110 protein-coding genes, 2 pseudogenes and 3 riboswitches (1 of these 115 only partly in view) are annotated in these 115,343 nt (G+C 36.0%); of the genes and pseudogenes, 74 read left to right on the forward strand and 38 right to left on the reverse strand.

Going from position 1 to position 115,343, the window contains the following annotated elements; genetic code table 11:
• Positions 1-1,088 precede the first annotated feature (1,088 nt).
• Entirely contained in the window at positions 1,089-1,649 is a 561-nt protein-coding gene (locus tag C1724_RS22805) for a hypothetical protein (protein ID WP_102349058.1), read from the reverse strand.
• A gap of 106 nt (positions 1,650-1,755) precedes the next feature.
• Here C1724_RS22805 and C1724_RS22810 point away from each other — a divergent pair, with 106 nt between their 5' ends.
• The 5 genes from C1724_RS22810 (at position 1,756) to C1724_RS22830 (ending at position 4,951) form a co-directional block, all read left to right on the forward strand.
• A complete protein-coding gene (locus C1724_RS22810; RefSeq protein ID WP_102349059.1) occupies positions 1,756-2,670 on the forward strand; it encodes a phosphatidate cytidylyltransferase in 915 nt (304 codons plus the stop codon).
• Positions 2,671-2,797: 127 nt separating this feature from the next.
• On the forward strand, positions 2,798-3,325 hold the full coding sequence (locus tag C1724_RS22815) for an acyl-CoA thioesterase (protein ID WP_102349060.1): 528 nt from the start codon (positions 2,798-2,800) through the stop codon (positions 3,323-3,325).
• Between the two features lie 146 nt (positions 3,326-3,471).
• Positions 3,472-3,921, forward strand: a complete 450-nt coding sequence (locus C1724_RS22820) for a DinB family protein (RefSeq protein ID WP_102349061.1) — start codon at positions 3,472-3,474, stop codon at positions 3,919-3,921.
• A gap of 90 nt (positions 3,922-4,011) precedes the next feature.
• A complete protein-coding gene (locus C1724_RS22825) occupies positions 4,012-4,278 on the forward strand; it encodes a YciI family protein (RefSeq protein ID WP_102349062.1) in 267 nt (88 codons plus the stop codon).
• A 46-nt stretch (positions 4,279-4,324) separates the two neighbouring features.
• Entirely contained in the window at positions 4,325-4,951 is a 627-nt protein-coding gene (locus C1724_RS22830; RefSeq protein WP_102349063.1) for a fumarylacetoacetate hydrolase family protein, read from the forward strand.
• 69 nt (positions 4,952-5,020) lie between these two features.
• On the opposite strand, the gene C1724_RS22835 is transcribed toward C1724_RS22830, so the two are convergent.
• Positions 5,021-6,244, reverse strand: coding sequence for a hypothetical protein (locus C1724_RS22835; RefSeq protein ID WP_102349064.1), 1,224 nt, complete (start codon positions 6,242-6,244; stop codon positions 5,021-5,023).
• Positions 6,245-6,647: 403 nt separating this feature from the next.
• On the opposite strand from C1724_RS22835, the gene C1724_RS22840 reads away from it, so the two are divergent.
• The 3 genes from C1724_RS22840 to thpR all read left to right on the forward strand — a co-directional run bounded on the left by C1724_RS22840 (position 6,648) and on the right by thpR (position 10,944).
• Positions 6,648-9,014, forward strand: coding sequence for an Eco57I restriction-modification methylase domain-containing protein (locus C1724_RS22840; protein WP_102349065.1), 2,367 nt, complete (start codon positions 6,648-6,650; stop codon positions 9,012-9,014).
• A gap of 1 nt (position 9,015) precedes the next feature.
• Positions 9,016-10,236: a DNA cytosine methyltransferase gene (locus C1724_RS22845; RefSeq protein ID WP_102349066.1), complete on the forward strand. Its 1,221-nt coding sequence runs from the start codon at positions 9,016-9,018 to the stop codon at positions 10,234-10,236.
• A gap of 135 nt (positions 10,237-10,371) precedes the next feature.
• On the forward strand, positions 10,372-10,944 hold the full coding sequence (gene thpR / locus C1724_RS22850) for an RNA 2',3'-cyclic phosphodiesterase (protein WP_102349067.1): 573 nt from the start codon (positions 10,372-10,374) through the stop codon (positions 10,942-10,944).
• A gap of 305 nt (positions 10,945-11,249) precedes the next feature.
• Here thpR and C1724_RS22855 read toward each other — a convergent pair whose 3' ends face one another.
• The 3 genes from C1724_RS22855 to C1724_RS22865 all read right to left on the reverse strand — a co-directional run bounded on the left by C1724_RS22855 (position 11,250) and on the right by C1724_RS22865 (position 13,957).
• A complete protein-coding gene (locus tag C1724_RS22855; protein ID WP_142386587.1) occupies positions 11,250-11,552 on the reverse strand; it encodes a hypothetical protein in 303 nt (100 codons plus the stop codon).
• A 60-nt stretch (positions 11,553-11,612) separates the two neighbouring features.
• Entirely contained in the window at positions 11,613-12,929 is a 1,317-nt protein-coding gene (locus C1724_RS22860; RefSeq protein ID WP_102349069.1) for an ABC1 kinase family protein, read from the reverse strand.
• 167 nt (positions 12,930-13,096) lie between these two features.
• Positions 13,097-13,957 (reverse strand): manganese catalase family protein, encoded by an 861-nt coding sequence (locus C1724_RS22865; protein WP_102349070.1) that lies wholly within the window; start codon positions 13,955-13,957, stop codon positions 13,097-13,099.
• Between the two features lie 208 nt (positions 13,958-14,165).
• Here C1724_RS22865 and C1724_RS22870 point away from each other — a divergent pair, with 208 nt between their 5' ends.
• Together C1724_RS22870 and C1724_RS22875 are read left to right on the forward strand one after the other, a co-directional pair.
• Positions 14,166-15,689, forward strand: coding sequence for a glycoside hydrolase family 26 protein (locus C1724_RS22870; protein ID WP_102349071.1), 1,524 nt, complete (start codon positions 14,166-14,168; stop codon positions 15,687-15,689).
• A 168-nt stretch (positions 15,690-15,857) separates the two neighbouring features.
• Positions 15,858-16,490 carry an alpha/beta hydrolase gene (locus C1724_RS22875; RefSeq protein ID WP_102349072.1) on the forward strand — a complete coding sequence of 211 codons (633 nt, stop codon included), beginning with the start codon at positions 15,858-15,860 and terminating at the stop codon, positions 16,488-16,490.
• A 51-nt stretch (positions 16,491-16,541) separates the two neighbouring features.
• On the opposite strand, the gene C1724_RS22880 is transcribed toward C1724_RS22875, so the two are convergent.
• On the reverse strand, positions 16,542-16,832 hold the full coding sequence (locus C1724_RS22880; protein ID WP_102349073.1) for a hypothetical protein: 291 nt from the start codon (positions 16,830-16,832) through the stop codon (positions 16,542-16,544).
• Between the two features lie 260 nt (positions 16,833-17,092).
• Here C1724_RS22880 and wrbA point away from each other — a divergent pair, with 260 nt between their 5' ends.
• From wrbA to C1724_RS22895, 3 genes are all read left to right on the forward strand, one after another.
• Positions 17,093-17,704, forward strand: coding sequence for an NAD(P)H:quinone oxidoreductase (gene wrbA, locus C1724_RS22885; protein ID WP_102349074.1), 612 nt, complete (start codon positions 17,093-17,095; stop codon positions 17,702-17,704).
• Positions 17,705-19,647: 1,943 nt separating this feature from the next.
• Positions 19,648-19,980: a YnfA family protein gene (locus tag C1724_RS22890; protein ID WP_180994423.1), complete on the forward strand. Its 333-nt coding sequence runs from the start codon at positions 19,648-19,650 to the stop codon at positions 19,978-19,980.
• Positions 19,981-20,141: 161 nt separating this feature from the next.
• Positions 20,142-20,774 (forward strand): nucleotidyltransferase family protein, encoded by a 633-nt coding sequence (locus C1724_RS22895; RefSeq protein ID WP_102349076.1) that lies wholly within the window; start codon positions 20,142-20,144, stop codon positions 20,772-20,774.
• Between the two features lie 104 nt (positions 20,775-20,878).
• Here C1724_RS22895 and C1724_RS22900 read toward each other — a convergent pair whose 3' ends face one another.
• Positions 20,879-21,541, reverse strand: coding sequence for a hypothetical protein (locus C1724_RS22900; protein WP_102349077.1), 663 nt, complete (start codon positions 21,539-21,541; stop codon positions 20,879-20,881).
• Positions 21,542-21,716: 175 nt separating this feature from the next.
• Positions 21,717-22,178, reverse strand: coding sequence for a hypothetical protein (locus C1724_RS22905; RefSeq protein ID WP_102349078.1), 462 nt, complete (start codon positions 22,176-22,178; stop codon positions 21,717-21,719).
• A 296-nt stretch (positions 22,179-22,474) separates the two neighbouring features.
• On the opposite strand from C1724_RS22905, the gene C1724_RS22910 reads away from it, so the two are divergent.
• From C1724_RS22910 to C1724_RS22960, 11 genes and pseudogenes are all read left to right on the forward strand, one after another.
• Positions 22,475-22,735 (forward strand): metal-sensitive transcriptional regulator, encoded by a 261-nt coding sequence (locus tag C1724_RS22910; protein ID WP_102349079.1) that lies wholly within the window; start codon positions 22,475-22,477, stop codon positions 22,733-22,735.
• A gap of 90 nt (positions 22,736-22,825) precedes the next feature.
• Positions 22,826-23,053: a sulfurtransferase TusA family protein gene (locus tag C1724_RS22915; protein WP_102349080.1), complete on the forward strand. Its 228-nt coding sequence runs from the start codon at positions 22,826-22,828 to the stop codon at positions 23,051-23,053.
• Between the two features lie 64 nt (positions 23,054-23,117).
• A complete protein-coding gene (locus tag C1724_RS22920) occupies positions 23,118-23,597 on the forward strand; it encodes a DsrE/DsrF/DrsH-like family protein (protein WP_102349081.1) in 480 nt (159 codons plus the stop codon).
• Between the two features lie 24 nt (positions 23,598-23,621).
• Positions 23,622-23,981: a rhodanese-like domain-containing protein gene (locus C1724_RS22925; protein WP_102349082.1), complete on the forward strand. Its 360-nt coding sequence runs from the start codon at positions 23,622-23,624 to the stop codon at positions 23,979-23,981.
• 88 nt (positions 23,982-24,069) lie between these two features.
• Positions 24,070-24,645, forward strand: a complete 576-nt coding sequence (locus C1724_RS22930; RefSeq protein WP_102349083.1) for a sulfurtransferase TusA family protein — start codon at positions 24,070-24,072, stop codon at positions 24,643-24,645.
• Between the two features lie 18 nt (positions 24,646-24,663).
• The gene (locus C1724_RS22935; RefSeq protein ID WP_102349084.1) at positions 24,664-25,056 is read left to right on the forward strand and encodes a DsrE/DsrF/DrsH-like family protein; all 393 of its coding nucleotides are present in this window, start codon (positions 24,664-24,666) and stop codon (positions 25,054-25,056) included.
• A 120-nt stretch (positions 25,057-25,176) separates the two neighbouring features.
• Positions 25,177-26,310: an MBL fold metallo-hydrolase gene (locus C1724_RS22940; protein ID WP_102349085.1), complete on the forward strand. Its 1,134-nt coding sequence runs from the start codon at positions 25,177-25,179 to the stop codon at positions 26,308-26,310.
• A gap of 21 nt (positions 26,311-26,331) precedes the next feature.
• Positions 26,332-26,559 carry a sulfurtransferase TusA family protein gene (locus C1724_RS22945; RefSeq protein WP_102349086.1) on the forward strand — a complete coding sequence of 76 codons (228 nt, stop codon included), beginning with the start codon at positions 26,332-26,334 and terminating at the stop codon, positions 26,557-26,559.
• Positions 26,560-26,637: 78 nt separating this feature from the next.
• Entirely contained in the window at positions 26,638-27,417 is a 780-nt protein-coding gene (locus C1724_RS22950; protein ID WP_102349087.1) for a sulfite exporter TauE/SafE family protein, read from the forward strand.
• A gap of 250 nt (positions 27,418-27,667) precedes the next feature.
• Positions 27,668-28,039, forward strand: coding sequence for a hypothetical protein (locus C1724_RS22955; RefSeq protein WP_258000509.1), 372 nt, complete (start codon positions 27,668-27,670; stop codon positions 28,037-28,039).
• A 142-nt stretch (positions 28,040-28,181) separates the two neighbouring features.
• Positions 28,182-30,143, forward strand: a pseudogene (locus tag C1724_RS22960) (CoA-disulfide reductase).
• 306 nt (positions 30,144-30,449) lie between these two features.
• Here C1724_RS22960 and C1724_RS22965 read toward each other — a convergent pair.
• The 5 genes from C1724_RS22965 to C1724_RS22985 form a co-directional block, all read right to left on the reverse strand.
• Positions 30,450-31,571 carry a Ger(x)C family spore germination protein gene (locus C1724_RS22965; RefSeq protein WP_102349088.1) on the reverse strand — a complete coding sequence of 374 codons (1,122 nt, stop codon included), beginning with the start codon at positions 31,569-31,571 and terminating at the stop codon, positions 30,450-30,452.
• Positions 31,568-32,662, reverse strand: coding sequence for a GerAB/ArcD/ProY family transporter (locus C1724_RS22970; protein ID WP_102349089.1), 1,095 nt, complete (start codon positions 32,660-32,662; stop codon positions 31,568-31,570). The genes C1724_RS22965 and C1724_RS22970 overlap by 4 nt, the downstream gene beginning before the upstream one ends.
• Positions 32,662-34,026, reverse strand: coding sequence for a spore germination protein (locus tag C1724_RS22975; RefSeq protein ID WP_258000510.1), 1,365 nt, complete (start codon positions 34,024-34,026; stop codon positions 32,662-32,664). The genes C1724_RS22970 and C1724_RS22975 overlap by 1 nt, the downstream gene beginning before the upstream one ends.
• 222 nt (positions 34,027-34,248) lie before the next feature.
• Complete coding sequence (locus tag C1724_RS22980; protein ID WP_102349090.1) at positions 34,249-34,776, reverse strand: ferritin-like domain-containing protein; 528 nt, start codon at positions 34,774-34,776, stop codon at positions 34,249-34,251.
• Between the two features lie 223 nt (positions 34,777-34,999).
• Positions 35,000-35,899: a TetR/AcrR family transcriptional regulator gene (locus C1724_RS22985; protein ID WP_102349091.1), complete on the reverse strand. Its 900-nt coding sequence runs from the start codon at positions 35,897-35,899 to the stop codon at positions 35,000-35,002.
• A gap of 197 nt (positions 35,900-36,096) precedes the next feature.
• Here C1724_RS22985 and C1724_RS22990 point away from each other — a divergent pair, with 197 nt between their 5' ends.
• A complete protein-coding gene (locus C1724_RS22990) occupies positions 36,097-37,614 on the forward strand; it encodes a DHA2 family efflux MFS transporter permease subunit (protein ID WP_102349092.1) in 1,518 nt (505 codons plus the stop codon).
• Positions 37,615-37,785: 171 nt separating this feature from the next.
• On the opposite strand, the gene C1724_RS22995 is transcribed toward C1724_RS22990, so the two are convergent.
• Both C1724_RS22995 and C1724_RS23000 read right to left on the reverse strand, forming a co-directional pair.
• Entirely contained in the window at positions 37,786-38,082 is a 297-nt protein-coding gene (locus C1724_RS22995; RefSeq protein WP_102349093.1) for a spore coat protein, read from the reverse strand.
• A complete protein-coding gene (locus C1724_RS23000) occupies positions 38,082-38,285 on the reverse strand; it encodes a hypothetical protein (RefSeq protein WP_102349094.1) in 204 nt (67 codons plus the stop codon). Before C1724_RS23000 ends, C1724_RS22995 begins: the two co-directional genes overlap by 1 nt.
• Positions 38,286-38,448: 163 nt before the next feature.
• Here C1724_RS23000 and C1724_RS23005 point away from each other — a divergent pair, with 163 nt between their 5' ends.
• From C1724_RS23005 to C1724_RS23015, 3 genes are read left to right on the forward strand one after another with little or no spacing between them, the layout of a single operon-like run.
• Positions 38,449-38,655: a spore coat protein gene (locus tag C1724_RS23005; RefSeq protein WP_102349095.1), complete on the forward strand. Its 207-nt coding sequence runs from the start codon at positions 38,449-38,451 to the stop codon at positions 38,653-38,655.
• 15 nt (positions 38,656-38,670) lie between these two features.
• Positions 38,671-39,033: a spore coat protein gene (locus C1724_RS23010; RefSeq protein ID WP_102349096.1), complete on the forward strand. Its 363-nt coding sequence runs from the start codon at positions 38,671-38,673 to the stop codon at positions 39,031-39,033.
• Between the two features lie 17 nt (positions 39,034-39,050).
• Entirely contained in the window at positions 39,051-40,187 is a 1,137-nt protein-coding gene (locus C1724_RS23015; RefSeq protein ID WP_102349097.1) for a zinc-dependent alcohol dehydrogenase, read from the forward strand.
• Between the two features lie 165 nt (positions 40,188-40,352).
• Here C1724_RS23015 and C1724_RS23020 read toward each other — a convergent pair whose 3' ends face one another.
• From C1724_RS23020 to C1724_RS23040, 5 genes are all read right to left on the reverse strand, one after another.
• Positions 40,353-40,604: a hypothetical protein gene (locus C1724_RS23020; protein ID WP_102349098.1), complete on the reverse strand. Its 252-nt coding sequence runs from the start codon at positions 40,602-40,604 to the stop codon at positions 40,353-40,355.
• A gap of 173 nt (positions 40,605-40,777) precedes the next feature.
• Positions 40,778-41,389: a spore coat protein gene (locus tag C1724_RS23025; RefSeq protein ID WP_102349099.1), complete on the reverse strand. Its 612-nt coding sequence runs from the start codon at positions 41,387-41,389 to the stop codon at positions 40,778-40,780.
• Between the two features lie 41 nt (positions 41,390-41,430).
• Positions 41,431-41,805: a hypothetical protein gene (locus tag C1724_RS23030; RefSeq protein ID WP_102349100.1), complete on the reverse strand. Its 375-nt coding sequence runs from the start codon at positions 41,803-41,805 to the stop codon at positions 41,431-41,433.
• A gap of 24 nt (positions 41,806-41,829) precedes the next feature.
• A complete protein-coding gene (locus C1724_RS23035) occupies positions 41,830-42,408 on the reverse strand; it encodes a spore coat protein (protein WP_102349101.1) in 579 nt (192 codons plus the stop codon).
• Positions 42,409-42,506: 98 nt separating this feature from the next.
• Positions 42,507-42,791: a hypothetical protein gene (locus C1724_RS23040; protein WP_102349102.1), complete on the reverse strand. Its 285-nt coding sequence runs from the start codon at positions 42,789-42,791 to the stop codon at positions 42,507-42,509.
• A 232-nt stretch (positions 42,792-43,023) separates the two neighbouring features.
• Here C1724_RS23040 and C1724_RS23045 point away from each other — a divergent pair, with 232 nt between their 5' ends.
• Positions 43,024-43,530, forward strand: a complete 507-nt coding sequence (locus C1724_RS23045) for a CBO0543 family protein (protein ID WP_102349103.1) — start codon at positions 43,024-43,026, stop codon at positions 43,528-43,530.
• Between the two features lie 49 nt (positions 43,531-43,579).
• On the opposite strand, the gene C1724_RS23050 is transcribed toward C1724_RS23045, so the two are convergent.
• The 5 genes from C1724_RS23050 to C1724_RS23070 form a co-directional block, all read right to left on the reverse strand.
• Entirely contained in the window at positions 43,580-44,872 is a 1,293-nt protein-coding gene (locus C1724_RS23050; RefSeq protein WP_102349104.1) for an NCS2 family permease, read from the reverse strand.
• A gap of 101 nt (positions 44,873-44,973) precedes the next feature.
• Positions 44,974-45,074: riboswitch (purine riboswitch) on the reverse strand.
• Between the two features lie 175 nt (positions 45,075-45,249).
• Positions 45,250-46,332, reverse strand: coding sequence for a Ger(x)C family spore germination protein (locus C1724_RS23055; RefSeq protein ID WP_102349105.1), 1,083 nt, complete (start codon positions 46,330-46,332; stop codon positions 45,250-45,252).
• Entirely contained in the window at positions 46,329-47,417 is a 1,089-nt protein-coding gene (locus C1724_RS23060; RefSeq protein ID WP_102349106.1) for a GerAB/ArcD/ProY family transporter, read from the reverse strand. Before C1724_RS23060 ends, C1724_RS23055 begins: the two co-directional genes overlap by 4 nt.
• A 124-nt stretch (positions 47,418-47,541) precedes the next feature.
• A complete protein-coding gene (locus tag C1724_RS23065; RefSeq protein WP_102349107.1) occupies positions 47,542-49,020 on the reverse strand; it encodes a spore germination protein in 1,479 nt (492 codons plus the stop codon).
• A 104-nt stretch (positions 49,021-49,124) separates the two neighbouring features.
• Positions 49,125-50,015 carry a LysR family transcriptional regulator gene (locus tag C1724_RS23070; protein WP_102349108.1) on the reverse strand — a complete coding sequence of 297 codons (891 nt, stop codon included), beginning with the start codon at positions 50,013-50,015 and terminating at the stop codon, positions 49,125-49,127.
• A gap of 132 nt (positions 50,016-50,147) precedes the next feature.
• On the opposite strand from C1724_RS23070, the gene C1724_RS23075 reads away from it, so the two are divergent.
• The 4 genes from C1724_RS23075 to C1724_RS23090 all read left to right on the forward strand — a co-directional run bounded on the left by C1724_RS23075 (position 50,148) and on the right by C1724_RS23090 (position 53,468).
• Positions 50,148-50,492 carry a hypothetical protein gene (locus C1724_RS23075; RefSeq protein WP_102349109.1) on the forward strand — a complete coding sequence of 115 codons (345 nt, stop codon included), beginning with the start codon at positions 50,148-50,150 and terminating at the stop codon, positions 50,490-50,492.
• A 65-nt stretch (positions 50,493-50,557) separates the two neighbouring features.
• Positions 50,558-52,021, forward strand: a complete 1,464-nt coding sequence (locus C1724_RS23080) for a non-oxidative hydroxyarylic acid decarboxylases subunit C (protein WP_102349110.1) — start codon at positions 50,558-50,560, stop codon at positions 52,019-52,021.
• Positions 51,999-52,220 (forward strand): non-oxidative hydroxyarylic acid decarboxylases subunit D, encoded by a 222-nt coding sequence (locus tag C1724_RS23085; RefSeq protein ID WP_102349111.1) that lies wholly within the window; start codon positions 51,999-52,001, stop codon positions 52,218-52,220. Before C1724_RS23080 ends, C1724_RS23085 begins: the two co-directional genes overlap by 23 nt.
• Before the next feature lie 222 nt (positions 52,221-52,442).
• The gene (locus tag C1724_RS23090; RefSeq protein WP_102349112.1) at positions 52,443-53,468 is read left to right on the forward strand and encodes an ATP-grasp domain-containing protein; all 1,026 of its coding nucleotides are present in this window, start codon (positions 52,443-52,445) and stop codon (positions 53,466-53,468) included.
• 757 nt (positions 53,469-54,225) lie between these two features.
• On the opposite strand, the gene htpG is transcribed toward C1724_RS23090, so the two are convergent.
• The gene (htpG, locus tag C1724_RS23095; RefSeq protein ID WP_102349113.1) at positions 54,226-56,103 is read right to left on the reverse strand and encodes a molecular chaperone HtpG; all 1,878 of its coding nucleotides are present in this window, start codon (positions 56,101-56,103) and stop codon (positions 54,226-54,228) included.
• A 278-nt stretch (positions 56,104-56,381) separates the two neighbouring features.
• On the opposite strand from htpG, the gene C1724_RS23100 reads away from it, so the two are divergent.
• On the forward strand, positions 56,382-57,041 hold the full coding sequence (locus tag C1724_RS23100; protein WP_102349114.1) for a DUF3889 domain-containing protein: 660 nt from the start codon (positions 56,382-56,384) through the stop codon (positions 57,039-57,041).
• Between the two features lie 82 nt (positions 57,042-57,123).
• Here the strand turns inward: C1724_RS23100 and C1724_RS23105 are convergent, their stop codons facing one another.
• From C1724_RS23105 to C1724_RS23115, 3 genes are all read right to left on the reverse strand, one after another.
• A complete protein-coding gene (locus C1724_RS23105; RefSeq protein WP_102349115.1) occupies positions 57,124-57,411 on the reverse strand; it encodes a YxcD family protein in 288 nt (95 codons plus the stop codon).
• On the reverse strand, positions 57,399-57,845 hold the full coding sequence (locus C1724_RS23110) for a hypothetical protein (protein ID WP_102349116.1): 447 nt from the start codon (positions 57,843-57,845) through the stop codon (positions 57,399-57,401). Before C1724_RS23110 ends, C1724_RS23105 begins: the two co-directional genes overlap by 13 nt.
• Before the next feature lie 217 nt (positions 57,846-58,062).
• A complete protein-coding gene (locus C1724_RS23115) occupies positions 58,063-59,151 on the reverse strand; it encodes a polysaccharide deacetylase family protein (RefSeq protein ID WP_102349334.1) in 1,089 nt (362 codons plus the stop codon).
• A gap of 163 nt (positions 59,152-59,314) precedes the next feature.
• Here C1724_RS23115 and C1724_RS23120 point away from each other — a divergent pair, with 163 nt between their 5' ends.
• The 21 genes from C1724_RS23120 (at position 59,315) to C1724_RS23215 (ending at position 82,454) form a co-directional block, all read left to right on the forward strand.
• On the forward strand, positions 59,315-60,502 hold the full coding sequence (locus C1724_RS23120) for a YbfB/YjiJ family MFS transporter (RefSeq protein ID WP_258000511.1): 1,188 nt from the start codon (positions 59,315-59,317) through the stop codon (positions 60,500-60,502).
• Between the two features lie 480 nt (positions 60,503-60,982).
• The gene (locus tag C1724_RS23125) at positions 60,983-62,320 is read left to right on the forward strand and encodes a VWA domain-containing protein (RefSeq protein ID WP_102349117.1); all 1,338 of its coding nucleotides are present in this window, start codon (positions 60,983-60,985) and stop codon (positions 62,318-62,320) included.
• A gap of 23 nt (positions 62,321-62,343) precedes the next feature.
• On the forward strand, positions 62,344-63,051 hold the full coding sequence (locus C1724_RS23130) for a hypothetical protein (RefSeq protein ID WP_102349118.1): 708 nt from the start codon (positions 62,344-62,346) through the stop codon (positions 63,049-63,051).
• A 78-nt stretch (positions 63,052-63,129) separates the two neighbouring features.
• A complete protein-coding gene (cpaB, locus tag C1724_RS23135) occupies positions 63,130-63,792 on the forward strand; it encodes a Flp pilus assembly protein CpaB (protein WP_102349119.1) in 663 nt (220 codons plus the stop codon).
• 694 nt (positions 63,793-64,486) lie between these two features.
• Positions 64,487-65,614 carry an AAA family ATPase gene (locus tag C1724_RS23140; protein WP_102349120.1) on the forward strand — a complete coding sequence of 376 codons (1,128 nt, stop codon included), beginning with the start codon at positions 64,487-64,489 and terminating at the stop codon, positions 65,612-65,614.
• A 4-nt stretch (positions 65,615-65,618) separates the two neighbouring features.
• Entirely contained in the window at positions 65,619-66,953 is a 1,335-nt protein-coding gene (locus tag C1724_RS23145; RefSeq protein WP_102349121.1) for a CpaF family protein, read from the forward strand.
• Positions 66,950-67,882, forward strand: coding sequence for a type II secretion system F family protein (locus C1724_RS23150; protein WP_102349122.1), 933 nt, complete (start codon positions 66,950-66,952; stop codon positions 67,880-67,882). The genes C1724_RS23145 and C1724_RS23150 overlap by 4 nt, the downstream gene beginning before the upstream one ends.
• A 4-nt stretch (positions 67,883-67,886) precedes the next feature.
• Entirely contained in the window at positions 67,887-68,831 is a 945-nt protein-coding gene (locus tag C1724_RS23155; protein ID WP_102349123.1) for a type II secretion system F family protein, read from the forward strand.
• A gap of 41 nt (positions 68,832-68,872) precedes the next feature.
• The gene (locus tag C1724_RS23160; RefSeq protein WP_102349124.1) at positions 68,873-69,076 is read left to right on the forward strand and encodes a hypothetical protein; all 204 of its coding nucleotides are present in this window, start codon (positions 68,873-68,875) and stop codon (positions 69,074-69,076) included.
• 22 nt (positions 69,077-69,098) lie between these two features.
• Entirely contained in the window at positions 69,099-69,470 is a 372-nt protein-coding gene (locus tag C1724_RS23165; protein WP_102349125.1) for a TadE/TadG family type IV pilus assembly protein, read from the forward strand.
• A gap of 2 nt (positions 69,471-69,472) precedes the next feature.
• On the forward strand, positions 69,473-70,195 hold the full coding sequence (locus C1724_RS23170) for a pilus assembly protein TadG-related protein (protein ID WP_102349126.1): 723 nt from the start codon (positions 69,473-69,475) through the stop codon (positions 70,193-70,195).
• Positions 70,196-70,243: 48 nt separating this feature from the next.
• Entirely contained in the window at positions 70,244-72,253 is a 2,010-nt protein-coding gene (locus C1724_RS23175) for a hypothetical protein (protein WP_102349127.1), read from the forward strand.
• 24 nt (positions 72,254-72,277) lie between these two features.
• Complete coding sequence (locus C1724_RS23180) at positions 72,278-72,571, forward strand: hypothetical protein (RefSeq protein WP_102349128.1); 294 nt, start codon at positions 72,278-72,280, stop codon at positions 72,569-72,571.
• Positions 72,572-72,809: 238 nt separating this feature from the next.
• Positions 72,810-73,982 (forward strand): TraB/GumN family protein, encoded by a 1,173-nt coding sequence (locus tag C1724_RS23185; protein ID WP_102349129.1) that lies wholly within the window; start codon positions 72,810-72,812, stop codon positions 73,980-73,982.
• A gap of 148 nt (positions 73,983-74,130) precedes the next feature.
• On the forward strand, positions 74,131-74,778 hold the full coding sequence (locus C1724_RS23190) for a CPBP family intramembrane glutamic endopeptidase (RefSeq protein WP_180994424.1): 648 nt from the start codon (positions 74,131-74,133) through the stop codon (positions 74,776-74,778).
• Positions 74,779-74,901: 123 nt separating this feature from the next.
• Positions 74,902-75,318 (forward strand): hypothetical protein, encoded by a 417-nt coding sequence (locus C1724_RS23195; protein ID WP_102349131.1) that lies wholly within the window; start codon positions 74,902-74,904, stop codon positions 75,316-75,318.
• A gap of 801 nt (positions 75,319-76,119) precedes the next feature.
• The gene (locus C1724_RS25840; protein WP_180994425.1) at positions 76,120-76,260 is read left to right on the forward strand and encodes a hypothetical protein; all 141 of its coding nucleotides are present in this window, start codon (positions 76,120-76,122) and stop codon (positions 76,258-76,260) included.
• A 179-nt stretch (positions 76,261-76,439) separates the two neighbouring features.
• A complete protein-coding gene (locus C1724_RS23200; protein ID WP_102349132.1) occupies positions 76,440-76,748 on the forward strand; it encodes a heme biosynthesis protein HemY in 309 nt (102 codons plus the stop codon).
• 159 nt (positions 76,749-76,907) lie between these two features.
• Entirely contained in the window at positions 76,908-77,444 is a 537-nt protein-coding gene (locus C1724_RS23205; RefSeq protein WP_102349133.1) for a hypothetical protein, read from the forward strand.
• A 214-nt stretch (positions 77,445-77,658) separates the two neighbouring features.
• Positions 77,659-78,930 (forward strand): metallophosphoesterase family protein, encoded by a 1,272-nt coding sequence (locus C1724_RS23210; protein ID WP_102349134.1) that lies wholly within the window; start codon positions 77,659-77,661, stop codon positions 78,928-78,930.
• Positions 78,930-82,454 (forward strand): YhaN family protein, encoded by a 3,525-nt coding sequence (locus tag C1724_RS23215; protein ID WP_102349135.1) that lies wholly within the window; start codon positions 78,930-78,932, stop codon positions 82,452-82,454. The genes C1724_RS23210 and C1724_RS23215 overlap by 1 nt, the downstream gene beginning before the upstream one ends.
• A gap of 71 nt (positions 82,455-82,525) precedes the next feature.
• Here the strand turns inward: C1724_RS23215 and C1724_RS23220 are convergent, their stop codons facing one another.
• Together C1724_RS23220 and C1724_RS23225 are read right to left on the reverse strand one after the other, a co-directional pair.
• The gene (locus C1724_RS23220; RefSeq protein ID WP_102349136.1) at positions 82,526-82,894 is read right to left on the reverse strand and encodes a hypothetical protein; all 369 of its coding nucleotides are present in this window, start codon (positions 82,892-82,894) and stop codon (positions 82,526-82,528) included.
• 801 nt (positions 82,895-83,695) lie between these two features.
• Complete coding sequence (locus C1724_RS23225) at positions 83,696-84,145, reverse strand: hypothetical protein (protein ID WP_102349137.1); 450 nt, start codon at positions 84,143-84,145, stop codon at positions 83,696-83,698.
• A 274-nt stretch (positions 84,146-84,419) separates the two neighbouring features.
• Between C1724_RS23225 and C1724_RS23230 the strand changes: the two genes are divergently transcribed.
• The 4 genes and pseudogenes from C1724_RS23230 (at position 84,420) to C1724_RS23240 (ending at position 86,790) form a co-directional block, all read left to right on the forward strand.
• Positions 84,420-84,809: a hypothetical protein gene (locus C1724_RS23230; RefSeq protein ID WP_102349138.1), complete on the forward strand. Its 390-nt coding sequence runs from the start codon at positions 84,420-84,422 to the stop codon at positions 84,807-84,809.
• 57 nt (positions 84,810-84,866) lie between these two features.
• On the forward strand, positions 84,867-85,847 hold the full coding sequence (locus C1724_RS23235; protein WP_102349139.1) for a hypothetical protein: 981 nt from the start codon (positions 84,867-84,869) through the stop codon (positions 85,845-85,847).
• Positions 85,848-85,989: 142 nt separating this feature from the next.
• Positions 85,990-86,394: pseudogene (locus C1724_RS26495) on the forward strand (helix-turn-helix domain-containing protein); the annotation flags it as partial.
• An 18-nt stretch (positions 86,395-86,412) separates the two neighbouring features.
• A complete protein-coding gene (locus tag C1724_RS23240) occupies positions 86,413-86,790 on the forward strand; it encodes an aspartyl protease family protein (RefSeq protein ID WP_142386589.1) in 378 nt (125 codons plus the stop codon).
• A gap of 45 nt (positions 86,791-86,835) precedes the next feature.
• On the opposite strand, the gene cidR is transcribed toward C1724_RS23240, so the two are convergent.
• Entirely contained in the window at positions 86,836-87,768 is a 933-nt protein-coding gene (gene cidR / locus C1724_RS23245) for a cidABC operon transcriptional activator CidR (RefSeq protein ID WP_102349141.1), read from the reverse strand.
• 164 nt (positions 87,769-87,932) lie between these two features.
• Here cidR and C1724_RS23250 point away from each other — a divergent pair, with 164 nt between their 5' ends.
• A complete protein-coding gene (locus tag C1724_RS23250; RefSeq protein WP_102349142.1) occupies positions 87,933-88,298 on the forward strand; it encodes a DUF488 domain-containing protein in 366 nt (121 codons plus the stop codon).
• 140 nt (positions 88,299-88,438) lie between these two features.
• Here the strand turns inward: C1724_RS23250 and C1724_RS23255 are convergent, their stop codons facing one another.
• From C1724_RS23255 to C1724_RS23270, 4 genes are all read right to left on the reverse strand, one after another.
• A complete protein-coding gene (locus C1724_RS23255) occupies positions 88,439-89,431 on the reverse strand; it encodes an acrylyl-CoA reductase family protein (protein WP_102349143.1) in 993 nt (330 codons plus the stop codon).
• 104 nt (positions 89,432-89,535) lie between these two features.
• Positions 89,536-90,360 carry an enoyl-CoA hydratase/isomerase family protein gene (locus tag C1724_RS23260; protein ID WP_102349144.1) on the reverse strand — a complete coding sequence of 275 codons (825 nt, stop codon included), beginning with the start codon at positions 90,358-90,360 and terminating at the stop codon, positions 89,536-89,538.
• 46 nt (positions 90,361-90,406) lie between these two features.
• Positions 90,407-92,365: an AMP-binding protein gene (locus tag C1724_RS23265; RefSeq protein WP_102349145.1), complete on the reverse strand. Its 1,959-nt coding sequence runs from the start codon at positions 92,363-92,365 to the stop codon at positions 90,407-90,409.
• Between the two features lie 52 nt (positions 92,366-92,417).
• Positions 92,418-93,578 (reverse strand): acyl-CoA dehydrogenase family protein, encoded by a 1,161-nt coding sequence (locus C1724_RS23270; RefSeq protein WP_102349146.1) that lies wholly within the window; start codon positions 93,576-93,578, stop codon positions 92,418-92,420.
• A gap of 166 nt (positions 93,579-93,744) precedes the next feature.
• A riboswitch (SAM riboswitch) is annotated at positions 93,745-93,858 on the reverse strand.
• A gap of 156 nt (positions 93,859-94,014) precedes the next feature.
• A riboswitch (SAM riboswitch) is annotated at positions 94,015-94,119 on the forward strand.
• A 139-nt stretch (positions 94,120-94,258) separates the two neighbouring features.
• Here C1724_RS23270 and C1724_RS23275 point away from each other — a divergent pair.
• The 8 genes from C1724_RS23275 (at position 94,259) to C1724_RS23310 (ending at position 103,212) form a co-directional block, all read left to right on the forward strand.
• Positions 94,259-95,650, forward strand: a complete 1,392-nt coding sequence (locus C1724_RS23275; protein WP_102349147.1) for an LLM class flavin-dependent oxidoreductase — start codon at positions 94,259-94,261, stop codon at positions 95,648-95,650.
• Positions 95,651-95,701: 51 nt separating this feature from the next.
• Positions 95,702-96,712, forward strand: coding sequence for a methionine ABC transporter ATP-binding protein (locus C1724_RS23280; protein WP_102349148.1), 1,011 nt, complete (start codon positions 95,702-95,704; stop codon positions 96,710-96,712).
• Positions 96,699-97,364 (forward strand): methionine ABC transporter permease, encoded by a 666-nt coding sequence (locus C1724_RS23285; protein ID WP_102349149.1) that lies wholly within the window; start codon positions 96,699-96,701, stop codon positions 97,362-97,364. Before C1724_RS23280 ends, C1724_RS23285 begins: the two co-directional genes overlap by 14 nt.
• A gap of 20 nt (positions 97,365-97,384) precedes the next feature.
• Positions 97,385-98,215, forward strand: a complete 831-nt coding sequence (locus C1724_RS23290; RefSeq protein ID WP_102349150.1) for a MetQ/NlpA family ABC transporter substrate-binding protein — start codon at positions 97,385-97,387, stop codon at positions 98,213-98,215.
• 447 nt (positions 98,216-98,662) lie between these two features.
• Positions 98,663-99,457 carry a 2-keto-4-pentenoate hydratase gene (locus C1724_RS23295; protein ID WP_102349151.1) on the forward strand — a complete coding sequence of 265 codons (795 nt, stop codon included), beginning with the start codon at positions 98,663-98,665 and terminating at the stop codon, positions 99,455-99,457.
• Positions 99,458-99,489: 32 nt separating this feature from the next.
• The gene (locus C1724_RS23300) at positions 99,490-101,400 is read left to right on the forward strand and encodes a XylR N-terminal domain-containing protein (RefSeq protein ID WP_102349152.1); all 1,911 of its coding nucleotides are present in this window, start codon (positions 99,490-99,492) and stop codon (positions 101,398-101,400) included.
• A 327-nt stretch (positions 101,401-101,727) separates the two neighbouring features.
• Positions 101,728-102,642 (forward strand): catechol 2,3-dioxygenase, encoded by a 915-nt coding sequence (locus tag C1724_RS23305; protein ID WP_102349153.1) that lies wholly within the window; start codon positions 101,728-101,730, stop codon positions 102,640-102,642.
• Positions 102,643-102,897: 255 nt separating this feature from the next.
• Complete coding sequence (locus C1724_RS23310; RefSeq protein ID WP_102349154.1) at positions 102,898-103,212, forward strand: 2Fe-2S iron-sulfur cluster binding domain-containing protein; 315 nt, start codon at positions 102,898-102,900, stop codon at positions 103,210-103,212.
• A gap of 61 nt (positions 103,213-103,273) precedes the next feature.
• Here the strand turns inward: C1724_RS23310 and C1724_RS23315 are convergent, their stop codons facing one another.
• A complete protein-coding gene (locus C1724_RS23315) occupies positions 103,274-104,584 on the reverse strand; it encodes a cytochrome P450 (RefSeq protein ID WP_102349155.1) in 1,311 nt (436 codons plus the stop codon).
• A 113-nt stretch (positions 104,585-104,697) separates the two neighbouring features.
• Between C1724_RS23315 and C1724_RS23320 the strand changes: the two genes are divergently transcribed.
• Complete coding sequence (locus C1724_RS23320) at positions 104,698-105,039, forward strand: hypothetical protein (RefSeq protein WP_102349156.1); 342 nt, start codon at positions 104,698-104,700, stop codon at positions 105,037-105,039.
• A gap of 1,426 nt (positions 105,040-106,465) precedes the next feature.
• On the opposite strand, the gene C1724_RS23325 is transcribed toward C1724_RS23320, so the two are convergent.
• Complete coding sequence (locus tag C1724_RS23325) at positions 106,466-107,494, reverse strand: hypothetical protein (RefSeq protein ID WP_102349157.1); 1,029 nt, start codon at positions 107,492-107,494, stop codon at positions 106,466-106,468.
• 313 nt (positions 107,495-107,807) lie between these two features.
• Here C1724_RS23325 and C1724_RS23330 point away from each other — a divergent pair, with 313 nt between their 5' ends.
• The 5 genes from C1724_RS23330 to C1724_RS23350 form a co-directional block, all read left to right on the forward strand.
• On the forward strand, positions 107,808-109,568 hold the full coding sequence (locus tag C1724_RS23330; RefSeq protein WP_102349158.1) for a SulP family inorganic anion transporter: 1,761 nt from the start codon (positions 107,808-107,810) through the stop codon (positions 109,566-109,568).
• A gap of 29 nt (positions 109,569-109,597) precedes the next feature.
• On the forward strand, positions 109,598-109,945 hold the full coding sequence (locus tag C1724_RS23335) for an ArsR/SmtB family transcription factor (RefSeq protein WP_102349159.1): 348 nt from the start codon (positions 109,598-109,600) through the stop codon (positions 109,943-109,945).
• 239 nt (positions 109,946-110,184) lie between these two features.
• Entirely contained in the window at positions 110,185-112,923 is a 2,739-nt protein-coding gene (locus tag C1724_RS23340; protein ID WP_102349160.1) for a response regulator, read from the forward strand.
• Positions 112,920-113,792, forward strand: coding sequence for a CheR family methyltransferase (locus C1724_RS23345; protein ID WP_102349161.1), 873 nt, complete (start codon positions 112,920-112,922; stop codon positions 113,790-113,792). The genes C1724_RS23340 and C1724_RS23345 overlap by 4 nt, the downstream gene beginning before the upstream one ends.
• 9 nt (positions 113,793-113,801) lie before the next feature.
• Positions 113,802-115,343 carry the 5' portion of a PAS domain S-box protein gene (locus C1724_RS23350; RefSeq protein ID WP_258000513.1) on the forward strand. The gene runs 435 nt beyond the window's last position, so only the first 1,542 of its 1,977 coding nucleotides appear in the window; the start codon lies at positions 113,802-113,804; the stop codon falls past the right edge of the window.

Here is a 115,343-nt window from a genome sequence, read left to right on the forward strand (position 1 = left end):
TTCATAAGGCCGATGAAGAGTAAACGGAGCAAGAAAAAACGGTAGAAAGCACTTCATAAGGCCGATGAAGAGGAAAAGGAGCTAGAAAGAGCGGAAGAAACCTCTTCATAAGGCCGATGAAGAGGAAACGGAGCAAGAAAAAACGGTAGAAAGCCCTTCATAAGGCCGATGAAGAGGAAACGGAGCAAGAAAAAACGATAGAAACCCTTTCATAAGGCCGATGAAGAGGAAACGGAGCAAGAAAAAACGGTAGAACCCCCTTCATAAGGCCGATGAAGAGTAAACGGAGCAAGAAAAAACGGTAGAACCCTTTCATAAGGCCGATGAAGAGGAAACGGAGCAAGAAAAAACGGTAGAACCCCCTTCATAGTGCCGATGAAGAGTAAACGGAGCAAGAAAAAACGAAAGAACCCCCTTCATAGTGCCGATGAAGAGGAAACGGAGCTAGAAAGTGCGGAAGAACCCTCTTCATAAGGCCGATGAAGAGTAAACGGAGCAAGAAAAAACGGTAGAAAGCCCTTCATAAGGCCGATGAAGAGGAAAAGGAGCTAGAAAGTGCGGAAGAACCCTCTTCATAAGGCCGATGAAGAGGAAACGGAGCAAGAAAAAACGGTAGAACCCCCTTCATAGTGCCGATGAAGAGGAAACGGAGCAAGAAAAAACGATAGAAACCCTTTCATAAGGCCGATGAAGAGTAAACGGAGCAAGAAAAAACGGTTGAACCCCCTTCATAAGGCCGATGAAGAGGAAACGGAGCAAGAAAAAACGGTAGAACCCCCTTCATAGTGCCGATGAAGAGGAAACGGAGCAAGAAAAAACGGTAGAACCCCCTTCATAGTGCCGATGAAGAGTAAACGGAGCAAGAAAAAACGAAAGAACCCCCTTCATAGTGCCGATGAAGAGGAAACGGAGCAAGAAAAAACGGTAGAACCCCCTTCATAATCCCCATGATGAGGAAACCAATTGAGAAAGACCATGTGAATCCTCTTCATAAGTTAGAACCACAAAATAAAATAAACATCCAACACAAAGTGGATGCCTATCATTAAGATAAAATTTGATTAATTTTATAAATGTATTACTAAAACTCAATCGCCAATATTCTGTTCTTTGATTGGGGGATATTCAAATAACTTTCCTTCATAGACGAGCTTGAGGCGTTCGCTATTTCTAAAATCATCGGGTGTTACTAAGGCTGGTAGCTTATCCCATAACCGAATACCTGACCGGTGGAGGATTTCAGACACAAATTGCGAGCAAAAATACGAATTACTAAATTCAATAGGTTCATTTATAGAAACACCAACCACACCAAGAAGATTATATAGAAATTTACTTTGACTTCTTTTAAAAACATTCAATACCCGTCTCATTTTTTCAACTTCACGTTTTGTCACATCTAATTGATAGATTACGCAGGTGGTATTAGGATATTTGCTATAGGTCCCTGTCTTTATATCTTCCTTTACAAACCCACCATTTATTGGATTGTTAGGGTTTTTTCTACCGAAGCTATATAATTCATTTAAATCTTTATCAAATGAAATGGATGCATGGTTGTATGGGGCTTTTGTATATTTTTTAATGGACTTTGTAAAAAGAGTGCCGGTATCGGTTAATAATATATATACCACTTCGCTTGAATTCATGAAAATTCCCTCTTTAAAATTATTAAAATCTGTTCTAATCTGTATTATACAGTATGCGATAAAATGTAAAAAAGAAATAGTTTTTTTGAGTTGGGGGAGGGATTAAATGATTACAACGTTTTGGACGCTAGGGGTCATCTTTCTAGGATTATTGACTGTTAATATTGTATTTTATATTTTGAAAAAGAAAGAGCCAATGAAAAACTTTTCGACCATCTCACTTCGTGTAAAGACATGGTGGGGAATGTTCGGCGTTTTTTGTGCTGCAACATTATTCAATCCGATTGTTTCTTTGATATCATTGATGATACTTTGCTTTTTTGCACTTAAAGAATATTTTTCGATGATGAGAACAAGAAAGGCAGACCGCCGTTTATTTCTCTGGGCATATATAACAATCCCAATACAATTTTATTGGATCTATACAGGTTGGTATGGTATGTTCATCGTTTTTATTCCAGTGTATGTGTTTTTATTGCTCCCTCTTCCAAGATTAATAGGTAAAGGGACATTAGGATTTTTGCGCTCAGTAAGCTCGACCCAATGGGGCTTAATGCTAATGGTATTTGGATTAAGTCATTTAGCCTATTTTCAATTTGCAACCCCTGAGTATGGTGCAAATATAGTGTTGTTTTTAGTGTTGCTGACTCAAGTTAGTGATGTTGTTCAGTATTTGATTTCTATTTATTTTGGAAAAAGAAAAGTTGCGCCGACCGCAAACCCGTTCATTACATGGGAAGGTGCAATCGGGGCTGCAGTCATTACGACGTGTGTTTCGTATTTTATTTATCCATTTTTAACACCGCTTGATATAACATTTGGAATTCTTTCAGGACTAATTATTAGCTTAAGCGGTTTATTTGGAAGTTTGACAATTTCAGTATTAAAACGAGATTTATTAATCGGGGATAGTGAGAAATTTGAAAATCTAAAGGAAAGCTATCTAAATCGTGTCGATAGTTTGTCGTATACTTCACCTATCTTTTTCCATGTGATTCGCTATTTTTTTGATTTTATGTAAATAATGAATATAGAGTTTGAGCATTGCCGGTGAAGAATAAGTAGCCGACTTAGATTATGCGGTAAGAGTTGATTATGAAGTATTAATTTTTTCTTGCATTAAATTAATTAGTAAAAGGGGAACATTTATGAGTGAATCAAAATTTTGTAGAGAATCGTTTGTAGTCAAAACGAGTATTGTCTTTCCTTTAGACACCAATTCACATGGAACCATGTTCGGTGGAAAGCTAATGGCTTATATTGACGATGTGGCTGCCATTTCAGCAATTCGTCATTCACGTAAATCAGTTGTTACAGCATCTACAGATTCAGTGGATTTTCTTCATCCTATTAACGAAGGAAATTCAGTTTGTTTAGAAGCGTTTGTAACTTATACAGGAAGGTCATCGATGGAGGTATTTGTAAAAGTGATTGCAGAAAATTTGCTTACAGGTGAGCGAAATATATGTGCGCTTTCTTTTCTAACATTTGTGGCCTTAGATGAAGAAGGAAAGCCAACGCCTGTGCCGCAAGTTGTGCCGCAGTCTGAAGAAGAAAAAATGCTTCATCAATCAGCGATAAGCCGGGCAGAAACACGTAAAAAACGAAAGCTAGAAAACGAAAAAATGGCAAACATGTTTAGTGTGGATTTACCATGGGAACCTAAGCGAACTTAATATTAAGGATTTAAGCACACCCTAGTCTCGAGGGTGTTTTTTTATATCAATAAAAAGGTGATGGAATTTTATGACTTTTATGAAAATTAAACCGAATATCTAATATAATAGATCTATGATTCTCAAAATGAGAGGAGAAAGATATAGTGAAAATAATTAAAAGGATGTATGACCATGTAAACTGGGCAAATAGACGAATTAATGAAACATTGAACAGTTTTGAAGAGGATACCACTGAGCAAAGGCGGCTATTTGCCCATATTCTTCTTGCAGAGCGTGTATGGTTAACAAGAATTCATGGAAACGACAGCTCAAACTTAGCAATTTGGAATGATCTTACTGTTGATGAATGCAAAGCTTTAGCAGAACAAAATGAAAAAGATTATGCAGCACTTCTCGATAGCATGAAGGATTCAGACTTAGAGAAGATAATCCATTACAAAAATAGCAAGGGAGAGACGTTTCAGACCTCGTTGGGAGACATTTTAACCCATGTTGCGCTACACGGGCACTATCATCGCGGTCAAATAAATGCACTGCATAGACGTGGCGGATTGGAACCAGTTAATACGGATTATATTACGTTTGTAAGATAAAGAAGAATGGAAGGCAGGTAAATTCTAAATAAATAAAATGAGTAAATTGCTTAAAAATGGTAGTTTTAAAAACAAAAAGGGGGATTTTGAATGAAACATTTCGCAGTCATCTCTAGAATGCTTAATATTGAAATCAATAAACAATATCGGGAAGAGCATTTAGAGTATTTAAAAGAATTAGCTGCACAAGGTAAAGTTCTAGCAAAAGGTAGATTTACAGATGGTACAGGGGGGCTTGTAATTTATTTAGGAGAATCGCTCAAAGAAGTTACCGCACTAGTTGAAAATGATCCGTTTATAGCTCATGGCGCCCGTTCCTATGAAATTCATGAATGGGAAATGAAAATGCTGCGTTAATTTGAATGTTCATACGTAATAGAATCTTAAGGAGGCAGAAACGGTCATGGTAGATGATATAAGAAATATTTATTGTGTGGGACGGAATTATGGCTCTTTTGCTAAGGAAATGGGGAACAAGTTGACCGAACAGCCGATTATTTTCATGAAACCAACACACTCGTTAAAAAAAGTGAATGCAGCAAAAATAAAACTAGATGGAACCCGTGGAATCGTGAATGGTGAAGCTGAGATTGTTTTACATATTGGTCGATCATTTGAAAAAGGAATAGCTTTTCAGGATTTAGTTGATAAATTTACAATTGGCATTGATTTCACTTATCGCGAAGTTTTAAATAGTGTAAAAGAAAAAGGGCAGCCATGGTTACCTGCTAAAGGATTCCCAGGGAGTTCGGGAGTTGGTGAATTCAAAATCTTTACGAATGAATTGTTAGCGCAAGATTTTAAATTAATTCAAAATGGTCATATCCTACAAGTTGGGAATGCTCAACAAATGATTTTCTCCTTAGATAACATAATAGATTTTATTGGAGGCAATTATGGACTTCGTAAAGGCGATCTTATTTATACGGGCACCCCAGAAGGGATTGCGACCCTTCAGAATGGTGACACGTTGGAAGTTCAATGGGGAGAAAATAGTCTTGGAACATGCCAGATTACATTAAAAGTATAAACTTAAAATGGCGAGCTATATGAATAAGCTCGCCATTTTATTTTTACTAGCAGTATACAATTCTTAGTACTAATAAAAGATTCTTTTATTTCTTGCAAAAGCCAGCCATTGTATCATCACACCGATTAATAAGAAACAACTGGCTAGAAGTAGTGCTTGCGTATAAAATGGAATTCTAAATAGGTTCAACCATTGTGTGAATCCTTGAATAAAAAGAAAGATTTCATTTAATAAAAAACCGATAAAAAATACAATAAATCCATTCAAAGCCATGGCATCGTTTTTAATAATACCGGCCAATTGGTACAGTGTTAAAATGAAAATACTAACAAACCCCAGCAGTGTTAAATGCAAATAACCAATGACAATGCTTCTTGTATCATAAATTAAATTGGCCAATGCTGGTGAAATGAGTCCAAGTTCCATCGTGCTTTTGATTAGCAATAAAATTAATGTGATTCTTAAACAACTAATCGTTAAGGCTGTGAATTTTAGCACTAAAAGGTTCCATGAATTTTTTATAGCCATTAAGATTGCCAAAACTCCAAGCCACTGCCCAATTCCGCCAATTAAAGCAAGAATATAAGGCAATTCTCCCAAATCCACCCATAGTACACTTAAAAAATATCCAGGGAAAAGAGAAATGAAATACAACCAAAATCCTATAATCAACAAAAAGCTGTTCATAATAACTTTCTTTAAATGGACAATGGATATAAATAACCCAATTAAAAACAATGTAAGCCAGCCGTTATATTGAAAATGCAAATAAAAGTACATCGCCATATCAAAAAAATCAGTATCTTTTAAGCCATTAGCTGCAATAAAGCCAAGTGCATATGGTCCAATGGATGATAAAATTAAAACTAGTAAGGCGCCGTTCATAAATGCTTTTGCTGACTTAGGTATGTGTGAATGAATTTTTAATTGCCGATAGATGAATGCAGAAGCCCAATATTCAATAAAAATATGTAAAGTGGACATTATGATTGAAATTACGCCATAGCCTTGGTATAAAAACGCGATAAACATAAATACGGATGTAACGCATAACGCTAATGTAATGGTTATAGCTTGTTTCTTTTGAGTTATCGTCTTCCAAAAGATAGTTAAGAAAACAACAAACGCTCCAATAAACGCCCATCCTAATATCGCCAAATGTGAATGGCCGTGCAACACATTTGTATATGGAAGTATTGAGGTATGAAAAAAAACTGACCCTCGCATCCACAAACCTGATAATGCAGTGATAGCGAAGAATAAAAATGTAAAATGAATAAAAACTCTTGGCACGAATTGTTCACTCCTTAATTTTTAAGACACCCCCTTATCATATATAATTCAGGCGCAGAAATCACATGAAAAAATCACAATAATGTGAGAGGTTTGTGAGAAAACGGGGAAATCAAACTATTTGTTTGTCGAATTGGTCGAACTGGTTGATTTTTAGGAAGAGGTTAAACATAGAGCTGGAATAAATATTGTCTTATTATGCTCATTTAGAATGTTAATCATTCTAATACTTTCTTGGAATAAAAATTAATCAACTAAAAGCATTATCTTACTGCATTATGTATGAAAAGATTCAATAGAATGATATTATTTGTTATAATATTATACTCGTAGATTTAATTTATCTTAGACATTGAAATTATCGTACAACCGAAATCTGCTTAGGACAGAAGGGATCATACTAATGGATCAACATAAAATCATTCAAAGCTTTTATAAAACATATAAAAAACTCCATGAAGAAATCGAAAATAAAATTGGAAATAGCGTAAACCAATCCTACTATACTTCAATGATTTTAAATAGAGTCATGTTGCTTTTCTTTCTCGAAAAAAATAACATTCTCCCCGAGAAATATTTGGAAGAAAGCATTCAAAAAATAATTAAGGAAGAGCAGCATTTTCATGACTATTTACTTCAGCTTTTTCAGCTAATTAACACTGACTATTCTTTTCGAGAAGTAAAAAATGATCAGATTCCATATCTGAATTTCTCAATCCTCCAATTCTCAGAGGATGAAAATACTAGAATTGAAAACGAGTTATATGAACTAATTATTAAACGGTTTAGCAAATATAACTGGAGTTTAGAAGATAATTATGCAAAATCAACGATTACTCCGAAAATCCTCGGAAACGTTTTTGAAAAGTATATTAACCAAAAAGATTTAGGTGCTTATTACACGGAAGATGATACAACAACCTATATAACAAGTAATTCGGTTGTTGCCGCGATTATCAATAAATTAATAAATAAAGATTCATTTATTGAAACGATGTTTCAGCATGTTAAAGAATTTCCGGAACACTTTATTAAATTAAACGTAAATCTTCCATATAGCTATGAACAGAAACATTTACAGCTGACATACAGTCGAATAAAGAATGAAATTACTTCAACAAATCTTTGTTCGATCGAGCTATTACTTAAACATAATATCGACTTATTGTCGCTATTTAAATACTCGATTGAAAACATCGAAGAACCATCGATTCTAGAGGATCTTTACAAGTCTTTAGAAGGCGTAACAATACTTGATCCTACCTGTGGTACGGGGGCTTTTATTTTTACAGCACTTGAAACCTTGTTAGAGCTCCATATTGCTATTCATAAGCAAAAGTTGAATGTAGCTGATACGTCTTCTTCCACTGGCAATCCGGAATTTGAGATCATTAAACATTGTATCGAACACAACTTGTATGGTGTTGATATAATGGAGGAAAGTATTGATATCTTAAAAACAAGATTATCTCTGCGACTTTTACATTGCTATCGTGACAATCTAGATGCTTTCCCAGAAATCAAAACTAATTTTAAAAGCGGTAACTCATTAATTGGCGAAGTGGAAATGATAGATGACAATACAACTTTAGACCAATTAGATCTGCTTACATTTCAAAAATATCATAGCGATGAAATGGAATTGATAGAGCTAGAAGAATGGAAAAAGTCAGTTCTACCGTTTCATTGGAATTTTGAATTTTACGAGATAGTAAACACCGGTGGGTTTGATTGTATTATTGGGAATCCTCCCTATATTGAGTATGCAAAAGTGAAAAAGAACTATTATAAGGTGATGGACCTTGAAACGATCGATGCGGGCAATTTATATGCGTTTATCCTAGAAAAATCCTATCAATTGTTAAAGGAAAACGGTGTTTTGGGGATGATCGTGCCTATTTCAATTGTTTCCACTCCAAGAATGGCTTCGGTTCGATCTTTATTTAAAAATAATAGTAAGTACGTATTTTATGCGAACTTTGGTGATCGACCAGGTACACTATTTACAGGTGTACATCAAAAACTAACTATCATCATTAGTGAAAAAAGTAATACAAATCGTAACGCGGAAGTGTATTCGTCAAATTATATTCATTGGTATAAAGATGAGCGGGAAAACGTGTTTACTAATTTATATTTTTTACAAAATCCGTTTACAGAAACTGAAAACGATTTTTATTATAAAATCGCAGATCCAATCCAGGTTAGTATCTTAAATAAAATGAATGGTAACCAAAAATCTCTGGACGCTATTTTAAAAGAGGGTGGCCCTTTCCCTATTTATGTTAGTATGCGAATGACATTTTGGACAAAAGCATTTTTAACAGAAAAAGAGTCGAATGAATTTAAAACATTCGGATTCAACACCGAAACGGATAGTAAAGTGATCATGGCATTATTAAATTCATCGATTTTCTTTATGTATTGGGAATGTATATCCGATTGTTGGCATCACACTTCAAAAGAGTTTAAAAACTTTAAGTTTGATATCGACGAAATGAATGGCGATACAAAAAATGAGCTGGCTATATTAGCAGGTAGGTTAGAAACTGAGTTGGAATCTACAAAGGAATATATTGGTAGTGTGCAAACTGAATACGAATATCGTCATAAAAAGTGTAAAATGATTATAGATGAAATAGATAGGTTAATAGGGCATCATTATCGTTTAACACATGCAGAGATGGAGTATTTGAAATACTATCAGTTAAAATATAGGATGAGTGACGAAGTAGATTCTTACTTGGAGGCAATGGGAGGCGAAAATTAGCTTGAACGTTATTGATCTTTTTTCAGGAGCGGGAGGATTTTCAGCGGGATTTAAAAAAGCTGGTTATAACATTATCCTTGCGAATGAAATTGATACACAAATTGCAGAAACATATAAACGAAATTTTAGAGATACCCTCATGATGAATTATGATATCCAGCATCTAGTAGAGAACTTTGATGATTTGTTGAGTGAAGGCATAGCGGAGCTAAATGATGATCATTTAAAGGACCGGGTTACCGAGGGCTTGGAAAATATTGATGTTATTATCGGTGGGCCGCCGTGCCAAGGATTCAGTATGGCCGGGGGGCGAATTCGCAAGAAAAATGAATTCTTAGATGATCCACGTAACTACTTATTTAAATATTATTTTAAAATGATTCAAAGATTTGAGCCTAGTTATTTTGTGATCGAAAATGTCCCTGGCATGAAAAGCTTAAAAAATGGCATGATTTTAGAAGAAATTATTAAAACCTTTGAAGATAAAAGCAATTTCGAAAATGCCAACTATCAGCTGACAATGAAAGTTGTTTCGGCTGAAGAGTACGGCGTTCCTCAGGCTCGTAAAAGGTTCATAATTGTAGGTTCTAGATATGGGGAAGTGGACTTAGATAATGGGCTTGAAGTCGTTAAACAAGAAATGTTAAGGCGCGACGCACATCGATTTGACAAAGTGAATCTTCAAGAAGCGATTTCAGACCTGAATTATTTAAATCATTCTGAAGGTATGTTCGAACAGGATTATGTATTCGAACCCTCTAGCTCGTATCAAATGGCAAGACGAGCGGAGTCTTCGAAGTTATATAACCATCTTGCAACGAAACATAATGAGATTGCATTATCAAGGATGATGGAAATATTACCTGGACAAAACTTTAAAGATCTAGAAAATAATGAAGAAATTAAATCCGTTCATAGTGGTTCCTACGGCCGGTTAGAGTGGGATAAGCTAGCTACTACGATTACAACTAGATTTGATACACCATCTGCTGGACGAGTAATCCATCCAGAACGACATCGCGCGCTGACACCAAGAGAGGCCGCTAGAATTCAATCGTTTGATGATCATTTCGTATTTTATGGGAACAAGACATCTGTTGGTAAACAAATTGGCAATGCGGTCCCACCATTGTTAGCAGAGGTATTAGGAAACCTTGTAAAATACCATTATGCAATGCAAGTAAACAATAATAGTACCAAGTATCAGACTGTTGAGAGTTAATCAACGGTCTTTTTTTGTTTGGGCAAATCTGTTGTTCAACAATAGAGTATTACTTTCAATACTGGTAATTATAGTAATAGAGGTTATTAAGATAAATTGTGTTTAATCAAATTTAAATCTGGAGGTTTATCATATATGTCAACTAACCCACATTATTTTATAGCCATTCCATTACCATCATCACTCCAGGATTATTTTTCAATTTGGCAACATGAATTAAAGAACAAAATTTCTTATAAACAGTGGCCACATAAACAGGATTTACATATTACCTTAAAATTCCTAGGTGGAGTAGATGGTGAAAAGATACAGCAACTGCGCATAGAGCTTGCTGAAATTGAGGAGCTCTCGGAGTTTGATTTAACTGTAGGTAAAATTGGAAACTTTGGTAATCCTAGAAAACCTCGTGTGTTGTGGGCGGGGGTAGAACGAACAGAGCCTTTAGTTCAATTACAGAAAACTGTTGAATCTTGCGCACAAAAAGTAGGCTTCGCAAAAGAAAATAGGGAATACAATCCGCATATTACACTTGCAAAGAAATGGGCTGGTGAATCAAGCATTGATAATTTTTTTGAATTAACAGAGAGATATACTGAACAACAACAGCTGCATGTAGATGAAGTGGTGATCTATCAGATTTTTCCGAGTAAAAGTCCGAAATATGAGATTGTGCAGAGCTATAAATTGAAAACGATAGAGAAATCGTAAAGTGGACTCGAGGATTATTACTTATCATTAGTTTTTTTGATACGCGGACATCAGATCCGTTATTTCGTCAAAAAGGTGATTTTTTATAGTTTGAAGGACATTTGATTCCTTATTTTACAAAAATGAGGTTAATTTTGAACCTAATCGATAGAATAAAGGATCCTATGTCCGGAAAGTTCATTAATTTGCATCTTTTTATTATAATAAGTGACTGTATGTCCGCCAAAAAATGAGCAAATAGAAATTCCATCAAAGCTCATAACTAAAAAAGTCCTTCAGTTAAGACTCCTACGATCGTAGGAGTCTTAAATAGAAAGACTAATGTCACCATCTTCACTTATCTCGACAGTTGAGTAACTTTCAAACGTATCTATATTGCTAATTTCGTCTCTAACTGCACTAGCATGACTTTCAAGATAGTTTTGATAAACTTCGGGATCTTTCACAATATGATAATAGAAAACTTTTTTACCATCGCTTGTATCACTACTTCTCAGTAAAAACCTATCTTGGAATTGACTTTTAAACCATTTGCTAGCTTCGTCATGATTATCGAAATCAGGCATTTTCTCATAAATAGTCGTTATATCAAAATCCATGTCAGCCACCCCTTTTCTTCATAGATAGTATGTCCGTATAAAACTAACAAATTCATCGTGAGGGTCTTCCTATTTATAGTCCCCGTTTGCTTGTATTGAATTGCTAGTCTGAATAGGAGAACTAAAAGTAGCTGGTCCTATACGAAAAAGGATTTCAAACCAGTTTGTTCGCGGTGCTAATTCATTTAAAACGGTGATAAGCATTCCGGCTCCTCTTAACAGAAACATGTATTTTGCTTGAAGTTGAATGGGGCTTTTATTTATGAAATATTTGAGTCCTGAAATGACATGTTTGAACTCCTGTTTCGATTGATGCTCAATAGCTCCATCTAGTCGGTCAAGAAGTTGCGAGAGCATAGGTAATAGTTCTTTACGGTCAGCATCTTTAGGAAGAAAACCCAGTTCCTCAAAAGCAGTTAGCACACCCTCTAAATCACGAAACATAATACAACGAAACAGGCTCCGCAATGTTTGAATCTCTTCAACTGTCAGTTCGTCAATCATTCCGAAGTCTAAAAAACAAAGCCGATGGTCGGGTAATAGTAGTAAATTACCAGGATGGGGGTCCACATGGATAAACCCAAACACAAGCAGCTGCTTAAAATAGGCATCTAGTATTGTTTCACCCATCATCACAGTATCGATATTCATATTATGATTTGTAATTCGAGCACCCTCCATAAATTCCATAACTAAAATAGTAGGTGTACTAAGATCTTTGAATACTTTTGGTATTTTAATGCGGTTATTATTTGAAAACATGTCTTCAAAACGCAGCATATGATTGATTTCTTGATCGCAATCTAATTCCCGTTCAATCGTTTCAGTAAATTCCCTATGCATCTCAATAAAATTCATTTTTCGATTTAAAGCAGGTATTTTTTGAACAACTTTCACAGCAAGACCGATTGTGCTTAAGTCAATTCGGGCAAGTTTCGCCATGCCTGGTCTAATAATCTTGACGGCAACTACTGTACCATCATTTAAAACAGCTTTGTGGACTTGTGCAAGTGAAGCAGCAGCAATCGCTGTTGTATCAAATTCCTTAAAGATAGACTGAACATTTTCTTTTTCAAGTAAGCGTTGGATAGACTCAGATGGTGAAGGTGGTAGCGCATCCTGCAGGTCTTGTAATTCTTTTGTAAAAGCTTGAGGTAAAATATCTTGCCGCATACTTAAAAATTGTCCAATCTTAACAATGATTCCTTTTAAACGACTAGCAGTAATCCTATAACGTATTCCAGCTTTTTTATGTATTCGATTCACAGCTATGTCTCGTTTTTCCCCTTGAAGTCGTTTATGTATCAAACTGATTTTCCAATAATCAATTACAAACGAGAGTGCTAAACGGATAATATAAAAACGGCGTAGTACTTTTATTTTCAAGATGTTACACATCCATTCCTTGTGATTGTGCAATCAGTTCTATTAAAAATGATACTATTGCTAAAAGGGTTTTACAATTAATAGTTGAAGCTATACTTAATTCGAACAGTACCTACCCCTTCTTTACAAATAACAAAACATGGTAGGTACTGAATGAACATATATATTTACCCGATATCAGGTGGAATTAATCGGTTATTTTCTCTAAGAACAGTTGGCAACGTATCATGAATATAAGGAGGTGCTGGCTTTAATATAGGTTTTTCTCCGAAAGGTACTGGTTGTGCAACATAATTGAAAGTTCCTAGGCCGTCCATACTTGGCCCATTTGCCCACCGTCCAGTTGCACTTTCACTTCCACGAGAATAATTAAATAAAGTATAAGAAACTTCGCATTTTTCCAGCTGTCTAGGGAACGTACTAGGTACGACAACATTTTCTTTAGCTTCCAGTTCTCTGATTGCGGCAATCCATTGATTTTGATGCATCGTATCTCGCGCAATTAACCATGAAAGCATGTCTTTCACACCACGGTCATTGGTTGATTCGTATAAACGAACAGCTTGTAACCGTCCTTGTGATTCCGCATTAAGATTAGCTCTAAAATCTGCTAGTAAATTTCCGCTAGCAATAATATAATCAGCTGTCCATCTATTGCCGACACTATCGGCAGGCATTGCCCCAAGACCTGAAACAATGGCATGTTGAGGATTCATTCCTCCAAGAATTGCTCCAATTACTGGGTCCTTTGCAGCTTCTTCTAAGTCACCTACAGGCGCCCCATCTAATAGTCTAGCAATCATAGTGGCAAGCATTTCAATATGGGCCAGCTCTTCAGCTCCCGTATCCATTAGTAAGTCTTTATATTTACCGTTGCCACGCACACTCCACCCTTGAAATAAGTATTGAAGGGCAACTGAAATTTCACCAAACTGTCCGCCTAAGATCTCCTGTAACTTTTTTGCATACAGTGGGTCAGGTCTTTCAGGTTTTGCATGATATTGGAGTTCTTTTACATGATAAAACAAAAGGTACCACCTCAAAAAAATAGTGTAAGCTTTAGGCTTCAACGTAGTATATTAATAGATATTTTTTAGGTGTATGTCTTGTTGGAATATTTGTTTATTTTTCAGGTGGCCTATATATTCATACATTTTGATATTGATCGCTATGAATACTTTTTCTGTGATTAATGAATTCTATCTACTATTGAATTAAGTTTGTGGAGGTTTTTACATGAAAAAGTATTTCTTTTGGATAATAGCATTGTGTCTACTACAATACTGTATTCCAACGCAGGTACTAGGGAAGATACATTCTCCTGAAATAATGAACCTTGAAGCTAAAGTAAAGGCCGCTGAAAAGTCTAAAAACTGGAATAATGCAGCTATTTATAGTTCAAAACTTGCAGAGCTATATGATTCAACAGAGAAATATAAGAAAGCAGCTCATTTTTACCGTCTTTCAGCAACTTTTTGGGAAAAAGCGGGTCATCCTGATTGGGGAATTGTCAAGGTAATTCGCGCCGATCACATTGATACTGAAATTAAGCTGTTAGTTGAGGAGCCAAAAGAAAGACCTGCTAAATTGGCGAAATTTGAACCAATGAGCGGTACGTATTTAGGAATGTTCGTCGCAGGGAAACGGGAAAATGGCCGAGTTAATAGGGTAGATGAAATATACGGAAAAAAACATGCTTTGTATTTAACGTACACGTCTTGGAGAAAAAAATATAAAGACACGAATTCGTATTTTCCCACTTCATTTGCGGAAGAGGTTAAAAGAAATGGAGGGGCGTTGCAAATCGGGTGGGAACCTTCAAACGGATTAGATGATGTTAGTGATGATGCGTATGTTCGACAGTTTGCCCGAGAGGCCAACCGAGCTGGAATCCCAATTTTCTTACGATATGCAAGTGAAATGAATGGGGAATGGGTACCTTGGAGTAGGGATCCACAAAAGTATGTAGAGAAGTTTAGATTGATACATGACATTATGGAAGAAGAGGCACCGAATGTTGCTATGGTTTGGTCTCCAAACTTTTTACCGCGACATAATATAGATCCCTATTATCCGGGAGATGATGTAGTAGACTGGATAGGGTTTTCTTTATATACGATTCCGTACTCACATGGGAAGGAAGTGTTAGGGGGAAACCCAATCGATTATTTGCGACCGCTTTATGAAAAATATCAACATAAACCGATTATGATTTCAGAGGGTGCTGTTTCACATTACAGCTATCAACTCCAAAAAGATTATTCCCAATGGGCAGCAGGCCAAATTGGGAACATGTACGGTTTTTTGCCAAAGTTATTTCCTAATGTAAAAGCAATCACATATTTCAATTTAGATAAACGAACAACAAATTATGATAATCAAAATAATAATTATGATTTAGGTGATAGTCAGTTAGTTGATGATTATTATAAGCGAATGATTGCCGATGAGTGGTTCTTATCAGATATTCAAAAGGAAATAGTGGAACAAAATCCGAGTGAATATATATCATTAGAAGAAATCAAAAAACCAACAACAGTAAGGAATTGTATGGTTTATGTGAAATTGCCATTAGGGCAACAACCGTATTACGTTGCAGCGTATCAAGGTAAACGAAAATTGGCAGAATCCTATTCCCAGCCGTGGGAGTTTAATATTGATTTTTCAGATGTCACTCTAAAGCAACCGATCACGATCATTGCATTTGATAAACAGTTTCGGCGCTTGGCAGAAAGGGACATAATACCACTACATAAATAAAGAAACCATGCAACTGGTGCTTGATCTGCTTATAAAATAGATCACGCATCAGTTTTTGATTATAAAAAGGACATTTAAAGTTTTGTGCAGAATTTAATCTGTATGATATTTCCAGTGATTTTTAGGCAGTTATTAATAACGAATAAATCTAAATTAGGAGGTTATAGAATGCAAGCGACCTTTCATTATCAGGTTTCCACACCGACTAATATGGAAACAGGAAAAACGTATCCGGTTTTATTTGCGTTACATGGTATTGGACATAATGAAAAACGTATGTTAGAAGTTTTTGAGGGTGTGAAGGAAAAATATATACTAATCGGGATCCGTGGACAGCTTACATATGAAAATGGATATGCATTTTATTATTTAAAGAGCTACGGTAATCCAGAACGAAGGTTGTTTGATGAAAGCATGGAACGATTACAGTCTTTTATTGAATATGCATGTAATAAATACCCAGTAGATCGAGAAAGAGTACACATTGGCGGGTTTAGCCAGGGAGCGATTTTGGCGAACTCACTTGCATTAGTGTTAGGAGAAACGTTAAAAGGGATTGTTTCAATGAATGGCTATATTCCATCTTTTGTTCCCGAGGACTATCCGACAAAGCCTATCCATCATCTTTCCATTTTTCTATCAGATGGTGAATTTGATCAAATCTTTCCGCCTGAAGTAGGAAAAAAGAATTATGAGCATTTTAGAAATTCAGGTGCTGCTGTAATCTATAAAACATATTCAACTGATCATCGGATTATTGAGGAGAATAAAAGTGATCTAACAAAGTGGTTACTTGCTTAATATAAAACCTGCACTTGAAATTTACTTGAAGTGCAGGTTTTTTTATTGATATTAAAAGTTATTCATCATGTTGCTTTGCTGTTGAGGAGCGAAACGAGAATTTTGCATCATTCCACCTTCTTCGTGACAAGCTTTATACATATCTTCTAGTTGATCTTCAGACCAAGTTGGATGCATGTTTTTCATGAATGGTAGCATCTCACTAAATGATGGAACACCATTTTCAAACAACTTATACATTTCTTCTTTAGTCGGCAGTTCATTTGCAAGAACACTTGTACTAACGGCGCCAAAAGCTAGACCTACTGTTAACAGCACAGTAATCAGTTTTCTTTTTCCCACTTTCCTCAATCCTCCTTATCTATTTGTCTCAATTATAGGTCTTAATTATGAAGTAATTTTGCAGATTTAATGACAATTATAGAAACCTTTTATTACAAAATAATGACTAATTAAAATTAACTACATTCTTTGACTAAGTGAGTCCTGCATTAATGTTAATATCCTTGAATTAAATGAACATTAAATTGAAATAATAGAGGTGTTGTGATGGTTTTTTTATCAAACCTACTTAGAAACTGATATAAAAAGGAGACAATCGGATGTCAAATGTTAAATTAGCGGTTATTTATTACAGCATGGGTGGGACGAACTATCAATTATCCAGATGGGCTGAAGAAGGTGCAAAAGAAGCGGGTGCAGAAGTGAAGGTCCTTAAAGTGCCAGAGTTAGCACCACAGTCTGCAATTGAGGGAAACCCAGTTTGGAAAGCGCATGTGGAAGCTACCCAATCTGTGCCAGAAGTAACATTGGACGATTTAGAATGGGCAGATGCAATAATTTTTAGTGTACCAACACGTTTTGGTAATATGCCATCTCAAATGAAACAATTCTTGGATACTACAGGTGGTTTATGGTTTAATGGAAAGCTTGTAAATAAAGTAGTGAGTGCCATGAGTTCAGCGCAAAATTCACATGGTGGTCAAGAGGCAACTATTTTATCTCTGTATACAACCATGTATCATTGGGGTGCGATTGTGGCAGCTCCTGGTTACACTGATCCTGTTATCTTTGGCTCAGGTGGAAACCCTTATGGAACAAGTGTGACGGTAGATCAAGATGGTAATATGATAGAAGATGTGCAAGCAGCTGTTAAACATCAAGCGATACGGACTGTAACTGTGGCTGAATGGGTAAAAAAAGCGAATCAATAAATTAATTATAGAGCTGGTCTTTGTAGATCGGCTTTTTTTGTTGCACCCAATCTATATGCGGCCAAAGCTCTTCATAAGGCGAATGAAGAGGAAACAGAGAGAAAAAGTAGTGTACAAAGCTCTTGAAGTGCAAGAAAAGCAAAGATCCGGTAACGAATAACCGCCATTCGTTCCCATAAGTGCAAAAAAAGCAGAAAGCTGGTAACGAATAACCGCTAAACGTTCCCGTAAGTACAAAAAAAGCAGAGAGCCGGTAACGAATAATCGCTAAACGTTCCCGTAACTGCAAGAAAAGCAGAGAGCCGGTAACGAATAATCGCTAAACGTTCCCGTAAGTACAAAAAAGGCAGAGAGCTGGTAACGAATAACCGCTAAACGTTCCCGTAAGTACAAGGAAAAGCAAAGAGCCGGTAACAAATAACCGCTAAACGTTCCCGTAAGTACAAAAAAGGCAGAGAGCTGGTAACGAATAACCGCTAAACGTTCCCGTAAGTACAAGGAAAAGCAAAGATCCGGTAACGAATAACCGCTAAACGTTCCCGTAAGTACAAAAAAAGCAGAAAGCTGGTAACGAATAATCGCTAAACGTTCCCGTAAGTACAAAAAAAGCAAAGAGCCGGTAACAAATAACCGCTAAACGTTTCCGATAGTACAAAAAAAGCAGAGAGCCGGTAACAAATAACCGCTAAACGTTTCCGATAGTACAAAAAAAGCAGAGAGCCGGTAACAAATAACCGCTAAACGTTCCCGTAAGTACAAGGAAAAGCAAAGATCCGGTAACGAATAACCGCTAATCGTTTCCGATAGTACAAAAAAAGCAGAAAGCCGGTAACAAATAACCGCTAAACGTTCCCGTAAGTACAAAAAAAGCAAAGAGCTGGTAACGAATAACTGCCATTCGTTCCCATAAGTACAAAAAAAGCAGAGAGCTGGTAACGAATAACCGCTAAACGTTCCCGTAAGTGCAAGAAAAGCAAAGATCCGGTAACGAATAATCGCTAAACGTTCCCGTAACTGCAAGAAAAGCAAAGATCCGGTAACGAATAATCGCTAAACGTTCCCGTAAGTACAAAAAAAGCAGAGATCCGGTAACAAATAACCGCTAAACGTTCCCGTAAGTACAAGGAAAAGCAAAGATCCGGTAACGAATAACCGCTAAACGTTCCCGTAAGTGCAAGAAAACCAAAGATCCGGTAACAAATAACCGCTAAACGTTCCCGTAAGTACAAAAAAAGCAAAGAGCCGGTAACGAATAACCGCTAATCGTTCCCGTAACTGCAAGAAAAGCAAAGATCCGGTAACGAATAACCGCAAATCGTTCCCGTAAGTACAAAAAAAGCAAAGAGCCGGTAACGAATAACCGCAAATCGTTCCCATAAGTACAAAAAAAGCAGAGAGCCGGTAACAAATAACCGCTAAACGTTCCCGTAAGTACAAAAAAAGCAGAGAGCCGGTAACGAATAATCGCTAAACGTTCCCGTAAGTACAAAAAAAGCAAAGAGCCGGTAACAAATAACCGCTAAACGTTCCCGTAAGTACAAAAAAAGCAGAGAGCCGGTAACAAATAACCGCTAAACGTTCCCGTAAGTACAAGAAAAGCAAAGAGCCGGTAACAAATAACCGCTAAACGTTCCCGTAAGTACAAAAAAAGCAGAGAGCTGGTAACGAATAACCGCTAAACGTTCCCGTAAGTGCAAGAAAACCAAAGAGCTGGTAAATAAGGCGAATGAAGAGGAAACCAAGAGGAAAAGTAGTGTCCAAAGCTCTTCATAAGGCAGATGAAGAGGAAACCAAGAGGAAAAGTAGTGTCCAAAGCTCTTCATAAGGCTAACTACAATAAATCCCAAACGTTTTTATCAAAGTATTAGTTTAAAGTGATTTATTCTAATCTGAGCATTAAAGTAATGATATACTTCATTAATATAATATTCTTTTAGGAAGTGATGATCGTGCTTTATGCATTTGTGCTATTTACCCTTGCCGGTTTGCTTGAAATTGGCGGTGGGTACCTCGTTTGGTTATGGCTCAGAGAGGGAAAACCATATTATTGGGGAATCTTAGGTGGTATTGCATTAGCTTTATATGGTGTAATTGCTACGTTTCAAACATTTCCTTCTTTTGGTCGAGTGTATGCAGCTTACGGGGGTGTTTTTATTATACTTTCTGTATTATGGGGATGGGGAATTGATAAAAAAACACCGGATGTCTACGATTGGGTTGGAGCGGGAATATGTTTAATTGGTGTATCTGTCATGTTGTTTTCGCCACGGCATTAAGATTCATACTTACGAATTTGTTAAACACCATGATGTTTTTTACATAAATGAACAATTTACGATTTAAAGACTGATAGAATCCGCCCTATATCTTTAATCCAAATGATTTACATATTCATTACAATACGTCTAAAATTAATAAAAGAGGTGAACTATTGAAGATGTATAATAATGTGAAAATTGGAGCAGTTATTTTAGCAGCTGGTCTATCTAGTAGGATGGGGCAGCCTAAACAGCTGATGCAATTGGCAGGAAAGCCCTTATTTTTATATAGTGTTGATAAGGCTATAACGGCAAACTTAAACCCAATAGCTGTTGTAACGGGTAAATATCATCATGAGCTGACAGACCATTTAGGTTCACGAAAAAATGTTTCTATTTTGAATAATGAGGAATATGCAGAGGGAATGGCTACTTCCTTGCGTAAAGGGATACGAAGTATAGAAGGAAATAATGTAGATGCAGCTTTTGTTATGCTTGCAGACCAACCATTTATTCCACTTTCGTTAATAGATAATATGATACAATCGTATCTTGAAAATCGCAGCAAAGGTTATTTAATTTTTCAGCCACAATATAATAGTAGTCCTGGACATCCTGTTTTATTTGATTCAAGTTTGTTTTGCGAATTTAGGCAACTTGAAGGGGATGTTGGTGGAAAAGAAATTCTGCAAAAATATAAAAATCAAATAAAGAGAGTTCCTGCGGGTGATGACTCTTGGAATTTTGATATTGATAATCCTACAGACTATGAAAAAGCTGTTCAAATGGTAAAGAATGAAATGAGAGAATAATAAAGGCGAGAAATGTAAGCAGATCTAAATGAATCTTTTTTATAATTTCCTTGATAAAAATAAAAAAAGGATATGGAAATTATACCCATATCCTATTCTGTATTCTACTGCTGTTCATCATGCCATACGATTTCACTAACAATGATTTCAGATCTTGGTCCAAAGCCATCCGCATAATCTTCAGGGAAATAATAGTATAAAGTATATTCTTTAGTATTGTGCTTGAAAATTGCTGCGCGTCCAATCATACCTTCTTTTTGCAATGAGAATTCCTTTTCTGAAAAATCGTAAGCTTTTTGATCCTGGCTTTCAATTGTAAAGCCATTACCTTCTAGCTCTTCAATTAATTGTGTTTCTGTTTGACTTTTGATTTTTAATGTAGCATCTTCATTTTTAGTGCCACCGAAGTTTGTAAATACATTGAATGTATCTGAATTTGATTCCACTACCATATCATCAGGTACATATGTTGAGAAACCTAGTTCTTTATGATGATGAACATTGACGACTTTTTCTTCTGCCATACCTTCAAGCATCATGTTTACAGTCTTTTGTTCTTCTAATTCAGGTAGAGCTTGTTCTGGCTGTTCTGGCTGTTCTTCCTGAGATTCCTCATTTGACTCTGTTTCAGCATCCTTTGTATTTTCATTTGTTTCTGCATTTTCCTCTTTTGGCGTATCCTCTGCTATATTTTCGTTCGTTGTATTACAGCCTACAAGACCAATAAATACACCAACTATTATAATGAACATTGAAATTTTCTTCATTAAAAATCCTCCTTGTGTAGTTTAACTTAGTTCAATTCTTAGTCGTTGGTTGCACTAAAAAGTTTCATATTTATAAAATATTATAATTCCAATTTTATCCTTTACCGACAAATTACATTCTTTATAAAAAAGACGAAGGCTCTTGAAGTCAATTCAAGAGCCCATTTTTTACAAATTAATTTAAAGGTTCTTTATTTCGTAATGCAAAAATAAATATACAGGCAGCAAGTCCGCCGGTAAGCACAGTAATAATGGTTAGCAGCACGGCACTGTCTGAATATTTTTGATAGAGCCAATGAAAAACAACAAACCAAAATATACCGATAAGAAACGCAATTATTGTACCTAGAATAGGGATAAAGTTTATTATGATGGTTCCAACCGTAACAATTAGCAGTTTTACACCGCCACTACTGCCAAATGGGAACCATTGAAGTTTGTTATCAATGAGTTCACCAATAATATAGGAATTACCGATCGGAACAAAAGCAAGCCATTCGTTGTTGATCTGGGCACGCTTTGCCATATTGTATAAACCTACAGCACTGAGAATATAGGGGATAATCAATAACAGTAAAAACAAGATTAGAGCGCCAAAGCTTAACATTACCAACCCGCCAGCTTCATATTCTGTCAACTGAAACCCTCCTGTCAAAGTAAAAGTTAATCATTAAAACACAAATCTGTATATTATAGATGTGTCCCACCCAATTTATGTATAAAATGCAGAGCAATGGGCTTGTCTTTAACCAACATAAGGATAATGACCTAGACCTGATTACGAAAAAACATATTTACAAAATACCTATATGGGTATATAATCGAATTAGTAAGGCAAGCGGTTATAAACAAGTAGAGAGATGCAAAGATTAGTAATAGTAATAAAAATTAATAGCAGCTTTTCTAATAAGTAAGAAAGGTGGTTATATATAGATGGAATATGATAAGGCAGTGAAAAACCGTATGAAAAGAATAGAGGGGCAGGTTAGAGGTGTTCTTCGAATGATGGAAGAAGAAAAAGAATGTAAAGATGTCATTGTCCAACTGTCCGCAGCAAGAAGTGCATTAGAAAAAACGATTGCTGTAATAGTTAGCAAAAATTTAGAGCAATGTGTGCGTGAAAAAGCAGCAAACGGAGAACAGTCAGATGATGTTGTAAACGAAGCTGTGCAATTGCTTGTAAAAAGCCGATAAGAAAAATTAGATTATGCTGTTGACATAAATTGATACGTTTTGTAATATACCTATAGGGGTTATAGTGAATGAATATAAGGAGGATTTTAAATGAACTCAGATAAAATCTTAGATGCAAAAGGTCTTGCATGTCCAATGCCCATAGTTAAGACGAAAAAAGCCATGGATGAGCTAAAGTCAGGTCAAGTCCTTGAAGTTCATGCAACAGACAAAGGGGCTAAAAATGATCTAGCAGCATGGGCAAATTCAGGTGGACATGAATTAGTCCATGATAAAGTAGAAAATGATGTTTTGAAATTCTGGATTAAAAAAGGATAATTTTTTTAATACTTTATATACCTGTACGCGTATATGTAAAACGATAAATTTAAGGAGAGATACGATGTCAGAGCAAAAATCAACGAATATTATTTTATTTAGTGGAGAATACGATAAAGCAATGGCAGCTTATATTATTGCAAATGGTGCTGCAGCTTATGACCATAAAGTAACCATTTTCCATACATTCTGGGGTTTAAATGCATTACGAAAAGATGAGCTAGTACCTGTTAAAAAAGGGTTCCTTGAAAAGATGTTTGGTAAGATGATGCCACGTGGAGCAGATAAGTTAGGGCTGTCTAATATGCATTTTGCAGGAATGGGACCGAAAATGATTAAAAGCGTGATGAAGAAGCATAACGCAACATCTCTACCTGACTTAATTGAGATGGCTAAAATGCAAGATGTAAAATTAGTAGCATGTCAAATGACAGTTGACTTATTAGGATTCCAACAAGAAGAATTAATGGATGGTGTAGAATTTGCTGGCGTTGCGGCATATTTAGCTGATGCTGAAAATGGGAATGTAAATCTATTTATCTAGTAAAATACGAAAGAGGTGCAAACTATGGATTTATTTATAAATATAGTACTTTTTATTTTGATAGCATGGTTCGCGGGAACTAGATTTGTTCCTGCAAAAGGTATTAAGCAGATTACGACCACAGAATTAAAGGGTGTAATAATAGAAAAAGATAAACAGTTTGTAGATGTACGAACACCTGGTGAATACAAAGCAAATCGCATTAAAGCGTTTAAAAACATCCCTTTACATGAACTAGGGAATCGCTTAAACGAACTTTCAATTGATAAAGAAGTAGTAGTGATCTGTCAAAGTGGTATGAGAAGCACAAAAGCTAGTAAGCTATTAAAAAAACATGGCTTTAAGAATATAACGAATGTGAAAGGCGGTATGAGTGCTTGGTAATAAGGAGGTAAATCTGTGATCATAGATTAAATTTTTTAACCTAAAAATATACCCGTTGCGGTATTTGACAAAATAGGAGGAAGATTAAATGGATATTAAAACAAATATGATAGTAGATGCAAAAGGGTTAGCATGTCCAATGCCAATCGTAAAAACGAAGAAAGCGATGAATGAACTAGAGCCAGGCTTAGTAATGGAAGTTCAAGCTACTGATAAAGGTTCTAAGGCAGATATCAAAGCATGGGCTGAAAGCACAGGACATCAATATATTGGAACGATTGAGGAAGATGGAATTTTAAAGCATTATTTAAGAAAATCTAGTGGTGAAGACAAGGCTGAAACGAAACATCCGAATGTTATTTCAAATGAAGACCTTCAAGCTAAATTAGCAAATGATAGCTCAATTGTATTATTAGACGTTCGCGAACCAGCTGAATATGCATTTAAACATATACCAGGTGCACGACCATTTCCATTAGAAGAGTTTGAAGGAAGAGCTACAGAGCTAAATCCTGAAGATATAATCTATGTAGTATGCAGAACTGGAAATCGAAGTGATTTAGTTGCTCAAAAATTAGCACAAAAAGGGTTCAAAAATGTGATCAACGTAGTGCCTGGTATGAGTAAATGGACTGGAGAAACTGTCCAAGGAGTTAAAAAATAAAAGGTTGGGGGAATTAACATGACAAAAGTGGCAATTATTGCAAGCAATGGTGGTTTATTTGATGCATATAAAGTATTCAATATCGCAACAGCAGCTGCTGCAAGTGATCAAGAAGTGGCGATTTTCTTTACATTTGAAGGTCTCAATTTAATTCATAAAGAAGCAAATAAGCAACTTGAAATGCCAGCGGGCAAAGAACAGTATGCCGAAGGCTTTATACAAGCAAATGTACCTTCAATTCCTGAACTAGCAGAAATGGCGAAAGACTTAGGTGTTAAATTTATTGGTTGTCAAATGACAATGGATGTAATGGGTTTAACAACAGATGACTTTATTGATGGTATCGAAGTTGGTGGAGCGGTAACATTCCTAGAATATGCAAAAGATGCGAATGTAACATTAACGTTTTAATCATTACTTAATAATAGTTTTCATAATAAATATTATGTAAACTTATAAAAAAGGATTTAAGAACATTTCAAACGAAAGCATATTTTTTTAAACATTAAAATACCACATGGGGTAAATGGGGTGTTTGTGAGAGAAATGACTGCAAAAGAAGTAACGAACAAGGTGTTAAACAAGGATAACTTATTTATATTCGATGTACGTAATGTTAGTGATTTTAATGATTGGAAAATCGAAGGAGAAAACTTTACGTATTTAAACGTACCTTATTTTGAATTACTAGATGGTGTAGATGAAGTTATCAGTAAAATTCCAACAGACCAAGAGATTTTAGTAGTTTGTGCAAAAGAAGGTTCTTCTAAAATGGTAGCGGAAATGTTAGCTGAGGAAGGTATCGCTACTGCTTACTTAACAGGCGGAATGAAATCATGGAGTGAGCATTTATATCAAGCAAAAGTATATGAAGATGAGCAAACCAAAGTATATCAATTTGTCCGTGTTGGTAAAGGCTGTTTATCTTACATGGTCATATCGGGTGATGAAGCATTAATCGTGGATCCAGCACGATTTGTAAATGAATATATTCAAGCAGCTAAAGCTGAAGGTGCTACAATTACGCATATTGTCGATTCACATTTACATGCGGACCATATTTCAGGTGGTAAAGAATTAGCGGATGCCACAGGTGCATCTTACTATCTAATGAAGAGTGAAGGTGCTGTATTTGATTTTAAACCATTTGAAGAACATGAAAAAATTAAATTTAAAAACGTTGAATTAGAAGTTCTTGCTGTAAAAACGCCAGGACATACACCTGGTAGTGTTTCATTCTTTGTAAATAAAAAGCTATTATTCTCTGGGGATACGATCTTTATTAGTGGCCTTGGTCGCCCTGATTTAGGAAATAAGGTGAGAGAATGGGCCAATGATTTATATGATACGGTATTTAATAAGGTATCAGAAATTGCAGATGATGTGATCGTGTTACCTGCTCATTATGCTAACATTCATGGGGAAATCAATGATCAAGGCTACATTGGCGATACATTAGGAAATATTCGTCATCGTAATGAAAAAATGTTCACGGCTTCAATAGAAGAGTTCTTAAATGATGTTGAAAAATCAGCAGGCTCAGTAAAACCACCAAACTTTGAAGAAATTATTATGATAAACCGTGGAATTCAAGATGCAGATTATGAAAGAAAACAAGAGTTAGAAATTGGTCCAAACCGTTGTGCGGTTCACCATACAGACTGATATCTTTTAGGAGGAATTATAATGAATTCAGATAAAATTTTAGATGCTAAAGGGTTAGCTTGCCCAATGCCTATCGTTAAAACAAAAAAAGCTATGAATGAAATGGAGTCAGGACTAATTTTAGAAGTTCACACAACAGATAAAGGTGCAAAAAACGATCTAGCTGCATGGACAAAATCAGGTGGCCATGAACTATTAGATAGTAAAGAAGAAGATGGTGTGTTAAAGTTCTGGATTAAAAAGGGTTAAGATTGCAATGTAAAGAGTCAATCTAAACAGGGGGACCCGGGAGGATGCCCCTGTTCAAACTTAGGGGAGATGATGTAAGTGGAAGACTTATTATTTTGGATTATAATATTCCTCATTGGATTTATTGGTTCATATATTTCTGGAATGGTAGGAATCGGCGGTTCCATAATTAAATATCCAATGTTATTGTATATACCACCTTTACTAGGTTTTGCTGCTTTTAGTGCCCACGAAGTATCAGGAATAAGTGCAATCCAAGTGTTTTTTGCAACAATTGGCGGTGTATGGGCATATCGTAAAGGCGGCTATTTAAATAAGACGTTAATTATTTATATGGGAGTTGCGATTTTATTTGGTAGCTTTATCGGTGGTTATGGATCTACATTATTATCAGAAAGTGCTGTTAACTTTGTGTACGGAATACTAGCTGCGATCGCGGCAATTATGATGTTTGTGCCGAAAAAAAATGTGGATGATATTCCGTTAGATCAAGTGCAATTTAATAAATGGTTAGCGGCTGTTTTAGCTTTTATCGTCGGTATTGGCGCTGGGATCGTCGGAGCTGCTGGTGCGTTTATTCTAGTGCCGATCATGTTAGTGGTTCTTAAAATTCCGACAAGAATGACAATTGCAACGTCATTAGCGATCACGTTTATTTCATCTATCGGTTCAACTACCGGCAAATTATTAACCGGTCAAGTGTTGTTAGTGCCAGCCCTTATTATGATTGTAGCAAGTTTGATCGCTTCTCCGTTAGGAGCAAATGCTGGTAAAAAGATGAATACAAAGGTATTACAAGCTATTTTAGCTGTTCTTATTTTAGCAAGTGCGATTAAAATTTGGGTTGATTTTTTCTAATTAATCAAAACATTAACTACTATAATGTTTTATGAAGGTAATTTAAATGTACTGGCTTAAGATATTCAAACCGTTGATGACAAGTATACATCATTGAGTTTCAAAAAACCAAAGTTTTTGAGAGTTTAAGTACCTCCCTTTTGTGGGATATAAACATAGCGATTGCAGAACTATTATTGACAACCTACCCTGTAAGGTATAATATTTTGGTTGTGTTATTTCCTATTTCTATTAAAAAAGAGGTATACCCATGTTTTTTATTCCGATCGCAATTGTTACTTTAATTATATTTATATATATTCGCTATCTTCCTGTAAGTGGTGTTCAGCGTATCGATATTTCTGAAATTGACGCTGAATCTATACAAATTGTAGATGTAAGAGATTATAATGAATCATATAAGGCACCAGTACAGAGGGCAGTTAATTTACCGGCTGCATATCTTAAAAGAAACGTTCGAGATATTTCAAAGTCGAAGGAAATTCATATTATTGCTTTAAATCATTTAGAAAAAAATATATGCGTTCGTTTTTTTAGAAAAAAAGGATATTACGTCACTGGATATACGATTATTAATTCTGAGAGTAATCTAGAAAGTCAGGAAAATTCGCTATTTTGTTAAGATGTTACGGAATTGTGAAAAGGATTGACTTCTTTTTTTTATTCTATTATTATACGGGTAAGGGTATTGGTATTTTATGGACCTGAATTTATTAAACTACTAATCTATTTTTAACATTTTATTCAATGGGAGGGAGTTTATAATGACCAAAAAAGTTATTATCGTAGGTGGAGTTGCAGGGGGAGCAACAGCAGCAGCGAAATTAAGAAGAATAAGCGAAGATGTAGAAATTGTTCTTGTTGAACGTGGCGAATATATTTCATTTGCAAACTGTGGATTACCATACCATATTGGTGAAAGCATTAAAGATCGTAGAAAGTTATTAGTACAAACGGTAGAGGGTATGTCAAAGCGTTTCAATATGGATATTCGTAATTTAAGTGAAGTTGTGAGCATTAATTCAGAGAAGAAAACAGTAACAATCAAGAATTTGCGAAATGATGAAGAATATGAGGAAAGCTATGACAAGTTATTATTATCACCAGGGGCACGACCAATCGTACCGCCAATTCCAGGACTTAACGAAAATGAAAGATTATTTACGTTACGCAATATTCCTGATACTGATAGAATCAAAGGCTATGTTGACAATCAGTTTCCGAAAAAAGCTGTTGTAATCGGTGGAGGATTCATTGGTATTGAGATGGCTGAGAACCTAGTTGAACGTGGCATAGAAGTAACACTTATTGAAATGGCTAATCAAATTATGGCACCGATCGATTTTGAAATGGCGAGTATACTACACACTCATCTAAAAGAAAAAGGTGTAAACTTAATTTTAGAAAATGGTGTCAACTCTTTTGCTGATCAAGGAAAGAAAGTTATTTTAAATGACGGAACAGAAGTTGAGACGGATATGACTATTTTATCTATTGGAGTTCGACCAGAAAATGAATTGGCTGCCAATGCAGGATTAGAATTAGGTGCACGCGGCGGTATTATCGTGAATGAGTTTCTTCAAACATCTAACCCAGATATCTATGCAGTTGGGGACGCAGTAGAAGTAGTAGATTTCATTAGCGGCACAAAAACGATGATTCCATTAGCTGGACCTGCGAATCGCCAAGGCCGCATTGTAGCTAATATTATTATGGGTAAGCAAGAAAAATATAAAGGTACTTTAGGTACTTCGATTGCAAAAGTGTTTGATTTAACAGTTGCGGCAACCGGAAATAATGAAAAAACGTTAAAGCGTTTAGGCATACCATACGAGGTAGTTCACATTCACCCAAGCTCACATGCAGGCTACTATCCAGGTGCGGCGCCAATAGCCTTAAAATTAATCTTTGATAAAGAAACAGGGAAGATTTACGGTGCCCAAGCGGTTGGAGCAGATGGAGTTGATAAACGAATCGATGTCATAGCAACCGCGATTATTGGCGGATTAACAGTAGAAGATTTAACAAACCTAGAATTATCATACGCACCCCCATATTCTTCAGCAAAAGACCCAGTGAACATGGCGGGGTATGTTGCTACGAATATAATCGAAGGTGAGTTAGAACATGTTCAATGGCATGAAATTGATGAAATTGTAGCGAATGGTGGTCTTTTAATTGATGTTCGCGAACCAATGGAACGTGAATTTGGTTTTATTAAAGGATCACAAAATATTTCCTTAAATGATTTAAGAAATAAACTAAGTGAACTTCCGATAGATCAAACCATTTATGTAAGCTGTCAAGTTGGGTTACGGGGTTACCTAGCAAGCCGTATACTAAAGAATAATGGCTTTACCGTAAAAAATGTAGATGGCGGCTGGAAAACCTATTCATCAGTTTATGGAAGTAATATTTTGAAAGATATTGATACAACCACGAATGACTTAGGCGAAACAGTTATAAAAGAGGATACTAATGTTAAAGACAATGAGGATATTCATGCGGATTCCTTTATGGATGTAACAGGCTTAACATGTCCAATGCCAATTGTAAAATTGAAAAAAGGAATTGAAACATTAGAAAGCGAACTAGTTTTATAGCTACATGTAACTGATAAAGGGGCTTTAAATGATCTGCCAGCATGGGCAAAAAATGCAGGCCATACAATTTTAAAGACAGAACAAGAAGGTTCGTTAATTAAATTCTGGATTAAAAAGAAGTAACGAAGGTCGATTAAATAAGTTTGGAGTGAGAGCATGGAAGATAAAGCTCAAAAAGAATGTAAAACAAGTACTTGAGGAATAAATCAAACAAAACCCCAGAAGTTCCAGCTCCCAATATGACCTGGGGTTTTGGTATGGCTCCTGGTAGGAGTTATCATGTTGATTCAAGGGATTCTTTAGAGTTTATTGTATAGCCGGGGCATCCAATTAAGGGATGCCCTATTGTTTTTTGAAGGAATATCTTATAAAAATCTTGCATAAGATGAAAGTTAACAGTAAAAAAAGTAGCGAGTTCCTAGGAACCCGCTATTCTATAATCCCTGTGCTCATAATAGAGACCTTTACGTTAACATCAAAAGATATTTCTGGATACAGCAGCTCCCACTCTTCATAGATATCATTCGTATGCAACCTGGTTGCTTTATATCGTAGACCAAAGCCTAGTGGATCTGCTCCATTTTCCTGAAGTTTTTTTAGGAAAGCGGTTATTCTTTTTTTTTCCTCTTCGCTTGCGTATTTGCTATAAGTGCTTAGTTTATGTGGGTCCATCTCCTGATTGGATTCCTCAATGATTCCCTCCATGGTAATATCCATTTTTAACACAGGTTTTTCGTTTGGAGTTGTGATAATTTTATAAGTCGACTTTGCTGTATCGACTGAAACCGTATAAAGAAGTTCATTTCTTCTTATCATTATATCGAATTTTTCAACATTATTAGCCATCATGTTATACAATTTTGTCTCCTGGGTAGTCAATTTTAGCGGTTCCTTATTTTTATTCAAAAGGATAGAACTATTGGTAACTATCTTTTTTTTATCTTCGCTTGAGCTTAAAACAGGTAGTATAGCATCAATTCCGGACTCTACCATCCGACGGTAAAAATCGAATAAATAGGTAGATATTATGTAGGAACTTTCCACTCCATTTTGATCAAAAATATTAAATAAGGCATGAGAGCCTGCCATTTCGGATGAAGGTTCTGCTTTTAGGACACTTTCTGCAGTTGGTGTCCCAACTGCTACCCATGAGACTTTTTGAATATCTCTCCTCCGAAGAAAAAAGTCGATTACGTCAGTCGTGTCATGGTGGAGGATGTCCTCACCCAAAACAATCACTTTTGCATGTCCGAAATCAATCTCTTTATCTACATGTGTTTTTAAAAGACGAATGGCGGACGCAAGTGATTCGCTTTCCTTTGTCAGATACGTATATTTGGTACCTGATTGCTTCAACGACCCTGAAGGTACGGCGAGTTTAAGGATAATCTTGTAAGGCTTTTCTTCATTATCCGAATGGTCAATTCCGATAGATAAGACGAATAATCTTTTGTCAATGTCTTTAAAACCGCAACCTGATTGAAGAAGTAGCATGAGTAATACAATTGCAGCGGTTAGAAATCTTGCTGAACACCAAAGAGGATTATTCAAACCTTTGCCCTCCTTTTAATAAACCAAAAAAGACCGAACATAACGGCAAACGAACAAAGCAGGTAATTCAAAAAATAGCTTGTATACTTTAAAAGCTCATATTCTGTGAGATAGGTGACCGTTTTCAAACTTCCCAACCAAAATAGTCCTACAAACAGGTAGGGGGTAAGATTTTGTTTTCTCCATTTCATTTTTTTTAAGCATATGATGCTATTTAATAGCTCCAATGCTACATGCCAGTGAATCAAAACACTTAAGAACGATATAGCTAAATAGAGAAGCAGGAAGATATAAAGAATTCGCTCCACTATAAAAAATTCTATTCGAAGAGTATCGCTAGTAGTGATCCAGGGGTAAACAATATCACCAACTGCATCAAAACCAAGCATACCGATAGGAACAAAATAGGTAGTAAAAAGAACCGATCCAGCAACCCCTCCAATTAACAGCATATTTTTCCAATTAATACGTTGCTTATCCTTAAATAGGCGATTAAAGACGATAAGGTTGAATCCCCCCAGTAATAAATAAGTTGCAGCAGCAACTGTTGAAAAATGAGGAGGATGATAAAAATGCATCAATGATTCTTTAATAAAATCCCATTTAAGCAAGGGTGTTGTGTAGGATTTAAGTGTAATCACAGCAATAAACGGCAAGCAGCATAATAAGACGGTCTCAATAGTATAAAGGACACTTCGGCTATTCATCCAAATGCCATAGGAGATAAACAGCAAGAAGGTTGTGGTAATCCAAGGCAAAGGCATATCAGGTGTTAAAAATCTTTTTAATAAAAAGGAGAAGGTTACTAATGTAATAAGTCCAGCAATATACCAAGTAATCGCTATACCCAAAATAGTTGTAAAAGATAGCCAGTTCGGCAGATACTTCTTCGTCAAATCAGGAAGGCCTTGGCCCGGGAATAAATTAAAAAAACGGGTGCAGAGATAGCAAAACACCAATCCTGAAAAAAAGGCGACAATTATAGAAACAATAGCTCCCTCTGTCCTGTATGTAATAAGAATTTTTGGAACTGATGCAACAACATTGGCCACCATATTTACAAAAACGAGATAAAAAAAGTAACGGTTCACTAGGAGGCCCCCCCGGTTTCTGTTCGCTTACTTTGGAGGTAAATTTTAAAATAGGGTTCTCCAAAGCTGTCCAATTGGGTTAAATACATGAGTAACCCTATTAAACCAAATACCAGACCAGCTAGACCTGCAAAACTGGCGAATGCCAGAAGAATAAACCGGACAACTCGAACGGCAAAACCCATTTCGTTGATCGGTATAACAAATGTAGAAATGGCCACAGCAGCTACAATAATAATCATGATATTAGAGGCAAGGGCCGCTTCTGTCGCTGCCTGTCCCAAAATTAATCCTCCAACAGTTGTAGCGGTTCCTGTTACTGCCTTTGGCAAGCGAATGCTGGCTTCTGTCAAAAGTTCCATAATAATCAGCATAAAAAATACCTCAATAAAGGAAGGGTAGGGGACGCCGATCCGGCTGCCCGCAATCGAAAGGGCAAGTTCCACCCGGAAAACCTCGGGATTGTAGGAGGTAGCGGCAACATATAAACCCGGTAGAGTTAAACAAACAAACAAGCCAAGATAACGAAGAAATTTTAGTGATTTCGTAATCCAATAACTCCCATAGTTATCATCCATAGATGTCATAAAATCAAAAAAGACAACAGGTGCCATAACAGTCGTGTGCCCGCCATCTAGTAAAAGGATAATTTTCCCACCAGCGAGGTTATAGACAACCCTGTCTGTCCGCTCGGTCATCATCATAATCGGCATTAAAGAGCGTTTCTTGTCGTTCAATAATCGATTCAACTCTGTTGTTGACTGGATTGTCGGGACTTTCAACGACTTAAGCTTTTTTTTAATATTTTCAAGTACGTCCTTAAGCACAACCTCTTCATCATAAATAATGGCCAAGGACTGATGCGTCTTATCTCCTATTTCCATCATCTCGATTGTGAGTGAAGGCTTATGATATCGCTGACGGATAATATTGATATTTGTGGATATATCCTCACTTAAGGACAATTGCGGTCCTTGGATCGTCGGCTCAATACTTGTCTGTAAAACTGTATCCGTATTGACCTTTTTAATATCTAATAATATCAGTTGATCCCTGATGGCCACCACGATACTGCCCTTAGTCATTTCAAGCAGCATTTGTTCTTTTGATTTTATCTCTTGCTGATTTGGCAATGAATGCAAATACGCTTCTACATGGTGGTCGTTCCCAAGTTCAAAAAAAGGCTTAATCACCAATTGCTGCAGCTGTACACCATCTACAACTGTTCTAATGTACAAAAGCACAGCTTGTTTTTCATCCATATGTAAAGGTTTATATACCAAATCAAACGATGACTTTAATTCTTCTGATAACCATTCCAAAGTTTCATTTGAAATGTCTATTTTATTTTTCGATGAACGCACTAAAACCTCTCCTAATCGTTCTCTCCCTCAGTAAATTCTCTTAGAAGAAGGAATTTTAGTATATTTTTACCTGAATGGAAAACTTCATACATAAAGAAAATGCTGAACTACTTAATTTAGTTCAGCATTTTTAAAGATATTAACTTAGCGTAGCCGCTTTCCATTTACCGTTTCATTAATATCCCTAGTGTTACATGTTCGCCGCTTACACTGATGAACCATCTACAGTGTATTATACAAGACACCAAATTGAGTGGCATGTTCTAACTCATCGACCATTGCATAGAAAAAAGTATCTTTCACAAGCGGGTCCACACTAGACAATTGGACATCTCGATAAAATTCGGCTGCCTCTAATTCATCTTTCAGCGCCTTTAAGATACCTGCTTTATAATTGGAGTATTCCACATGTTGAACATTGTACTGTGGATTTTGACCAGTGCAGTGTATATATAACTTTGTGAATGCCTGTAAATGCTTAACTTCATCTTCATATGCATGTTGGATAAACTCTCGATGCAATTCATCGGGGACTTCATGTAATAACCGAGAATAGAATTCAGCCGCTGTAGCTTCATTTACAATCGATGTATATATATGTTTAGCTATTTGCTCTACAGACTGTTGTCCTAATATAGGTAAATACGGGATATTGAAATCCTGATTTCGCTGTTGTGAGCTGGGATTCCAACCATAATTCGTCTGAACGGATTTAATCGGATATCCATACTGATAATAATAATTATACATAAAAAGCACGCCTCACTTTTTTATTGTTGTTACAATAGCCTATGTGGATCGCGGATAATGTGATACAACAAACCTAAATAATGGTAGAAGTAAAAAATGTAACTTTTATTGTCGCGAGTATTAGGAGAGTTAAAAGGGTAATATCGAGTATATTATCTTCGGCAATAGCGGGGAACCTGTTTCAAAAGCATGTTAGTAATAAATAATAAAATCAAGCGGCCGTCTAATGACTGCCGCTCGATTTAATAAAATAATCTTTAATTAATAACTCTAGCTTTTGTAAGTCCTCGCCATCCTTAAATTTTTGCTCATCCTTTAAAGCAAGAATTGCGCCTTCAATTACAAATCTTCGCGGTGTTTTCGAGTGCAGAAGCTCTTCTTCTATGAAATTGATCAGCTCCATATTTTTATCCCGATCATCTAATTCTTGAGCTTGTTTTTTTATAGCTATTAAACAAAGTGCTAGCTTTGATTGAAGTGAGTCACCACGATCTTTGCAGTTTGGTAGCCAACGGTCTAAAAGATTGGGGTGCAGCAGCTGCTCATTAGTTACAGATACTTCCGTTACAATGTTCATAATTCTGTTCATACTATAACGAACAATTTTATTAATATTCTCCTCTGATGGAAAGGCTAGTGCATTATATTTTAGATTATGCTGTAGAATGCCTAAAAACATAATCGTGCAGTCTAATAAATAGGCCTTTTTAGTTTCACCAAAGATGTCAATAAATCGATGATATACCCAACGTAGAACCCGTAACTGACCTTTTCTAATAAATTGCTTTAAGTCTTCATCTTTTGATGACATGACCTCTTCAAAAAGGGATAGCAATTTATTGGATCGATTTGTTATTAAATATAATTCGACTTGTTTAGTAAAGATGTCAATGCTTGACCGATCCTGGCCTTTAAGGAGTTCATTTCGTTCCTTTTCAAGTTTTGAGTATATGCTTTTAAAAATACCGATTAATAATTCATTTTTAGAAGAAAAATAGTTGTAAAAGGTTCCCTTAGAAATACCGCTATAGTTTAAAATATCTTGAATAGAGGTCGCTTGGAATCCTTTCTCTATAAATAATTGATGTGCCATTTGGATGACATGTTGTTTTCGATCATTCATAAATAATCACCTTTTATCAGTTTGAACTGCTTGTCTAAGATTAATATTACATGATTTACATGGGTTAAACAAATCCTATATTTTACGAAGTTAATTTTGATTGCAATGTTTGAACTCTTGGTATAAGATAGTGTTTGTGACAAAATATGAACTGTCAGTATAATTTGATGTACTGGATGTCTATAGGAGGGGAAACAATGGATCGTGCTAAGACAGATGCAGCTCGTCCACCGTACGGCATTATTGCAGTTTTGATGGTAGGGGCTTTTATTGCATTTTTAAATAATACATTACTAAACATTGCTTTACCGTCGATTATGATCGACCTGGCTGTTAATACAGCAACGGTGCAATGGTTGACCACTGGTTTTATGTTGGTAAACGGGATTATGATTCCAACTACAGCATTTTTAATCCAGAAATATTCTGTACGCCACTTATTTTTAGCAGCTATGTGTTTGTTTTCTGCAGGAACAATCCTTGCAGGGGTAGCACATATTTTCCCTGTTTTATTAGCTGGTCGAATGATACAGGCATCAGGGACTGCCATTATGATGCCATTGTTAATGAATGTTATGTTAGTTAGTTTCCCTGTAGAAAAAAGGGGAACGGCAATGGGATTTTTCGGGTTAATTATGATGGCTGCACCAGCAATTGGTCCCACATTATCTGGTTGGATTGTAGAACATTATGATTGGAGAATGCTTTTCCATTTTGTAGCACCCATTTCAGTTGTGATCTTATTGCTAGGATTTTTCTTATTAAAAGATAAAAAAGATAAGGTTCATATCCACCTTGATACTGTTTCGTTGTTATTGTCGAGCATTGGTTTTGGAGGATTACTATATGGATTTAGCTCAGCCGGTAGTAAAGGTTGGGATAATGCTCAAGTATATGTAACGATCATCGTTGGAATTATTGCATTAGTATTGTTTATCATTCGTCAGGCAAAACTAGAGCGTCCTATGCTTAATTTCAGTATTTTTAAGTATCCAATGTTTGCATTATCATCAGCTATTACAATGGTTCTCAATATGGCGATGTTTTCGGGTATGCTACTACTTCCAATTTATGTGCAAACACTACGTGGGATTTCCCCTTTTGATGCGGGGTTAATGTTATTGCCAGGTGCTATTTTAATGTCGCTAATGTCACCTATTACCGGTCGTTTGTTTGATAAATTCGGAGGTCGGGCACTAGCTGTAACAGGCTTAACGATACTTACAATTGGTACGTATTATCTGAGCACCTTAACATTTGAAACATCTTATACGTATTTAATGGTTTTACATGCTTTTAGAATGTTTGGTATCTCTATGGTAATGATGCCTGTTTCAACAAATGGTCTAAATCAGTTGCCTGCACAATTCTACCCACATGGTACAGCAATGAACAATACTTTAAACCAAGTTTCTGGTGCAATTGGTACAGCGCTGCTTGTGACAATTATGTCCAATCGAACAGAATCATCTCTTGCTGAGTTGGCTGCTGATGCTACGGGGCATCCAGCAGGTGCAACAGCTGCTGACATACAGCAACAAATAACTGCACAAGCGATGTTAGCTGGAATAAATTTTGCATTCTTTGTTGCAACGTTTATTTCTTTCGTTGCACTCGTTCTTGCTTTCTTTATAAAACGGGCGAAGCAAGCTGAGGATCCAACGGAAGGTCAACATTCTAAAAAAAAAGTTACAACCAAGCTGGTTGAGAATTAACATAAGTAAATGAGCAATTATAATAATTTGAAGACTGTCCTTCATCAAAGTGATGAAGGGCATTTTCTTGCTCATATGTCTAATATGCGATATTTGCCCTTGGTTTTTACCCATAAAAAATAGCAGACAAATTCCTAAGTGAATTTGCCTGCTATTTTTTTAGTAATTACATCATTGTGATAACTTTAGCGCGGTTTGTGCTGCTTTTATATCAACCTGTAGTTGTTCCCTCAATTCAAACGGTTTGTAATAGCCTTTTTTTATCATATAATTACTAATGGTTTCATGCGTATCTAAAGCGGCGTTTAAATCCTCGCGTAATTGTTCCCTAAGTTTAGGAGTAGCCGATTCTGTTAATGCCAAAGCAGTGTATAGTGCACCAGACTTGACTGAGATCAAAAAATCAGTTGCGATGACTTGGTCTGTCATACCGCCCATGCCCATCATATTTTGTATGAGTTGATTCATTATATCTCACCTCGATTAGTAATCAATTCTTCAAGGCGTTGAATGGCTAACTTTCCTGTATTGACTTCTGTAGCAAGAATATTTTTTAGCTCCTCATCCTGAGCTAGTCCCTGCATAGTGGTTGATTTTGTCAAACTAATATTTTTTATGGTTAGAAGTTCGTGAACTTCAAGTGTTTCATGAAGTGCTAAATACTGGGTCAATCGGTATCATCCTTTCATCCTAGTTAGTTTTAATATGTGGTCTTCATGGTGAAATATACACTTTTAAATACTCCCAAAAATTAGCTGTCCCTTAACATTCAAATTCTGCATAAGTACATACACTTTAAGGGAAATTATTGATATTCATACAGGGGGTGTTGATTTGGAACAGCAAGGTTTAGCCTTTCATGAGTCAATGGATACACATGAAATTATGAATTTTAAAACAGTTTGTTTACTTCAATCGAAAATGATGCAAGGCATTGTATTTGATCAAGATTTAAGAGCATTGATGGAGAAAGACGTTCAACAATCAATTATAGATATAAAAGAACTCCAAACTTTGTATCAAAAAATTATGCCACATTAAGTGGAGGTGATGGTTATGAACAATGATTTTCAGGATCCGATAAACGCAGTAGGAATGCCAGATCAAATCAATTCAGCTATTGCTCTTAATTTTCTATTAAATGTAAAAAATGGCGTTCGGAATTATGTCATTGCAATTACAGAAGCAGCAAGTCCGGAAGTAAGAGCTGCATTAAGGAAACAGCTTGACGCAGCAATCGATTTACACGGTGAACTTACAGATCTTATGTTAAAAAAAGGCTGGTTGCATGCCTATGACGTAAAGGAGCAATTTAAATTAGATCTTCAATCAGCAGACACTGCTGTAAAAATAGCCAATCTTACGCTTTTCCCTAATGAAACAAATCGATTAGGTACTTTTGCAACACCATACAATTGATAGAAGGGAGGATAATAATGAAGGCCGTTACGTATCAAGGTATTAAGGATGTTGTAGTTAAAGATGTACAGCCGCCAACAATCAAAAAACGTGATGATATTATCGTAAAGCTTACGACAACAGCAATTTGTGGTTCTGATCTTCATTTAATTCACGGAATGATTCCCAATATGCCTGAAGATTACATAATTGGTCACGAGCCAATGGGTATAGTTGAGGAAGTTGGGCCAGATGTAACAAAAGTTAAGAAAGGCGATCGAGTTATTATACCTTTCAACGTTAGCTGTGGCGAATGTTGGTTTTGTAAGCATGAACTTGAAAGTCAATGTGATAACTCCAACAAAAACGGAGAAATGGGAGCGTATTTTGGCTACTCTGATACAGCAGGTGGTTATCCAGGTGGGCAAGCAGAATATATGCGTGTACCATATGGTAACTTTGTTCCTTTTAAATTACCGGAGAACTCTGAGGTTGAGGATGAAAAATTAGTGCTGCTTGCTGATGTAGCACCAACTGCATTTTGGAGTGTTGACAATTCAGGTATGAAGGAAGGCGATACAGTTGTCGTTTTAGGCTGTGGCCCAGTTGGTCTTCTTATCCAGAAGTACGCTTGGTTTAAAGGAGCAAAGCGTGTGATTGCCGTTGATTATGTTGGTTATCGTTTAGAGCACGCTAAGCGTACGAATAACGTAGAAATTATTAATTTTGAGGACTATGAAAATGTAGGGTCTTATTTGCTAGAGCTAACACAAGGTGGAGCAGATGTCGTGATTGATGCAGTTGGAATGGATGGAAAGATGACACCGCTTGAATTTCTTGCTACTGGTGCAAAGCTCCATGGTGGGGCGATGGGTGCAATTGTTACGGCTAGTCAAGCTGTACGAAAAGGGGGAACTATTCAGCTGACAGGTATATATGGAATGAGATACAACGGTTTCCCACTCGGTGATATTTTTCAGCGTAATGTAAATATTCGCACAGGACAAGCACCTGTCATTCATTATATGCCCTATTTATACGATTTGATTGCCCAAGGAAAAGTAGATCCGGGTGATATTATCACACATGTTCTTCCCTTAGACGAAGCGAAACACGGTTATGAGATTTTCGATACAAAAATGGATAACTGTATTAAGGTTGTTTTAAAGCCATAATAAAAAAGATCTCCCAGCCCTGACTAGCTCAGGGTTTATTTTTTTACACAACAATTAACGATAAAACGAGTAAATGGTGATAATGAAGATGGTTTGACAAAGGTTCTGAATAAAAGAAAAAATTAAATAGGAGAATCTACAGTAGGTCCGATTCTCCTATCATTGTTAATCAAATCGAACTTGTTCTTCGTTTTCAGCTATTAGTTCTAGTTCGTTTTGAAAATTTAATTGTAGTGGGGCAGGGAGTTCATTCATAATCTTTTGAATGATTGGCTGCTGTTCAAGCATTTCTAACGTTAGATTATCTTGATCAAACGTTTTAGTCCAGTTCTTTATGTCCTCAATAAGTTGATAAAAATTCATTTCAAAACGCTCTGCCCAGTCAGCGCCTTCATCACCGTCTGTCTTTTGCATCATCGCCCAATCTTCAAGCACGATATTTAACTGATTTTCAATGGATCTATTTGAAATTTTATGTCATCCTTTCACGATGGTTTTACAATATTATATATGATAGAGGTGTTTTGTTGAAGAGGAGTATTATCGGATAAAAAAAGAAGAAGGGAAGTAAATCCCTTCTCAACTGAAATTTAAATATAACCGTATTGATAATTTGGGTTTTGATTTTGATTTTGATTCATAGGCTGCATCGTATTAAAAGCATTGTTCATCGTTTGCATCGTATGATCTGCTAATTGTGGTACTTGATACATTCCTTTAGCATTCATATATTGCCAAATCTCGTATGCCATCGCATTACAGTTTGTTGCACATGTAATATGAAGTTGGCGTAGCTGTGGATCTACGCATTCATTTGCCCATTGCATGCCAAATACAGATCCAGCTTTATGTGAATTCAACAGAATAGTACAAATGGTAACATCAGATAATCTTTGTGCATTTGGATTTGGCGGATACATTGTAGGGTTATGAAGTCCTACTTTAGGCTGCGTATTTGTATGCAAACCATATTGGGAAGTATTCATAGTCGTGTTTGCACTTATACCTTTGTTTTGAAGAGCATTAACTGACTGTTGGAATGTTTGCTGCATTCCTTGAATGTGGCGAGTTAACAGTGATTTTAATTCCTGATCCTGCGTCATTTCAGCGCACACTGCATGTAATTCAATGTCTGCTGAAACCTTTCTTACTAACTCTTGCGTTTCTAAATATTCATGGGCACCAAATCGAAGATTATTCATTCTTAATCCCTCCTATAATTTATTTAGCTCGTGATAAAAGTCTATTGGAAGTTATGTGATTGATATTTCGGGAAAGAATTGACTGAACTGAACACAGGATTAGGTTGCTGATTGCTATGGAAACCAATACCTGTTCCACCTTGTGTTTGTGTTAGTTCAGTTTGCATTTGATTACATACATTAATAATTTGTTGACATTGTTGGATGGCACTTTCGTGAGCATGTAAACTTTGTTGTATAGTTTGGACTGCTTGCTGCTCATGTTGAATGATTTGTTGGATCATTTGTAAATTTTGTTGTTCGTTACGGAGCATTTGTTGATATTTTTGATTACTTTGTTGTGTTTGTTGAATAAGCTGTTGTGCAATTTGACGACATTGATTAATTTGTTGAATTCCGTGTTGAGTAGTATGCATCGCCATTCCTCCAATATATAGTATTTATAAATCGTTTAATCGATTGGAATTGCTATCACTCGTTTGCTGATAGCTGTTTAATAAAGTTTGAACAGTTTCTTGATCAAACATTGGTACACGATAATAGCCTTTTTCGTTCAAATAAGACCATGTTTCATAAGCTTGATCTGCACAATTCTTCGCACCTTGTGCAATAATGTCACGTAGCGGTGCATCGGAACACTCTAGAGCAGCATGCATGCGAACAAGTGCAGATGATTTTGAGTACCTAAGCATACTTGAAGCTACATCTCTGTCATTCATTTGATTCATCGGATAATTCGGTTGAAATGACAAATTTGCAGCCAATCCATAGGTTGGATCAAATCTATGACGAGTATGCACAGTAGGTAAACTTTGCATATTTGCCTTATGATGTAAAGCTTGTACGATGGAATTGTATTCGTTCGTCATAAAGGAAATTTGGTTTTGTATAATATTTTTTAATTGTATATCCTGGCAGTGTGATAAATATAATTGGAATTGGTTGATTCCATTAATCGCATCACTTAAAACTTCATGACATTCAAGGAGTTCATGTGCACCAAAATGTGTTTGATCCATTTGGAAATATCCCCCTAAAAACATGTTTTAGTTGAACATCATTAAGGTTTCCTTTGAAAAATTAAATATACAAAAAAGCCTCGGAAATACTTCCGAGACTAAGGTAATATATTGTATGAAAGTTCGCCTGCATGATCGATCTTTATTAAAACGGTTCCATGATTGTAGATTTTTTTAGAAATTGAAAAATAATTACCATCCCATAATAAATTCCAATTCGGGGGAGCATAAAGTTGGAAGGTTTTGTAGTGGTTCAAGAATGTTCGATAATCATTAAAATTATAATAGCCCTCTTGCTTTTGATACCACAGAGTTTTTAGATAGGTTACTCCTGCGTTTGTATCCGCACTATTTATAATGTCGGTAAATGACTTATAATTCATTTTATATTCCTCCCTCCCTTAACAGTAGAGGATTTATAAAAAAATTACTATATTTAATTTAATCCGATTTTGGAAAAAGATGCAGATTTGAAGGTCACGCTCTTAATGAAATATTGACCCAAAATTACCAGTATTACCGGTGTAATTGAAGAGGAGATGTACCCAAATATTGAACTAATAACATTGTAGAATTGGGGAGATTATAGTAATACAATTTTAAAGGAATGGTATTATGTATATTATGATTAATACACTGTATTTGATTGCAGGTTATATTTGGGGAGATTGGAGAAATTGGAAAAGCTATTACCCGACGATTTTATTTTTCATGATTGGAGATCTTTTGTATAATTTTTTACTTTATAAGCAATCGATGTGGTTATTTATTGATTTAATTCTTCCAAATCATACAACGGTCACGATTCTTGCAATGTTTGTCTCCTATATTTCTACTGTCTTAATATACTTGGGAAGGTTTCCTGAAGGTTGGGGCAAGCGTTTCATGTGGTTTTTGTTATGGTCGGGAATTTATTTAGTAATCGAATTTATTAATATGAGGTTGGGTTTTATTACATATCATAATGGTTGGAACTATGGATGGTCCATCTTATTTACACTGTTTATATTTTTTATTTTACCTATCCACCATAAAAGACCAATAGTAGCTTGGCTATTATCAATAATTATTATCGTAGGTTTGTCGATGATATTTAATGTGAGAATTAGTGAGATGAAATAAAAAGAAAGCCTGGATTTTGTAAATCCAAGCGATCGTTTTAACCCAATGTCTATACAAAGATAAAATACATGACAAATAAAATGCAAAGTACATACATAATTGCGTGTATTTCTTTGAATCGTTTTTGTGCCATTAATGCCAATGGATATAAAATAAATCCTAACGCAATTCCTGTAGCTACACTATATGTAAGTGGCATCATAATGATCGTTACAAATGATGGAATGACGACTTCTAAGCGACTCCAATTTATTTTGCCCATTTCCATGGCCATCAAAGAACCTACAATGATTAACGCAGGAGATGTTACCTCTGGCGTAATGACGGATAAGATGGGCGAAAAAAACAATGCAATAAAGAAACAAGCTGAGATAATAATGGAAGTGAAACCTGTTCGTCCGCCAACTGAAATTCCAGCAGATGATTCTACAAACGAAGCGGTTGTAGATGTACCTAAGATTGCACCAATTACACCTGAGGCAGAATCAGCTAGTAAAGCTTGGCCTGCATTAGGAATTTTGTTGTTCTTCATCAATCCTGCTTGACTTGCTACCGCAATTAAAGCCCCAGCAGTATCAAAGAACGCTACGAATAAAAAGGTAAAAATGACAGCTATTAGTTCAGCTGAAAAAATATCTCCTAAATGTAAGAAAACTACACCAAAGGTTGGTTCAAGACTAGGTATTTTGCTTACAATTGAAGAAGGGACCTCAATTAATCCGATGATCATCCCTAAAACTGTAGTAATCACCATTCCGTAAAAAACGCCACCATGAATTCCGCGAACAAGCATTAAGACAGTTAAAATAAAGCCAACAATAGCTAGTGCAGTTAAGGGGGCAGTTAGGTTTCCGATGGAGACGAATGTTTCTGGATTCGATACGATAATACCTGCATTTTTTAAACCAATAAACGCAATGAAAAAGCCAATACCAGCTGCAATGGCATGCTTTAGATCTTGAGGTATGACGTTAATTATTTTCTCGCGAATTTTGAACAAGCTTAAGAAAACGAATATAATACTTGCTACAAACACTCCAGTTAAAGCAACGGGCCAGTCAATGCCCATTCCAATACATACGGAAAAGGTAAAAAATGAATTAAGACCCATGCTCGGTGCAATTCCGATAGGAAAGTTCGCTAAAATTCCGATTAGCAGTGTTCCAACAATGGCAGAAAGAGCTGTTGCTGTAAATACAGCACCTTGATCCATCCCAGCTTGACTCAAAATAATCGGATTAACGACTAAAATATAGGCCATTGACAAAAACGTTGTAATGCCTGCTAGCGTTTCATTTTTATAGGTAGTATCACGTTCAGTAAATTTAAAAAATTCTTTCATAAAATATTTCCTCCTTAATCATTGACTAAATCCCTTTGCATAAAAAAACTTGGCTAGGCTGCCAAAGTTTTGTTCTACAACGGATAGGAGGACGGAGGATACACGTTATCTCTAATCCTCGTAGACAAGCTATTTTTGGTAGCTGGTAGAAACGCTCAAGCCATATTCTTGAACTTATACAAGGTGTTTTATTATTCGAATATATCAAAAGAATCTTACCAACAACACGTTAGGGCGTCAATAACTTCTTAAGTTGTTTATATTTTAAATATATTTTGATTTAATAGATTAATAAAAGGTTTATAAAATAAGTGTTCATACTAAAATATCCGGCACCAACTATTGGTACCGGATTTGTTTTATGAATATAAAGTTAATTATTTGACGACACCATGCTCTAAGATTGTAAAATCTACATTAATCGTAACCTTGACGTTAGGATAGAGGTCTTCCCACTTGCTTTTATCCCAATTTCTATCGTAGTTTCTAAATTGTTCGCCAATTCCAACTGGGTCTATGCCTTTTGCTTGGAAATCTTTTATCATATTACTTGTTTTCGTTTTAACTTCTTTTTCTATTTGTTTTTCAATTTCTTTTATTAATGAAGGACTAGTCTCTGGACCATCAAATTCCCTTAGTGTACCTTTCATCTTTATATTAATTGTAATACTCGGATTAGGTGTTAGAGTGTTGTTTGTTATCTTAAACTTTCGGTGAGATTTAATACTTGTGATAAATGCGCGATCATTATTATCTAATTGTACCAACAAGGCCCCATTTTTAAAGTTATTATACATGCTTCTGAAATAGATAAAGTCGCTTTTTTCAATACTATCAACCATTTTATCTTTATTAAATAATGCTATACCGCTAATATTCACTTTTTCTTTTTCCTCGTTTAATAAAGGTAATATAGGATCAGCTCCTTCAGCAAAATATTGAAATGAAAAGGTGTGCAAATTTGTAAATGGTAAATTATCATATTCAATATTTTGTTCAAGTAAATCAGAAAAGTATACTCCGGTTGGTTGATCTTTGAACTGTTTATGAAGAACTTTTTCTGTCGAACCATCAAAAATGGCTAAATATACACGAGAACCGATATTAGGATCTCGAAGTAGATTATCAACATATGGTAATAAACCTTTTTTTTCGGCTAATTCTTTATTAAAGAGTGCGACTTCAAGTTTCCCGCTTATTAAGGGGTTTTGTGATTTTGCTTCTAGCTTGTCTCGATTTTCATATACCAAAGATGATGTATCAGAATAAGCCATATTTTCAATTGTGTTGTCTGCTTTATATTGCGGTGCAACAGCTGTACCCGTAAATAAATGTTCATTTACATAATCGTAGCCGACAATCATCACTATATATATATCATCAACAATACGTTCATTTGTAAATAAGCCTGACACAATACTGCAGCTTAATAAAAGAATAACAATGATTGCTTTTTTCATACTCCTTTCCTCACTTTACCAATAATAGTTTGAAGCACGAGGAGAAGTGGAATGTAACCAAATACAAAATATTTCCCGAAATTCGCAACAGCATTGCTTAATTGATTAATTTGTTCACGTGTATCGAAAAAATTACAACCTATAAACAGAAAAATTAATAAGATGACTAGGAGATATTTTTGTTTAAAGCCAGATACTCTTTTGGCAATGCGACTTGCTGTCCACATCATCAAAGCTATATTCGGTAGAATTACGATTAACCATGACGAAATGCCGATATATTCAAATCTCTCGACAAAAGGTAGTTCAACAATCTTCCACAAACCTAATGTAGGCCAATTTACTTCTTTAAGTTGAAGCTTGCTGTAATAAGTTATCGAAATAATTTCAATAAAAACATACACTGTTGTCGTAATAAACGTACCCAAGTGGGCCCATTTTTGTGATTTTTGACCCTCTTCGATAAATGGATAAAAAATAAGTAAAGTTGAAAAACCCAAGTAACTTAACGTCATATTCAAAGAGGCTTTAAATAATGGCATAATATCTGTTTCTAGTATGGGCAATAAATTTTCCCAGCGAGCAAATTCAATTGGGTATAAAAAGGTAAACATTAAATAACTCGGCAGGACCAGACTAAAAAAACAAATACCAGTAACTGTGCGAAATCCACCCATAACTATATAATAGGTTAGCAGCATAAATACTAATGCGAAACTCCATGTTTCCATGTCATTAAACACCCATACTTGAACGATTTCAATATAGCTTCTTAACACTACTATAGAAGTAAATAAAAAATAGAACAGCGTTAAAACGTCCATAGTATGTCCTAACCATTTTCCAAATACATATTTGTGGATATCAATTAAATCACGTTGGCCCTTATTTAGGAGGGTATAAATAACCCATATTACCATATGGACCATCAGACCTGCTAGAATTACTGCAATCCAACCATCGTTACCAGCATCAAATATAAAGGGTTGAAACCCTAAAACACCAACACCAATTTGTACGGATGATATTAAATATAATACTAAGAAAGAGGGAATCTTAAATCTTTTATCGATTGGTTGTAACATTTTAAATTCACCCTTATGTTGGTCTAATTATTGGTAAGACTACGAGTTTCGAACAGGGATCTGCTAATTTCACTTCAATAGCAGACGATCATTTTCATTAATGATTGTGTATCAACCTACAACGTTACTCATCTATATCTTTTTTATTTATAGCTTTTTTTTCACTAAAGCGTGGCTGATCATTTACTTGCAGTTCAAATGGCCTTTTAGATTGCTGTGAAAAGGGCAAACGAATAAAAGCATCTTTTAGATCCGCAAGTCTTGGCGGATAAAGTGGTTCCAAAAAAGGTCTACCAAGCGATGTTAATCGGATTAAATGAGTTAATAGAAATGCAAAACATAATACAATGCCTACTAAACCCCAAACATGAGCAAATAATAAGAAAGGAAATCTCAATAAACGGATCGTATTGCCCATTTGATAAACTGGTGTTGTAAACGAAGCTAACGCAGAAAGCGCAACAATGATTAATAAGACATTACTGGTTAATCCAGCTTCAACGGAGGCAGTCCCAATTACGATACCACCTACGATACCGATTGTCTGACCTACTTTTGTAGGGAGACGTGCTCCAGCTTCTCTTAACAATTCAATTGTTAATTCTAGAAAAACAGCTTCCAAGAAAGGTGGAAGCGGAACCTGGGCACGAGAGGTAACAAGGGTATTCATTAAGTCTTTCGGTATTAATTCAAAATGATAGGTGAGTACTGCTACATATATGGGTGTAATTAATAATGAAAACGAAACTGAAAATACACGAATCAACCGAAAAACGGACGCTACATGTGGATTTAAAAAATAATCCTCAAACGCCGAGAAAAATTCTGTTAGTGTTGTGGGTCCGATTAATACATGTGGAGATCCATCAACAATAATAATAACTTTGCCTTCACTCAATACAGAGGCAGCACGGTCAGGTCTTTCGGTATCTAGCAGTAATGGAAATGGTGAATTGTGATTATCTGAAATTAATTGAGTAATATATGAGCTGTCAATAATTTGATCAAATTGTAAATCCTTAATACGTTGAACGATTGTATTCACATTTTCATTATTAGCAATCCCTTCGATATGAAGAATAGAAATGGCTGTATTCGATATATCGCCAACCTTTACACTTGTAATCTGTAAGTTTGGGCTCGGGATCCGCTTACGAATAAGATTAATATTTGCATCGATAGATTCAACAAATGACTCTTTAGGACCAACAACACTGAATTCAACCTCAGGTATAGAAATTTGCCGTGCTTGCTTTAATTCTGCTTGAACTAGCAAATATCTAGTTGGCGCTTGATGATTTAAATAAATCATAATGTATCCAGTTAGAACTTTTGATCTAAATTCTTTTTCGTCAGTCGTAATAATTTTATTTGCAATTGGGATTTCTGTAGATAGTGTTTCAAGACTTTTTAAAGAGTTTTCATTTATGTACGGCAGTATATCACGATGCAATTTTTCAACATCTATGATGGATTTAAAATAAGAAACAAAAAACGTTGTATGTCCAATTTTATTTTCATAGGTAATAAAATCACTGGATTTATTAAATTGCTGAATTAATTGTGAGATACTATCATTTGTATCTTTTTTCTTAAAAAACATAAGCTATCCCCTTTTTAGAGACCATCATTATTACCATTAGCTTGTATCATTAATGAAAATAGTATACTGAAAATTTTGCCTTAAACTAGATTGCCCAAAAAAGGTTAATCATTTGTTTCAATTAAATGGATGAATTCTTTGGCAGCAGCTGATAGAAAGCCGTTGGATCTCCAAATAAGGGCTGGCTCTGATATCCACGGATTTTCCTTAATTTTATAGATTTTATATTGTCCTGAAGGCTTTTGCCATAGAAATGAAGCGATGGACGAAGGAATGACAGTGGCGCCGAAACCAGTTGAAACTAAATTCAGTAGCATGGCTGAATCATGGCATACACAAAGTATGTTTGGCTCTATATTTCTTCTTAAGAACTCATTTATTATTTGATCATAAAGACCACCACCAAAGGAGGGGCGCAGCAGTATTAATGGGAGTGTCGCGATGACTGACACATCGATTAAGTCCTCTTCAAAATGAAAGTTAGTTGGAACAACTAACACGCATGGATCTTCACTTAGTTTTTGGATTTCTATATTAGTTTTCGAAAAAGGGCCGGCAGATATAGCGATATCAATTTTGCGGTTTTCTAGCAATTCTGCTAACCGAGTAGAATTACCTTCCCATATATTAAAACGAAGGTCAGGATATTGCTTTCGAAAATTAGTTAATGCTGTTACCATTAGTGGTGCACAATATACAGTAGAACCAATAGCTAATGTACCGCTAATCTGGTCTCCAAATTGCTTTACCTCTTTAATACCTTCTTCTAAACTAAATAAAATTTGTTTAGCTTTCTCCAGAAACAATTCACCTTGCAAGGTTAATGTTACTTTCTTTTTCTTATTTCTTTCAAAAAGCATAATTCCGAGCTCTTCTTCCATTAATTTTAATTGGCGACTAAGTGGTGGTTGTGCCATATGAAGTTTATCCGCAGCTTTGGTAATGGTTCCTTCTTCAGCAATTGCAATAAAATAGCGTAATTGTCTAATATCCATATTGTGCCTCCGTTTTATACCTTTAAAGTATTATATATACATTTAATAGATATTATCAATATGATATAGAGCTAGATATAATAAATTTATAAGTCGGTTTGGCTTGGTTTTAGAGTGAGGAAGTGAAGGCAAGTGATTCAACTACAAAAACAATTAGGAAGTATCAACCTGAAGTTAAACGCTTACAAAATGGGTGAGGATTTAGTAGTGATGATTTATGGTGGAGATCGTCCGCATTTAGGAACGATTACGGCAGGTGCAAGATTAGAACCATTGCAGACCATTCAACTTCAGAACCATAAAGAGTTTTATGTTACAGAAGAGATTGCTGTTCAACTTAGAAAACAGTATTCAGGTAATTTCGCAATCTGCTGTGGGGTACATGTAGATCATATCAACAAGGAGGACATTCAATTACTAACACAAATGTGTATAGAATTAGGACAGGAATTAATAGATGAACTAAATAAAAAGTAAGTAAACTAGTTGATTGATTTAAAATTTGGATATCCGAGGGTAGATCATATTATGGAGGGACGAGTATGGCTTATTATGATTTTCGGGAGTTTTTACAAAAGCTTGAAGAGGAGAATCAGCTTCTAATGATTAATCAGGAGGTTATGCCGGATACCGATCTTGGTGCTGCGACGCGGGCGATTAATAATTTGGGACAAGATACACCTGCTTTATTATTCAATACTATTAATGGATATTACAAAGCTCGCATCGCTATGAACGTTATTGGCTCATGGCCAAACCATGCGTTAATGATGGGAATGCCGAAGAATACGCCAGTCAAAGAGCAGTTCTTTGAATTTGCTAGACGATATGCTCAGTATCCAGTTGCTGTTCAGCGTGAAGAAATTGCACCATTTCATGAAATAGAAATAATTGATAATATCAATCTGTTTGAAATAGTGCCATTGTTTCGATTAAATGAAGGCGATGGTGGCTGCTACATAGATAAAGCATGCGTGATATCTCGAGACCAGGACGACCCAACACATTATGGCAAGCAAAATGTGGGGATCTACCGCTTGCAGGTGAAAGGAAAAGACCGTTTAGGCATTCAGCCAGTACCGCAGCATGATATAGCGATTCATTTAAAGCAGGCTGAAGAACGTGGTGAAAATTTACCTGTAGTGATAACGCTAGGAAATGAGCCTGTGATCACAACTGTAGCGTCTTCTCCAATTTTATATGATCAGTCCGAATATGAAATGGCTGGGGCCATCCAAGGTGAGCCGTATAGAGTTGTTAAAGCAAAGGATTCAGATCTAGATATTCCTTGGGGTGCAGAAGTTGTTTTGGAAGGTGAAATTCTGGCAGGAGTACGTGAATTTGAGGGCCCGTTTGGTGAGTTTACCGGTCATTATTCTGGTGGGCGGAATATGCCGGTCATTCAAATTAATCGTGTTTACCATCGTAGAGATCCAATCTTTGAGCATCTTTATCTAGGTATGCCTTGGACGGAAATTGATTATATGATGGGTGTTAATACATGCGTACCTCTTTATCAACAATTAAAAGATGCGTATCCGGAAGAAATTGTTGCTGTAAATGCGATGTATACACATGGACTTGTAGCAATTATATCAACGAAGAGCAGGTATGGAGGTTTCGCAAAAGCAGTCGGTATGCGGGCACTTACAACACCGCATGGATTGGGCTATTGTAAAATGGTTATTGTTGTGGATGAGGATGTTGATCCATTTAACTTACCGCAGGTTATGTGGGCACTTTCTACAAAACTTCACCCAAAATATGATGCAGTCGTAATTCCGAATCTGTCGGTTCTCCCACTTGATCCTGGTTCTGACCCTGCAGGAATAACAGATAAAATAATTTTAGACGCAACTACTCCGATAGCACCAGAAATAAGAGGTCATTATTCTCAAGGCCTTAAATCCCCAGTAAACACAGAAAAGTGGGAGGGAATTCTTGGTGAGATGTTACAAAATCAACAAAAAGGGAGTGTTCAGCATGCACATTTGTCCACGGTGTGAATCATACAGTGACGTAATTGCTAAATCACCTAAATATGGAGTTTGGGAAATGTATCAGTGTGCTATCTGTTTTTTTACATGGCGATCAAATGAACCAGAATATATTACAAATCCGAAAAAATACAACAAAGCGTTCAAAGTGAACCCAGCAGATGTTCCAAATGCAATCGTAGTGCCGGCAGTACCTGAAAGAAGATGAATATTTCTATAAAAAACCATTTGGCTTTTAACTACCAAATGGTTTTTCTGTCATGACGAGATTTTGTGAGTTTAACAAGAAGCTTTAAAAGATTAGCAAATGAAAGAATTGGCAATACCTAGTAATGGAATATCCTTTTAAACAACATTAAGTATATATCAATGAATGCAGACACATCCTAAATCGGCCTTACTAATGACTTATTAAAAAGGAGCCATGTATATGAAAAAAAGAATTTGGTTTAACCGTTGGTTTTCCACTGTTTATCATTATATTAAAATGATCAAAGAAAATCCGGACCAAATTGAATTTGAGATCTATGGAACACACCCAAATCCAAAAAGTGTATATTTTCTGCTATGCGATCATTCAGAGCAGGAACCTGTTTTAAATGTAGATGATTATATTCAATATTGCTTGGAATACTGCCGTAAAAACAAAATTGATATTTTTATTCCACAGTTCCGTTTAACAGAAATTATGAAACATGAAAAAGAATTTAATAATATTGGAACTCAACTTTTAGGGCCGCCATCATATTTAGTTGAGCAAATTTCTGATAAAGGAAAACTATTTAAACGATGTGAAAAGGACGCATTTGCGCCGCTGCCTGCGTATGAGGTTGTTAACAATGTTCACGACTTTGTAAATGCTTATCAAAATATCAAGAAGTTAGGATATCAAGTTTGTTTTAAACCATGTAATGGGATTGGTGGAGCTGGCTTTCGAATACTAACTGAAGAACGTGTAACACTAGAAGGATTGATTGGGTACGTATCCAATCAAATATCCATTCATGATGTAACGGATATTTTAGCTGGCCATGAGACATTCGATGATTTAATGGTCATGGAGTATTTATCAGGGAATGAATATAGCATTGATTGCTTAGCATATGACGGGGAGTTATTAGCTGCTGTTCCTAGAAAAAAAGAATTTGGAAGAATTCGGATGCTTGAAGGGAAACAAGAGTTGCTGGAGATTGCTAAAAAGGTAAATGACACCTTTAAGATTCCGTATATATATAATATCCAAATTAGATATAATCAAGGAAGTCCTAAGTTACTAGAAATTAACCCAAGAATGTCCGGTGGTTTACATATTTCGTGTTTCTCAGGGATTAATTTCCCTTACTTGGCTTTGAAGCTATTGTTAACTGGGAAGGCAGAAGTTCCTAAGCCTATATTTGATATTGAAGCTACACATATTGAATATCCTTTAGAATTTAACAGAAAAATAGATCTGTAATAGCATAGAGTGAATCAACGGGGACTTGAGCGGGGCAGAGTTTGAGTATTACTAGAAATTACTTATAATGTAAGTTAAAGATAATGAACGCAAGGCCATGAGTGTAATAAGGCAAAAAGCTTGGGGATTTCCCTAACAGGTTTACTTCAGAGGTACAAACATTGTAAAACACATAGGAAAGCGCACTTGAATTCACTTTATAATTCACAGTGCGTTTTTTATTGATTTATAAACATTTTGGAGAATTTTAATAACTTATCGTCTCCTAATTCACATAGTAAATCACAGGGTATGAAATAAATATTGGAGGGTGCTTGATTTTGAGATTGAGTATGTAGATTATAATTGAGTAACTAGAGTTATTAATATTAAGCGGAGATTTTTCGGTTAAACAGCAGGATAGAGCTTGGTTTGGGGTATATAAGCGGAGATTTTCCGATTAAGCAAAGCAAAGGTACCCATTTTTACGTTTTTCGAGTAAATAGGCGGAATCTTTCCGTCTATTTAAGCTATTTTCAGTGCCATTTCCTAATTAAGCGAAATTTCTCCGCTTATATATCAAACTCGCTTTAGCATCTAATGAAATTGGACAACTTACGGATGGTTTCGGGGGAAAATGAAAAGTAAAAAGGGATTAGAGATATTGCATCTCTAATCCTTTTTACTGTGAAGTTTATGTGATTTGCTATTTGATTCGGTCTGCGATTTACCGTTTTGCACCTCACAAGTAAACCCGTTGGGATTTCCCCAAGCTTTTTTACACCATTATTTTACATACATCATTTGTGAATTCAACTGGATCTTCGATTGGTAAACCTTCGATTAATAATGCTTGGCTATATAGAAGGTTTGTGTAAAGATTTAATTTTTCTTTATCTGTTTCGAACGAAGACTTTAGTGATTTAAAAACATCATGGTTTACATTGATTTCAAGGATTTTATCAGCTTTAATATTTTGATTATCAGGCATCGCTTGAAGTATTTTTTCCATCTCGATTGTTACTTCGCCTTCAGTTGATAAACATACAGGATGTGATCTTAAGCGTTTCGATGCTTTTACGTCCTTAACCTTACCTGCTAGTACCTCTTTCATATAGCCGAACAAATCCTTGTTTTCTTTTTCTTCTGTTTCAGTGCTGTTTTGGCTATCTTCTTCAATACCTAGATCACCGCTTGAAACGGATTTAAATTCTTTTTCTTTATAATTCATTAGCATTTTAATGGCAAATTCATCGATATCATCGGTGAAGTATAGAATTTCATAGCCTTTTTCAGCAACTAATTCTGTTTGTGGCAGCTTTTCAATTCGTTCATTGGATTCACCAGCTGCATAGTAAATATATTTTTGATCTTCAGGCATTCTTGATACGTATTCATCTAATGTAACAAGCTTCTTTTCCTTAGAAGAGTAGAACATTAATAAGTCTTGCAAGTCACTCTTATTAGCACCAAAATCACTATATACACCATACTTTAATTGTCTGCCAAATGATTGATAGAATTTCTCGTATTTGTCTCTTTCATCTTTTAGGAGACTTTGAAGCTGGCTTTTGATTTTATTTTTAATATTTTTTGCAATTAATTTTAATTGGCGATCATGCTGTAAGATTTCTCTTGAGATATTAAGAGATAGATCCTCTGAATCAACCATTCCTTTAACAAAGCTAAAGTAGTCAGGTAACAGATCTGCGCATTTTTCCATAATTAAAACGCCACTTGAGTATAGCTCTAAGCCTTTTTCAAATTCCTTAGAATAATAGTCAAATGGTATAGTTTCAGGAATAAACAAAATTGCATTATATCGTACCGCACCATCTACGCTAATATGAATATGCTTAAGCGGTTTGTCGAACCCATAACGTTTTTCGTTATAAAAGTTCTCATAATCTTCATCCGTAAGCTCGTTTTTATTCTTTCTCCAAATTGGTACCATGCTATTGACGATTTGTTCTTCTTTTACATCCTCAAATTCATTCTCACTGTCTTCTTTAGGACGGCTTACTGTTGTGTCCATTTTAATTGGATAGCGAATAAAATCAGAGTATTTCTTTATGATTGCTTTTAAGCGATATTCTTGTAAAAACTCATCATAGTTTTCATCTTCTGTGTTTTCTTTAATTTTTAGAGTGATTTCGGTGCCTACAGTTTCTTTTTCGACAGGTTCCATCGTATATCCGTCTGCACCAGTAGATTCCCATTTATAGGCCTGTTCACTTCCGAAAGCTTTCGTAACCACTGTGACGACATCCGCAACCATAAAGGCCGAATAAAAGCCGACCCCAAATTGTCCAATAATATCATGGCCATCTTTTAACTCATTTTCAGTTTTGAATGCTAAAGAGCCACTTTTAGCAATAATTCCAAGATTTTTTTCTAGCTCTTCTTGGGTCATCCCAATACCAGTGTCGACAATTTGCAATGTTCGATTTTCTTTATCAGCGACTACTTTGATATAGTACTGTTCTTTTTCAAAATTAATAGAGTCGTCTGTTAGTGCTTTGTAATACATTTTATCAATGGCATCACTTGCGTTTGAAATTAACTCTCTTAAAAAGATTTCTTTGTGTGAATAAATAGAGTTAATCATCATTTCTAATAATCTTTTTGATTCAGCTTGAAACTCTTTTTTAGCCATATCATAACTCGCTCCTTTCAAAATAACCTCATAAATTAAATGATTATATATGTAGTAAAAATAAGTGCATTGCTCTGTGAGCAATAGGTGCTGGTCTAGCACTCTGGCTGAGTGAGTGCTAACACAAAATAAATACCATAAAATTAACTTTGTGTCAACAACTCAGTGGTTTTCTTCGACCAGTGCCTGGCACTTGTCGAAAACGGAATAAAATTTCAGTCACCAACCAACCTTCCTAGTGCATATGTTACAGTATCTTTCATACTGGAGGAATGACTATGTCTAATTATTATGGAAACCCGTATGTAAATGGCTATTATCAACATGTGCCATATTACCAACAACCTCAAGCATATCATCCATATTATAGAAGTCCAGCAATAAGCCCTTATTATTCTGATTATCGAATTACAGGTCAAGCGACTTGGACAGACGGGGGACAAGTTACAAAATGTAACATACCATGGTCGGATAATCAATATATGACAGCAGCAGTTGGTGAAAATACACCTTATCAGTGTGGGCAAACGCTTAAAATTCGAAACCTATCAGAACCTGGACAAAGAGAAATTCTCGTTGAAGTAGTTGACAGGGTAGCTGGTTATCCAGCAAATAGAATAAACTTACATCGTCGAGCATTTGAAGCGTTAGGGGCCAATGTTTCTCTCGGTGTGATCAACGTTGAAATTATTCCTACACCTGAGTTGGAACAAGAAAAATGGGGGAAATATTTATTAGCTGTTACGCAATCCGCTTATCCGGGTTATCGGGTAACAGATTATAAATCAGTTGGAAAAACACAGATTTCGCCAACTCAAACTAGGGAAATCTTTGAATATATTTTACATTCTCAACAGGAACAAATTAAGATAAGAGGTACAGTTGTATATAATCCCAATACAGACCGAGTGATCTCTTTCGATATCAAAGAAGTATAACTGATTGGCTGGATTTATTATAATTTTGAAATAAAAAAACCAATCCCCGTTGTTCGCTGGGATTGGTTTTTGCATGTGTTTTTTAATTAATAACAGCTATGATACCTTGATCATCATCTAGTACAAGCTGAATACCAGCAAACGGATCACGATTTAAAAACTCTTCAAGCCACAATCGTAAGGCTTCAATCATATTTCCTGTAACTAGTACTTGTTTTTGCCCATTTGCAAATGTTTCTGCCGAAAAACCATACTCATCATCATACATTAATTCAACTTCAACTTCTTCGGGCTTGATATGCTTTTTACGGGAAATATAAACGCAAATGGCATTGATAATATCTTGCTCAGGAATAACTAACCTCTCCATGGATTCATATCCTCTTTTTTCTTTTTATCTTTGAAAAAGACGAAGATTTTACGAATTACTGAGATTAAAACAATGATGGCTAATACATTGATCATCAAACCTAAAATAGATCCAAGAATGCCCATGTTTGCAAACAAGCTACCAAATAGTAAGCCAGCAAGTCCACCTAACATTAAGCCTTTCATTAGGCCGCCTGACATAAAGCCACCTTTTGGATTAGTAGGTGTTGTTGTTGATTTATTGGTTGTTGTGTTGTCTTGTTTCTTTTGGAAAAAGGAATTATTATTGGTAGCTCCGTTGTTGCTGTTAAAGCTCTTTTTCCCCGATTTGTAGGATTTTGCTTCAACAGTCGTTGGTTGGTCTTGGAATAATGCATTACCAACAGGTGAAAAGAGTAAAGCTGTTGCAAGTAATACTGACATAAATTTTTTCATTTTACTTTCCTCCATGAATGTGCTTGTTTTTTGTTGTAATTTATTTCTATTTTATCTGAAATTTATAATTACATCACCCTTTAAAATTAATTTATTTTATATACGTTTCAATATAAGAGGAGGTTTCATCTATTTTAGTATTTTTTTCAGTTAAGATGAGAAAAAATACGCGCACCATTTGTAAAAGTAGTGGTGCGCTTCATTAATTAAGATTATTTCATTGATTATTTGCTAGTAAAGTTTGTATAGTAACAAACTTGTAGCCTTTTGCATGTAAGTTATCTATGATTTGTGGCAGGGCTTCAACAGATCCGTCTAGCAAGAGACCTTCTTGGAAATTGTGTTGGAGGATAATACCACCTGGTGTAAGTTGTCTCTCAACAATTTGTAATATTTGTTCAGAGGATAATCCGCTCCAATCCATTGTATCGACAGACCACATGATATTGCGTAATCCAAGTCTATTTATCATAGCAACATCTGCTTTTGTCACCGATCCATAAGGCGGCCTAAGAAGATCTGGTTTAATTCCAAGATTATACTGAATTTCAGCTAATGTTGATTCTAGTTCTTTTCTGACTGTAGCTGACCATTCGTTGCTTAAGTTAGGATGTGTATAACTATGATTTCCAATTGCATGTCCTTCATTAACGATTCGTTGCATGATCTTTGGATAGGCTTTCACTTGCTGACCCATTACGAAAAAAGTAGCAGGAACACCCTTTTCTTTCAAGATATCTAGAATTTGAGGTGTGTAGTGGTTTTCGGGTCCATCATCAAATGTTAAAGCCACTAGTTTTTTATTAGTGTTAATATTTCTAATCGAATTAAATTTTACATCTAAGTGTGTTGTTATATATGTACGATCGCTAGTCGTATCATATTTTACATCCATATTTAATTTTTTTACAACATCAATTAATGGTACAAAAACCTCGTTTTGAAATTTAATGGCTTTTGTTGTAAGAACTCCTCTTTCCCATGTTCCAGTTCGAGGATTAAAGTCATCAGTGAATTTTTTTCCAATGGGGACTGCGAACATTTTATCTTTTGCATTAAAAACAACAGATTGATATTCGTTATTCCAGTCGACAAACGTCCCGGTATGCTTGAGGAAGAGGGCAGGTACTAGTAAATGTCCTTCTCTCATAATAAACTTTGTGTCAAACGGTTCACCATCTATAAAAATGGGGGCTTCTGCTAGCTGTGATTCTTGTGCGAAGCTGCTAATAGGAATGAGGCAACAAAATATAATGCTTACTATTAAATTTAGAGTTATGATTTTTTTAAAATCAACTTTTCTCATAAATTCATCTCCAATTTTATTTGTAGATTTGATACAATTAGCTTCTGCTTTATAAAAAAATTTATCCATTAAATCAACTTCTGTATGGATGGAATAGTACTGAAAAAGAGTTCGTTTTTTACAAACAAGAAATGCAGCAAAATTTTGCGATGGGGGCTAAACGTTGATTAAGCATGTTTTATTATTACTAGGAGGAATCCTTTCTTTAGTCATTGCGATGGGAATTGGCAGATTTGCTTATACACCGATTCTTCCACATATGCCTATTTCAAATGTAGTTGCTGGTTTATTGGCCACAACTAATTATGCAGGTTATTTACTCGGAGCTACTTTAACGGGAATTATTCCTTTTAAGCAGCGCAGAACGTTTTACTTACGAATTTCCATAGTAATAAGCCTTCTAACAACAGCGGCTATGGGTCTCATTCACGTACAACTAGTTTGGTATATTCTTCGGTTTATTTCTGGCATTTCTAGTGCGTTTGTCTTCGTTTTATCTGCGAGCATTATGCTTGATCAGCTAGCTAAAAGAGGTAAAACCAATTGGTCAGGTTTTTATTACGGCGGAGTCGGCTTTGGTATATTTTTAACAGGAGTATTAGTTCCTGAATTAATTGATCATTTTAATTGGGAAGGTGCATGGCTTGGTTTAGCTGTCTTAAGTGTAGCTTTTAGTGCAGTGGTCTGGATTTGGTTAAAAGATGATCACTATTATAATGAACGGGGCGCTAACAAGGAACAAGCCAGACAAGTTCCTCCTCAAAAATGGATCCTTTGGTTAACAATTGCTTATGGATTAGAGGGCTTCGGTTATATCATAACCGGAACATTTATCGTATTAATTGCTGACAGTATTCCAGACTTTAATGGAAATGCAACAATAGTTTGGCTTGTAGTCGGTTTAGCAGCTATTCCTTCTTGTATCATTTGGTCCACACTTGCAAATAAGTGGGGATTTGTTAAATCATTAATAGTGGCAATGGTATTACAAGCTATTGGTATTGTATTTCCTGTATTTTTAATGTCAAAAACAGGTTTGGTTATTAGTGCTATTTTATTTGGTGCTACATTTATGGGGATTACTGCAATCGTAACAACATTAGCCAGGCATATGTATCCGGCTAATAGTAGTAGGGTCATTGGTTCGTTAACTGCTGTTTATGCAGTTGGCCAAATGATAGGACCGACCATTGCTGGGTTACTAGCAGCAATTACAAATAACTTTGATGGAGCGCTGCTTTTTGCTGCTAGCGTAATACTGCTTGGTTCAGTATTGCTAGTAAATGGCATTCATTTTGAAAGAAAAACAACTTCAAATATTTGCCAAACGGAGATGAATGCTAGACTATAAGAGTCATAACGGGAAGTAAGAGTGTCTGCCTTGGCACTCTTTTTTTATTTGTGTATTTATGAAAAAAAAGTTGGAAAAGTCCTTAAAAATTAGAATTTTGGAAAGCGATTTCATTTTTTGGATAAAACCATTTTCATAGCTGTTCACAAAATGATCATAAAAAAAGAGAATAAATACCCAGTAATTGTTACATTTGTAATAATACAGTGATTTTTTCTTCAAATAATTTTACATTCCTCGCATTTATTCCTACCTTAGCATCCGCCTTTATTCCTGTTAATTATTATGAATCCGAGAGTTTTATAGTCATAATTTAATAGCTAGGTTTTGGCTTGGATAGTGGTCAAATTGACTTAACAACATACCTATGATAAAAATTTTATAGTATTTACAGAGTGGCATTTCCTGTAAATAGAGGGATTTCAAAGTATCTTTTTAGCTTTGAAAAAGTTCTAAAAATGAAACAAGGAGAGCTCATGTGTGAAAGTTAATAAACGCCTTTTTATTATCGTAATATTTTTATCTATAGCTCTAGTAGCTTGTTCCAAAAATGAAAATTCAGAATCACAAGCAGAAAGCGAGCAAAGAGTTGAAGAAACCAGAAACGAAGAAGCTGTTACAGCGGTGAAAGCAATAGAATTTCCCGAACAACCCGCTGATCCAAAACAAATGGTTCAACAGGAAGTCGGCAAAAAAACAAGTGATGCTCTTGCAATTATGAATCAGGATAACGAGTCAGTAACCTGGGCTTCATTATTAGAAGAGTTCGAAGTAACGGATTTAAGTATTGAAGAAATTTTTAGTGGGCTTATTTATATGTTTGGTATGGATTATCAGAAAGTACACAATGATTTGGCGAATTTTTCGCCAGATTATAGTGGTTTTGGTTTATCTGCAGAAGAAGAAACCTATAAAAACATTGCCATTCAGTTAGATTCAAGCGGTAGCATGGCCGGTCATGTCCAAGGCGGTGTCAAAATGGATTTAGCCAAAAATGCAATCAAGGAATATACATCCGGTTTGCCTGAAGACAGCATGATTTCATTACGAGTTTATGGTCACAAAGGAACGGGCAGCGATGCGGATAAAACATTATCTTGCTCGAGTACTGAAGTGATGTATGAATCGAACATTTATGATGAAACAAAGTTAGCTGCTGCCTTGTCAAAATTTCAACCAAGCGGCTGGACACCTTTAGCAGCAACCATTAAAGCAGGTTATGGCGATTTGCAGGTGAATGCTAGTGAACAGTCAGAAAACATTTTATTTATTGTAAGTGATGGGATTGAGACATGTGGTGGAAATCCTGTTGAAGAAGCTAAAAAAATAGCAAACTCTGATTTAAATGTAAAAGTAAACATTATTGGTTTTAACGTTGATGATGCAGGTCAAAAGCAGTTAAAAGAGACTGCTAAAGCAGGGAATGGAACTTATTTTACGGTTAATTCAAAAATAGAATTAACAAATACAATTTATGATCTTTTACAAGATGCACGTTCGACAACAGCGAAAAATTTTGAGAAAGCAGACATCGGTTATAACGTAAATATGCATAGTGTTGAAGTTGGGGAACATATTCGTGAGCTTGGCAAAGCGTTTGCCTATGTTGCTTATGAAGAAAAACGCATTTTGCATGAGGCTGCATATCAACTCCAAGTCGAAAAACAATTACCTGAAACAGAGGTCGAAAAGTTGCGCACACGTATAAACCAGCGTTATGATGCCTTAATTCAATATAAGCAAGAAGTTGAAAATGAAGTTTCAGAAAAAAATAAGCGTAAAAGAGAAGAGGTCTTCAAGTCCCTTAATAAAAACTGACTTAATTTGAGAGAGGATTTTACATGAAAATAATAGTTGATGAATCATTAGGTCTTTCTGAAAAGAGTTTGTTAGAACATGATGTCCTCACTAGAACACCGAGAATCAAGAAAGATCTATCGCTAGAAGACGTGATTGTAAATGAGCAAAATCGGTTACTTGCTCGAAAGCTTGATCTAGTTAAAGGCCAGCGCCAACATGAGTTGGAAGAGATTCATAGTTACCTAGATCAGTATGGCGATCTTCTTTATGTTTACGATCCATATTTAACCGATGGCGGATTGTTAAAACGAATAAGTAATTGGAGTTATCCAAACCGCAAGCTATATCTTTTGGACGGCTCAAGTAATCGTGCTTTTACGATATTTCTTTTAGAGAAACTACGTGATCATTCTTTTGAAGATGTATATCGGATATGTAATCGATATGATCATTTGAAATTTACGATAACGAATGATTCCAAATATAAACTGCCATCACATTACCTGAAATTAAAGACTAGTAAACAAAAAAAATATCATTTGTTAAAAGGGGCTTTGCACCAAAAAATCGGCTCAGGGCCGAAGTCAGTTTTATTTGAAAATGTTTTGAAGAATATTCCAGATGGCAAAATATATGTCACGGCAAGAACGGTAGTTCCGGCTGATAATCGAGAGTTTGCTTTTTATAAGCTTGACCCAGTAAGTCTGCCGATCAGTTCTGATAAAATTGATATCTTTGTTTCAATATAGCAGTAGTTTTATTGCTACCAGAAGGTACAAAATTTGAATTTTATTAACGTTTTAGTATAGATAACGGAGAGTGCTTAGATGATTGATGCTAAAAGAAAGGCCATTATCTTTTTAACGATTTCATTCTTATTAGCTGTAGCAACAGCTGGTGTTATATTAGTTCAAATTAACGACGCACAGCGAGCGCTAGGTGAAATGGTTAAAGTTGCCGCTGCTGCTAAAAATATTAGTTCCTACCATGAAATTAGTGAATCAGACATTGACTGGGTGGATCTGCCGGCTACAAGTGCTAATGAAACGTTTATTAAGAGCATGGATGAACTTAAAGAGACGATAACATTAGTTGAGCTAAAAAAAGGAGAACTAATCACTGATTCACTCGTTAGAAGTAAGTTAGATATCCCAGCAAATGAACGGGTTGTTTTGCTTGATGCTACAGAAATAGTGGTCAAAGATCAGCAGTTAGCCATTGGGGACCTTGTGGATATTATCGCGGTTTATCATAATGCCAATGATAAAGTTGAAACCAAAAGAATACTGAGCAATGTCCCGGTTGTCGAGGTTAATTCTAGTTCAACTGATGAAGAAGAAGATGCGGAATCTTCGGTTGGTAGGGTAAAAGTTGCGCTGCCAATAGATGATGCAGCAACGATTATTCATCACCAAAATACAGCTGTCCAAATTCGAGTGCTAAGAGTGAATCAAGCGAGTACAGCTGAAATGCCAAAAGCTGCGAAATAGGTTGATGTTTTAATAGGAATATGCGTTCGGTAGCAGCAGTCAAAGCTTTTCATAAGGCGAATGAAGAGGAAACGGGGTTTCGAAATGGCGTCGAAAACTCTTCATAAGGCGAATGAAGAGGAAACGGAGATGCGAAATGGCGTCGAAAACTCTTCATAAGGCGAATGAAGAGGAAACGGAGATGCGAAATGGCGGCGAAAACTTTTCATAAGGCGGATGAAGAGGAAACGGAGTTGCGAAATGGCGGCGAAAACTTTTCATAAGGCGGATGAAGAGGAAACGGAGTTGCGAAATGGCGTCGAAAACTCTTCATAAGGCGAATGAAGAGGAAACGGAGTTGCGAAATGGCGTCGAAAACTCTTCATAAGGCGGATGAAGAGGAAACCGAGAAGAAAAGTGGTCGCGAAAGCTCTTCATAAAGGGTATGAAGAGGAAACCGAGTAGAAAAGTGGTCGCGAAAACTCTTCATAAGGCGAATGAAGAGGAAACCGAGTAGAAAAATAGTCGCGAAAACTCTTCATAAGGCGAATGAAGAGGAAACCGAGAAGAAAAATGGCGTTCAAAGCCTTTCATAAACCGAATGAAGGTCAAAAGAGCAAGTCAAAGCTCTTCATAGGGCAAATCCAAATTAGTAAAAGCATCTAAACTGAACCAATGAATAGATGTCCTAGATTTTTAGGAAGGGTGCGTATATTTGAGTACTTTTAAAGGATTATTGATTACGAAGAATCAAGAGTGGATTGAACAGCTGCACACTCTTTTAAGTGAAACAAATATAGAGTTAAACGTCGTGACAGAATGGAAACGAAGCTTTCAAGAACAACAACATTTTCATTATATTTTTGCGGATTTAAATGAAGTAAAAGATCCTAATCAGTTTCAAGCCACGTCTACTAGTGTCTTAATCGGTTTAGCGATTGATCATGATTTTGAACAAGGACGTGATTGGCTTGTCATCGGAGCAAAAGATGTCATCATCTTTCCGATTGAGAAACAAAGGCTGTTAAATTTGATTCATGTGACCAATCAACAGCTTACTTTTCAAAAAGAAACAGACATGGGCTATGGAGCGGGGCAGGTGCATGCTTTTTACAGTGCAAAAGGCGGCAGTGGAAAAACATTGCTAGCGGCAATCACGGCTCAAACGTTGAGCGTTCATCATGAAATGAAAGTAGCTCTGATTGACTTGAATGCACAATTCGGAAATATTGATGTCCTTTTTGGTGCAAAACCATTTCGTTCTTATTTTGACCTAATTCCTGTTATGGATGAGATGGATATTCGTCATCTACAAAATGTTGCTTATTATCATGAGGAAACAAAGGTTACGATTATTACCGGACCAGCCGATCCAGCGAAAGCTGAATCAATTCCAGATGAATTGGTAACTAGATTAATTCGAGTTGCTAGAAAGCATTTTGATTATGTCATTTTAGACTTGCCATCAACGATAAATAACTTTACATTTACAGGTTTAAATGAAACGACACATATTCATTATGTCCTGACACCTGATAGTCTTGGGTTGAGAGCATTTAAGTATGCGAATGATCTTTTTGAGCGATTTCAGATCGGCAGGGGTGAGGAACTATCTATTTTAATTAATCGATTTAATCCCAAATCTGAATTAACTAAAAAAGATATTGAGAAAATTATTGATACTGAAACATATGGTCCGATTCGTTCTGATTACTTTTCGATCCAACCAAGTATTAATATGGGAGCTGCATTTTATATGAAAAAGAAAGACAAAGGATCAAATAAAGTATCCACTGATATGAAAAAGTATATTGATGAATTAACAAAACGAATAAAGGGGTGAGGAGATGTCTTGGTTAGAAAAAGCTTCCGTCTTTACCTCGAAACAGGAAAATCAACGGGAATGGAATGTAGGCCAAACACAAGTTGATCAGTGGGTTCGCCATTATAAAAATCGATTAATTAAAGAGGCCAATTTAGAAAGTATTACAATGCTCCCACCAATGGAACGTAAAAAGACCATTGAACGTTTAGTTATTCAAATGATCAATGAGGAACGAGTGATTATCACCTCTGATCAAACAGAGCAAATTATCGAACAAATTATCAATGAATCGGTTGGTTATGGACCTCTTGAAAGCTTATTACGTGATGAGTCGATTACAGAAATAATGGTAAATGGTGCGAATGAGGTTTTTATTGAAAGACATGGGAAACTTGAAAAATCAAATGTAAAGTTTAAAGATGACCAACATGTCCGCCACATTATTGACCGGATTATTGCCCCTTTAGGCAGGCGGATTGATGAAAGTTCACCGATGGTAGATGCTAGATTACAAGATGGCAGCCGTGTGAATGCGGTTATTCCTCCAATTAGTGTTGATGGACCTTCGATATCAATCCGGAAATTTAAAAAAGACCCTTTTAGTTTGGAGGATCTAAGAAATTTTGGAAGTTTTTCAGAAGATATGGCAGACTTCCTGCAAGCAGCAGTAAAAGCAAAAGCAAATATTCTAGTATCTGGCGGAACAGGGAGTGGAAAAACGACATTATTAAATGTATTATCCGGTTCCATTCCAAACGGAGAGCGTATTGTTACGATCGAGGATATGGCTGAATTGCGATTTACCTATGAAAACTTAATTCGTTTGGAAGCGCGCCCCCCAAATATGGAAGGCAAAGGGGAAATCACGATTCGGCATTTAGTAAAAAACGCCCTTCGTATGCGACCTGACCGGATTATAGTTGGGGAAGTTCGCGGATCTGAAGCGATCGACATGCTTCAAGCGATGAATACAGGTCATGAAGGATCTTTGACAACAATTCATGCGAACAGTCCTAAAGATGCATTAGGGCGACTAGAATCAATGGTAATTATGTCCGGTTTGCCGCTGACTGTAGAGGTAATCAGGGGTTATTTTGTTGGGGCCTTAGATTTAATTGTTCAAACTTCTAGATTCTCGGATGGAAAAAGAAGGATTGTTCATATTTCTGAGATCGTCGAGGAAGATGGTGAGCTCTTACTTAAGGATATTTATAAATTTGAACGTCGTGCAACACATGCAGATGGAACGATTCAAGGCGAATTTATAGCGACCGGTTACGTACCCAAAATTTACGATCGTTTTCTTGCTTATGGGATTGACATTATAAAAAAGAATAAAGCTGGTGTTGTGAGATGAATTTAGCATGGGCTTTATTGACAGCAAGCATTTTTACAGCTTGTATGGGGTGTTTCTTTCTTTTTAAAGGCAAAAGTACAAGGGCAGCATATAAACGAGCTGATCAATGGTTTGATCATGAAAAAACAAAGGAAAGAAAAAGCTTTGTTCTCGTTTTCGGCGATAAGTTTGATTCCTCAGACATATCAGAGTCGCTGCGTAAAAAGCTCATTCAAGGTGATATCGCTTTAAAACCGTCTGAGTATATGGGGATTTATATCTTACTGTTAGGATTGTTAACTTTCTTCAATATAGTTGTATTAGGATTACTATTTTTAATGGGATTTTTATTTGCTTATGTCATTGTCTATTTTGGATCAAAGTTCTATTTAAGTTCTAGAAAAGATAAACGGACAGAAAGCTTTAATAAACAGCTCCCGGAAATATGCAGAATGATGTCCAACGGAATAAAAGCTGGCCAGACTATTCCCCAAGCCATTGAAATGGTTGGGAGGGATGTGAAAGAACCTAGTAAGCTAGAATTCAAAAATATGGATTACCAGCTTAAACTAGGTGACAGTTTAGAATATGTCATGACAGAGTTCAAAGAACGTGTGTCCAGCAGTGACATTAATATTTTTGTTAGTACTATTTTAATACAGCAACGAGTTGGCGGTAATTTAGCCGAAGTATTATCGAATATGGCGGAAACGCTTGAAGAAAGAAGTCGCGTCCATAAAGAAATTAAAACAGTAACGGCTGAGAGTCGTTCGATTGCCTACATCCTTGTTTTTATGCCATTTTTAATGGCAATGATGATGAATTTGTTTATTAAAGGTTTTTTAAATGTTTTGTTCAAGCCGCTTGGAATGCTAGTTTTTGCTGTGTTTTCTGCCATCGTATTCGGAGCGTTTCTCCTGATCAAAAGAATTACAGACATAAGGGTGTAGATAGATGGAGTTTATAACCTTCGTTTCATTTGTGTTAATTATCTTGATTTTAATATTACTGTTTATCGGGCTTGTATATGCCTATATTTATATAGTCAAAAAAGATAATTTGTTGAAGGCGAATGGCGGTTTTTCAACGAAAAAAAGTAAGAATAAAAGATTGCTAAGGGAAAGGTTGCTAACCCCGCTTGTTAAATGGGGGAAACAAGCTGGACCTGTAGGAATTAAGTATCCGTTTTTTGCTGATAAAACAAAACATGAAATGTATCTGGGGCAAGCAGGAAATCCGCTTGGTCTTCAATTGCAGGACTTCTATGGCTTTCGATTTGTGCTAGGAATGATTGGTTTAGGATTTGCATCGTTTTACGGTATTTTAGGATTGCCTTTCGCGTTACAGATTGTAGTTCTCTCCATTTTAGGTGGGTTTTTTGGACCTAGCATTTGGCTCTTTATTAAAGCGAGACATCGTCAAGAAACGATCAGTATTATGATGCCTGATTTCCTAGATACGGTCAGTGTCACGCTATCCGCAGGTGTAAGTTTGGATGGCGCACTAAAACAAGTAACGAAACAAATTGAAGGACCACTAAGTGAGGAAATAGACAGATTTACAAAAGAAGTTGAGTTAGGTGTTCCACGAATTACGGCTTATCAAAATTTAATGGGACGAAATTCATCGAAAGAGCTTCATTCACTTGTAAATGCGTTAATACAAGGAACTACGCTGGGTGTACCAGTATCGCGAACATTTAAGCTACAAGCTGAAGATTTACGCGCTACTAGAGGGTTCATTGCTAAAGAAAAAGCTGCTAAAGCAAGTCCGCAAGTGACCCTTGTAACTACGTTTTTCATTGCCCCAGCTGTTATTGGTTTAATCCTTGGGCTATTAGCTCTAAATGTTATTTATAACAAGGAAGCATTTGGTTTAGATATATTCTTTTCTCAGTAATTTAATAGTTTATAAAACAAATATGTAGGAGGACTATTGGTATGTTAAAAAAAGCTTGGAACAAAGTTGGGAATGTATATGCGCGTTATGTAAAAAACGAAAGAGGTGCACAAGCGCTTGAATGGGTAGCTTTAGGGTTAGTTGTATTAGCGATTATGGGTGCAATTGCAGCTGGTATTCAGGGTGATAATTCGATAGGAACAGCTATTGTTACAAAGTTAAAAGAGTTAATTGAGGGTATCTAAAAATTAGTAAGCAGGTGGGGAAATGAAGAGCAACCTTAAAAAATATACAAACAATGAAAAAGGCTCTCAAGTAATCGAATTTGTTGCTTTGTTCCCTTTAATCATTTTATCAATTCTAATTATCTGGCAAATTGGCTTAATTGCGTTTTCGTTAGTTGTGGCCGAATCAGCTGCTCGCGATGGTGCACGAGCAGCTGCCATCCATGATCCAAATTGGAAACAAGTTGCAGAGAATTCTGCCTCAGGTCTTAATGTTATCGTAACCGGAGGACCAGGTACAACAGAAGCAAAGGTAAATGTTGAGGTGCAAGCGCCTGTTGTTCAGTTGCCTTTTATTAATGATATCTCTTTTTCCTATACGGTTGATGCCGTTATGCCAATGGAGGAAGACTAAATATGGAGTTACACAATCTAGTAAACAATGAACGCGGAAGCGGAACAGTGATCATCATGGTTTGTATGGTCCTAGCGGCCATCTTTTTAGGATTACTTTTTTTTGACTTTTCAAATGTGTTTATAAATAAAAGAGTAACACAGACAGGTGCAGATGCTGCAGCAATGGCTGCTGCAAAAACAGCCAATAGTTATATGCGGATTGACCTTCAGGATAAGACACAAGAAGCGCTGGATGATTTAGGTGATCGTTGGGATGATTTTTTCCAGGATGCATTGGATGCATTTAATGCCGGAACAGGACCGGATCCATACCCGATTGAAGATCTGTTGGATGATTTCGTAACGATTGTCGAGAACGAATTAGGGAAATCCATGCCGGGTGATGTTAAAGCTTGGATTTTGAATCATGCTGAATCAGTGACGGCGGAAACAGCAATGAAATTTTTCTTCAACGATGATGAAGTGAATGAGATGGCATGTAACGCAGTTAAGCTTCACTTAGATGAAGCCGAACAGGAAGCTGAAAAATATGCCTTAAAGAATCAAAATGACAAATTGATTGAGATGACATTTATTCCAGAAGATTTTCGGATTTATGTTCAAACAGAACGTAAAGGAAAATATACGACTGTGTCAGATAATATGGTTCCTGCGGTGACCTCAGAATCATCAGCAAAAATTGGGGATCCAAAAGGATATAAAGGTAAAATTTCTTGTAGTTAGCACATAGTAATAGCTTGCTAGAGTGTTATGTTTAAGGAAGGTGAAGAAGTGGCGCTAGTGCGAAATAGGGGATTTAAAGCTGCCCTTTTCATAAGCTTAGCATTTTTATTAAGCTTTCAACTATTGATAGTTCAAACGGTTTCTGCAAATGTAGAGGAAGTAGAAACCGAACACCTACAAATAAGCAAAACCGAGCCTGGTGATAGCAAAGATTCAGCAGATGGCGGCGGTGGAGACATACCATGGTATGAAAAAGTATTAAATGGAATCAAAGATTTTGGAGAGCAAGCATTAAATAAAATAGAAGAGTTTGGTGAAACCCTTAAAGAAGGCTGGGGAGACTTTAAAGATTGGCTTGCAGATACATGGGTTGCCGATGCATGGGAATGGCTCAAGGATAATGAATGGGTTCAAACCATTATTGCCGGTGTCGTCGCAACAGTCGTGATTGTCGGCGGTATCGTCATCGTTGTTGGAACGTTCCCAGCTTGGGGCACAGTGGCGATTATAGGCGGTTTTGCTGTTGGTGCTGGATTTTTATACCAATGGCTTGCAGGAGACGACTATAGTTTTTGGGGAGCCTTAGGCAGTTCATTAGTTGGTGGCCTTTTAGGATATGCTGGTGTAGCCACTGGTGCTTTTGCTTGGTTAAGAGGTACAGCAGCTCCTGCGGCTTGGAATTGGATAAAAGGAACAGCGGCACCATGGGTAGCTCGACAAGCAAGAGCAGGTTGGAATTGGCTAAAAGGAACAGCATGGCCTTGGCTTAGAGGTAAAGGAGTTGCCGCTAAAAATTGGCTTACAAGAACGGCATGGCCGTGGTTAAGGACGAAAGGAACAACTTTTTGGAGAAATCTTACAGCACCATATGCAGTTCAAAATGTATTGTCCGTTATGCTGAGAGGTGCTGGTATTGGTTCTGCTGCAGGGATAGTTTCGAATTTGATGTTAGTTTTATTAGGCGAAGCAACATTTTCTTTTAAAGATTTGTTGATTGATGGTTTATTAGGCGGACTTACAGGTGGTCTTTTAGCACCTATCTTCCTCCCAGGGGTTGCCTTAAGTGGTACTTTGCTAACGGGTATTGGTATTTGGGGCGGAATAGAGAATTGGCTTTCAGGTGGTCTCAAAGAAGGTGACTGGCTAAGTCTTGAAAACTTTATTATTGGCGGTGCGATCGCAGTTGGTTCTTCAAAATTGCTAAGTCCATTCATTAATAGATTTGTTCCGGATGATATTACTTCCGATTCAATTGGTAAAGTTATTGAAGAAACTTTAAAAGGACGTATAGGCGATGGGTTAGATTCATTGCGTAATCCCGGTGAGAATCCTACTAATAACTCTGGGTCTAGTGGAGGCGAGTCAAAACCTGAAGGAACACAAGGAAGTGGAAATGAGTCACAACCACAGCCTGAAGTAAATCCAGGCAGCGGAGCTGAGCCACAATGGCAGCGAGAGGTGAATCAAGGAAGTGAAACGGAGCTACAGCCTGAAGTAAATCATGGCAGCGGAGCAGAGCCGCAGCCAGAGGTAAACCAAGGAAGTGGAACGGAGCCACAGCCAAAAGTAAATCATGGCAGCGGTACAGAGCCGCAGCCTGAAGTAGACCAAGGAAGTGTAGCGGAGCCACAACCAGAGGTGAATCAAGGAAGTGAAACGGATCCACAGCCAAAAGTAAATCATGGCAGTGGTACAGAGCCGCAGCCTGAAGTAGACCAAGGAAGTGTAGCGGAGCCACAACCAGAGGTGAATCAAGGAAGTGAAACGGAGCCACAGCCAGAAGTAAATCATGGCAGCGGAGCAGAGCCGCAGCCTGAAGTAGACCAAGGAAGTGTAGCGGAGCCACAACCAGAGGTGAATCAAGGAAGTGAAACGGAGCCACAGCCTGAAGTAAATCAAGGCAACGGTGCAGAGTCTATGCCAGATATGAATCCAGACTCTAATACAGAACCGCAGTCACATATAAATCCTAAGCCTGAAACTGGAACAGGAAATCAACCAAGAGCTACACAAATGCCTAGCGGCGCAGCAATAAAACCAATTCCATTCAATAATTAGTGATGGTCAGAGGGGAGGATTGCTTTGAAAAAGAGTTTGTTTACTAAACTTGTTTATTCCTATTTTATACTAGTGATCATCGCATTTGCTATATACGGGTTCAATGTGGCGGATGCTAATTGGGAAGTAAATGTACAGGAGGAAAAACCTACCTTAATATTATTCACTGTTTTATTTGGCATTGCGCTCGTGTTATTATCCATCGATGGCGCTGGTGTTCGAGATAAAGGTACAAAAATTAAAAGAAGTACGATATACGCAGGTCTTTCAATCGCAGTATTCTTTTTAATATGGAGATTATTAATGGGGATATTTTAAAGATATTTTAGTTTTGGCTTTTTAGTGTAGGATTTGAGAGGGGAATATACGGGTTAATTGTTATCTTTTTGGTAGGGGCATACTAGCTTCTACCATTTCGTTTTTTTAGCCCAATATATAAAAGTTTATATAATTAATGTTTCCGTTTATTCAAATCTTTGTTTTTATTGTATAATGAAGAGGTTACATAAAAAGGAACCGAACAGAGGCAGTTAACGCTATAAAAGGAAGGTAATGTATGGCAGTTGAACACGAGAGCATAACTAGAATTGAATTAGACGGTAAGGAATACATATTAGTTGGTACTGCACACGTTTCAAAACAAAGTGCTGAATTAGTAAAAGAAGTTATCGAAAGTGAAAAACCAGATTCTGTTTGTATAGAATTAGATGAACAAAGATATAAATCCATCCAAGAAGGCAATAAGTGGAAGGATATGGACATATTTAAGGTTATTAAGGAAAAGAAAGCAACGTTATTGCTGATGAACCTAGCTATTTCATCTTTCCAGAACCGCATGGCCAAACAGTTTGGAATAAAAGCAGGTCAGGAAATGATTCAAGGAATTGAATCAGCAAAAGAAGTAGGGGCTGAACTAGTCCTAGCTGACCGAAATATTCAAATTACATTTGCGCGGATTTGGAATGGCGTCGGATTTTTGGGAAAAGGTAAATTACTTACGCAAATTTTATTTAGTATTGTAAGTAATGAAAGCATATCAGAGGAAGATCTTGAAAAGTTGAAATCTCAGGATATGCTCGATGCAATGCTGAACGAATTTACAGAGTCTTTTCCTAGATTAAAAACTCCGCTAATTGATGAAAGAGACCAATATTTAGCGCAGAAAATTAGAGAGGCACCCGGTGAAAAAATTGTTGCGGTTCTTGGTGCGGCTCATGTTCCAGGTATTAAAGAAGAAATCAAAAAAGATCATGATTTGAAGCTTTTAAATCAAGTACCACCTAAATCCAATGTTCCTAAAATTATCGGTTGGTCAATACCGGTGTTAATTCTTGCAATCATAGCATATACGTTTTACGCAAATCCTTCTGCGGGGATGCAACAAACGCTAAGTTGGGTATTGTGGAATGGAGCTCTTTCTGCAATTGGGACCGCTATTGCTTTAGGTCATCCACTTGCGGTTTTAACAGCCTTTATAGCCGCACCCATTACATCCTTAAATCCATTGCTTGCTGCTGGATGGTTTGCCGGATTTGTACAAGCTTATATACGCCGACCAAGTGTACGTGATTTTGAAAATCTTTCAGAAGATGTATTCAGTGTAAAAGGGTTTTGGAATAATAAAGTTACACGTATTTTACTAATCGTAGTATTGGCGAATGTAGGGAGTTCTTTAGGGACATTTATTGCAGGTGCGGACATCATTCGTGTGTTTTTTGAGAATTTTTAGTTCGTAAATTTTATGATAAAATATAGGTTAAACTAAAATAGCACTCTAATGGCAAAGCTAATACAAGCTAAGTCATTGAGTGCTATTTCATTTAATGCGTTTATGATAATGAGTATGTATTACTTATTAATTAATGGAGAAGATTTTGATGAAAAACATGCATCTCTTACTTGTTCCTACAATTATGATTTATGTAGGACTACAGCTTTTAAGTAATATTTTTATTACCTTTCTATTGTTTTACTGTTGGTTGTTGATTGTTCCTTTGCTCGAAAAAAAGAAAACAAAGTTTATTCTTTTGGGATCGATCAGGGGTGATTCAAAAAATATATTTTCAGTTGGAATTTTAAGTGGCTTACTATCTTTAAGCTTTGTGTTTGGCGGCTTACTGTTGCTTCATCCCTCTATTATTGACGTAGATCATATCCAATCTATATTAGACGAATGGGGGTTTACTGGTAGGGCTGTTATTGGATTAATTATTATTTTACTTGTCGTGAATCCTATTCTCGAAGAGGTTTACTGGCGTAGTTTTATGTACCAAAAACTAAAAGCAGGAATGAAAGCAATTTATGCCAATTTAATTACTTCGTTTTTTTATACACTGTATCATTTATTAATTGTAATTCCAATATTTCAAATGCCGCTTAGGGCAATAGCAGTTATATCTGTATTTTTAGCAGGGATTTTTTGGGGTTATTTACGTGAAAAAACAAATTCTATCATTGGATCAATCATAAGCCATTTATTAGCCGATTTAGGGATTATCTGTGCATATTGGTTTATTATTAGGTAAAATATTTTCTTTTAAAAACTTCTTTATACATAAACTCATGCTATTTGTTAAAAATAGGTAACTGAAGTAATTAAAACATTTTAATAGAAAATTACTTCCAATAGAGAGGGTTGTTTTAGACCGATGTTATCATTTCGTGGTGATGCTCATAAAGTGTATCTTCAATTAAGAAAGAAAGCAAGCAGTTCCGAATCTTTCTTACAGATTAAGGATTTAGATGAAATCGATGAAATAGTAAATTTTTATCGATCTTTAGATCGTCAAACATTGAAAAAAGTTTATTATCGGATGATAAAAGAAAAAAATGGTTCAGGAATTATTCCCATCTTTGTAACAGCGATACCGTGGTTTTTATTTCTGTTTTCAAAGCAATTACAAGAGATTTTATTTCAAGATGGAAGTTTTCTTTGGGCAATATTTGGCTTTATCTACTTTTTTGCTCTTACTACAAGCGTAGTTTTGCATTTTCGCGAAAAAGCATGGGCCGCTTTTCATATTGAAATTATCCAAGATATAATAGCTGAGGAAAACACCGTATAGCCCCGTAATTTGTGAGAATAAGGAACTGAATGTCCGGCGAAAACAGTATGCGGACATATGGTTCGTTATTTATCCGAAAAAGGCTGTTTCACAGAGTAATGCGGACATTGAGTACGCTATTTTATCTAAACAAGGTCACCAGATGCTGAAAAGAACTAAGGTATTCAATGTCCGGAAAACTCCGCAAAGCCCCGTAATTTGTGAGAATAAGGAACTGAATGTCCGGCAAAAACAGAATGCGGACATGTAGTACGCTATTGTATCCAAACAAGGTGACCAGATGCTGAAAAGAACTAAATAAGGTATTCAATGTCCGGGAAACTCCGCAAAGCCCTGTTTTTTGTGAGTATAAGGAACTGAATGTCCGGCAAAAACAGTATGTGGACATATGGTTCGTTATTTACCCAAAAAAGGCTGTTTCACAGAGTAATGCGGACATGGAGTACGCTATTTTATCTAAACAAGGTCACCAGATGCTGAAAAGAACTAAATAAGGTATTCAATGTCCGGAAAACTCCGCAAAGCCCTGTTTTTTGTGAGTATAAGGAATTGAATGTCCGGCAAAAACAGAATGCGGACAAATGGTGCGTTACCATTCCCGAAAAAGGCTGTTCCATAAAGTATGGTTAAAATTTGTAATTTGTAATTAATAACAAACAAAACGATAGACACTGCTAGTATTTCCTAATAAACTTCTGCAGAAACAAGCATATTTTTCAAAGTATGACATTAAAATACCTTCGTAATTTTCATTCTCGCTGCACAACCTATAGTTAAGCTTGTCAATAGGGGGAATGAAAATTGGATGAGCATTGTTTTTACTGCAACAACACAATTGAAGAACTATATTATCATGGTCTTTTTAAAGAAGAAAATGATTATGTAGATAAGCCGCTTTGTCCTGATTGTTACAGAGAATGGCTTATAGGGATAAAAGGTTAATTTTTGTAATAATTGGAAAAGAAGCAAATCGCCTTCTTTTCCATATTTTGTAGCAAAATAGATACATAATAGTGGACAAGTTTATGTAAGTGGCGTATATATTAAATTATCTAGCCTATGTTAATTGGGTAAAATAGGTATGTAAATAAATACATAGAAGAATCATGGAGGAACAGACTATGAAATGCAAGATTAATCGAAATGCAGAAAAAAAGTTAACAGAAATGCTGAACAGTCCTGGAGGAGAAGGTAAAAAGGTTCGAGTTTTCATTACATATATGCATGGCGATCACGCGCATTATGATGTGAAATTGGACACGCCGACAGAGCATGATGAAATTGTTCAAACAGACAAGGGAATTGAGGTACTATTAGACAAACGTGAAGAATTTTTAGATGGAGTTTGGATCAAATACTTTTATGTTCCACAAGAAGGTTTTGAAATTACGAATCCTTCTAAAGAACCGCAAGGCCATCACCATCATTAAAAGCTAATACATATTTTCAATTAATCCTCTTTTACCTAGAGGATTTTTTTGCGTCTTTATCTAAACAAACATACAGAAACAACCAATGCGCGTATGGGAAAAATGACACTCTTTACCGATAGGTTCGTGTGGTAAAATATGGTGTAAAGGAGTGATGTTTTGAAAACTAGAAATATTGTATCAAATATTTTGTTTTATATTGGTGTTGCCGAGATGATTGTAGGTATTATTCTTGGTTTTTTATTTGCAAGACCTGAATCTGATTATCCTGGTACGTTTATTCCTTCTATATTTTTCTCATGGGCTTTGGTGGGCTTTTTAATTGGAATGTTATTTATAGGTTTTTCAGAGGTTATTAAACTATTAGATAATATTAATAATAAATTAAACGGTGGAATCAACTTTGAGCATAATCATAAAAAAGTAGGTCAAAATGGATCAATGTTAAAGGATGAACAGACAACAACGCAATGGACATTAAGTGATGCCGATATGGAAAAAATCATTAAAGAGTATAAAGGAAAAAAGGTAATTAAAGATATCATTCAAACTCCATACGAAGATTATTCAATTGTTACATTTGAGGGAATAGATGAGGTTGATATCGTCAACACATCGGGATTTCATGCTGTTTTATTGTCAGATAACGTAGAGCCATCTATGTATAGTTCAATTAGGGAGTGGTTTGTAAAATAAGCATTAAATAGCTGAATTCTTTGAGGAATATACAGCAAATTTCGACAAGTGACAGGCACCATAGAATGATGGTAAGATAGTGTGTAGTGGGACATATGTTCTGTTTTAGTTTTTTCTAGTAAACATTGAAAGTTTGTGACAATTAGTTGAACTTAAAGGTTTTTTGATTATATAGATAGAAGTTGTAGAGTGAATTAGTTGGGAGGGGATGGGCTTGAACTTTTCTTTTATACATGCTGCAGATATACATTTAGATAGTCCGCTAACAGGGCTTGAACAGTACGAGGGTGCACCGGTTGATAGAATTCGTAGTGCAACGAGGGATGCTTTTAAGAATTTAGTAGACTTAGCCATCGAGAAACGAGTTTCATTTATTATTATTGCTGGTGATTTATATGATGGTGATTGGAAAGATTACAATACTGGATTATTTTTTGTAAGTCAAATGGTTCGATTACAAAAAGAAGGGATTAAGGTCTTTCTTATCCGTGGAAATCATGATGCTGCTAGTTTAATAACAAAAGAGTTGAAGTTACCTGATAATGTCGTTGAATTTTCTACAAAACAAGCTGAATCATATCTAATAGATGAATTAGGTGTGGCCATCCATGGGCAGGGATTTGCAACTCGTTCGGTTGAAGAAAATCTGGTGAAGAACTATCCAACTCGAAAAGAAGGCTATCTCAATATTGGAATTTTACACACCAGTGCAACAGGACGTGAAGGTCATGAAACATATGCACCATGCTCGGTTGATGATATGAAAGAAAAAGGCTATGACTATTGGGCATTGGGACATATCCATTTACGTGAAGTTCTCCATGAAAAGGATCCTGTGGTTATATTTCCAGGTAATATCCAGGGGCGTCATATTAAAGAAACTGGGGACAAAGGCTGCACCCTTGTAATCGTAGAAGATGGAGTCATTTCAGAGCTTGCGCATCTTTCTCTAGATGTATTGCGCTGGGAACTTTGTGAAATTGATGCGAGTGGAATCGAAAGCTTTGACGATTTACTAGAAGAGACTCGAAACGTTTTAGATCAAACATTGCAGCTTGCAGAAGGACGATTTTTAGCTGTACGATTTAAAATATATGGAGCAACGAAACTGCATCAAGAATTAATTGTGGCAAAAGATCATTTCGTTAATAACCTTAGAACAATCGCAATAGAGGTTGGTGCTGGGGATATTTGGGTTGAAAAAGTAAAAATTGAAACAAGCCGTTTTATTAATATCGACGAATTAAAAGCACAACATACACCTGTAGCCGTTATTTTAGATTATATTAAGACGGTTTCCGAAGATGATGTTACATTATCCGAGCTACTTTCCGAGTTTCAGGACATACAAACAGTCCTGCCATATGAGCTCCGCCAAGGAGAGGACGGATTAGACTTAAGCGATGTTGAATTTATTAAAATGCGTATCAATGAAGTCGAGGATTTAATTTTGTATTATTTAACGAAAACGGAGGTGGAAGTGTAATGAGAATTGACTATTTAAATTTACGGGCATTTGGTCATTTCACAGATTACGAGCTTTTATTTGATGCTTCTAAAAACTTCCATCTAATCTATGGTCCTAACGAGGCTGGAAAAAGTACAACATTACGCTCGATTACCCATTTTCTATATGGATTTCCACAACAAACCAATGATTCATTTCTTCACAGTAATGCAAAACTACGAATTGAAGGTCAGCTCCAAAAAGCAAATGGCGATATACTCCAGTTTATTCGTCGCAAAGGAAATAAAAACACAGTCCTCGATCTCAATGGAGACGCTGTTAACGAAGAGCTGGTGACAAACTTTTTAAATGGCATTTCAGAGCAACAATTTTTAAATATGTTTGCTCTTGATCATATTCGGTTGCGCGAAGGTGGTGAAAGCTTACTTCAAAGTGGTGGAAATCTAGGTGAAAGTATGTTTTCAGCTGCTTCCGGCATAAATATATTACGTAAAGTGTTTGAAGAACTCGAGAAAAAAGCTGGAGATCTTTATAAAAAAAGAGCAACAAAGTCAGAACTAAATCAAGTTATTAAACAAATTAAAGAGTTAAAAAAGAAGATTAATGATCATCAATTAAAGATTCAAGCGTGGAAAGATCTTGAGCGAACATATAATGAGGGAAAAAAAGAAATTGCTGAGATGATTAAGCAAGTCAAGACGCTACGAAGTGAGCAAGAGAAACTGCAACGTATTAAACTGACATTGCCGAAAATCGCTAAACAACGCGAATTGGTACAAAAGCTTAGCGAATTAGGTGATGTACCTAGCTTACCAGAAAATATTAAAGATATTCGTCAAAGAGCACAGCAAGTGCTTGAAATATCGACAAAAGAGAAAAATAGAGCAGAAGCAGAGATTACAGCATTGCAGGAAGATTTAAATCGAATTGTCATTCCAGAAGGTCTTATCCAACAAGCTACGATTATTGATAGTCTTTATCGGGAAGTTCAAACCTATCAAAATAATGAACAGCTTTTACCTAAACTAGCTGGTGAACGAAAGCAACTTGAAGAGCGTGTGCTTACTTTAATGAAGGAAATTGATGCTACACATGCAAATCTTGCAAACATTGATTTATTCCGTCTTTCTGCAGCGAAAAAAGAAACGATACGCACACTTTGTAAGCAAAAGCCTTTACTTGATCAAACCATTGAGAGAGTTGAAAGTGAACAACAGGAGATAAATGAAGAATTACAGCAGAAACAAGCTGAACTTCAACAACTTGCTGACTTACCAAACATTGATAACTTAGAAATTGTCATTGATACGGTAAAGCGTGCAGGTCAAATTGAAACAACGTATAAAACGTTAATATATGATAATGAGCAAAAAGAATTGCAAATTGCTGAAGAACTTAGAAATTTACCTCAGTGGAATGGAACATATGATGAATTGGTAAACATTCCTGTTCCTGGATTAACAGAAACAATTAAGAAATTTGAACAACAACGTAATACGTTGCTGCAAAAACTCCAAAAAGTTTGCGATCAAATTGATAATCAACAAGAAACCATTGAAATTCATGAAGAAGCTATTCGCGCTTTAGAATCATTGGCGGAAATTCCATCAGAGGAAAAGTTAGAAATTGTTCGGGCCTTTCGTCAGCAAGGTTGGCAATTTATTTTATCCAAGTTACAAGATGGTAAGTGGGACGAGCGTATAGAGGACTATACAAAAGGACAAGCCATTGAAACTGTTTATGAAGAAAGTGTACGGGATGCAGATGGTATTGCAGATAAAATGAGAGTCGAGGCAGCAAAGGTCGGAGAAAAAAATAAGCGATTAGCAGATATTGGCATATGTAAAAAGAAAATAGTGGAACTTGAGCAGGAGAAAGCATGTATTAACGAGGAAATTGCAAAATGGAAAACCGAATGGAATAAGCTCTGGCAACCTGCGGGCATTACGCCGTTAACACCAGAAGAGATGGAAGAATGGCTAAGAAAGTTCGTTAAAATCAAAGAAATGTCGCATGAGTTTAATAAAGCAAAAGCGATGATTAAAGATTTGGAAGGTAAGATAACGCAATATAAACAATCCTTGCTAACTGCTCTTTCGCAAATTAATCCAATTTTAGAAGAAAAATCACTTGATGAATTATTAACAATTGCTGAAAAACAATTGAAGAAAATTCAAACAGATTTATTTAAGCGTAAAAGTCTTCAAGATAGTATCGCTGAAATTAAACGCAGAGTAGATCATATAACAGTTAAAAAAGCTGAGATTGTAGCTAAAATAAGAAATTGGAAAAGTGATTGGACGGAAAGCATCAAGGGCACGGCAATTTCAGAAACAGCGCCAGTACCTGTCGCAGAGCGCATACTCACTATTTATGAACAATGTGCACAAGCATATGACGAGTTCAATAAGGTAGAAAGAGATCAGGACACAATAAAGCGCCAAATTGATCAATTTAAAGATAAAGTTGAAAACATGTTTAACTCTTTAAATATCCAATTAGATCAAGACAGCATGGATCTTGCAGTAAATAAATTGCATGCCACACTTCAACAAGCAAAGCAAGATGAAGTGGCTATTACAAACATTTCTAGTCAGTTGAAGAAACTTCAGACGGCGATTAAAAATGCAAATTCCGAAATTGAGAATGCTGAAACGACTTTAACGAATTTACTCAACCAAGCCCATTGTGATGATTTAGAACAACTAGAAGAGGTTGAACGAACATTTGCACTTAAGAAAGAGTATGAATTGAGCCTTAAAAACATTGAAGAAGAGCTACTGCAGCTTGGTAATGGTTTATCTCTTCAAGCGATCATGAACGAAACGGAAAATATCGAACATGATAGCATCGGTATTGAGCTAGAGGAAATCAACCGTAAGCTTGATGAAATTGAACCACTTCGTTCACAACTAGAACAAGAGCATGGTGTTGTGAAGAAGGAGTATGAGGAAAAAATTCAAGGCAATAACACCGCATCAGTTAAATCTGAACAAGAGAAAGAAAGTTTATTAGCGCAGCTAGCGAATCTAACGAATCAATACATCCAGTTGAAACTGGCATCGACTTTGTTACAAAAAGGAATTGAATATTATCGAAATCAAAATCAAGACCCTATTTTAAAGCGTGCTAGTGAATTATTTGCTAAGCTAACTCTACAATCTTATGCTGGATTAATCGTAGACTATGATGAGAAAGACCAACCCGTATTAATGGGTTATCGAGAGAATGGTGACAAAGTACCAGTTACAGGCATGAGTGATGGTGCAACAGATCAATTATACCTTTCACTTCGAATTGCGAGCATTGAGAAATATGCAGAGGAAAATGAGCCTATTCCATTGATTGTTGACGATATTCTCGTTCACTTTGATGACAATCGCTCAACCGAGACTTTAAAAGTATTGCTAGAATTATCAAAGAAAACCCAGATTATTTTCTTTACTCACCATGCAAGATTAGTAGATATTGTTAAAAATTACGGGGAAGAAAACGATTATCAGCTAACAGAAATTAGAAGTAAAGAATTTATCGGTGTTTGATGTTATGAATATAAGAAAAAGGAAATCGACAAGTGCCTGGCACTTGTCGATTTTGTTTTTTTTTGTAAATTTTAAGCTCCGATTCCGACTATTGATTCGGGCTCAATTCCAAGCACTAATAAACTAATGTTATCATAACCAACTTTATTTAATTTATTAAGCGTTTGTTTGATAATATGTATATGGCTGTCATTTTTTAATTTTTCTATTTCACTACTATATAGGTTTAATACAGAATCACTAACGAAATTAGGGCATGCTGTACCTGGTTCTTCATCCATGATTAAACAACCCATATATTGATATTTAAAATGTAAGGCTCTAGTTAACTGTACAATATGCTCCAATTTTTCAAATGTAAGTGGATATGAATTCTTAAGCTGATTCATCGTTTCTTTGGCAATTAATAAATCATTATGATAGCTGACTGTAATAGACATTTTTTGTTAACTCCTTTGTTAATAGCTCCGCTAAGGCCTCGTTTTGATAATAAAAAGAAGTACACGGAATTTTATAGTTTTTTCAAGAGTACACCTATCGGTTTAATATGTAAAATGGATAGTTTTCATGTTTAATATAGATATTGTCTATGTTAGTATTTTCGAAGTTATCAATTGGAGGTTGTAGACACTAATAGTAGAATTACAAAAAAAATGAGGGATGAATTGCTAATTAGTTCGGTTCAGAGGTAGAAAAATTAACATTACAAGCATTTTAACAAGCGAGTTTGCATTAAAATTTGCTCGTTTCTCTGAGTGGAGACGAGAAGGCTGAAATCTGTGGGCGACTGAAGGATAAGTTCCGAGTATTCTCTGGCAAATGATCTCTTCCGATTCAGGAGGCTTCCGATTCAGGAGCGGTGATAAGCTTTCGTAATCCTGTAAAAACGGAAAGAGTTATGCTAGCCTTTCTCCAAACAACGAAGAAAACAGACATCAAACGTTAAAATAAAAACTTATGATTGAAAAAGTGTTAACATTACAAAGTTTGTGAAATTCAAGGCAATTAAAAAGATAAATCATTAGGAACATAATTTTGTAATTATTTATTCCCCTGAATATAGAGAATTAATAAACTTCACTATATTTAGGGGATTTTTTTCTTATAGGAATAACTAAGTATACCTTTTTACATGAAATGCAAATCAACTTCAATTACAGAAGGTAAACAGTCTTATATTAAATGTTCCCACAGTTTAATATCAGTTTATAAAGAGGTTAGATAACACGCTACTTGTTCCACTAAGAACTAAAATATGGGGTAACGGGGGAACCCATTTGGGCTAAAAAAGCCTCTGTTTGTTTAATTAATGATTTATACATATTTTCTAAATCTAAGAATTGCAAGTATTTCGCATTCCATTCTGCCTGTTGTGATGCATTTATTATATTGACCGGTTGGCTTACCCAATGGTTGAAATTTGCATTGTTTTCTAAATATAAGTTGATATATGTTTGTCTCTGTTTTTTGGCTAATTCAATACTAGGATTTACACCAATAGGAACTTGAGGTGCGTAATATCCACCACCTTGACTAATTGGATGGGTAATAATTGGCAGTAATTGTTGAAGGTAGCTAGTTAGGGCTCCAAGTTGTGAATGACCAGTTTGCGGAAGTGAGGGCTGTACAGGCTGTGCAGGTTGCATAGGCAGATGTTGTCTATTGGGATGATGCCAATAAGAATAAAACAATATGATTTCCTCCCTGTTAATGTAATGATTTCTTATATAACTATGTAGGGGACTAGACGAATGAAATAGGGAAAATACCCAATTTTACAGGGGTTATTTAGATAAGGGAAAAGAGTTTGAAATAGAAAGTTCTTTTGACTGTGGGTTAGCGTTTCTTTCTCATTTATGATTAACAATTCTAGAGCTTTTATAAAAAAGAAAAGCAGGCACCAACCCTTTTTGGTCTCATATATATGTATAAGTATTTATAATTATCTAAGAAAGGTGAATGATTTTGTATATTTATCCAAATAGGTATTTCAGAAGACAAAATAATGTATTAGATAAAATACTTGCCTGTCACAGTCAAAATAGATGGGGAAGGATCACATTTCAAGATGGAACCAATATTGTGGCCTTTTTAAGCACATATGATTTTTTTAGAGGTGGGTTAGTTTATGTTCCTATGGGGACATATACGATTACATGTAATGGAATTTCCCTTGATTCTGTTCAAAAGGTTCAAAATTGTATTGGAAAAACAGCTATGTTGACACTTCCAAATAACTTAAGACTATCATTTACGATTGATGGTACTGATCAATATGAAAGTATCGGTGGATGGCTTAATATGAATGAACTTTTAAATATGATGTCACTTGTAACGGATGTCACTTGTATTTAGGTTCATAATAAAATACAAGCCATGCTCTTAATTTTAATAGAAAAGGAGTTCCTTAGTATGAATGATTCAAGCTCATATTATAGAGAGCAACAATGGGTTGAGTCGAAAGATAATTCAGATATCTTAGAATATCCAGGTGGATGGTATTATCATAAGAAAAGTCAGATGTATTCATATTATGACGAGGATGAAAAAAAATGGTATTTGTATGATATGAATAAAGATCAATGGTATGATTATAGTGCCGCTGTTTTCTATTGTCAGAACCCGGCCGTCAATGGAACTTGTACAACTACCGATCAAGTCACTGTAGAAGAGGATGAAACTGTTTATGTTCCTCATGAGGTACTTGTTGAAATTGCTTTTGCTCTAAATACGAAAGTTAAACCATTGATTGAACAGTTGCGTGCTTTTGAGAGTGCATCAGATCAATCTGGTGCGCGGTCGATTATGGATTCTATTTATAATGAAATAAATGTTCTATCAGGTAAAGCATTTGAAAAAGAGATCTATCCTGTCGCACAATTTTTAAGTGATGTAGCAATTAAACTCCATAACTTAAAAGAGTATGCTACTCCAGCCATGAGTTTTCGTGAAATAGCAGAGAAAACAGTTAATATAATGAATAGAGTAGTACCAGGTGTTGGTGAAGCCATTCCTGTATTTTATCAGACTCGACCAATACCGCTAATGCTTGCATTACAATCAGCGACTTTAGGTGCTGGAATAATAATGGTAATGTATGCAGGATATGATTGGTTAGACACTAATATATGGCCTTTGATTGAATGTTGGGATCGTACTCCAGGTAATTTTGCTGCAATAGAAAAGTGTTTACAAGGTCCTCCGCATCACAAGGATATAGAAACTACAAGAAAGCTTGTTGTATCGCTTAAAACTGGGTTGGGTGTCGCCGAGAGTAAAGGTTGGTATAAGCCAGAAAAGAAAAAGAAGAGAGATGTACTGGATTATCGAAATAGGGATACTGGTTTATTGAATTATTATCCAGGGTATTATCCTAATTATCCTTTTTATTAAGACTCAGGTATGGATCCCCGCTGAATATCTATGATACCGGTGCCAGACATAATTAAATATTAATGAAGAAAATGCGTTAAAAGAGCAAATTATTATTTTTCCAATATTATAGATAGAAGGAAATGACTAATTCAGTAAAGGAATTGGTCATTTTTGCAATGAGTTAAAAAATGTATTTTCATTAGATGAACTATCAAATTTATAGGATATTCCTCTTGTTATTTTTCTTTAAATTTCACCAAGTAACAGGTATAAAATTAGGCGTTATAATCTTCTTAGAAGATTTTGTATTTATCAATGGAAGACTTGGCGAATAATAAGAAAATTAATGATGTTTGCCTTTGAAATTACGATTATTCTTCACAAGTAGCATTTAGCAGGGCCTATAAACCTGTTTTTTGTTTAAATCCTAGAGAATATTAACTTAACAAGCTTCCTGTCCAGTCAGTTGTTAAACTTACTATTATTAAAGATGGGGAATGGTATAAAATGAATATTTATAGATAAATTGAGTGAAAAGTTACAACACGAGAAGAGTGAGTTGTTTAGATATACGTGAGAAGAAATGGACAGGGCTAAGAAAAATATGATTAAGATAAAAGAATTATCAGAATTCCCATTTTTAGAGGCTACTGTAACATTTCGTGGGCAAAGCATAAAATTAGAAAATGTTTTAATTGATACAGGTTCTGCTGGAACAATTTTTAATGTCAATAAACTCGAAACAAAAGGAGTTAAACCAGAAGCAAATGATGTTACTCAAACAATCCAACGAGTCGGTGGACTTAAGTTTGTTTATACTAAAAATATAGATCAAATCTCTATTAACGATATTTGTGGAAGAACAGGATTATTAAAAACGCAGAGGGCTAAAACCTCTGCGTTTTTCTGTGTGATTTTGTTGTCCAAAAGTTTCCGATTTACCGTGATATTAACCTTATGAATTCGATTTTTCTACTTCACAACCGAACTACTTACTGAAATTTCCTCATTCTTTTTCTAAATTAAGCATTTGGTTCATTGGTTTTACTTCCTGAAGTAATATATGTTGTTCTTTATAAAACTGTAACCAAGCTTTTGTAGCAATTGAAAGATATTGATGTTTATTCCAAATGATTGCAAGTTTCCACTTCAGCGGGGGATTTGAAATTTTGACTGCTTTGACTTTCTGTTGGTTTAAATGATTGCAAATACTTTTAGGTAATAACGATATTCCAAGTTTTGCGGCGATCATATCTTCAATAAATGGCCATTGTGTAGTTTCGGAAACAATGTATGGATTATAGCCCACACTGTTGCAAGCGAATATAATGCGGTCATGCAGAACATAATTTTTATTCAGTAAGATGAAGGATTCCTTTTCAAGTTCTGCCAAATGTACTTGTTCCGATGATGCAAGGCGATGTGAAGGATGAAGAAGTAGCATTAAATCTTCCTCCAGTATTGTAAAATGATTAAAGAGCTCATTTTTTGTTGGCAGGACAACGATACCGATATCGAGCAAGTTATTATTTACATCTTCTTCAATTTTTTTTGAACCTTCTTCCATGAATTGAAAGGTAATATTGGGATATTTTTCATGGAAAGCTCCTATTGTTTTAAGAAAAAGATGCGCATCAAAAATAGGTGGTAAGCCGATTCGAATATGTCCTTTTTGTAATCCTGACAAGTTGTCTAATTCAAGCTCAAGGTTGCGAAAAGCTTTGTCCACTAATTTAGCTTGCTCTAAAATAACTTGTCCAGCATCTGTTAGTGTAAGGTTTTTTTTAGTCCGCTCAAAAAGTGGGAATCCTAGCTCAATTTCAAGGTTTTTGATCATTTTACTTATCGTCGGCTGTGTAATATATAGATGATCTGCGGCCAGTGAAAAGCTATTATATTTAGTTACTTCGATAAAATATTGTAAATGTTTAATATCCAACTTGTGCACCTCTTACAATCTAGTTGTTTTTATGTACTATATTAATAAAACAAGTTTAACATAATAATATTGCTAGACTATTGCAATTCTGTTAAAAGTTGAAAGAATCGATGCTTTATTAGCGTAGGTAAGAAGTTAATAATAAATGGAGGGGAGGTACGTATATGCGTCATTCATTTAGAATAAAACGAATATATGAAAAAGCAACGGCTGATGATGGCTACCGGGTATTAATTGATCGTATATGGCCTAGAGGTGTATCAAAAGAGAAGGCAAACATTGATTTATGGGCAAAAGAGGTAGCTCCAAGTTCTGAGCTACGCAAATGGTTTTGCCACAAACCTGAGCGTTTTTTAGTATTTCGGGAAACCTATTTAAACGAATTACAATTACATCCTGAAAAGCAAGAAAAAATAGCATATTTAAAGCAACAATCAGAACAATCAAATGTCACTCTTTTATATGCTGCCAAAGACGAAATACATAATCATGCTGTAGTGCTTTATGAATATATTATTGAAACACAATAATTATACAAATAATAAATCAAATCCCCAAACCAAATAATCGAAATCGACAAGTGCCTGGCACTTGTCGATTTGGAGATGGTGCTTATCGATCGAGTATTGGCACTTGTCGATTAGTTGGCATTATATAAATTACTAAGGCATTATTTCCCTATCTTAACGACTTTTCTTCCCAGTACAGTTCCTGAGAGGATGTCTTTAAGTGTTTGCGGTAATTCCGCGGGAGATATTTCACTAGTAATTGTTTCTAGTTTTTCATGAATTCTCAAATCAGTTGCTAGCCGTTCCCATGCATGTTTGCGCTGCTGATATGGAGTAAAGACTGAATCAATACCGAGAAGGTTAACACCTCTTAATATAAATGGATGAACAGTTGTCGCAACATCTGCGCCGCCTGCAAGGCCCATTAAGGCAACCGATCCACCGTATTTTACAGTCGATAATAGATAGGATAGGGTATTACCGCCGACAGGATCAATAGCAGCAGCCCAGCGCTGGCTCAGTAAAGGCCGCTTATCACTTTTAGTAACTTCTTCACGATCTAGAATTTCTATCGCACCTAATTGCTTGAGGAAGTCGTGTGCCTCTTTTTTCCCTGTACTGCCATATACTTCATAGCCTAAATCAGTCAGCATGGCTACGGATAAACTTCCAACACCGCCAGTTGCACCGGTTACTAATACCGGCCCCTGATCCTTTATTAAGCCATTGTCTTCAAGTCGTTGAATGGCTAGCGCTGCTGTTAATCCTGCAGTACCAAATGCCATCGCTGCTTTTAGTGTTAATCCTTTTGGTAGAGGAATGACCCAATCACCAGGTACTCTTGTATATTCACTATAGCCGCCAAAATGGCTAACACCTAGGTCGTAGCTAGTAACAATAACTTCATCGCCTGCTTTGAAGCGTTGATCTTTGGATGACTCCACTGTTCCAGCTAGATCAATGCCAGGAATAAACGGATAATTTTTTACAATTGGACTTTTATCAAGCGCAGCTAAACCATCTTTATAATTCACACTTGAGTAAGCAACTTTAATAGTTACATCGCCTTCTGGAAGGTTATCTAAAGTGTAATTGCGTTCGTTTAACAGGACCTTTTCGCCTTCTTTTTCTAATACATATGCATTGAACCCCATTTTTCCAACCCCTTTTTAGATAGTTTCTCTATAATTCTATATCGTTCCAATTAAATCCTGCCCATACTTCTAAAAGAATCAATACTGATGTCACTGTTAACTTCCTACAAGCTAACATTTTGAAGAAAAGCTTTAAGACCCTTTTCGCGAATTTTCTGGGCTGTTTCAGCAACTTCCCTTTCTTGCTTTAAGAAAAACATCGAAATGGAAGTTTCTAAGTTATAATCAAGTGCATCACGGAGATGCTGTAATTCATAGGTTTTGTTAATTGACTTCTTTGTTAATTTAAGCGCAGATGCTGGTATTTTACTGATTTTGTTCGTTAGTTTCGTCAGTTCATTTTCTAGTTGTGCGGTAGGTGCAACTTTATTATAAATACCATATTGTAAAGCTTCTTGAGCCGAAATGGTGTCTCCCGTAAATAATAGTTCTTTAGTTTTTCGAATGCCAACTACCCATGGCAGCATTAAGGTAGGGGGGGCTGCCCCAAACTGAATTTCGGGCTCGCCAATTTTAGCAGTATCAGCAGCTAGAGCTAAATCTGTGGAAAGGACCCAATCCGCTGCACCTCCAAGTGCATGTCCTTCTACTACAGCAATGGTTGGTTTCGTTAATTCCCACAATTTAATGGATACAGCTAGCAAGGATTCTAAGTGCTCGCGCCATACCTCTGAAGGTTCAGCACCAATAGGTTGTGGCAAATCGTACACTTCTTTTAAATCAACTCCAGCGGAAAAATGCCCGTTACTCCCCCTAATAACGACCACTTTAACCTGTTCATTTGTATCTGCAATAGTTAACGCTTCGAGCACTTCAAGAGCCATTTGCCTATTTATTGCATTCATCACAGTAGGACGGTCTAGAATAATCGTGGCGACGTGTTCGTTTGTTTCACAATATATGGTTTTATATACAGTTTGAATATTCATGCTACTGCCTCCTAGTATTTCATCATTGAAAACTGCATCTATTTATTTATCCAATCGCGTTAGCTAATTTCCGGATAGGCTCAATGGCGTCAATGTTAGCAATTGTAGAAACATCCCCAACAGGTAGATTTAGATAAGCTGCTTTTATTACTTTTCGGATAACTTTATTGCTTTGTGTTGTAGGTAATTTTTCAACAATGTGGATTTCTTTTGGACAAAAGGATTTTCCTAGTTTGTATTCAATTTTGCTTTTCCACTTATTTAGGTAGGAATCGTCGACTTGAATACCATCAGATACTACAACAAAAGCAACTGGAACATGGCCTTTTATTACATCGGGAATACCAACAACGGCCGCTAATTCGATCTCTTTATGATCAGTTAACAAAGATTCAATTTCGGATGGGCCAATTCGCTTTCCAGCTACTTTTAACGTATCGTCTGAACGACCAATTACATACCAAAAACCATCTGTATCAATCTTTACTTGATCTCCATGTGCCCAAACATCCTCCCATATACTCCAATATGTATCAAAGTACCGGCGAGTATCATTCCAAAACGATCTTGTCATTCCTAAAGATGGTTTTGTTAAAACAAGCTCGCCTGTTTCACCTCTAATCGATTGCCCGCTCGTATCAAAGACATCAACTGCTAAACTAGGGAGTGGCCCGTGAAAACATCCTGGTTTAAATGGGAAGATTGGAAAACAACCGATAATCCCACCTGAGACTTCAGTACCACCTGAAAAATTAATGATAGGTAGTTTACGCTGGCCAACCACCTCTAAAAACCAGCGCCATGAAAGAGCATCCCATGGTTCACCTGTTGAACCAAGTATTCTTAGAGAGGAGAGATCGTGCTTTTGTACCCATTCGTCACCTTTAAGCATTAAAGTTCGAATTGCAGTTGGGGCAGTTCCGAAAATATTGATTTTATGGTCAGCAGTTAATTTCCATAACCGATCTGGGTTAGGGTAATCAAGGCTTCCTTCATAAAGAACAACCGTTGCACCAAAAAACGATGCCCCAAGGAATAGCCAAGGTCCCATCACCCAGCCCATATCAGTTAACCAAAAGATTCTATCTCGCGGTTTTATATCAAAGCAAAAATACATGTCAAGCGTAATTTTAATTGGGAAACCGCCATGTGTATGGACAGTTCCTTTTGGTTTTCCAGTTGTACCTGATGTATAAACAATCATAAATGGATCATTTGTATCCATCACTTCAGTGTCTACACTTAGTGAGGACTGATAACTATCCCATAATAATTCATTATTATTTAAAGAGATATCGCTGTTCAAGTGTGGGATCACAATCGTATAGTTTACGGACGGAGTAAACTTTACCGCTTCCTGTGCTGTTTTTCGCATAGGAATCTTTTTACCTTTTCGGTAATACTCATCTGCTGTAATGAGTATCTTTGCATTACAATCGACCAAACGACTTGCAATAGCATCAGCACCGTATCCGGAAAAGATAGGGACAACAATTGCTCCAATTTTCGCGCATGCGAAAATAGTTATTGCCACTTCTGGTAGAGGAGGCAAGTACATTCCGATACATGTTCCTTTTTTTACTCCAAGTTGGATAAGGTAAGCAGCTATTCTATTAACCTCGTGATCTACTTCCGTATAACTAAGCGTCCGCTGCCGGCCATCTTCGCCTTCCCAAATAATCGCTGGCACATCAGCGCTATCACGGTGTAAATGTTTCTCAATACAATTAGAGTAAAGATTTAGCTTTCCGTTTTTAAACCATTCCGTGTGGGCAATCCCTTTAGAATAATCCATTACCTTTTCGTAGTTCTCATACCAATTAATCTGTATTTCCCTTAAATAAGTGGAGAAAAACCAATTCGGATCTGCAGCTGATTTTCGGATCAAGGTTTGATAGTTTACTAGACCATACTTTTCTATGAAATTTGTTATGTTGGCTTGTTGTATTTGCTCAGTTGACGGATACCAAACAGTTTCGCTTAGATCCTGTCTAGAAATAGCCATGATTGCATCTCTCCTTATTAAAAAATTGCTGTTTGAATAAATCTAGTAAGCTTTACGAATTTAAAACAGCATTGGCTAAATTGTAGATAATCATGTCGTCTGTAGGCGGATTATGCAGGCCTGCACGCACATCGCGGAAATGCCGCTGCAACGGGTTTTGTGCTGAAAGACTTCTAGCACCTACAATTCGCATGGCTAGATCTACTACAACATTCGCACTGTTGGTTACGATATGTTTTGCAGCGGCAAGCTCTGAACCTAGTAGATGTCTTTGATCAGGATAGTCCACCCATTTCCTAGCAACTGAATACAGTACTTCTCGTGCTTTAAATAATTCTAGTTCGATTTCGCCAATTTTTCTTCGAACTTCTGGAACTTCGCTAATTGGGCCAGGTAATGTAGTTGGACGATAGTTCGTTGCAAATGTAACCGCATAGTCTCGTGCAGAAAGTGCAACTCCTAAATATACAGCCGGAATTTGTAGATACCAACCTTTTGGTGAAGGTTTTTTTATATCTTCTACGACAAGTAAGGCATCGTCCTTTACTAGGACATTATCTAAAATTAAATCATCACTCTTTGTACCTCTCATTGCTATGCTGTCCCATGTTTCTTCAATTGACACACCGTCCAATTGGTGATCAATAAGGATAAATCCTTTTTTTCCTGTAGAGTTAATGTCTACAGTTACGATTGAATAGTCAAGTGCCACAGCCATTGATGTAAAGGATTTTCTGCCATTTACACGCCAACCATTGTTTTCTTTTGTTGCAGTTGTTGTCGGAATTCCACCTCTGGAGGGGCTACCTGTTGCTTGTTCCGATTGTGCTAAATTAATTAATGCTTTTTCATTCACAATTAGATCACATAATTTAGCAAAGCTTTCTTCTTTCCAGTTTCGACTTTCGGCTGCTTCAAGTATAACGCCTAGTTGCCAGCCCAATGATAGGGCTGTAGGTGCATCGCCGGTAGCAAGTTTTTCTTGAATTAATAAATAATCATATAAATTGATACCAGAACCGCCGTATTCTTGAGGAACCGTAAGTGCCAGGAAATTATTTCGTTTAATATCCTCAAAATTTTCATACGGGAATGTTCCTTTGGCATCTATTTTCGCCGCTCTTTCTTTAAAGGCGGCAGCTAGGACTTCTGCTTGTTCCAATAAAAGTTGTTGTTGCTTTGAGGTTGTTAATTGTTGATAGGTTATAGTCATTTGTTTTCCTCCAATTATTATTGAACAATATCTTATAAAGCATATAAAACAAATGCGAATAGTGTATTTTATAGGGGAGGTTTAGTTGTTTTTGAGAAAACTCATAAACTTGTAAAAAAAAGTCCACTTCCGATGACGAAAGTGGACTTTTGCTCCATTTTACACTCTCTCATCTTTCAGACATTGATGTCTGCTGGAATGAGCACCTTTCTTAATCAATTGATTAAGCGGTTGCCGCAGGATCGTTGGACCAGATTCCTCCCCTGACTCTTGATAAGACATTGTTACGTATGAATTTGTTAGTCAAACTATAAATGACTTTCTAAAAATTGTCAACGCTGATTGATAAATTTAAATTATTAAAATATTTTTTTAATTTTTTGTTGACAGACATTTCAATTCCATGTATATTTTGGATTAAATTCAATAACAAGTTTTCTTATCCAGAGAGGTGGAGGGACTGGCCCTTTGAAGCCTCGGCAACAGACTATTTAAGTACTGTGCCAATTCCAGCAGGCAATTTTTGCTTGAAAGATAAGAGGAGATATATGCGAGTGCATAGTAGTCAAACCTCTTCTTTTCTTTTAAGAAGAGGTTTTTTTAATGCAAAAAAGTACCAAATAGCAGTGCCTGATAGAATTCTTGTTATTTAATAAATATTTTTCCTGGGAGGAAAAGAAATGACTAAACAAATCATCTTAAATGCGTTTGAAATGAACAGTGCGATGCACAATTCACATGGATTATGGAAACATCCAGAAAATAAGCGTCATCGGCGCTACAAAGATTTAGATTATTGGATTGACTTGGCAAAGCTATTGGAGCGGGGGAAATTTGATTCAGTGTTTTTCGCAGATGTACTCGGAATCTATGATGTTTATCAGGCCAGCAAGGCTCCATCGATTCGAGACGGGCTGCAAGTTCCTTTAAATGATCCTGCCATGCTTGTTTCGGCAATGGCTGCTGTCACTGAAAATCTGTCATTTGCTGTTACTGTTAGTACGACCTATGAACCACCATTTGGAAATGCAAGACGTTTTTCAACGTTAGATCATTTGACTAAAGGAAGAGTTGCATGGAATATTGTTACTTCATATTTACCAAATGCAGCCAAAAATTTCGGGTTAGAAGATATGATCAAACATGATGAGCGCTATCAAATTGCAGATGAATACTTGGAAGTTTCTTATAAGCTGTGGGAGCAAAGCTGGGAAGATGATGCAGTAGTGGAAGATGTGGAACATCACACGCTTGTCGACCCGAGTAAAGTCCATGAAATTAATCATGAAGGGACGTATTTCAATGTGGAAGGACCGCATTTAAGTGAACCTTCCTTACAGCGCACACCAGTCTTGTTTCAAGCAGGCACGTCTAATAGCGGCCTAGAATTTGCTTCTAAACATGCAGAATGCATCTTTGTGGGTGGACCAACACCTGAAAGAATTCGGGAGTATACAGCTGACATTAGAAAACGTGCCGAAAAACATGGACGCAACCCAGAACATATAAAAATTATTTCATTTTTAAACGTGGTTGTAGCAGAAACGACTGAAGAAGCGGAACGGAAATTTGAAGAATATAACAAAGTTTGGAGCGCCGATGCGGCTAAGGCTCAGTATGGTGCAAGCGGATACGATGTAGCTGAATTTGAAAGCCTTGATCCAAATGAGCCATTTGAATATAAAAAGTCAACTGAAGGTGGGCATTATAAAGCAGCCACTTTAACAAAGGATGCGCCAAAAAAATTAACAGTTGGTGAAGTACTGAACCGCTTTGAATCGATAGATCGCAGTAGTTATATTGTTGGTAATCCAACAGAAGTAGCAGATGCGATCCAACACCAATTTGAGGTATCTGGTGTGGATGGGTTTAATTTAAATCATTTAGTCACGCCTGGTGATTTGGAAGCTTTTGTTGATTTAGTAATTCCAATTTTACAGGAACGAGGCTTATACAAAAAGGATTATGCCAAAGGAACATTTCGTGAAAAATTGTTTCCGCAAGGTAAGAGTGTTTTACCTGATGATCATCCTGGCGCAAGTTATAGACGGGAATATGCTGAGAAAAAGTAAGTACTTTTAAGAGCTAAATAGAAATGTGAACAGGAAGTGGGGAAACATCTTGTGATTGAATTGAAAAATATTACAAAAGAATTCAAAAGTAAAACAGGACGTATTGTAGGGGTTGATAATGTTTCCCTTACCATACAAAAAGGTGAGATATTCGGTATTGTAGGCTATAGCGGTGCTGGTAAAAGTACGTTGCTGCGCTGTATGAACATTCTTGAACGACCAACTTCGGGTGAAGTGATTATTGATGGGGTTGACTTGCTAAACCTTTCAAGTAAGAATCTTCGAAAAGCAAGGCAATCTATAGGCATGATTTTTCAAGGCTTTTATTTAGTATCATCCAAAACCGTTTTTGAAAATGTTGCGTTTGCGCTGAAAGCGGCGGGAGTTGACAAAGGTATCATTGAAGAAAGAGTGAATGAGTTGCTTGAACTAGTGGGTCTTAAGGATCGAATTCATCAATATCCGGCCCAATTAAGTGGCGGACAGAAACAAAGGGTAAGTATAGCTCGGGCATTAGCTAATAATCCAAAGGTGCTGCTTTGTGATGAGGCAACATCTGCCTTAGATCCTAGCACAACAAAATCCATTTTATCGTTATTAAAAAAAATAAATAAAGAATTAGGGTTAACCATTGTGATCATTACTCATGAAATGGAGGTTGTAAAAGAGATCTGTCATCGCTGTGCTGTTATGGAAAACGGGAAGGTCGTAGAGCAAGGTGCAACTTATGACATCTTTTCAGATCCGACGAACCCACTAACGCGAAAATTCATTCAAACGATTCTAAACTTTGACTTACCTGATAAGTTGCTAGAAAACGTTAGAGGAACATTGATAAGGCTACAGTTTTGGGGAGATATGGCAGCTGAAGCGGTGGTTTCAGATATGCTCCAGACATATCCTGTTCAAGGTAATATTCTTCATGGAAAGGTGGAATATATTCAGGATGTGCCATTAGGTATATTTATTATGGATCTGAATGGTGAATCGCAGGCTCTAGAAAATGCAATCAATTATCTTCGCAGCCGCGTAAGTAAAGTGGAGGTGGTTGCATATGAGTAGCTTGATCGAACTATTACCTGAATTAAATGTTGCGTTTTTTGAAACGCTTTTAATGGTTGGGATTGCATTGTTGGTAGCCATTCTAGTGGGCATGCCATTAGGTATTATTCTATTTGTAACAGATCGCGGTTTGTTTTTAGAAAATAAATGGATCAAAACCTTTGTAGGAATTCTCATTAACTTAATACGTTCTGTTCCGTTTATTATTTTGCTAGTATTTTTATTACCTTTTACACAGTTTTTATTAGGAACGACAATTGGACCATTGGCTGCATCTGTTTCTTTATCGGTCGCGGCAATTCCTTTTTATGCGAGAATTGTAGAGTCATCTGCTAGGGAAATAGATAAAGGGGTTATTGAAGCAGCTGTGGCAGTTGGCGCATCACCTTGGATGATTATACGCCACATTATATTACCAGAAGCGAAACCGGGCTTTATTACAGGTTTAACGATTACTGCGATTAGTTTAATAGGATACTCTGCGATGGCAGGAACAATTGGCGGGGGCGGTATCGGTGATTTAGCAATACGTTACGGGTACTATCGTTATGATGATACGGTCATGTTCACAACTGTTATTCTATTAATTGTCCTTGTTCAATTTATTCAATATTTTGGCGACTTTATTGCGAAGAAAGTTAATAAACGATAAAAAAAATAGGAGTGATACATTTGAAAAAAGTTATTTATTTATTAATCTCAATTTTATTAGCGGGTACATTGGCAGCATGCGGATCATCCAGCGCACCATCAACGGGTGAATCAGCAGCTGAAAAGAAAGAATTAGTACTGGGTGGAACGATTCCATATAGCGATATGCTAGAACTTGGTGTGAAACCATATCTTGAGAAAAAAGGATATACTGTAACAATAAAAGAATTTAACGATTATGTTCAGCCTAACAAGGCGCTTGATAATGGTTCATTGGATGCAAACCTTTTTCAGCATGAGGTTTATATGAATGCCTTCGCAAAAGAAAATAATATGGAATTAACAAGTGTAATCACAGTACCTACTGCGCCAATAGGTGTTTATTCTAATAAATATAAAACACTTGATGAGATTGAAAATGGCAGTACAGTGGCTATAGCTAACGATCCTACCAATTTGGCTCGTGGTCTTACAGTTTTAAGGGATAATGGCTTAATTGAGTTTAATAGTGATATAGATCCGCTAAAAGCATCTGAAAAAGATATTACTAGCAATCCGAAAGAGCTTAAGTTTCAACCAGTTGAGGCAGCGCAATTGCCAAGAACACTTGAATCTGTTGATTTAGCAGCCATTAACGGTAACTTTGCAATAGCAGCAGGTTTAGATTTAACGAAAGCCCTAGTACGAGATAAGTTACCTGATAATATCATTAATCGTGTTGTTGTGTTAACAAAGAACAAAGATGAACAATTTGTTAAAGACATTAAAGAAGCAGTAGAATCAGATGAATTTAAAAAGGTAATTGAAGAAGAATTCCAAGGCTTTCATAAACCAGATTGGATGACGAAATAATTTAATATTTAAGTCAAAAGGGCCAAATCGACAAGTGCCTGTGTGCTTGTCGATTAGAGAAAAATAGAACATCCCGCAATGGAGGTGTTCTATTTTTTTATGTCACGATATATTTTGATATTTATACGAAAAGCGCTCGTTACTTGCCCTGTTTTTTGTAAGTTTTAGAGGTAGTGTATCAGAAGGATTTACAGTTTAATATTCGTAAAATTAAAATCACCGAACTGATTAAATTATTTGCAGGTTGTCCTCTATAGAGAAACAATGGCTTGTATCTGATTCAGTAGTTTAATATAGTGATATTAGAGGAGTTATTAAAAGTGGAAACTAGTTACTTTTAATAACGTCAAAAAATGAAAGCGTTGCCAATGGAATAGGGCAAACTAGTAATCTTTTTCACAAATACATAGAACCAAAGTCATTGAGGAATAGGGAGGATGTCAGTGTATGAAAAAAGAAGGAGATCAAAAAGTATTCGGAAATTTGGCTGCAGCACTTATTGCAGCTGAGAAACAGTCAAAACTAATTCCACGCTGGACTATTCAATATCCAAAATTAACTGAAGAAGACGGTTATCAAATTCTTGACCATTACATCCAGCAATTCCAACAGCAAGGTGAGAAACTAATAGGATATAAGCTTGGCTATACAAGCGAACCAATGAGAAAGCAAATGGGAATAGAAACCCCTTGTTATGGTTATATTTTTGATCGTCATATAACTAATGCTGTTCAAGATAAGCATTGGGAGAAATGGGTTCATCCAAAAATGGAGCCAGAACTGGCCGTGATTCTCAAGAAAGATATCCCACATTCTTTATCTATTTTGGAGTGGGAAGAAGCGATTGATCGAATCTATTTAGTAGCAGAAATAGTTGATAGTCGATATGAGCATTATCAATTTAAGCTCCCAGATATTATTGCTGATAATAATTCAATTGGTGCCGTTATAGTTAACGAACAAGATGCCATTTCTTTTGCAGATTTTACAAAAGATTTAACCGTGAAAGTATGGAATGGTGATCAATTAATTGAAGATGGTTCAACTAAATCAGTTATGGAGCATCCGATTAATGCATTGAATTGGTTGGCCGACAAATTAAACTCACATGGTAAATGTCTTCATAAGGGGGACTTCATTATTACCGGAGGGCTAACTAAGGCGATTGATATAAAATCAACACATGAATGGAAAATCGAGCTATATGACAAAGGCAGCACATTAAGAAAACTTACATTATAAGCAAGCGATCTTAAAATGAGGTGATGTAGCCAATGAGTAATTACCATTCTTATACGAACAGCGATGCTTTTGTGACTTTACCATTAGATGGAAAGATCTTTATGGATAATCAGAGAGTATTAATGACTTCGACCGCAGCCATGGGGTTACTGCGCAAAGATTTAATAGAAATGGTTGGCAAGAAAAGAATGAAACAGTTTCTTCTTCGCTATGGATGGAGTCTTGGTGTACATGATGCTACACAAATATTTTTGAATAATAACTACCCTACGATTGAAGACATGTTATTAGCAGGTCCGAAAATGCATATGCAAAATGGACATGTCTATGTTCAAACCCAAACACTTGAAGTTGATCGTAACCAAGATCATTTCTATATGGAGGGTGTATGGAAACATTCCTATGAGGCTGATGAGAATAAAAAACTGTTTGGGCTTGATACTGGAACCACGTGTTTTACGTCAGTTGGTTATGCAAGTGGCTACCTTTCAACCATTTTAGGAAAGGTTGTCATAGTTAAGGAAGTGCAATGTGAAGGGAAAGGTGATCATTTTTGCAAGTGGATCGCTAAATCTGCAGATGAATGGGAAGAAGAGGTTGACAAAGATTTAGCAAGCTTTAGTGAAACAAGTATGATTAAAGAGTTAGAACTAGCCTATGAAAAGATAAAGGAAGAACGAGATAATCTAACAAAATCGTTTACAATTCATAAGCGCCTTACCGGAGAAATCATCCAAGGCCATGATTTGCAATCGATCGCAAATGTATTGCTTGAGGCACTAGATATACCTGTGTTAATAGAGGATCGTCAATTCAATCTCATCGCTGCAGCGGGTTTAAATGCGATAGAAGAACAAAAATACAACGAACAAATTAAACAATTAAATGGTACGGAGAAGAAATACTTTAATGAACTTAAGCTTGAATATCAAAAAGATTTTAAAGCTCACATTGTACATGTAGGTACAAATCATTATCGGTTAATGATACCGATACTACTTAATCAAAAAATAAGCGGCTACTGCTCTGTCGTTCGTTCAGTTGGTGAATTTACGACGTTAGAAAAAATGATTATTGAACGTGCGTCCGTTGTCTGTGCTATGTATCTATTAAATGAACGTACAGCACTAGAGGCAGAGCAACGAATACGTGGTAATATTTTAGAAGAAATATTAGCGGGTGATCTATGTAAGCAAGAGCTATTAAAGCTTGGAGATTATGTTGGTTTAGACTTTTTGAAACCATTTACAACGCTTGTAGTGGATACAAGTAAACAAGATGAGCAAAATGTGCGAGCCCAAATGGAGTGGAAAGGAAACATTGTCAATAGACTTTCTCAATACTTTAAAAACATGGCAATGAAAGTTATATTGACCCTTAAATCGAACCAGATAGTTTTAATGATTGCTAATGATATGTTAGTGGAGCTCAATAAAAAAATAGATGAGTTTGCTAATGAAATTCGAGCATTTTGCATGGAGATAAGTCCTAAACATATTTTTTATGTAGGTATTAGCACATCTACGAATAAGATCGAACATGCTAAGCAGCAGTATGAAGAAGCATTAGCAGCATTAAAAATATGTACAAAATATAAGCCGATCATTCCTTTTAATGAACTTGGTATTATTGGTGTACTGATCCAAACAGGTGATAGGGAAGCCATTAAAAGATATGCGAATCTTGAATTGAAAGATCTCCTAGATTATGATCATAAAAAATGTATGGATCTAACCAAGACACTGTACCACTATATTATAAATGGTGGCAATTTAGATCAAACTGCGCATAGTATGGCATTGTCAATTAGCGGCTTGCGATACAGAATTGAAAAAATAAAAGATATATTGACTTTGGATATACGCCAGCCAACGGTAAGCTATTCTTTATTTCTCGCACTTCAAACACTTATACTATTAGGTGAGCTTCAATTTAATTCTTAAAACGTATTAAAAGTATGAACTTGAAAGTGAATATGATTAAAACGAGAAGGCCTTTTACGATTGTCGTAGAAGGCCTTTTTATTTTGGTGTTTGTAAATGGATAAGTTTTTAGCAAGATAGCCGCTACATATAGTTGTTTCCTAGATTGTGATAATTTTGACATTTATGTGAACAACTAGAGAAGTGAAATGAAAGAAATGTGCGAAATACTGTATGTTTTTGTTCAATTTTATAAAAAAATTAGTAGTTTCCATAGCTAAGAACAAGCTAACTAATAACTTATAATTGTATTCAGAACATTATAAATGTTTATAGGGGGAATTAGAAATGGCGATTATGAGATTGGGAAGAGTAGAGCTGCGCTGTCCAAACTGGGAAAAGTCAATAGAATATTACAAAAATGTAATAGGTCTGCATGAGACGGCCCGTGAGGAAGATAAAGTATATTTAAAAGCTTGGGATGAGCATGATCATCATAGTGTCATTTTAAAGAAATCGGATTGTGCTGGACTTGAACATTTAGCGTTCAAATGCGAATTTGCCTCTGATTTAGATTTATATGAAGAGAAATTGAATAATTATGGAATAACAACAGAGCGTGTTCCTAAAGGCACTCGGATTGCAGAGGGTGAAGCGGTTCGTTTTAAACTGCCAACTGGTCAGGTTATGGAACTGTATCATGAAATTGAAGTAGTTGGAAATGGTTTACCCCTAGTAAATCCTGATCCGTGGCCTGAGGGGTTAAAAGGAATTCACCCAACACGTTTAGATCATTTACTAGTTTCAGGCGATGATGTTGATGGAACTGTCAAATTATTTATCGATATATTTGACTTTCATGCAAGTGAACGGTTAGTTGGTGGCGAAAATAATGAACAAAACTTGGCTGTATGGTTGTTCAAAACAAATACAGCCCATGATATTGCTGTTATTAAAGGTCCTGAAGGGAAATTACACCATGTCGCCTTCTGGTTAGATGAATTTGTTGAGTTACGTAATGCAGCAGACATCATGTCAAGAAATGATGTTATGATAGATGCTGGACCGACCCGCCATGGCATTACGAGAGGTACAACTATTTACTTCTTTGACCCGTCAGGAAACAGGAATGAAGTGTTCTGTGGGGGTTATATCACGTATCCTGATTCCCCAACAATTACATGGACTGAAGATACAATCGGTAAAGCGATTTTCTATTTTGAACGAGAACTAAATGAAAGATTTACGTCTGTTTTTTCTTAATAACTAGCTAGCTTGTTATTGCATTGAAGTTTCTCTTTTAACTTGTTGAAAGCGTTGACATGCAAGTGAATGAGAGACTTCTTTTTAATTTTAGGCTGTGTTAAATCTAAATATTGATTTTCTATCAGGTGTTGATTGGAGCGGAAATCAACATTCGCGTTTAACAAAGTCTAATTTTAAAAAAAGTTTTGGGTCCTGAGTCTTTCCACGCTGATAATAGATCATTATTAATACCATATTTTAAGGAGATGGAGAATGGAGAGTTTTAAAGTTATTATTAACAAAAAAGTAATAACATGTTACCCATCTGAAACTTTGCTTAATGCATCCCAACGTCAATTTGGAGGCATCTTTATAGGGTGTAAAGGCGGTGGCTGTGGCTTGTGTAAGATTAAGGTAAGCAGCGGTGAAACAGCAGATGCCGGAAATTGGTCAAAATCTGCATTAGCGGACGAAGAGTATAATCGTGGCTACCGGCTAGCATGTCAGTGTAAACCGGTCACAAATATGACGATCGAAACATGCAGGGAATCAAATAAAATAGTAAGAAAATCAACTACAACAAAATAGAGCATAAAAAACCGACAAGTGCCAGGCACTTGTCGGTTTTTCGTGTTGTTTAGTTATAGAATTATTTTGCTAGAATCTTTAGCTGCAGTCCATTTTTGATTCGTAAAGACACTAGAGGTTCGGGTGTTATTTTTCTAGGATTGTCTGTAAGCTTTAATACAAACCTTTGATTTATCATCGCAATGATCAAAATGGATTCCATACTTGCAAATTGACTGCCAATACACCCACGAGGACCTGCGCCGAATGGAAAATAACTGTAGTTCTTAATGAGTGATAATTGACTTGTAGAAAAACGTTCTGGTTGGAAACATCCAGCATTATAAAAATAAGCAGGATTTCGCTGAATGACATAAGGACTTATTAAAAAAGTATCTTGTTTGGAAAAGTTTTTTCCGATAATCTCAACATCCTCAACTGCCTCTCGAAGTAAGATCCATGCTGGCGGATATAAGCGGAGCGTCTCTGAAAATACTTGATTCGTATAGGTAAGCTCTTTTATATCTTCGAATCGTGGAAGTCTATTTGAAATGACTTTGTTAATTTCATTATGTACTTGCGTTTCAACAGAAGGATGCTGTGCTAATAATAATAACATCCATGTTAACACATTTGCAGTTGTTTCATGTCCAGCTATTACAATAGTAAGTATTTGATTTCGTAAATCGTCGCGTGTGATTCGTTCATGCCCACGTTGCAGCAATTGTAGTAATGTAGTTTCGCTTGATTTTTTCTGATTTGAACGAAGTAATTCGTCCACAAGCTCTTCTAGTACAGCAATACCTTTTTTATAGTTGTAATTTTTGATCGTCGGTATAGATGAGGGTATTGGAAAGGGCATGAGTAGCGATTGAGCTGTTTTTTCAATAATATCATTCACTGCTTTAGTAATCGTGGTTAGTTTCTTTTTTATGTCTATACCAAACATAGTTTTTACAATAATACGAAGTGTTAGTTCAAGCATATCCTGACTAACAAATCGTTCTTCGCCATCCTTCCACGTATCAATTAGATCTTCTGTAAAATGAATCACTGTTTCTGCGTAGGACTTGATGTATTGTTTTTGGAATGCAGGCTGCATCACTTTACGTTGTTCTTGGTGCTCTTTACCTTCTGAAGTCAGCAGGCCATTTCCGAGGGTTTGGCCAAGAATTTTTGATGAATTTCCTTTAATAAATTTAGAATGATTAACAGTTAAAATCTCTTTCACTGCATCAGGAGAATGTACAATATAGGAATTACTTTGTTTAGTAGCGTTAAGGCAAACAAAATCACCGAGGGTAGAGGTATTTAATAAAAATTGTAAAGGATCCCTACGGAATTTTAGATAATTAATAGGTTGTAAACCTTTGATATTTGAAACAACCGTCATTACAAGAATCCTCCTAAAATCAATTAATCAAACTGAATGAAAATGCTTATAAGATTAATATCTGCTCAAAGGGGGATAATTATTTTATATAACATGTAAAAGGAGTTCTACAAATGAGTGAAAAAACGATAATCTTAAGTAACCCTGCAGATGTGGAAAAGTTATATGAAAGAGCTAAAAATGAGGTGTTTCCTCATTTGCGAGATTCTTGTAGAGCATTATCAAGCGAATTCTTCGAGCATATTAACAATAACTCAAACGAGTATGAAATAGATTTTGATACTAACAAGGCTTTATACTATTTTGTTAGACATTTTAAAGAGATTGTACCAGTGGAAATGTTAGATGACACTTTAAAATTGTCATTAGATGATTTAGCAAGACAAGTATCGATTACAGATGCTTACATAACAGATGAAAAAGGGTTTGAAGATAACCAACATCAAATGTTTTAATAAACTCGGATAGTGTTGTTGGGCAGGAGTTTGTTGATATAGTGCGGTGGATAAAGTAGTCAGAATTAGCAAAGGGTTTTGAGAATGAATGAAGATTCAGCTGTAATGTAGTCAGAATTAGCAAAGGGCTATGACAGAAACCGTTGATTAAACCGAAAAGGAGCCAGAATCAGGTAGGAATTCTGACAAAAACCTTTGATTAAGTTGAAAAGTAGTCAGAACCAGCGAGGGATACCGACAGGAAAAAGAGCTGAAGCCGAAAAGGAGTCAGAACCAGGGAGGAATTCTGACAGAAAAGGGCGCAAAAGCCGAAAAGTAGTCAGAATCGGGGTGGAATTCTGACAGAAAAAGGCGCAAAAGCTGAAAAGTAGTCAGAATCAGGGTGTGATTCTGACAGGAAAAGACGCTAGAGCTGAAAAGGAGTCAGAATTAGGGTGGAATTCTGACAGAAAAAGGCGCAAAAGCTGAAAGTAGTCAGAATCAGGGTAGAATTCTGACAGAAAAAGGCGCAAAAGCTGAAAAGTAGTCAGAATCAGGGTGTGATTCTGACAGGAAAAGACGCTAGAGCTGAAAAGTAGTCAGAATCGGGGTGGAATTCTGACAGGAACAGGAGTTGAAGCCGAAAAGTAGTCAGAACCAGGGAGGGATTCTGACAGAAAAAGGCGCAAAAGCTGAAAAGTAGTCAGAATCAGGGTAGAATTCTGACAGAAAAAGGAGTAAAAGCCGAAAAGTAGTCAGAACCAGGGTGGAATTCTGACAGAAAAAGGAGTAAAAGCCGAAAAGTAGTCAGAATCAGGGTGTGATTCTGACAGGAAAAGACGCTAGAGCTGAAAAGTAGTCAGAATTAGGGTGGGATTCTGACAGGAAAAGCAGCAAAAGCCGAAAAGTAGTCAGAATTAGGGTGTGATTCTGACAGGAAAAGACGCTAGAGCTGAAAAGTAGTCAGAATCAGGGTGGAATTCTGACAGGAAAAGGCGCAAAAGCCAAAAAGTAGTCAGAATCAGGGAGGAATTCTGACAGGAACAGGAGCGCAAGCCGAAAAGTAGTCAGAATCAGGGGGTGATTCTGACAGGAACAGGAGCAAAAGCCAAATAGTAGTCAGAACCAGCGAGGAATTCTGACAGGAAAAGGAGCAAAAGGCGAAAAGGAGTCAGAATCAGGGAGGAATTCTGACAGGACAAGGCGCAAGAGCTGAAAAGGAGTCAGAACCAGCGAGGAATTTTGACAGGAACAGTTGCAAAAGCCGAAAAGTAGTCAGAATCAGGAAGTAATTCTGACAGGAAAAGCAACTAAAGCTGATAAGTAGTCAGAATCAAGGGTGGCTATTTAAATAAATAAGTAACTCCTATTGCAGCGAAAAAGCACACGATGTGTATAGCATCGTGTGCTTTTTCATATGTTTTATCGATTTTGCGTATATAGTTAATTATTTTTGTACTAGAGCTTCAATTTGGGATTTTGCTTGATTTAAAATAGCCTGAGCTTTTTCTTTCGTTGCGTCATTCAAATTAGCGAAGATGTCAGAATAATTATTTCTATGCTCAATCCCACCTTTAAACTCAGGCATCTTAATTCCAAGCTCCGATAATTGTGTTTGAGCCTCTTCATGAGTAAGACTGCCGTCTTTCACCTGATCTAAAATAGCCTGAGCTTTTTCTTTCGTTGCGTCATCCAAATTGGCGAAGATGTCAGAACGGTTATTTCTATGCTCAAGTCCACCTTTAAACTTAGGCATCTCAATTCCAAGCTCCAATAGCTGTGCTTGAGCCTCTTCATGAGCAAGACTACCGTCTTTCACCAATTCAAGAATAGCCTGAGCTTTTTCTTTCGTTGCGTCATCCAAATTGGCGAAGATGTCAGAACGGTTATTTCTATGCTCAATCCCACCTTTAAACTCAGGCATCTCAATTCCAAGCTCCGATAATTGTGTTTGAGCATCTTCACGAGCAAGACTGCCGTCTTTCACCAATTCAAGAATAGCCTGAGCTTTTTCTTTCGTCGCGTCATCCAAATTAGCAAAGATGTCAGAATGGTTATTTTTATGCCCAAACCCTCCCCAAAAACTAGGCATCTCAATTCCAAGCTCCGATAACTGTGCTTGAGCATCTTCACGAGCAAGACTGCCGTCTTTCACCAACTCAAGAATAGCTTGAGCTTTTTCTTTCGTTGTCTCATCTAAATTAGCAAATCTGTCAATTTTCAAACCTTTAGTTGGTAATGCTATACCAAGGTCCGCCAATTTAGTTTTTGTATCATCCATTATAGCCTGAATTTTTTCTTGTGCAGTTTCATCCAAATTTTTTAGGGCCATTCCCTTAAAAACTTTAACCACTGCTGCAGGTGGAGTTTCATTGACATTTTCCTCGGCAAAAGCAGGATATGCAGTTGCCCCCATAACACCTAATGATAATGCCCCTGTTAACATATACCCGATTAATTTGCTTTTCTTTTTCATAATATTATCCTCCGATTTAGTTTTATGTAGCAAGGCATTGAATGCCTTACAATCGTTACTGTACTCCTTCAATGTGTCAGCAATATGTCAAAAGAATTTTTAGCGCTAATAATTAGAGGGCAACGACGGCATAAGTCTATTATAAATATATTATGTAAACTAGAAGATCTTAATATGTTAAACATCAAATTTTGTCGGAAACATACTAGAAAATTATTTTGACATTACGAGTAAATAGGTATAAATTCATATAATAGTATATTCAAATATTCAGATATACTTAGAAATAATTCAAAACGAAGAAGGGTTGTACATGCTAAAGAAGTTGAGGTTTACTGGGAGATTTTCAGGCTATTCTTTACAAAGTTTTCAAAAAGATCTTCTATCAGGACTCGTAGTAGGGGTAATTGCGATACCATTAGGGATGGCCTTTGCGATTGCTTCCGGAGTAAAGCCGGAATATGGTATTTATACGACAATTATTGCGGGGATTTTAATTTCATTGTTTGGTGGTTCAAGATATCAAATCGGTGGACCTACTGGTGCATTTATACCTATATTATTAGGCGTTGTTATGACCTATGGATATGAAAATCTATTAATTGCAGGATGTATGGCAGGGATTATATTATTGTTAATGGGGATTTTTAAGCTGGGGTCATTAATTAAATTTATTCCTCGGCCTGTAACAATAGGTTTTACCGCTGGAATTGCAGTTATAATCTTTACAGGCCAAATTGCTAATTTTCTCGGTCTTACAGATATTGAAAAGCATGAAGCATTTTTAGCGAATATAACTGAGATTATCGACCATATTGATACGATAAATCTTTATAGTGTCGTCACAGCTACCATCTGTTTATTAACAATTATAATAACACCTAAAGTTTTTCCGAAGGTGCCTGGCCCGCTCATTGGTTTATTACTTTCAACCATAATCGCGAATATATTCTATCCAGCTCAAGTGGCAACAATCGGTTCAACATATGGAAATATACCTAGTAATCTACCTAGCTTTCAATTTCCTGAAATTACACTTGAAAAGATTCAACAACTCATTCGACCCGCTTTTGTCATTGCGATGCTTGGTGCCATTGAATCTTTATTATCCGCAGTCGTTGCAGATGGCATGACTAATAGCAAGCATAATAGTAATCGGGAGCTTGTTGGTCAAGGAATTGCAAATATCATTACTCCATTTTTTGGTGGGATCCCGGCAACAGGGGCAATCGCAAGAACCGCAACAAACATAAAAAATGGAGCAGTATCACCTTTTTCTGGTATTATTCATGGTATCATGGTTTTATTAATATTAATTTTATTTGCACCATATGCGTCCAATATACCATTAGCAAGTATGGCACCTATCTTAATGGTTGTTGCTTGGAATATGAGTGAACGTCATGTCTTTTATCATGTATTAAAAATTAAAACTGAAGATTCATTGGTTTTAGTAGTCACATTTTTATTAACCGTTTTTGTCAACCTTACAGTTGCAGTTGAAGTGGGACTAATTTTGGCGGTTGTACTGTTTACAAAACGCATGAGTGATTTGATGGTAACGGCTAGGGCTCTACCTAACCGAAATAACAAACATGAAAAAGTTGAAACACATATGGTATCTGATACACATGATTGTCCGCAAATTAGTATTTATAATATCGAAGGTCCGCTGTTCTTCGGCGTTGCTGCAACGTTTGGGCATACCATTATGAGCACGATCAATTACAAGCCTCGTGTTTTATTATTAAGGATGGGAAGAGTTCCTTTTATGGATTCAACGGGTGAAGCCAACTTAACAAGTGTCGTGAAGAACTTTTCAAAACATGGTGTCGTGTTAATTTCAGGTATAAAGTCTCAACCTAAAAGCGTATTACAAAAAACGGGGCTCTATGATCTTATTGGGGAACAACACTTTTTTGAACATACAGGTGAGGCAATTAATTATGCGTTAACGCATTTAAATAAAGATAAATGTTTAGGTTGTAAACATTTTGCATTTAGGGAATGTGCAGCACTCTCAGCATCAAAAGACACATCTCAACACAATAAAGAAAATGTACTTATGTCTTAAAAGTGGGATTAATAAATGAGGTGGAAAGAATGAATTTAGAATTGCAACAGTTTAAAGCTGAATTTTTTAAGGCGCTTTCACATCCATTACGGATTAGGATTCTTGAATTGCTAGCAGAGGGCGATAAAAACGTAAATGAAATTCAAAGTTTAGTCGGAAGTGAAGGCTCGGCTGTTTCTCAACAATTAACGGTATTAAGAGCTAAAAATATTGTCACGGGTACAAAGGATGGTAACCGCGTCATATATTCACTAAGAGATCCAATGATCATTGAACTTTTACAAGTTGCGCGCCAAATATTTAACAACCACCTCGTAGATACGATCACCATGTTAGACAAATTTAATGATAATGATGAGACAGAAGCAGACAACTAATTCCAAACCGGAAATGAAAAAGTAAATACTGACAGCGCTTTTTAAAAAATGACAATTTTTATTAAATTGTCATTTTTTTTTTTAATAAATAGAACATTTAGAAAGATACGTGGTAGAATGGGGAAAAGAAATAAATTTTATGCATATTATTGTAGAATTTACTAGTAAAATGTAGTAATATATTGGCAAAATATTTTTAAAATTACCTCTATTTAAATAAAGGCAGGCTGATAAGCAAAATGAAATTTAAAACAAAGCTTTATGTGGGATTTGGTTCGATCTTAACATGCATGATAATTATTGCATTTTTTGTAATGTATATGATGCAAGAACAAAATAAGTTTATGAATGAAATTGTAAAGGAACGTTATGAAAGAGTAAACCATGTTAACACTTTCCGTGTTGAAACCTTTAATACGGCCAAGAGGTTAAGAGACTTAATTCTGCTAGAAGATGAAAAGGCAATTAGCAGGGAAATTAAAATAATAGAAGGATCTCGATTAATTGCCAATAACGCCGTTGAATTATTAAAGAACTCAGTAACGGAGGGTAAAAGTAGTGAACTAGTCATTGAACTGGATTATCTTAATAAATCGTATAATGAAGCGTTTGCTAGGATCGTACAGCTTGTTAATGAAGGGAAAAAGGAAGAGGCCATTAACCTACTTCTTAATGATTACCGAGATGTTAGAGATGGGCTGGGCAGTACATACGGTCAACTGATTGAAATTGAAGAACAAGCTATGAAAGAAGCGTTAATACAGTCAAACGAGATGTATAGTTTTACTAGAAATGGTTTCTTATATCTGATTGCTACGTGCCTGGTAATCGGTATTGGAGTCACACTATGGGTTATTAAAACGATTACAACACGCATTCGTAAAGTAAATGCTATTCTAAATAGCGCTGCTGATAATAACTCTGCCACTATACCACGTATTGAAATTGATACAAATGATGAGTTTATGGATATAGCTAGGGCCTATAATGAAATGGCAAAATCACTCGAAGAGCATATGGCTGAAGAAAATGATTTAAAAGAAAAAATGCGGACTGAGAATTGGATTAAGACAAATTGGGCTGAAATAACAACCATGTATCAAGGTATACAAGATATCCAAAACTTTGCACGTCTATTTATTTCAAAACTTACGCCAATCGTTGGTGCAAGCTATGGCGTCTTTTATATGAAGAATGAACGAGAAGAGAAGTTAACTAAAATTGCGTCATATGCTAGTGTTGAGACTGATATTAATGTGAAATCAATTCGCTTTGGCGAAGGTTTAGTAGGTCAGGCAGCTCTTGAAAACCAAACGATACTAGTAGATTCATTACCTGACAATTATATTCATATAAAGTCAGGTCTTGGACAGGGTGCCCCAACACATTTATTAATATTGCCAGTTGAATATGAGGGTAAGGTTATAGCAGTTGTTGAAATGGCATCGTTTAAAGCGTTTGACCCTGTCCATAAACAGTTTCTTGAAATTGTGTTTAGAACCGTTGGTATAAGTTTAAATAGTATTATGGCTCATATGAAAATGGAAAAGTTATTGGCTGAATCACAAACATTAACTGAAGAATTGCAAAGTCAGTCCGAGGAGCTTCAACAACAACAAGAAGAGTTAAGAATGATTAATGAGCAATTAGAAGAGCAATATAAAAATTCAGAAGAAAAAACAAAAGAACTAGAAAAAGTTAAAATCGTTCTTGAAGAAAAAAATCAGACTGTTGAGCTTAGCTCGAAGTATAAAACTGAATTTTTGGCCAATATGTCACATGAATTGCGGACGCCGCTTAATAGCATGTTAATACTTTCGCAGTTGCTTGCGGAAAATAATGATAAAAACCTAACTGATAATCAAGTGGAATATGCGAACACCATTCATTCGTCTGGTAAAGATCTATTATATTTAATTGATGATATTCTAGATTTATCTAAAATTGAATCAGGTAAAATGCCAATTTTTCCAGAGGAGATTCTGTTTACTGACATCCAAGAATTTGTTGAACAGCAATTTACACCGATTGCCAAGCAGAAAGGTTTAGAGTACAAGATTTTAATAGATGAAAGCTTACCATATGTATTTTTCACAGATGCTCAAAGACTGAAACAAATTTTAAAGAATTTATTATCTAATGCGTTTAAATTTACAAGCCAGGGTAGAGTAACACTGCACTTCAAGTTAAGTACAAGTGACCAATCCAAGAAATCAATGTTGGCAATTTCAGTTACTGATACTGGTATCGGAATTTCTAAAGAAAAGCAGCAAATTATTTTTGAGGCATTTAATCAAGCAGATGGAACAACTAGCCGTAAATATGGAGGTACAGGGTTAGGATTATCAATAAGCAAAGAATTAGCCCAACTGTTAGGCGGATATATTGAGATAAGCAGTGTCGAAGGAAAAGGAAGCACATTTACACTCTATTTACCAGAGTATGAAATACAGGTAGAAGATCAATTATTAATAGCCGAAGCAGCAGCTACTGTTGAGGATCAAACGTTACCTGTAGGTAATGAAGGTACTGAACAATTAACCACTCATGGTGAGAAAAGCAGTCAGGCCAATGAATTGAAAAATATTAAAGAGCTGCTAGCGGGGAGAAAGGTATTATTAGTTGACGACGATATGCGCAATATCTTTTCTTTAACAACTGCACTAGAAACAAACAAAATGATTGTAGAGTTTGCTGAGAATGGAAAAGATGCAATCGAAATTTTGAATAGTCAATCTGACTTTGATCTTGTTTTGATGGACATCATGATGCCGATTATGGATGGTTATGAAGCCATGAAAAAAATTCGTCAAATAGATAGATTTAAAGATTTGCCAATCATCGCCTTAACAGCAAAAGCAATGAAAAATGATAGGGAAAAATGTTTAGAGGCTGGTGCATCAGATTATATTAGCAAGCCTGTAAATCTAGAACAATTATTATCTTTAATTCGAGTATGGTTGTATAGGGAAAGGTGATAAAAATAAAAGAACAATATCTTTCAGTATTGAATGACAACGAGAATATAAATGATGAATTGGAAAATATCGAAATAGCCCTTTTGCTAGAAGGTATATATAAATATTATGGATTTGATTTTAGAAATTATGCTTTTTCGTCCATTAGACGCAGAATTATCCATAGAGTAAAGGTTGAGAAATTAACTTCAGTATCTGCTTTACAGGAGAAAGTTCTTCGAGACCAGCAGCTGATGGGAAAACTTATAAGTGACTTTTCAATAAATGTTACTGAAATGTTTAGAGACCCTAGTTTTTTTAAGTACTTCCGGTTAAATATTATTCCTACTTTAAAAAACTACCCGTTTATTCGAATTTGGCATGCTGGTTGTTCTACTGGAGAAGAAGTATATTCAATGGCCATTTTACTTTATGAAGCTGGTTTATATGACAAAGCAAAAATATATGCAACAGACATGAATGAGGATATATTACGAAAAGCGGAAAAAGGGGAATTTCCTATTCACCGGATGCAGGTTTATACAAGGAATTATCATCAAGCTGGAGGAGAAAAGGAATTTTCAAAGTACTATTCTGCTAGCTATGATCATGTTGCGTTTCATTCTTTTTTAAAAGAAAATATTATATTTGGTCATCACAACTTAGCTACAGATCATTCTTTTAATGAATTTCACATTATCATATGTAGAAATGTTTTAATCTATTTTAATCAGATATTACAAAATCGTGTTCATCGATTGTTTTATGATAGTTTAACGACGAACGGTTATCTTGCGTTAGGTAATAAAGAGGTTATCACGTTTACCCCTTTAGCAAACAGATATGAAGAAGTTGATTCAGATGAGAAAATTTACAAAAAAGTTAAGTAGGTTATAAATATGATTACTTGGGAGTATATGATGGAAAGTAATGAGAAAATAAACATTTTACTGGTAGATGATCGTCCAGAAAATCTATTAACTTTAAAAGCAGTATTAGCATCGCCAGCCTATAATTTAATTACAGCCAATTGTGGGGAGGAAGCTTTAAAATGTGTATTAAAGGATGACTTTGCAGTTATATTACTTGACGTTCAAATGCCAGGGATTAATGGTTTTGAAACTGCTAAGCTCATCAAGCAACGTGAAAATTCACGCCATATCCCGATCATTTTTATTACAGCAATAAGTCAAGCAACGGAAAATGTAAATCAAGGGTATTCGGTGGGTGCTGTTGATTATATATTTAAGCCCTTCAACGCTGAAATATTGAAAAGCAAGGTACATGCGTTTGTAACCATGTATCAATACCAGCAACAAATTAATAGACAAAGTGAGGCGCTGATACAGCGCTCGATTGAGCTTGAGCATATTAATAACCAATTAGTCAAAACAACAACTGAATTGCGAAAGGCAGAAGCTTTAGCACGGGTAGCTGGAGATATTACAATCGATACCATCTTAACAATCGATCAATATGGTGCTATTACAACGGCAAACACAACTATTGAAGATATGTTTGGCTATTCTCAAAAAGAAGTAGTAGGGATACATGTTGACAACTTACTACCAAACGTTGTAATGGATCAGATTGCTAATCCAAAAAAATTAAAAATTTGTAAAGGTAAAACATTTGAGGTAACAGCGGTTCGACAAAATAAAACAACATTTTGGGCGGATGTCCAACTTGGAGACGCTACTGTTGACCATCAACGTGTATATGTTATTTTTATCCGCGATATTACTGAGCGTAAACAGATGGAAGATCAACTCAAACAACATAACCATAATCTTGAGGGCATTGTTAAGGAAAAAACAAAAAAGCTTGTAATGGCAAATAAAAACCTACAGCTATCGCATGAACGTTTTCAGAAAATATTTATAGCAAGTCCTAGTTTAATGGCGATTCGCTCACTAAAGGACGGGCGTTTTATCGATGCAAATGAAAGCTGGTTAAGGTATACAGGCTATGAACATGATGAGGTAATTAATCAAACAGTTGATTTATTACAAATTTCGTCATGTTCAATCTTTGAAAAAGTACCCCAACAAAATTTGGATTTGCATGAAAGCATTCGGAATGCAAGAATTCGTTATATAACGAAGAGTGGCTCATGGCGCGATGGACTGTTATCGACAGAAGCAGCTGAAATTCATGGGGAACAATGCGTCATTAGTGTTATCACAGACATTACTGACCGAGAACAATTAGAAAAAGAAATAGCCAGGCTTGATCGCTTGAACTTAATAGGGGAAATGGCTGCAGGGATTGCTCATGAAGTTAGAAACCCAATGACAACAGTCAGCGGATTTTTGCAAATTGCCAAGTCTAAGGACGAGTCGCAAATCGAGTATGTCGATTTAATGCTCTCAGAGTTAAATCGTGCCAACGATATTATTAGCGAGTTTCTAACCTTAGCAAAAAATAAAAAGTCCGATTTG

This window comes from Bacillus sp. Marseille-P3661 (assembly GCF_900240995.1).
Classification (GTDB): domain Bacteria; phylum Bacillota; class Bacilli; order Bacillales; family Bacillaceae_J; genus OESV01.

Excerpts from the sequence above, each read along its gene's own strand:
- C1724_RS22805 (WP_102349058.1), bottom strand. The coding sequence starts at position 1,649 with ATGAATTCAAGCGAAGTGGTATATATATTATTAACCGATACCGGCACT.
- C1724_RS22810 (WP_102349059.1), top strand. The coding sequence starts at position 1,756 with ATGATTACAACGTTTTGGACGCTAGGGGTCATCTTTCTAGGATTATTG.
- C1724_RS22815 (WP_102349060.1), top strand. The coding sequence starts at position 2,798 with ATGAGTGAATCAAAATTTTGTAGAGAATCGTTTGTAGTCAAAACGAGT.
- C1724_RS22825 (WP_102349062.1), top strand. The coding sequence starts at position 4,012 with ATGAAACATTTCGCAGTCATCTCTAGAATGCTTAATATTGAAATCAAT.
- C1724_RS22830 (WP_102349063.1), top strand. The coding sequence starts at position 4,325 with ATGGTAGATGATATAAGAAATATTTATTGTGTGGGACGGAATTATGGC.
- C1724_RS22840 (WP_102349065.1), top strand. The coding sequence starts at position 6,648 with ATGGATCAACATAAAATCATTCAAAGCTTTTATAAAACATATAAAAAA.
- thpR (WP_102349067.1), top strand. The coding sequence starts at position 10,372 with ATGTCAACTAACCCACATTATTTTATAGCCATTCCATTACCATCATCA.
- C1724_RS22870 (WP_102349071.1), top strand. The coding sequence starts at position 14,166 with ATGAAAAAGTATTTCTTTTGGATAATAGCATTGTGTCTACTACAATAC.
- C1724_RS22875 (WP_102349072.1), top strand. The coding sequence starts at position 15,858 with ATGCAAGCGACCTTTCATTATCAGGTTTCCACACCGACTAATATGGAA.
- wrbA (WP_102349074.1), top strand. The coding sequence starts at position 17,093 with ATGTCAAATGTTAAATTAGCGGTTATTTATTACAGCATGGGTGGGACG.
- C1724_RS22890 (WP_180994423.1), top strand. The coding sequence starts at position 19,648 with ATGATCGTGCTTTATGCATTTGTGCTATTTACCCTTGCCGGTTTGCTT.
- C1724_RS22895 (WP_102349076.1), top strand. The coding sequence starts at position 20,142 with ATGTATAATAATGTGAAAATTGGAGCAGTTATTTTAGCAGCTGGTCTA.
- C1724_RS22900 (WP_102349077.1), bottom strand. The coding sequence starts at position 21,541 with ATGAAGAAAATTTCAATGTTCATTATAATAGTTGGTGTATTTATTGGT.
- C1724_RS22910 (WP_102349079.1), top strand. The coding sequence starts at position 22,475 with ATGGAATATGATAAGGCAGTGAAAAACCGTATGAAAAGAATAGAGGGG.
- C1724_RS22915 (WP_102349080.1), top strand. The coding sequence starts at position 22,826 with ATGAACTCAGATAAAATCTTAGATGCAAAAGGTCTTGCATGTCCAATG.
- C1724_RS22920 (WP_102349081.1), top strand. The coding sequence starts at position 23,118 with ATGTCAGAGCAAAAATCAACGAATATTATTTTATTTAGTGGAGAATAC.
- C1724_RS22925 (WP_102349082.1), top strand. The coding sequence starts at position 23,622 with ATGGATTTATTTATAAATATAGTACTTTTTATTTTGATAGCATGGTTC.
- C1724_RS22930 (WP_102349083.1), top strand. The coding sequence starts at position 24,070 with ATGGATATTAAAACAAATATGATAGTAGATGCAAAAGGGTTAGCATGT.
- C1724_RS22935 (WP_102349084.1), top strand. The coding sequence starts at position 24,664 with ATGACAAAAGTGGCAATTATTGCAAGCAATGGTGGTTTATTTGATGCA.
- C1724_RS22945 (WP_102349086.1), top strand. The coding sequence starts at position 26,332 with ATGAATTCAGATAAAATTTTAGATGCTAAAGGGTTAGCTTGCCCAATG.
- C1724_RS22955 (WP_258000509.1), top strand. The coding sequence starts at position 27,668 with ATGTTTTTTATTCCGATCGCAATTGTTACTTTAATTATATTTATATAT.
- C1724_RS22980 (WP_102349090.1), bottom strand. The coding sequence starts at position 34,776 with ATGTATAATTATTATTATCAGTATGGATATCCGATTAAATCCGTTCAG.
- C1724_RS22985 (WP_102349091.1), bottom strand. The coding sequence starts at position 35,899 with ATGAATGATCGAAAACAACATGTCATCCAAATGGCACATCAATTATTT.
- C1724_RS22990 (WP_102349092.1), top strand. The coding sequence starts at position 36,097 with ATGGATCGTGCTAAGACAGATGCAGCTCGTCCACCGTACGGCATTATT.
- C1724_RS22995 (WP_102349093.1), bottom strand. The coding sequence starts at position 38,082 with ATGAATCAACTCATACAAAATATGATGGGCATGGGCGGTATGACAGAC.
- C1724_RS23010 (WP_102349096.1), top strand. The coding sequence starts at position 38,671 with ATGAACAATGATTTTCAGGATCCGATAAACGCAGTAGGAATGCCAGAT.
- C1724_RS23015 (WP_102349097.1), top strand. The coding sequence starts at position 39,051 with ATGAAGGCCGTTACGTATCAAGGTATTAAGGATGTTGTAGTTAAAGAT.
- C1724_RS23020 (WP_102349098.1), bottom strand. The coding sequence starts at position 40,604 with ATGATGCAAAAGACAGACGGTGATGAAGGCGCTGACTGGGCAGAGCGT.
- C1724_RS23025 (WP_102349099.1), bottom strand. The coding sequence starts at position 41,389 with ATGAATAATCTTCGATTTGGTGCCCATGAATATTTAGAAACGCAAGAG.
- C1724_RS23030 (WP_102349100.1), bottom strand. The coding sequence starts at position 41,805 with ATGCATACTACTCAACACGGAATTCAACAAATTAATCAATGTCGTCAA.
- C1724_RS23035 (WP_102349101.1), bottom strand. The coding sequence starts at position 42,408 with ATGGATCAAACACATTTTGGTGCACATGAACTCCTTGAATGTCATGAA.
- C1724_RS23040 (WP_102349102.1), bottom strand. The coding sequence starts at position 42,791 with ATGAATTATAAGTCATTTACCGACATTATAAATAGTGCGGATACAAAC.
- C1724_RS23045 (WP_102349103.1), top strand. The coding sequence starts at position 43,024 with ATGTATATTATGATTAATACACTGTATTTGATTGCAGGTTATATTTGG.
- C1724_RS23050 (WP_102349104.1), bottom strand. The coding sequence starts at position 44,872 with ATGAAAGAATTTTTTAAATTTACTGAACGTGATACTACCTATAAAAAT.
- C1724_RS23055 (WP_102349105.1), bottom strand. The coding sequence starts at position 46,332 with ATGAAAAAAGCAATCATTGTTATTCTTTTATTAAGCTGCAGTATTGTG.
- C1724_RS23060 (WP_102349106.1), bottom strand. The coding sequence starts at position 47,417 with ATGTTACAACCAATCGATAAAAGATTTAAGATTCCCTCTTTCTTAGTA.
- C1724_RS23065 (WP_102349107.1), bottom strand. The coding sequence starts at position 49,020 with ATGTTTTTTAAGAAAAAAGATACAAATGATAGTATCTCACAATTAATT.
- C1724_RS23070 (WP_102349108.1), bottom strand. The coding sequence starts at position 50,015 with ATGGATATTAGACAATTACGCTATTTTATTGCAATTGCTGAAGAAGGA.
- C1724_RS23080 (WP_102349110.1), top strand. The coding sequence starts at position 50,558 with ATGGCTTATTATGATTTTCGGGAGTTTTTACAAAAGCTTGAAGAGGAG.
- C1724_RS23085 (WP_102349111.1), top strand. The coding sequence starts at position 51,999 with ATGCACATTTGTCCACGGTGTGAATCATACAGTGACGTAATTGCTAAA.
- C1724_RS23090 (WP_102349112.1), top strand. The coding sequence starts at position 52,443 with ATGAAAAAAAGAATTTGGTTTAACCGTTGGTTTTCCACTGTTTATCAT.
- htpG (WP_102349113.1), bottom strand. The coding sequence starts at position 56,103 with ATGGCTAAAAAAGAGTTTCAAGCTGAATCAAAAAGATTATTAGAAATG.
- C1724_RS23100 (WP_102349114.1), top strand. The coding sequence starts at position 56,382 with ATGTCTAATTATTATGGAAACCCGTATGTAAATGGCTATTATCAACAT.
- C1724_RS23105 (WP_102349115.1), bottom strand. The coding sequence starts at position 57,411 with ATGGAGAGGTTAGTTATTCCTGAGCAAGATATTATCAATGCCATTTGC.
- C1724_RS23110 (WP_102349116.1), bottom strand. The coding sequence starts at position 57,845 with ATGAAAAAATTTATGTCAGTATTACTTGCAACAGCTTTACTCTTTTCA.
- C1724_RS23115 (WP_102349334.1), bottom strand. The coding sequence starts at position 59,151 with ATGAGAAAAGTTGATTTTAAAAAAATCATAACTCTAAATTTAATAGTA.
- C1724_RS23130 (WP_102349118.1), top strand. The coding sequence starts at position 62,344 with ATGAAAATAATAGTTGATGAATCATTAGGTCTTTCTGAAAAGAGTTTG.
- cpaB (WP_102349119.1), top strand. The coding sequence starts at position 63,130 with ATGATTGATGCTAAAAGAAAGGCCATTATCTTTTTAACGATTTCATTC.
- C1724_RS23145 (WP_102349121.1), top strand. The coding sequence starts at position 65,619 with ATGTCTTGGTTAGAAAAAGCTTCCGTCTTTACCTCGAAACAGGAAAAT.
- C1724_RS23150 (WP_102349122.1), top strand. The coding sequence starts at position 66,950 with ATGAATTTAGCATGGGCTTTATTGACAGCAAGCATTTTTACAGCTTGT.
- C1724_RS23155 (WP_102349123.1), top strand. The coding sequence starts at position 67,887 with ATGGAGTTTATAACCTTCGTTTCATTTGTGTTAATTATCTTGATTTTA.
- C1724_RS23160 (WP_102349124.1), top strand. The coding sequence starts at position 68,873 with ATGTTAAAAAAAGCTTGGAACAAAGTTGGGAATGTATATGCGCGTTAT.
- C1724_RS23165 (WP_102349125.1), top strand. The coding sequence starts at position 69,099 with ATGAAGAGCAACCTTAAAAAATATACAAACAATGAAAAAGGCTCTCAA.
- C1724_RS23170 (WP_102349126.1), top strand. The coding sequence starts at position 69,473 with ATGGAGTTACACAATCTAGTAAACAATGAACGCGGAAGCGGAACAGTG.
- C1724_RS23185 (WP_102349129.1), top strand. The coding sequence starts at position 72,810 with ATGGCAGTTGAACACGAGAGCATAACTAGAATTGAATTAGACGGTAAG.
- C1724_RS23190 (WP_180994424.1), top strand. The coding sequence starts at position 74,131 with ATGAAAAACATGCATCTCTTACTTGTTCCTACAATTATGATTTATGTA.
- C1724_RS23195 (WP_102349131.1), top strand. The coding sequence starts at position 74,902 with ATGTTATCATTTCGTGGTGATGCTCATAAAGTGTATCTTCAATTAAGA.
- C1724_RS23200 (WP_102349132.1), top strand. The coding sequence starts at position 76,440 with ATGAAATGCAAGATTAATCGAAATGCAGAAAAAAAGTTAACAGAAATG.
- C1724_RS23215 (WP_102349135.1), top strand. The coding sequence starts at position 78,930 with ATGAGAATTGACTATTTAAATTTACGGGCATTTGGTCATTTCACAGAT.
- C1724_RS23220 (WP_102349136.1), bottom strand. The coding sequence starts at position 82,894 with ATGTCTATTACAGTCAGCTATCATAATGATTTATTAATTGCCAAAGAA.
- C1724_RS23235 (WP_102349139.1), top strand. The coding sequence starts at position 84,867 with ATGAATGATTCAAGCTCATATTATAGAGAGCAACAATGGGTTGAGTCG.
- C1724_RS23240 (WP_142386589.1), top strand. The coding sequence starts at position 86,413 with ATGGACAGGGCTAAGAAAAATATGATTAAGATAAAAGAATTATCAGAA.
- C1724_RS23250 (WP_102349142.1), top strand. The coding sequence starts at position 87,933 with ATGCGTCATTCATTTAGAATAAAACGAATATATGAAAAAGCAACGGCT.
- C1724_RS23255 (WP_102349143.1), bottom strand. The coding sequence starts at position 89,431 with ATGGGGTTCAATGCATATGTATTAGAAAAAGAAGGCGAAAAGGTCCTG.
- C1724_RS23260 (WP_102349144.1), bottom strand. The coding sequence starts at position 90,360 with ATGAATATTCAAACTGTATATAAAACCATATATTGTGAAACAAACGAA.
- C1724_RS23265 (WP_102349145.1), bottom strand. The coding sequence starts at position 92,365 with ATGGCTATTTCTAGACAGGATCTAAGCGAAACTGTTTGGTATCCGTCA.
- C1724_RS23270 (WP_102349146.1), bottom strand. The coding sequence starts at position 93,578 with ATGACTATAACCTATCAACAATTAACAACCTCAAAGCAACAACAACTT.
- C1724_RS23275 (WP_102349147.1), top strand. The coding sequence starts at position 94,259 with ATGACTAAACAAATCATCTTAAATGCGTTTGAAATGAACAGTGCGATG.
- C1724_RS23295 (WP_102349151.1), top strand. The coding sequence starts at position 98,663 with ATGAAAAAAGAAGGAGATCAAAAAGTATTCGGAAATTTGGCTGCAGCA.
- C1724_RS23300 (WP_102349152.1), top strand. The coding sequence starts at position 99,490 with ATGAGTAATTACCATTCTTATACGAACAGCGATGCTTTTGTGACTTTA.
- C1724_RS23305 (WP_102349153.1), top strand. The coding sequence starts at position 101,728 with ATGGCGATTATGAGATTGGGAAGAGTAGAGCTGCGCTGTCCAAACTGG.
- C1724_RS23310 (WP_102349154.1), top strand. The coding sequence starts at position 102,898 with ATGGAGAGTTTTAAAGTTATTATTAACAAAAAAGTAATAACATGTTAC.
- C1724_RS23315 (WP_102349155.1), bottom strand. The coding sequence starts at position 104,584 with ATGACGGTTGTTTCAAATATCAAAGGTTTACAACCTATTAATTATCTA.
- C1724_RS23320 (WP_102349156.1), top strand. The coding sequence starts at position 104,698 with ATGAGTGAAAAAACGATAATCTTAAGTAACCCTGCAGATGTGGAAAAG.
- C1724_RS23325 (WP_102349157.1), bottom strand. The coding sequence starts at position 107,494 with ATGAAAAAGAAAAGCAAATTAATCGGGTATATGTTAACAGGGGCATTA.
- C1724_RS23330 (WP_102349158.1), top strand. The coding sequence starts at position 107,808 with ATGCTAAAGAAGTTGAGGTTTACTGGGAGATTTTCAGGCTATTCTTTA.
- C1724_RS23335 (WP_102349159.1), top strand. The coding sequence starts at position 109,598 with ATGAATTTAGAATTGCAACAGTTTAAAGCTGAATTTTTTAAGGCGCTT.
- C1724_RS23340 (WP_102349160.1), top strand. The coding sequence starts at position 110,185 with ATGAAATTTAAAACAAAGCTTTATGTGGGATTTGGTTCGATCTTAACA.